The sequence below is a fragment of the Pseudomonas sp. TSO6 genome (assembly GCF_056098905.1).
On the sequence record NZ_JBLZWV010000069.1, the window covers coordinates 1 to 114,890 of the forward strand.

Here is a 114,890-nt window from a genome sequence, read left to right on the forward strand (position 1 = left end):
AACCGACCTGAATTTGATGTCGGCTGTGCTGGCCTCTTCGGGGGTAAACCCGCTCCCAAAGGTACCTCACATGTCTTGGGCAATGTGGGATCTCTGTGGGAGCGGGTTTACCCGCGAAGAGGCCGGGCCTGCAAACCTTACATCTGGGTAAACCTGCCCAGCCGCTGGCGCAGCATGCTGTTCTCGCTGCGCAACTGCTGCACTTCCTGCAACAGCTCCAGCGCCAGCGCCACCCCTTCCCACTCCAGTTCCAGCTCCTGGTGCAGCTTCGCCGCGCGCTTGGCCACCAACGGCGCCTGATCGTCGAACAACCAGTCCTCAGGCGTTCGCCCGGAGGGTTCGACAATGCCGTGTTCGACGATCTCGATCACGCAGTCCGCCGTGACATCGGCTTCCTGACACAAAGTACGCATGTCCAGTTGAACGATCAGGGTGCTGCTCATGATCACTTACTCCATTGTGTCCTCGGGTTGAACGCCGCTTTCTCGGAAAGCTTGGTCCACAGTTCGCGGGCAGCCTCGTCGGAGGTCGGCGGCATGACCACTTTCAGTTGCGCATAAAGGTTGCCGCGCTCACCGCTCTTGTTCGCCAGGCCCTTGCCCGGTACGCGCAGGCGCTGGCCGCTCTGGCTATCGGGACGGATGGTCAGGTTGATCTTGCCTTCCAGGGTCGGCACGGCCACCTTGGTGCCCAGGGCCGCCTCCCACGGTGCCAGCGGCACAGTGATGATCAGGTCATGGCCTTCGACATCGAACAGCGGGTGCGGTGCCATGCGAATGGTCAGGAACAGGTCACCATTGGCCCCGCCACCGCTGCCCGGCGCGCCTTGCCCCTTCAGGCGGATACGCTCGCCGTCGGTTACGCCGGCCGGAATCTTCACGTTCAGGGTCTTGGTGGTGAAGCCGGTGCGTTGGCCCAAGGCATTGGTTTGCGGCACCTGGAAGCTGATCTGCTTGGACTCCTTGCTCAGGGTCTCTTCAAGGAACACCGCCAGTTCAAGCTCCACATCCTGCCCTCGCCTGCCGGCACTGCGTTGCTGCTGCCGGGCGCCACCGAAGGGGTTGCCACCCCGCCCACCGAAGACCGAACTGAAGAAGTCGGAGAAGTCGCCGCCCTCGAAGCCGCCGCCACCGCCGCGGCTCTCCCAGCCCGGTGGTGCCTGGAACGGCCGGCCATGTTGGCCGCCGTACTTGCGAATTTCGTCGAACTCGGCACGTTTTTGCGCGTCGCCCAGCACTTCGTAGGCCTCGTTGGCCTCCTTGAACTTGTCCTCGGCGTCGCGCTCCTTGCTGACATCGGGGTGATACTTGCGCGCAAGCTTGCGGTACGCGGCCTTGATCGCCTTCTCGTCCGCCGTGGGCTCTACGCCGAGTATCTTGTAATAGTCTTTGAAGTCCATCTGTGGATCACCAATGTGAATGTGCGTGTTGCAACAGAAGATAGGGGTCAAGCATAGCCTTTCAAGACCGCCTTGGGTTTGCGCCATGGCAGACGACTGGTCTTGATTCTGTAGCCAAGTGGCATAAACTGCGCGGCCGTTTTCCTTCCGGAAGCTGATTTCCCATGTCTGACGTATCCCCGGCCCGCGCCTTGGGCATCGACTTTGGCACCTCCAACTCCACGGTCGGCTGGCACCGCCCTGGCGTGGAGTCGCTGATTGCCCTGGAAGACGGCAAGATCACCTTGCCCTCGGTGGTGTTCTTCAATATCGAAGAACGGCGCCCGGTGTATGGCCGCCTGGCACTGCATGAATACCTGGAAGGCTACGAAGGCCGCCTGATGCGCTCGCTGAAGAGCCTGCTGGGCTCCAAGCTGATCAAGCACGACACCAGCGTGCTGGGCAGCGCCCTGCCGTTCAAGGACCTGCTGGGCATGTTCATCGGCGAGCTGAAAAAGCGCGCCGAGGCTGCCGCTGGCCGTGAGTTCGACCAGGTGGTGCTGGGCCGGCCGGTGTTCTTCGTCGACGAAGACCCGGCTGCCGACCAGGAAGCCGAGGACACCCTGGCCGATGTGGCGCGCAAGATCGGCTTCAAGGATGTGTCGTTCCAGTACGAGCCGATTGCCGCGGCCTTCGACTACGAGTCTGGCATCAGCCGTGAAGAGCTGGTGCTGATCGTCGACATCGGCGGCGGTACCTCGGACTTTACCCTGATCCGCCTGTCGCCCGAGCGCCACCTGATCGCCGAACGCCAAAGCGACATTCTCGCCACCGGCGGGGTGCACATCGGCGGTACCGACTTCGACAAGCAGCTGAGCCTGCAGGGCGTGATGCCGCTGTTCGGCTATGGCAGCCGCATGAAAAGCGGCGCGCTGATGCCCACCAGCTACCACCTCAACCTGGCCACCTGGCACACCATCAACGCCCTGTACTCGCAGAAGTCGCAGTTGGCGCTGGGCAGCATGCGTTATGACATCGAGGACAGTTTTGGCATCGACCGCCTGTTCAAACTGATCGAGCAGCGCGCCGGGCACTGGCTGGCGATGGAAGTGGAAGCCAGCAAGATCGAGCTGACCGAGCAAGACAGCCGCCACATCGACCTGCGCCGTGTCGAGCCCGAACTGACTGCCCAACTGACCCGTGCGCTGTTCGAAGAGGCGATCGAAGGTTTGCTGGAGCGTGTGCGCGGCAGCGTGACCGAGCTGCTGGCCAAAGCTGGCGTGAGCGAAGGCCAGGTTGACACAGTGTTCTTCACGGGCGGTTCCAGCGGCATTCCGGCGCTGCGCAACAGTGTGTCGGCGATGTTGCCGAATGCGCGGCATGTGGAAGGCAACATCTTTGGCAGCATTGGTAGCGGGTTGGCCATCGAAGCCCGCAAGCGTTACGGCGCTGCCTGATTCATCTCTATGGCCTGGACTGGCCTCTTCGCGCTTCAGCTCACTCTTCAGGTAGGCATAGTAGATCGGCCCCGCCACCACGCCGGGCAGCCCGAATGCCGCCTCGAACACCAGCATCGCCAACAGCAGTTCCCATGCCTTGGCACTAATCTGCCCGCCAACAATCCGCGCGTTGAGGAAGTACTCGACCTTGTGGATGACGATCAGGTAGCCCAGTGCCGCCGCCGCCACCCAGATCGACAGCGACAAGCCGACGATGGTGATCAGGGTGTTGGACATCAGGTTGCCGATCACCGGCAGCAAGCCCAGCAGGAAGGTCAGCACGATCAGCGTCTTGGTCAGCGGCAGGTGCACGCCGAACAGCGGCATCACCACCGCCAGGAAGATGCCGGTAAAGGCCGTGTTGAGCAGCGAGATCTTGATCTGCGCGAACACGATGTTGCGAAACGCCTTCACCAGCAGGTTCAGCCGCTCGAACAGCGCTGCCGCCAGGGGCTTGCGCCGGGAAACATCGGGAATACGCTGCAAGGCGATGATCGCGCCGAGGATCATGCCGATCAGCAGCGTCACGAACATGTGCGCCATGCCCTTGCCCACCAGTTGCAAGTCGCTCAGGTGGCTCTTGATCCAGTCACCGATGGCCACCTTGAACTCAGCGGCACTGGCGGGCAGGTAGCCCTCGATGAAGGGCGGCAGCTGACCGCGGGCACGCTCGACCAGGGCCATGAACTTGTCCAGCGAGGCGCCCGGGTTTTCCGCCTCGTGCAACAAAAAGCTGAAGGCACCGGCAATCAACAGCGTCAAGGTAATGACCACCAGCGTACCGAGCAGCGCCACGGCCAGCCAGCGCGCGCGTTGGCCGGCCAGCAGCGGTTGCAGGCGCGGGGTCAGCATGTTGACCAGTTCGAACACCAGCAGGCCGGCCAGCAGGCTGGGCAACAACTTCAAGGGCAAAGCCAGCAGCAGGCCCGCCATGACGATGATCAGGCTGGCCAGAGTGATCTGACGGGGGGTAAAGGTCATACAGCCTCGACGGCAGACAGCGGGAATGCCCGCAGTCTGCCAGCCTTGGCGGCGCAGGCATAGGTCATTTCTTCTTCAGGCAGTCGCTCATGTACGCCTTGCGCTCGTCACCCTTCAGGGCTTTGGTGGTGGCGTCGGCGTTGCAGGTCTTCATCTTTTCTTGCTGGGTTTGTGGCACGTCCTTCTTCAGGCAAGTGCTCATGAACGCTTTGCGCTCATCGCCCTTGAGGGCTTTGGTAGTAGCGTCGGCATTGCAGGTTTTCATCTTTTCCTGCTGCGCCGTATTGGCCGCGAAGCCCTGGGCACTGAACAACACAGCCAACGCCAGCAATGGAATTTGCAGCACTTTCATGGAGTGGTCTCCTTGGCTCCGTGCCCGACGCACGGGGGTCGAGCTGAGTGTAGCCAAGAATTTCAGCGCCCCGCCCGTGCCTGCCGGCGGTACTGCTCGGGCGTGCACTGGGCCTGGCGCTGAAACATGGCGATGAACGCCGACGCGCTGCTGTAGCCAAGGTCGAAAGCAATGGCCTGAATCGGCAGGCCAGCCTCCAGCGCTTCGATGGCCCGCAGAAAACGCAGGCGCAGGCGCCATTCGCCAAAACTGATGCCCAGTTCGCGCAAGAACTGGCGGGCCAGGGTGCGTTCGCTGACATGCACACGGGCGGCCCAATCGGCCAGCGGGCGATTGTCACCGGGCTCGGCACCAAGGCCGTCGAGTACCTGGCGCAGGCCATCGCTGTGGGCAAACGGCAGGTAGCAGGCCTGGGTGGGCGCCAGCAGCAACTGGTCGAGCAGTACCTGCACCAGGCGCTGGTCGCGCTCGTCCTCGGCCACCTTCAGGTCACGCCGGGCGAAGTCGCCAAGGATGGCCTTGAGGATATCGCTGATCATCAGGCTGCACGGTTGCTGCGGCAGGGCTGTGCACAGGCTGCGGTCGAGATAGATGGAGCGGTAGACGATGGCCTGCGGGTTGTAACAGCCATGCGCGGTGTCGGGCGGTACCCAAACGGCGTATTGCGGCGGCGACAGGAAACGCTGGCCGGCCACATCCAGGTGCATCACGCCATGAGCCGAGTAGTTGAGCTGGCCCCAGGCGTGGCAGTGCAAGGCGCTGTGGGTGTCGGCAACGAACTCGTCGTGGCGGAAGTACACCGGGGCCGGCAGTTGGGTGAATTGGGGGATATCGAGGTATTTGCGCGGCATGCTGTCTGCTTTGCGGGGTGGGTTGTCTGGATAAGAGTATAGGCTTGTGGACAGACAGTTGATAATGACTGGCACCGGGGCCTGCAGTCACATCGAGCCCCTGTAGGAGCAGCCTTGTGCTGCGAAGAGGCCGGCACTGCCATGAAAGATCTTTCGCCTACACAGGCCCTTTCGCAGCGCAAGGCTGCTCCTACAGGGACCGCGCAAGCAGTACGACTCGCCCCAAAACCGCCATACCGAGTACCTGCTACATGAATTACCTGTTCCCCCTCACCGCCATCCTCATCTGGGCCGGCAACACCGTGGTCACCAAGATGTCCGCTGGCGCCATCCACCCTGCCGAAATCGGCTTCTACCGCTGGCTGCTGGCCGGCTTGCTGTTCACGCCGTTCCTGCTGCCCGCCGTGTGGCGCAACAGCGCAGCCATTCGCCCGCACCTGGGCAAAGTGTTCGTGCTGGGCGTGCTGGGCATGGCGATGTACCAGAGCCTGGCCTACTTCGCCGCGGGCATCACCAGCGCCACCAACATGGGCATCATCCTTTCGCTGATGCCGTTGATGTCGCTGGCGCTGTCCATCGCCTGGCTGGGCCAGCGCCTGAGCTACGGCGCCCTGCTGGGCGCGGTGGTGTCATTCTTCGGCGTGCTGGAAGTGGTCAGTGCCGGGCACCCCGCCAGCCTGCTGGAACAGGGCCTGAACAGCGGCGACCTGCTGATGCTGGTGGCCACCCTGGCCTACGCGCTTTACAGCTTCCTGCTGAAGAAATGGCAGTTGCGCCTGCCACCGCTGCAGTTGCTGTACTTGCAGGTGCTGGTGGCAATCGTGGTGCTGCTGCCGCTGTACCTGCTGTCGGAAAAGACGGGCCTGAACAGCCATAACATCGGCCTGGTGCTGTACGCCTGCGTGCTGGCCTCGATGATCGCGCCGCTGCTGTGGATGCAGGCCGTGCACCGCCTGGGCCCAAGCCGCACCACGCTGTTTTTCAACCTGCTGCCGCTGGTCACCGCGCTGATCGCCGCCGTGGTGCTGGACGAGCAACTGGCCAGTTACCACTTGGTCGGCGGCGTGCTGACCCTGGTCGGTGTGGTGCTGGCTGAGCGCTGGACCACGCCGATACGCCGCTAAAGCCCGGCTGCCTTGAGCCGGGCTGCATGCTCGGTGAACAGCCGCACCGGCTCGGCGCCCTTGCCCACGGCGCCGAGCGACTGGTTGACAATATCCAGGTGATCAAGTGGATAGTCATCGCCGATCACCTGCCCCAGGTGCGAACTGAAACGCCCGACCATGCCGTCGCACTGGCCCTTTTCCTTGACGAAGCTGCGCGCGAACAGGCGGCAGAAGCGGTTGCTGCCGTCAAAGCGGTTGCGTCCCTGGTCAGTCAACCCGGGCTGCAACGTGCCGGACCACGAGTAGTAGCGCACGCCATTGACCTCATAGGCCCCTTCCCCGCCCCAGGTGTTCGGCAGGCCCTGTGGATAAGCCTGGTTGAACAGCGTGACCCCGGCGCTGGTCAGTGCCTGGTGCGAGGCATGCACATCAACCGGCAGCGGGTCGCGGCGCCAACCGGTTTCCAGCCACACCAGCAACACGGCAAAGCCATGCAGCACGGCCTTCAGGATCCGCCCTTGGGGTGAATGGCCCGGTGCCGTGCGCTCAAGGTGGTCGGCCAGTTCCGAGCCGTGATTGGGGCCGGCCACCGAGGTGACCGAAGCCACCCGACCAGGCCGCTTGGCCGCTGCGTAACGGGCGCTCAGGGCACCCTGGCTGTGGCCGATGAGGTTGACCTTGTCGGCGCCGGTGCGCTGGCAGATGTCTTCGATGATCGCCAGCAACTGCTCGCCGCGCACCTCGCTGGAATGCAGCGGCGAAACCTGCACCGGGAACACCTGCGCCCCGCCCTTGCGCAGGGCCGGCACGATGCCGAACCAGTAGGGGTAGAGCACTACCCGGACAAACCCGAGCATGCCCGGCACCAGCACCAACGGGTATCGCGTGGCCAATTCCTGCTGCATTGCCCCAGCCCCTTTCCGTGGACGACCGGCCAACACTACAGCGCCAATCATGACCATCGCAATCGAACTCCCGGCGCGCGCTGTGGTTCCAAACCACACAGACCCTTTGCAAGGAGCGGGACCATGTACAAGCAGACCCTGGCAATCCTTCTGGCAAGCGCCACCCTGGCCGCCTGCGGCAGCCGCCCGGAAAACCCGGTGGACTACGTCACCTACCGCGACGAACCGCTGGTCAAGCAGGTGGAGCACGGCATGACCATGCAGAAGGTCATCGCCATCGGCGGCAGCCCGTCGAACGTGATCGACCTGCCGCACGGGGGTACCTGCAACGACTACATCCTCAACCGCGACGGCAAGCAACAGCCCTACTACGTGCGCTTCGATGCCACCGGCCACGTCGATGCCAAAGGGTTCAAGACCTGTAAACAACGCCAAGAGGACAGCGACGCCGTCCCCGGCGCGTGAGCCTGCGTCCCCACCCTGCCCCTGATATGCCTGGAGATAAACATGAGCAATGTTGAACTGACCGATGTGAAAACCCTGCGTGAACGTGCCCGCCAGCATGTGGAGCAAGGCGCGGTGACCGAGGGTTACCACGCCGACCGTCAGGAAATCCTGCGCCTGCTGAATGAATCGCTGGCCACCGAGCTGGTCTGCGTGCTGCGCTACAAGCGCCACTACTTCATGGCCAGTGGCATCAAGGCCAGCGTGGCTGCCGAGGAGTTTCTGGAGCATGCAAACCAGGAAGCTGAACATGCCGACAAGCTGGCCGAGCGCATCGTGCAGTTGGGCGGCGAGCCGGATTTCAATCCCGACAACCTGACCAAGAATTCCCATGCCCAGTATGTGGCGGGGAATTCGTTGAAAGAGATGGTGCTGGAAGATTTGGTGGCAGAGCGGATCGCCATTGATAGCTACCGCGAGATCATTCAGTACATCGGCGACAAGGACCCGACTACGCGGCGCATCTTTGAGGACATCCTGGCGCAGGAAGAAGAGCACGCGGACGACATGTCCGACCTGTTGCAAGGGCTGTAATCGCAAGGGGCTGCTTTGCAGCCCATTCGCGGCACAAGGCCGCTCCTACAGGGGTAAGCGATCCCTTGTAGGAGCGGCCTTGTGCCGCGAATGGGCCGCAACGCGGCCCCCTTCACTTCTTGCCTTTCACTTCAGCCGGCGCCTTGCCCGCCTTCATCTGCTGCAACAGCGGCGTGCACTGGTTGGGATCATCCCCGCTGCTGGGCGCAATCAGCGCCAACAACCCCGCGGCCGGCCCGGCCACCACCCCCAGCGTCACCATTCCCGCCCCGCGCAATGCCAGCGGCAACGCCTGCACGCCGGCATTGGGCTTGGCAAACGGCCCACGCACATACAGCGGCGAACGCAGCGAGAACAGACGCAGCCCTTTCGATTCCGGAGTGATCTTCAAGTCCAGCTGCTCGCTGGCGAAGTTGGCGGTGCCGTTGATGTAGATGATCGCGTTCTCAGTGTCGAAGATGAACAACCGCGTAGTCGCCAAGCCATCCTTGAGCCCGACATCGGCCGCTGCGCAATTGATCTTCACATCCTCATCACCAAACAGCTTGCCGACCACATAGTTGCCCACGTTCAAGCCGGCGATCTCCATCAGGCTGCGGCTGATCGCGCCATCGTTGATCAACATGCGCAGGTCGCCATTGGCCGTCCCCAGCAAGGCCGCAACCGAATTACCGCGGCCGCTGATGTCGGCATCGCCGTTCAGCTCGCCAAAGCTGGTCTGCATCGGCGCGAAAGTGGGGAACAGCTGCTTGAGCTTAAAGCCCCGGGCAGTCAGCTGGGCGCGGCCCTGCAAAGGCACGCTGCGACCGTCCAGGCGGATTTTGGAGGCCAGGTTGCCGCCGGCTACGCCAAACCGCAAGGGCTCCAGGCGCAAAAGCCCGTCTTCGAGCATCACATGGGCCGACAGGTCATTGAACGGCAACTGGGTGCTGTGCACGATGCGCTTGCCGGCAAAGGTGACGTCGGCGTCCATCGCGCGCCAGCGCTCTGTGCGGAATTCTTCAACCGGCAGCACCTTGCCCGTTGGCTGCTTGCTGGCACCACCACGGGCCTTCTGCTCGGCGTTGGAGTCGGCGCCGATAAGTGGCGCCAGGTCCTTGAACAGCAACTGGTTGGACACCAGGTTGCCAGACAGCTTGGGCCGTGGCTGGCTGGCGACAAAAGCCAGGTCACCGTGGATGTCGCTGTCACCGATCTTGCCGTTGAAGCCCTGGTAGTTGAACGTCGCGCCTTGCGGCGCATGCAGGTTGGCGCTGAGACGACCGTCGGTCGAGTAGGCCGGGGTGTCTGGCAGAGTTACCCCGGTCAATGGGTAAAGGTTGCCCAGGCTGGCACCGGACAGGCGCAGGCGCAGATCGAGCGCGCCGAGGTTGCGCGGGTCAGTCAGGGTGCCGGCGAGCACCACATGGGTGTCGGCGATGCGCACGTCGGCTTGCAGCGGGAACGGTTGGCTGGCGTCCTGCAGGGCCAGCAGGCCGCCGATCTTGCCGGTGCCGGACACCGGCTGGCCTTTGTAACGGCCTTGGGCCTTGAGCCCGAAGGCGTAGTCCTGTGCACCGCCGGCCTTCTCGGCGCTGGCCTTGCCGACAATGTCGCTGAACGGGATCGGCTTGCCCAGCGGGTCGATCTGCACCTTCATGCTGGTTTTCAGGGTCTGGTCGTCGAAGCTGACATTACCCTGGTCGAAACCGATCGCACCGATGTCCAGCTGCCAGTTGGACGGTTCTGCGTTTTCATCCTTGGGGCCGAAGTCGAACGTCCAGTTGGCACGGCCATCGGCCAGGCGAGTGAGGCTGGCAGTGGGTTTGGTCAGGTCGATGCGCGGGATGCTGATCTGCTGGAACAGCAGCGGCAACGGCGCCAAGCGGAACTCCACGCGCTCCAGGCCGACCATCTTCGGTTCCTTGAGCCACTCCGGGTTGCCCAGGGTCAGGTCCTCGGCAATGAAATGCGGCCATGGCACCCAGGCACGCCAGCCACCCTCTTCAGGCTCGGTGCGCCAGTGCACGGCCAGGTTGCCGTTGATTGCGAAGGGCCGGTGCAGGGCCTCGGAAACCTTTTCGTTGAGCAGGGGCTTTACGCGGTTCCAGTCGAAGGTAGCGATCACCACCACCAGAATCGCCAGCAGGGTTAACAGGGTGGCGAGGGCCCAGAGGAGGATTCTGGCGGGACGCGTCATTGCGTGATTCTCCTTGCGGCATGGCACAAAACGGGTGCAGCTATGGCAGTCAATATGTCGGACTGTGGAAAACCCGTGGGGTTTTATCGAGACCGCCATGATAGCGAAGTTTTCCTGGCGCTTTGCTCAGCAATACGTCGCGTCAGGCGCTGCCTGCTACCCGGCAACAGGGCCTTCACTTCATCCTCAGCCGACCTGTAAAGCGCTTTCCAGAGCGGTTGCCAACCTCTATCAATGCGGTCGATTGTTACCATTACCCGTATGAACTTCTCTCTGGCGTTACCGAGCGTAGCATTGGCTCCGTACCCACTTTCCAGCCCCCCGAGAGGAGCACCTAAATCATGAAACGCCACCTGCTGACCCTGACCCTGTCCATTCTGGCTGCCAACGCTTTCGCCCTGCCAGCCGACGAACAACACCTGACCGCCGAATCCCGCTCCAGCGCTGCCGAAATCGCCCAGCCGCTGAAAACCGTTGCCGAAGGGGGTTCTGACCGCCTGATCGAACGCAGTGGCCGTGTTGCCGAAGGTGGTTCTGATCGCCTGATCGAACGCAGTGGCCGGGTTGCCGAAGGTGGTTCTGATCGCCTGATCGAACGTAGTGGCCGCGTTGCCGAAGGTGGCTCGGATCGCCTGATCGAACGTAGTGGCCGCGTTGCCGAAGGTGGCTCGGATCGCCTGATCGAACGCAGTGGCCGCGTTGCTGAAGGTGGCTCGGATCGCCTGGTTGAACTCAGCCGAGTGAGCTGATCACCATGGCCGAAAAGAACAACCTGAGTCACAACGCGTGTTCCCCTCCAGGCCCGGTCCATTGACCGGGCTTTGTTTTTTTATCTAGAGTGCCCAGCCTTACCGTCACAGAAGCCCGCACCATGCTGCCGCGCGCCGAACAGAAACTACAGACCCGCCAGGCCCTGCTCGATGCCGCCTGCCTGCTGATGGAGAGTGGCCGTGGTTTCGGCAGTATCAGCCTGCGTGAAGTGGCGAAGACGGCCGGCATCGTGCCCACCGGCTTCTACCGGCATTTTCCCGACATGGACGCCCTGGGCCTGGCCCTGGTGGCCGAAATCGACACCACCTTCCGCCAGACCATCCGCCTGGTGCGCCAGAACGAATTCGAACTGGGCGGCATCACAGACGCTTCGGTGCGCATTTTCCTCGACGTGGTGGCTGCTCACCGCGCGCAGTTCCTGTTTCTGGCCCGCGAGCAATACGGTGGCTCACAGGCCGTGCGCCAGGCCATTGCCCGCCTGCGCCAGGACATCAGCGACGATCTGGCCACCGACCTGGCGCGCATGAAGCGCTGGCAGCACCTGGACAACGCCGCGCTGGCAGTGATGGCCGACCTGGTGGTGAAGACCGTGTTCGCGACCCTGCCCGAGCTTATCGACAGCCCCGATTCAAGTTATCCACAGGCACTGACGGCGCAGGAAAAGATCACCCAGCAATTGCGCTTCATCTTCGTCGGCGCGCGGCATTGGCAAGGGCTCGGCAACCCGGGCTGATGGGCCGGCACAGGCTACTGAAAACGCCAGTTCTGCTACCATGGCGCCCTGCCCGACAGCGACGAGCGCCGAAATGTCCGACCCCCGCCACACCCCGCCTGAACTGGCCCGCTTCAACCAGCACTTCGCCGAATGCATCGTGCCGTTGTGGCAAGGTCCGGGCTGGAATGCCGACCTGGCCCTGCCCTACGAGGCGCTGGACGCCAAGCACCAGCCGTTGCCGGCGCAGCGCTACCGGGCCATGGCCTGCGCACGCCAGCTGTACCTGTTCAGCAGCCGTATCGGGCAACCGGGCGCTGCCGAGCGCGCGGCGGCGTTGTTCCGCTCGCTGCAAAAGCACTTCCACGATGCCGAGCACGGTGGCTGGTTCTACAGCATCGATGCCCAAGGCAAGCCGCTGGACCGGCGCAAGGACCTGTACACCCACGCGTTCATCGTCTTTGCCTGCGCACACTACTGGGGCAAGGTGCGCGAAAGCCTGGTGGAATCCACACTGAACGCCGCGCTGGACATCATCGACCAGCAATTCGCCCGTGACGACGGCCTGTACGAGGCCAGCCTGGGCGAAGACTGGGCTGACCTGGGCAGCGGCCCGCTGCAGAACCCACAGATGCACTTGGCCGAGGCGTTCCTGCAGGTGCTGGCGGTGCGCGCTGATGAACATACCCAGCAGTCGCTGCTGCAGTTGTGTGAAGCGCTGCAGGCGCACTTCGTCGAACCGGCCCATGGCCTGATGCTGGAAAAGCCACGCGGGGCTGTGGATAACTGGTTCGAGCCGGGGCACCAGTTCGAGTGGTTCTACCTGCTGCACACCTCACCGCTGCTGCGTGACACGCCACTGCATGCGTCCATCGTCCGGGCTTTCGGCTTTGCCGAACAGTACGGGGTGAAAGAGGGAGCAGTACTGGCGATGCTGGATGTGGATGGGCGGGTGCTGGATGCCACGCAACGCATCTGGGCACAGGCGGAGTACCTGCGGGCGCTGGTATTACGCGCGGGGAGTGAGGCGAAGCTGGTTGACCAGCTGCAGGCGCTGCAAGCGCGGTTCTTGCGCGAAGCGGGCTGGTATGAGTGCCGGGATGGTGAGGGCAACGTCAGCCGGCATGATATGCCATCGACTACGCCCTACCATTTGGCGACTTGCCTGGAAGGGTTGCAGCGCCTGAACTGACGCTTTCGCAGCACAAGGCTGCTCCTACAGGGATAGCGGTGCGTGAAACCTGCGCAATGCCTGTAGGAGCAGCCTTGTGCTGCGAATGGGCCGCAAAGCGGCCCCGCTTTCCTGAATCAGCCCTTGACCGAACGGTCGATGGAGAACCCTGCCCAATCCTGGCTCACCGGCATCAGCTCCAGGCTGTTGATATTGATGTGCGCCGGCTGGTTGAGGATCCAGAAGATGGTCTCGGCAATGTCCTGCGGCTGGATCGGCTCGGCACCCGCGTAAGTGGCGTCATACTTGGCCTGGTCACCGCCGAAGCGCACCAGCGAGAACTCGCTCTCGCACAGGCCTGGCTCGATGTTGCTCACGCGCACGCCAGTGCCGCGCAGGTCGCAGCGCAGGCTCAACGAGAACTGGCCGACGAAGGCCTTGGTGCCGCCATACACGTTGCTGCCCGGGTACGGGTAGTTGCCCGCCACAGAACCTACGTTGAGGATCGACGCGCCGCGACCGTGGGCGATCAGGCGTGGCAGCAGCAGGCGGGTGGTGTACATCAGGCCCTTGATGTTGGTGTCGACCATGGTTTCCCAGTCGTCCAGGCTGCAGTTCTGCGCCGCATCCACACCCAGTGCCAGGCCGGCGTTGTTGACCAGGCCGCGAATCTTCTCGAACCCGGCCGGCAAGCTGGCGATGGCCTGCTCCATGGCCTTGCGGTCACGCACATCGATCACCAGGCCGTGTACTTCGGTCTTGGCCGACAGCTCGGCGCACAGGGCATCCAGGCGCTCCTTGCGGCGGCCAGTGAGCACCAGCTTCCAGCCAGCTTCGGCAAAGCGGCGGGCGGTGGCCTCGCCGAAACCGGAAGTGGCGCCAGTGATGAATACGGTGGACGTCATGCTCTGTTCCTCACGGTAGGTTGTCATCGGCAGCTTTGCAGCATGCCCGCGCGGCGCGCTGGCAGCAAGCCGTTCGGGGCGCTGGCAGCAAGCCGTTCGGGGCGCTGTACATTTTTTGTTCATATCCGGCAAACCCTTGCGGCAGAAGGCTCGGCGCCAGCTATGCGCATGTTATCCACAAGGCTTTCCCCACGGATTGGGGGCAACTCGTCCACAGTGCGGAACCCTTTCAGCGTTGTGTGGTCGGTGGATATCTTCTCGGTGAGGATGCAAAGCTTTCAAGCATGCTGCCTGCAGCAGTCTGTCCAAGGTTTTCCCACAGAGTTATCCACAGCTTTGGCGCTGATTTCGAGGTGCTTTCGGGTCTGTGAAAAAGCTTGAAAAGTCATCCACAGGAAGGATGTGATCAAAAAATGATCGCATCGCTGCAGGGCACGGTATCAGAGGGCTGGAGCGAGATGCCACCATGTTTTCCACAGGCGGTTCCACATTATCCGTGGACAAGATCAAGCCTGTGGAAACAAGGGCTTGCAAGGGAGTGTTGGCGTGTATCGAGAGCAAGGCGCGGCAAGTTGTCCACATGGGAAATGGGGCTGCTTTGCAGCCCATCGCCGGCAAGCCAGCTCCCACAAAGATTGCACAAGCCTTGAAGGCAGCGCAGTACCTGTGGGAGCTGGCTTGCCGGCGATGGGCCGCAAGGCGGCCCCGGATGTAACTCAGTGCCCGCCAAGATAGGCGTTGCGCACTTCCTCGTTGACCAGCAGCTCCTGCCCGGTCCCGGTCATGCGAATCTCCCCGTTGACCATCACATACGCCCGGTCGGACAGCTTCAGCGCATGGTTGGCGTTCTGCTCCACCAGAAAAATGGTCATCCCGGTCTTAGCCAGCTCACGCAGGGTCGCAAAGATCTGCTTCACCACGATCGGCGCCAGCCCCAGCGAGGGCTCGTCCAGCAACAGCAACTTCGGCCGGCTCATCAGCGCTCGGGCAATCGCCAGCATCTGCTGCTCACCCCCGGACATGGTCATGGCCCGCTGGTTACGCCGCTCCTTCAACCGTGGGAACAGCTCGTACATGCGCTGCATGTCTTCATCGGCATGCTTGTCGCCGATGGGGATGGTGCCCATCATCAGGTTTTCCTCGACGGACATGTCGGGGAACACCCGGCGCCCTTCCGGCGACTGGGCAATACCATTGGACGCAATGTAGTGCGACGACTTGCGGGTAATGTCGGTGCCGCGATAAACGATATGCCCGGACGCAGCGCGAGGCTGGCCGAAGATGGACATCAGCAGGGTCGACTTGCCAGCCCCGTTGGCACCGATCAGGCTGACCGTCTCGCCCTCGTTGATGTGCATCGAAACCTTTTTCAGCGCCTGGATCGGCCCGTAGAACACGTCCAGGTCCTTCAGTTCGAGAATGGGTGCACTCATACCAGTTCCTCTTCATCTGCACCCAGGTAGGCGGCGATCACCGTCGGGTTGTGGCGGATTTCCTGCGGCGCGCCTTCGGCAATCACGTTGCCGTGGTCCAGCACCACGATATGGTCGGAAATGCTCATGACCATGCCCATGTCGTGCTCGATCAGCACCACGGTGATGTCGTGCTCGTCACGCAGCACACGGATCATGCGGCTGAGGGCCTCGGTTTCCTGGGGGTTCAGGCCCGCCGCCGGTTCGTCCAGGCAGATGATCTTGGGCCGCGTGCACATGGCCCGGGCAATTTCCAGCCGGCGCTGCTGGCCGTACGACAGCTCGCCGGCCAGGCGGTTGGCGCAGTCGACCAGGTCGACCACTTCCAGCCAGTAGAATGCGTGGTCCAGCGCGTCGCTTTCGGCCTTGCGGTAGGCCTTGGTGTTGAGCACCCCGGCCAGCAGGTTGCGGTTGACCCACATGTGCTGGGCCACCAGCAGGTTTTCCACTACCGACATTTCCTTGAACAGGCGGATGTTCTGGAAGGTGCGCGCCAGGCCTGCGCGGTTGACCAGGTGTGTGCCGCCGAACATCTTGTAGTACAGGCGGTTGGCAAAGCGCGCCGGCGACACGAAGTCCGCCGCCTGGAAGCGCTCGCCAAGCAACTGGATGACGTTAGTGTGGGTGCCGCGCACGTTCAGCTCGATGCGCCCGCCACTGGCCTTGTAGAAACCCGTCAGGCAGTTGAACACCGTGGTCTTGCCAGCGCCGTTGGGGCCGATCAGGGCGAAGATCTGGTTGCGCCGGACCTTCAGGCTGACATCACTCAGCGCCTTGATGCCACCGAACTGCATCATCAGGTTGTCGACAGAGAGAATGATATCGTCGCTCATGGCGCCACTCCTTTACGCGGGGTCACACCGGTACGGCTGATGCGGATCAGCCCACGCGGTCGCCAGATCATCATCAGCACCATCAGCACGCCGAACAGCAGCACCCGGTATTCAGAGAAGCTGCGCAGCAGTTCGGGCGCCACGGTCAGCACGAACGCTGCAATCACCACGCCCACGGTCGAGCCCATGCCACCCAGCACGACAATGGCGAGGATCAGCGCCGACTCGAAGAAGGTGAACGACGACGGGTTGACGAAGCCCTGGTAGGTGGCAAAGAACACCCCGGCCAGGCCGGCAGTGGAGGCCCCCAGGGTAAACGCCGAAAGCTTGACCAGTACGTGGTTCAGGCCCATCGAGCGGCAGGCGATCTCGTCTTCACGCAGCGCTTCCCAGGCGCGGCCGACCGGCATGCGGGTGAGGCGGTGCTTGATGTAAAGCACAGCCAGCACCACCAGGAACAGCACCGCGTAGATGAACACGAACTTGAGGTTGGCGTTGTAATCGAAGCCGAAGAACTCGTGGATCGGTACCCCGCCATCCTTGGCCCGGCGGCCGAATTCCAGGCCGAAGAAGGTTGGCGAAGGGGCCGGCATGCCGTTGGGGCCACCGGTGAACGACAACCAGTTGTTCAGCACCAGGCGGATGATCTCGCCAAAGCCCAGGGTCACGATAGCCAGGTAGTCGCCGTGCATTCGTAGCACCGGGAAGCCCAGTATGCACCCCGCCAACGCGGCGGCGATGGCCGCCAGGGGCAGCACGCTCCAGAAACCCAGGCCGAGGTACTGGTAACCCAGTGCCAGGCCGTAGGCGCCAATGGCATAGAACGCCACGTAGCCCAGGTCGAGCAGGCCGGCCAGGCCGACCACGATGTTAAGGCCAAGCCCCAGCAACACGTAGATCAGGCCGAGGATGACCACGGTCAGCAGGTACTTGTTGGCGAAGATCGGGAAGACGATGGCAATCACCACCAGCGCCGGGATGATGTAGCGCAGCCGCGACTTGTAGTCCGGCGCGTTCACATGCACGCCAGAGCCACCGTTATCGAAGCCCTGGAGCATGCGCACGCCAGCGGCGGTCTGCAGGTAGAGGCTGAGCAGGAAGCGCCCCAGCATCACCCCGCCGACCAGCCAGGCTACGCGGCGCGGCTCGGCATTGAAGGTGTAGCCGTCGAGTACCACGCCGACGACCGGGCCAAACACAATGAGTGCCAGCAGGCCGGCGACGAGGGTCTCCAGCAGGCTGCGTTTAAGGTCGAAACCCTTGGTTTCGGAAGCAGAGGCAGTTTTGGCAACGGACATGTTCACACCTTAGCCACGAGCGGGCGACCCAGCAGGCCTTGTGGGCGGAAGATAAGGATCATCACCAGCAGCGAGAAGCTGAACACGTCCTTGTAGTCGGAGTTGATCAGGCCAGAGAACAGCGACTCGGAAATCCCCAGGATGATGCCGCCAAGCATGGCGCCAGGCAGCGAGCCGATGCCACCGAGCACTGCGGCGGTGAACGCCTTGATGCCGATGATGAAGCCGGCGTAGAAGTCGAAGGTGCCGTAGTTCATGGTGATCAGCACACCTGCCAGGGCGGCCATTACCGCACCGATGACAAAGACGTACGAAATCACCCGGTCGGTGTTGATGCCCAGGATCGAGGCCATCTTGCGGTCTTGCTGGGTGGCACGGCACATGCGGCCGAGCTTGGTGTACTTGATCACGTAGGTGAGCAGGCCCATGCCCACGAAGGCGGCGATCAGGATGAAGATCTTGGTGTAGGTCAGTTGCACGAAGCCGGTGCCGACTTCGACACGCAAGGCCCCTTCAAGCAGGGTGGGCACGCCTTGCTGGCGGGCGCCCTGGCTGATCTGTGCGTAGTTCTGCAGGATCAGCGAGATGCCGATGGCACTGATCAGCGGCGCCAGGCGGGTGGAGTTACGCAGGGGTTTGTAGGCGATGCGTTCGATGGTGAAACCATAGACGCCCGTGACGACGACGGTGAACAACAGCGTGCCCAACATCAGGAGCGGGAACGACTCGACGCCGAAATAGGCCAGCAATGCCAGGCTGATTGCCGCGAGGTACGCGGAAATCATATACACCTCGCCGTGCGCGAAGTTGATCATGCCGATAATGCCATAGACCATTGTGTAGCCGATGGCGATCAGGCCATAGACCGACCCGAGGGTCAGGCCGTTGACCAGTTGCTGCAGGAAAATACCATCCATAACGCAATCTCACTGATTGAGATTGCACGAGCGCCGACCACGGCAGGCCACGGATAAAGCGGCCCCCGCAGTGCAGAACCGTGCAGATCTCCGAATAAAGACAGGTACCGCAGGGGCTTGGGCCCGGGCATCAGCCCGGGCCGTGGGCCGTTATTATTTTTGTTTTTCCAGCTGGTGGTATTTACCGTCTTTGTCCCACTGGTAGACCACGTAGTCGGACACGGTCAGGTCACCCTTGCTGTCCCACTTCTTCTCGCCCATGACAGTCTTGACCGGGTTGGCCTTCAGCCATTTGGCCGCGTCTTCGCCCTTGTTCGACTTGGCGCCGTTGAAAGCAGCAGCCAGGGCCTCCAGCGAGGCGTAGGCGTACAGGGTGTAGCCTTCAGGTTCGGTACCGGCCTTGCGGAACTCTTCCACCACCGCCTTGCTGTCGGGCAGCAGGCGCGGGTCGGCGCCGAAGGTCATGTACACGCCATCGACGTACTGCGCGCCGCCAGCGGTAGACACCAGTTCGTCGGTGACGATGCCGTCATCGGACATGAACTTGACGTCCTTCAGGCCCTGCTCGCGCAGCTGGCGTACCAGCGGGCCGGCCTCTGGGTGCAGGCCGCCGAAGTAGACAACGTCGGCACCGGTCGAGCGGATCTTGGTAACCACGGCGCTGAAGTCTTTTTCGCCGCGGGTCAGGCCTTCGTACAGCACAGGCTTCACGCCGCGTTTTTCCAGCTGCGCCTTGGTCGCGTCGGCCAGGCCCTGGCCGTAGGTGTCCTTGTCGTGCAGCACCGCGACTTTCTTGCCCTTGAGCACGTCGACGATGTAGTCGCCAGCAACGATACCCTGCTGGTCGTCACGGCCGCACATGCGGAACATGGCGCCGAGGCCGCGCTCGGTCACCTGTGGGTTGGTCGAGCCCGGGGTAATGGCGATGATGCCCGCTTCGTCATACACCTCGGACGCCGGAATGGTGTTGGAAGAACAGAAGTGGCCCACGACGCCGATCACCTTGTCCTGGTCGGCCAGACGGTTGGCTACTGCCACGGCCTGCTTCGGTTCGCAGGCATCGTCGCCTTTGACCAGGACGATTTTCTCGCCGTTGACGCCACCGGCTGCGTTGATCTTGTCGGCCGCTGCCTGCGCACCTTTCATGTACTGCTCGCCAAACGCCGCGTTAGCCCCGGTCATCGGGCCCGCTACACCGATCTTGACGTCGGCCTGAACATACGAAGAAACACCCAGGGCCGTTGCGACGGCCAGTGCCAGGAAACCTTTCTTGTAAAACGTCTGCGACATGAGGTGGTGCTCCTAGAGTTTTTTTTGGTTGGCACTACAACTTCTCAACCCTGTGCTCAGAGCAAGGGCCGTGCCATAGGTTTTGTCTTCCGGGAAAACACACTGCGCAGGTGCACTGCAGGCGACCGACGGCCTTTTCTTTATTGAGCGTGCAACCGTCTGCCGCGCGGCAGGCGCCACCACACGTACAGACAAGGAGCAACCGCGATGTGCCATCATTGCAACCCTGGCAAGTGTTTACGTGCAACCGCCCTGTAACAGCGGACGTCACCGAAGTGCACACCGCTGGTGCGCGACTGCTACAGGCGGCACCGTTTGAAGGCTAGCCGGTGCACAGAAAAACACCTCTGTTTTGGCAGATACGCAGCCCTGTGGCAGCCCTGTGGGAGCGGGTTCACCCGCGAAGAGGCCAGCCCAGACACAACAAGGTGTAAAAGGCTGGCACAATGTCGGCCATTCGCCGCTTCCGGAGCCCCCTTGATGAGCGAAAGCGCATTCGCCGAGCGCATCGTGCACAACCTGCTCGACACCGACTTCTACAAACTCACGATGATGCAGGGCGTGCTGCACAACTACCCGGACGCCGACGTCGAATGGGAATTCCGCTGCCGTAACGGCGAGGACCTGCGCCCCTACCTGGGCGAGATCCGCCACCAGCTCGAACTGCTCAGCGACCTCACCCTGGATGATGGCCAGCTGGCCTTCCTGGAACGCATCAGCTTCCTCAAGCCCGACTTCCTGCGCTTTCTGCGCCTGTTCCGCTTCAACCTTCGCTACGTGCGTATCGGCATTGAAAACGACCAGCTGTTCCTGCGCCTGAAAGGCCCGTGGCTGCATGTGATCCTGTTCGAAGTGCCACTGCTGGCCATCATCAGCGAAGTGCGCAACCGCCATCTGCACCCGCACATGCGCCTGGCCGAGGCCCGCGACCAGCTGTACCGCAAGTTCGACTGGCTGCGCGCGCATGCCAGCGATGACGAACTGGCCAACCTGCAGGTAGCCGACTTCGGCACCCGCCGGCGCTTTTCCAGCCGTGTGCAGGAAGACGTGGTGCGGGTGCTGCGCGACGACTTCCCGGCCCGCTTCGTCGGCACCAGCAACGTCGACCTGGCATGGAAACTGGATATCAAGCCGCTGGGCACCATGGCCCATGAGTGGATCATGGCCCACCAGCAGCTCGGCCCACGGTTGATCGACAGCCAGATCGCCGCGCTGGACTGCTGGGTGCGCGAGTACCGCGGCCTGCTCGGCATCGCCCTGACCGACTGCATCACCATGGATGCCTTCCTCGGCGATTTCGACCTGTACTTCGCCAAGCTGTTCGACGGCCTGCGCCACGACTCGGGCGAGCCGGTGGCCTGGGCGGAGAAGGCCATTGCTCATTACCAGAAACTGGGTATCGACCCGATGACCAAGACCCTGGTGTTTTCCGACGGCCTCAACCTGACCCGCTCCCTGGAGATCTTCCGTGCCCTGCGCGGTCGCATCAACGTCAGCTTTGGCATCGGCACCAACCTGACCTGCGACATACCGGGTGTGGCCCCGATGAACATCGTGCTTAAAATGACCGACTGCAACGGCGCGCCGGTGGCCAAGATCTCGGACGAAGCCGCCAAGACCCAATGCCGTGACGAGAACTTCGTCGCCTACATGCGCCACGTATTCAAAGTCCCCAGCAAGGAGTAACCCATGCAAGCGGTTCAGCAAGAGATTGCCCAGGCGCTGAAGGTACAGCCGCCGTTCGCCGACGCTGCAGCGCTCGAGGCCGAAGTCGCCCGGCGCGTGGCGTTCATCAAGGATTGCCTGGCCAACGCCCGGCTCAAGACCCTGGTGCTGGGCATCAGCGGCGGTGTCGACTCGCTGACTGCCGCCTTGCTCGCCCAGCGCGCCGTGAATGAACTGCGCGCCGAAACCGGCGACAAGGCCTACACCTTCATTGCCGTACGCCTGCCCTACCAGGTGCAGCATGACGAGCATGACGCCCAGGCCTGCCTGGACGTGATCAAGGCCGATGAAGTGCACACCGTGGATATCGCCCCGGCGGTGCGGGCATTGGCCGCTGAAGTGGTGGAATTGAAGAACGGCTCGCCGACGTTGGTGGACTTTGTGGTGGGCAACGTCAAGGCACGTACCCGCATGGTCGCCCAGTACACAATCGCCGGCGCCCGCGCGGGCCTGGTGATCGGTACCGACCACGCGGCGGAGGCGGTGATGGGCTTCTTTACCAAGTTTGGTGATGGTGCCTGCGACCTGGCGCCGCTGAGCGGGCTGGTGAAGAACCAGGTACGGGCCATTGCGCGCAGCTTTGGCGCGCCGGAGTCACTGGTGGAGAAGGTACCGACTGCGGACCTTGAGGACCTGGAGCCGGGCAAGCCCGACGAAGCGTCGCATGGCGTGACCTACCAGCAGATCGACGCCTTCCTGCATGGGTTGCCGGTTGATCAGGCGGCGTTCGATATCATCGTTGCTACCTACCGCAAGACCCAGCACAAGCGCGAACTGCCGTTCGCCCCGTGATCAGGCTGTAGAAAGACCTGTGGGAGCGGGTTCACCCGCGAATACGTCAGTGGCCTCACCATCGCATTCGCGGGTAAACCCGCTCCCACAGGGTACGGCGTCAGCCTTTGATTACTTGACGACGACCTTGCCTTTCATCATCGAGATGTGGCCCGGGAAGGTGCAGAAGAAGCTGTAGTCACCACCGGCTTCCAGCTTGGAAGTGTCGAACTTCACTTCGGTTTCTTTTTCCGGTGCACCGATCATCGCAGTGTGGGCGATGATGTTGGCGTTATCTTCTTTCAGGTAGCCTTTTTCGATGCCCTGGGTCATTCCTTCAGTGGCAATGGCCTGCATGTCGGCAGTCTTGCTGATCACCAGGTTGTGGCCCATGACGTTCTTCGGCAGGCTGCCGGTGTGGGTCAGTTTGACGGTGAATTCCTTGCAGCTCTTGTCGACGGTGAATTCTTTGGTGGTGTAGGACATCTGGTCCGTCGATTCGACAGTCACCGAGCAGTCGGCTGCAAAGACAGAGGCGCTGGCGAGGGTCAGCAGGGATACCGCTACAGCTTTCGCAAACATCATGAATCTCCTTGGCAGGGTTTTATCAATTGCGAGACTGCCTGAAACCGTTCGGCCCCTTTCTGATATGAGTCAAGGGGGCGTCAAGAGGCCAGCCAGTAAAATTGTTCAATGGATTGTATACAACCAATCTAAGAGCACATCATGCCCTTTTAATAGACGATGGGACAACCTCTCATTTAGGAGCAATACCAAATGCCCATCTCTGCCTTCATCAACAGCCTGCTCGCCGCCTATGCCCACGGGGCCACGGGCGCCATCTGCGAATTCTCCCGCCCGGAATGAACACGGCCTTGGAAGCGACGGCCATGCGCCGTACCCTGTCCACCTGAGTGACAGGAGATGAGCAATGCCCGTACGTTCCGTTTGTGTGTTCTGCGGCGCCAGCATCGGCGCCAACCCTGCCTACCGTGAAGCCGCCATCGCGCTTGGCCAGGCCATTGCGCGCCGCGGCCTGACCCTGGTGTATGGCGGCGGCGCGGTCGGCCTGATGGGCACCGTTGCCGACGCGGCCATGGCGGCCGGTGGCGAAGTGATCGGGATCATTCCCGAAAGCCTGATGAACGCCGAAATCGGCCACAAGGGCCTCAGCCGCCTGGAAGTGGTCGACGGCATGCACGCACGCAAGGCGCGCATGGCCGAGCTGAGCGATGCCTTCATCGCCCTGCCGGGTGGGCTGGGTACGCTGGAAGAATTGTTCGAGGTATGGACCTGGGGGCAACTGGGCTATCACGCCAAGCCGTTGGGGCTGCTGGATGTGAACGGCTTCTATGCGAAGCTGGGCGGGTTCCTCGACCATATCGTCGAAGAAGGCTTTGTGCGGCCGCAACATCGGGCGATGTTGCTGCTGGGGCAGCAGCCTGACGCGCTGCTGGACGGGATGGACAGCTTTGTGGCGCCGGTGGTGCCGAAGTGGGTCGACAAGCAGCCTGACTAAACCCGATACAGGGGCTGCTTTGCAGCCCAATCGCCGGCAAGCCAGCTCCCACAGAGATTGCACAAAGCCCAAAGCTTGCGCCGTTCCTGTGGGAGCTGGCTTGCCGGCGATTGGGCCGCAAAGCGGCCCCCGAAATCAGCGCGGAATAACGGGCTGACGCGGCTTCTTGTTACCCTTGCCGCCCTTGGCTGCTTCCTTGCGTTCCTTGGCCGCCTGCTGGTTACGCGCAAACGCCTCGGCCTTGGCCTTCTCACGCTTGTCCCACGGCTTGCTGCCATCGCTGGCACGCGGTGGCAGGCCGGTGTGCTGGGTGAGGATCTTCTGCTCCTTGCCCACCTTGTGGCTGCCCGCAGGCGTCGAGTTCTTGCGGCGCGCGCTCTGGTACGTGTCGGATTGCGGCTGGTGCAGCGGGATCAGCTGGTGCTTGCCCGGCCCGATCAGGTCGGCGCGACCCATACGTTCCAGCGCTTCACGCAGCATCGGCCAGCCCTTCGGGTCGTGGTAGCGCAAGAACGCCTTGTGCAGGCGGCGTTGCTCGTCGCTCTTGACGATCTCCACCCCTTCACTCTTGTAGGTCACCTTGCGCAGCGGGTTCTTGCCCGAGTGGTACATGGCCGTGGCCGAGGCCATTGGCGACGGGTAGAACGCCTGCACCTGGTCGGCGCGGAAGCCGTTGCCCTTCAGCCACAGGGCCAGGTTCATCATGTCTTCGTCGGTGGTGCCCGGGTGCGCGGCGATGAAGTACGGGATCAGGTACTGCTCCTTGCCCGCCTCTTTCGAGTATTTCTCGAACATACGCTTGAAGCGGTCGTACGAGCCGATACCCGGCTTCATCATCTTGTCCAGCGGGCCACGCTCGGTGTGCTCCGGGGCAATCTTCAGGTAGCCGCCAACGTGGTGGGTAACCAGTTCCTTGACGTACTCCGGCGACTCCACGGCCAGGTCGTAGCGCAGGCCCGAGGCGATCAGGATCTTCTTCACACCTGGCAGGGCACGGGCCTTGCGGTACAGCTCGATCAGCGAGCTGTGGTCGGTGTTGAGGTTTTCGCAGATACCCGGGAACACGCACGACGGCTTGCGGCAGTGCTTCTCGATTTCATGGCTCTTGCAGGCGATGCGGTACATGTTGGCGGTCGGCCCGCCAAGGTCGGAGACCACGCCGGTGAAGCCCGGCACCTTGTCGCGCATCTCTTCGATCTCGTGCAGGATCGACTCGTGCGAGCGGTTCTGGATAATGCGGCCTTCGTGCTCGGTGATCGAGCAGAAGGTGCAGCCACCAAAGCAGCCACGCATGATGTTCACCGAGAAACGAATCATCTCGTAGGCCGGGATGCGCTCCTTGCCATAGGCCGGGTGCGGCACACGGGCGTAAGGCATGCCGAACACGTAGTCCATTTCTTCGGTGGTCATGGGGATGGGTGGCGGGTTGAACCACACATCCACTTCGCCGTGCTTCTGCACCAGGGCGCGGGCGTTACCCGGGTTGGTCTCCAGGTGCAGCACGCGGTTGGCATGGGCATAGAGCACCGGGTCGTTACGCACCTTTTCGAACGAAGGCAGGCGGATCACCGACTTTTCCCGGGTCACGGCCGGGCTGTCGAGAATCTGCACGACCTTGGCTTCGTTCGGGTCTTCCTGGTCGCCCTTGGCCTGCTCGATGGCGCAGGCCTGGGTGTCCTGGGTGTTCACGTACGGGTTGATGATCTTGTCGACGCGGCCCGGGCGGTCGATGCGGGTGGAGTCGATCTCGAACCAGCCCTGCGGGGTATCACGGCGCACGAACGCGGTGCCGCGGATGTCGGTGATGCTCTCGATCGTCTCGCCACTGGCCAGGCGCTGGGCCACCTCGACCACCGCACGCTCGGCGTTGCCGAACAGCAGGATGTCGGCGCTGGCGTCGATCAGGATCGAGTGACGCACCTTGTCCTGCCAGTAGTCGTAGTGGGCGATGCGGCGCAGCGAAGCCTCGATGCCGCCGAGTACGATCGGCACATGCTTGTAGGCTTCCTTGCAGCGCTGGCTGTACACCAGGCTGGCGCGGTCCGGACGGCTGCCGGCCAGGCCACCAGGGGTGTAGGCGTCGTCGGAACGGATCTTCTTGTCTGCGGTGTAGCGGTTGATCATCGAATCCATGTTGCCCGCGGCCACGCCGAAGAACAGGTTCGGCTCGCCAAGCTTCATGAAGTCGTCTTTCGACTGCCAGTTAGGCTGGGCAATGATGCCTACGCGAAAGCCCTGGGCTTCCAGCAGGCGGCCGATGATGGCCATGCCGAACGACGGATGGTCGACGTAGGCATCACCGGTCACGATGATGATGTCGCAGGAATCCCAGCCGAGCAGATCCATCTCCTGCCTGCTCATTGGCAGGAAAGGTGCTGGCCCGAAGCATTCGGCCCAGTACTTGGGATAGTCGTAGAGTGGTTTGGCTGCTTGCATGTCAGTGACCGGTTCTGGTGTGCAGGGAAATCGCGGGCGCGGAATATAGCACAAATTTTGACCAAATCCGACTGTCTTCGTGGGGATTGGTGGGTTGGGCGACGGTTGGGTGAAGGCTGCCAGGTGCCTGGCTTGGGGCTTGTGGTGGAGCCGCAAGGTGTCCGACACAGCAGTTTCTGCGCCTGTGAGATCGAGCGCCGCCCGCGCGGCGCATCGCGACGCAAGGCCGCTCCCACATCTGTTTCGGGCCAGTCCAGCCTGTGCCATTGGCGCGCGCCCCCTTGTTTGCTCTCTTCAATATCGAAGGTTGCGCCGCAGCTTCTCGGCAATCTCCAGCCATACCAACAGGGTGCGAGTGCGGAGGAGGCAGGAGTAACTGGCCCGAAACAAATGTGGGAGCGGCCTTGCGTCGCGATGCGCCGCGCGGGCGGCGCTCGATCTCACAGGCGCTGAAACTGTTGTGTCGAACACATGGCGGCCTTCATGCAACCTAAAGCCAACCCCTCACTGCTTCATGCCCAACTCCGCATCATCCATCAACGCCTTGGCCATCGCACTCAGGTAATGGGCCGCCCAGATCATCATCGGTTTTTCATCCATCAGCCCGGTGATGGTCAATTCGCGCACATAGCCCATCAACTCTGAAGACTGCTCGCGGGCATCTCTGCACGGGATACCGGGCTCGATGCGGAACAGTGGATGAGTGCCGTTCTCGCCCTGATAAAAAGTGGTCTTACCGACAGTGAATTGGGTGTCTTCTGTTGTCATTGTTCAATCCCCGGAAATTTCTCTAAAACCAGGGCCGGCCCTTTCGCGGGCACGCCCGCTCCCACAGGTACAGTGCAACCCGGAAAACAGTGGTTATCCGCTCCCACAGGATCACCACAGCTTTCAGGCTTGCACAGTACCTGTGGGAGCGGGTTCACCCGCGAAAGGGCCCGGCCAGGCGTAATATCAATCAAGCCCTACGTTGGGCATTCGGCCTGAGTAGAGCTGTGTTCAAGGAAAGGGGATCGAGGGGTGGATCGGGGATAATTTTCAGCATGCTATAGCTCTCTGTAGATTCACATAGAGCCGCACTCATGACTTGCAGTGTGATGGGTGGCGGCCACGTACGGGTCTGCAAGACCGGACAGAGAACGAAAACCGGCAGGTTCGAAAACCTCCCGCACGCAGCCACCATCAAGCGAGCCCAATGGCGTGCCATTGGCTTGCGGTGAACAACATTCGTTCCTGATCGGGCTTGCAGGCCCGGTCGCTGTTTTTGCAACGACAGGGCCAGACTAGGCCGCCCAGAAAACCACCGCAATGGTGTAAAGGCCGTAGGAAGCTAACCGCCCAGGAACGATGGCTAGGCTTTCTGATTGGCTCAGCATGGCCGGTACTGGCCGAAGCGGTGGTGCTGGTCACACTGTTCGCATACCTCGGGCTACTTCGGTATTAATCGGCCTCATCCCCTTGAGTTTGGCATATCTATGGGCCCCGCAGTGGGGGTTGGCTTCAGGGCTTGCGTACCCTGTTCATTGGCCTGGGCAGTGGTGGTTTGCTGTTGTGGGGCATCCATGATCAATCCCAGGCAACACCGCATCTGAGCCTGGGCGAGCTTGTTGCCCTCTTTACGCTGGTGAGTGGGTTGCTCGCAGGCGTTGCACAACTGGCGGAAGCTTGGCGGGTACTCGACCAGTTCCGGCTCGACAAACGCAAGCTCGAACACTGGCTCCAACTCCCTGTGTTCGGCCCGACAGAGTCCATGGAGGCAGAGCCCTTGGATGAACACGCAGGGCTTCGCATCACCCCCTGCCAACTCAGCGCTCGAAACGCGCTGCAACTGCTGATCGATGAGCCCTTGGTAATACGGGCAGGAGAACGAGTCGCGCTGGTTGGGCCCAGCGGGTCTGGTAAGTCGACACTTCTGCATGCGCTGGCAGGAACGGTATTCCAGTTGCGCAAGCACGTTCACTTGTATGGCAGAAGCCTGGCTGCGCTCGAGGGCTGTGAGCAGTTCAGCCGTTTACGACTCTGCCCTCAGGATGCGCATTTCATACCCGGCCCACTGCCCCGCGCAGTGCTGTTCGAACATGCTCATGATCGCGCTCAGATCGAACAATGGCTTGAACGACTGGGCTTGAGCAAAGACTGGTACGAACTTGATCTGGATGCACGCGCAGAATCCATTTCGGGTGGTGAGGCGCGCAGGCTGACGTTGCTGCGGGTACTTAATCAGCCTGGCGACTTCAATTTCTTTGACGAACCTACAAGCGGCCTGGACGCCGGATCGGCAGAGCAGACCCGGGATCTTCTGTTCGAAACATTCCAAGGGAAAGGGCTGATCTGCGTTACTCATGATCAGAACGCCCTGTCGCGATTTGATCGGGTAATCACGATGAGCGAAGGGCGGATTGTCAGTCAGTGCTAAAAGCCACGTCCCTTTAATCGGGGCCGCTTTGCGGCCCATCGCCGGCAAGCCGGGCTCCCACAGGTACGGTGCAAAGCTTAAGATTTACGCCGTACCTGTGGGAGCCCGGCTTGCCGACGATGGGCGGCGCAGCAGCCCCAAAAGCCTTGAACCAGTTACGACTTACCGGCGTTATTCGTCATCATCGAAGTTGTACATGCCCGGCGCAAGGTTCTCGAAGCGGGTGTACTTGCCGATGAATGCCAGGCGGACGAAGCCGATGGGGCCGTTACGCTGTTTGCCGATGATGATTTCGGCAATGCCCTTGTGCTCGGTCTCCGGGTGATACACCTCGTCACGGTAGACGAACATGATCACGTCGGCGTCCTGCTCGATTGCACCGGACTCACGCAAGTCGGAGTTGATCGGGCGCTTGTTTGGCCGCTGCTCAAGGGAGCGGTTCAGCTGTGACAATGCTACGACCGGGCAGTTGAACTCTTTGGCAAGGGCCTTGAGGGAGCGAGAAATCTCGGAAATTTCGTTGGTCCGATTATCACCACCGGAACCTGGAATCTGCATCAACTGCAGGTAGTCGACCATGATCAGGCCGATTTCGCCGTGCTCACGCGCCAGGCGGCGAGTGCGCGAACGCATTTCCGAAGGGCTGATGCCCGCTGTATCGTCGATGAACAGCTTGCGGTCGTTGAGCAGGTTGACTGCCGAGGTCAGGCGCGGCCAGTCGTCGTCGTCCAGCTGGCCAGAACGCACCTTGGTCTGGTCAATACGGCCCAAGGACGAGAGCATACGCATGATCAGCGATTCACCTGGCATCTCGAGGGAGAACACCAGCACAGCCTTGTCGCTGCGCAGCACGGCATTCTCGACCAGGTTCATGGCAAACGTGGTCTTACCCATCGAGGGTCGGCCGGCGACAATGATCAAGTCCGCCGCCTGCAGGCCGCTGGTCTTCTCGTCCAGGTCGGTGTAACCGGTGGAAACACCGGTAATTTCGCTGTCAGAGTTGAACAGCGTATCGATGCGATCGATGGCCTTGGTCAACAGCTCGTTGACGCCTACCGGGCCGCCGGTCTTTGGCCGCGCCTCGGCAATCTGGAAAATCTGCCGTTCGGCGTCGTCGAGAATTTCCTCGGCGTTGCGACCTTGGGGGTTAAAGGCGTTGTCGGCAATATCGGTGCTGATGCTGATCAGCTGGCGCAGCGTGGCGCGCTCGCGAATGATCGCGGCGTAGGCCTTGATGTTGGCCACCGATGGCGTGTTCTTGGCCAGCTCCGCCAAGTAAGCCAGGCCGCCGACCTGCGACGAAACGCCTTCCTTGTCCAACTGCTCGTGCAACGTGACCACGTCGAACGGGTGGTTAAGGTCCACCAGCTTATGGATGGCACGGTAGATCAGGCGATGGTCATGCCGGTAGAAATCGCCATCCGAAACCTGATCCAGCACCCGCTCCCAGGCGTTGTTGTCCAGCATCAGGCCACCGAGCACGGCCTGTTCGGCCTCGATGGAATGCGGCGGCACCTTCAGGGCGGCGGTTTGCAGGTCAAGCTGTTCGGAGGTTGTGATCTCGTTCATGGCCACGAAGAAATTCTGGAGGATGAAAAAGACAAAGGGCACGGCCTGTATAAAACAGGACCGTGCCCGATGTTAACCGCCTGACCCGCAAGGAGCCAGCCAGTTAGCGCAGCTTAGGCAGCTACGACAACCACGCGTACGGTGGCTTCAACGTCGCTGTGCAGGTGCACGGCTACGTCGTATTCGCCAACCTGACGGATGGTGCCGTTCGGCAGACGAACTTCAGCTTTGGCCACTTCAACGCCGGAGGCGGTCAGGGCGTCAGCGATGTCGTGGGTGCCGATCGAACCGAACAGCTTGCCTTCGTCGCCAGCGGTGGCAGTGATGGTCACTTCCAGCTCGGCCAGTTGGGCAGCGCGGCTTTCAGCCGACGATTTACGGTCAGCAGCTGCTTTTTCCAGCTCGGCGCGACGCTCTTCGAACGCAGCCAGGTTGGCGGCGTTGGCAACGGTGGCCTTGCCGAATGGCAGCAGGAAGTTACGGCCGTAACCAGCCTTAACTTTTACTTTGTCGCCCAGGTTGCCCAGGTTAGCGACTTTTTCCAGCAGGATCAGTTCCATTTGGTAAAACCTCTTAACTTTTAACCTTCACCGTTCGCGGAGTCATTCCCCTTGGGGGACTTGCGACCGCGAAAATCAATCAGGCTGTCGACAATGGCCAAAACCACCAGCAACGGATAAATCAGCTGCATGATCAGCGGTAGCGTCACGTACATGCCCACCAGCCAGAAACCGGCCAGTCGGCCCTGTGCCACCAGCCCATGCATCAAAGCGATGCCGGCCAGTACCAGTACCAGGCTCGAAGCCGATGCCAGGATGATGAACTGCGGTCCGATGAACGGAGCCACCACCATCACTGCCACCAAGACCGCCATGGTCTGTTTTGGCAACTTCAGGGCGCGAAACTCGCGACCGAAGCCTCCAGGGTTGTACAACGCTGCCTGCCAGTAGCGCGCCAGCACCAAGGCCAGCACACTGAACAATTGCACCGTCACTGCTGTGGAAGCGACCAGCACAGGGCGGATCAGCTCACCGGAGAGCACGGGTTGCCCCTCGATTTTCGGCATGGCTTCGGCAAACGCCTTGGCCAGCACATCGAAGGTTTGCGCCAGCGCCAGATCGAGCACGAGGCTGAAAGCCACGGCGAACACGGCACTGACCACCAACACCCGGCTCCAGGGATGCTCGGCTCGCAACAGGGCGGCCAGGCTCAGGGCTCCTGCAATCACCAGAAAGGTGATGGGATCGCCCATGACCCACACGGCCAACCCGGCCAGCAGGCCGCCGGCGATGACCGTTGTAGCATCCTTGAAACCACGCCGCAGCAGCACAAAGCTGCATGCAGCGGCACTCAACCAGAACAGCAGCGGCAGTACCGCGCTGATGACCACCACGAGGGTGGCCTGCACACGACCGCGCATGATGAAACTTGCTAACGCTCGCATGCTAATCCCTTACTGCTTGTCGACGACCCGGTCTCAGCGGCCGTGGCTGTCGGTGTAGGGCAGCAGGGCCAGGAAGCGGGCGCGCTTGATAGCGGTAGCCAGCTGACGCTGATAACGAGCTTTGGTACCGGTGATGCGGCTTGGAACGATCTTGCCGGTTTCGGATACGTAAGCTTTCAGGGTGTTGAGATCTTTGAAGTCGATCTCTTTCACGTCTTCAGCAGTGAAGCGGCAGAATTTACGACGACGGAAGAAACGTGCCATTTAATAGGCTCCTCTAAAGGTCCGTGGATTACTCGTCAGCGTTATCGCTGGAGTCGCTGTCATTGCTGTCGTCGCCTTCGGCGGAGTCAGCATGCTCAGGACGCTCACGACGCTCACGGCGCTCGCTGCGGTTTTCTTCAGCCTTCAGCATCTCGGACTGGCCGGTAACGGCTTCGTCGCGACGGATGACCAGGTTACGGATAACGGCATCGTTGTAGCGGAAGTTGTCTTCCAGCTCGGCCAGGGCCTTGCCGGTGCACTCAACGTTCAGCATCACGTAGTGAGCCTTGTGAACATTGTTGATTGCGTAGGCCAGTTGACGACGGCCCCAGTCTTCCAGGCGGTGGATTTTGCCACCGTCTTCTTCGATCAGCTTGGTGTAACGCTCAACCATGCCGCCGACTTGCTCGCTCTGGTCCGGGTGAACCAGGAAGATGATTTCGTAATGACGCATGAATGCTCCTTACGGGTTAGTAGTCTGCCAGCGTATCTGGTCAGACAAGGAGTGAATGACACTGTATGTCTTGCACGGAGGGGAGGCACATGAGCGCCTGCCAGCTCGGCAAGGGGCGCAATTGTAGAGAAGGCGTGGCGCACAAGCAAGGCAATTGGCGAATATTTGAACAGCCTGAAACATATTCGCAGGCTACCGGCCCTTTCGCGGGTAAACCCGCTCCCACAGGGACCCCACTGCTTGAAAGCCAGTGAAAAACCTGTGGGAGCGGGCGCGCCCGCGAATGGGCCGGAACAGGCTGAAGATCAGCGCTTGGCCTGACGCTGACGCACGGCTTCGAACAGGCAAACCCCGGTCGCCACCGAAACGTTCAGGCTGCTGACGCTACCGCCCATCGGCAACTTCACCAGGAAGTCGCAGTGCTCGCGGGTCAACCGGCGCATGCCTTTGCCTTCGGCGCCCATGATCATGACCAGAGGCCCGGTGAGGTCCTGTTGGTAAATCTCCTGCTCGGCCTCGCCGGCGGTACCTACCACCCACAAGCCACGCTGCTGCAGCTTCTCCAGCGTACGCGCCAGGTTGGTCACGGCTACCAGCGGAATCACCTCTGCCGCGCCGCACGCCACCTTGCGCACCACAGGCGTCAGGGTCGCCGACTTGTCCTTGGGCACCAGCACCGCCGTGGCACCGGCGGCATCGGCCGTGCGCAGGCATGCGCCGAGGTTGTGCGGGTCGGTAACACCGTCCAGCACCAGGATCAGCGGCGGCGTTTCGGTGCGCTCGAGCAACTCTTCGAGCATCAATTCGCCCCACACCTGGCTTGGGCTCACCTCGGCGACAACGCCCTGGTGCACACCTTCAACCCAGGCATCCATCTCACGGCGCTCGGCCTGGCCAACCTGCACGCGGTTTTCCGCAGCCAGCGCCAGCAGGGTCTGCAGGCGTGGCTCGCTGCGCCCTTCCGACAGCCAGATCTGCTTGACCCGCTTCGGATGGTGCTTCAGCAGCGCCTGCACGGCATGCACGCCGTAGATCTTTTCCAGCTGACTCATGACTTGCTCTTGCTCTTGCGTGGCGCACCGGACTTCGGCGGGCCTTTACGGTGCTTGGTCGGTTTGCCGGCGGCCTTGCCGCCTTTGTCCGACTTGCTGCTGGACGAGCTGCCGGTGCGGGCATCGCTCATCAGCGCCTTTTTCATTTCACGGCTCTTGCGCACTTCGGCGTTACGCTGCACGGCGTCTTTCGGGAAATACGCCTCGGAGGTTTCGCTCTTGCGGCTTCGCGGCTTCGGCGTGGCCCTGGCCTCGACCGGTACTGGCTCGGGCTTGTCGGCTTTGTCGGCAGCCGGCGCGGCGCCGCGCTGCTTGCGGCCGATCGGCGCAGCCAGCGTCTTGTCGGCCACTTCGAAGTCGATCTTGCGCTCGTCCAGGTCAACACGCATGACCTTGACTTCAATCGTGTCGCCCAGGCGGAAGCTGCGCCCGGTGCGCTCACCAGACAGGCGGTGGTGGACCGGGTCGAAGTGGTAGTAGTCGCCCGGCAGCGCACTGACGTGCACCAGGCCTTCCACATAGATATCGGTCAGCTCGACGAACAGGCCGAAGCCAGTCACCGCGGTGATCACGCCTGGGAAGGTTTCGCCCACGCGGTCCTTCATGTACTCGCACTTGAGCCAGTTGACCACGTCACGGGTGGCTTCATCAGCCCGGCGCTCGGTCATCGAGCACTGCTCGCCAAGCTGCTCGAGGGTGTTTTCGTCGTACGGGTAGATGCGCGCCTTGGGGATGCTCATGGCGCCGGCACGCTTGACGTGCGGGGTGTCGACCTTGGAACGGATGATGCTGCGGATGGCGCGGTGCACCAGCAGGTCCGGGTAACGGCGGATCGGCGAGGTGAAGTGGGTGTACGCCTCGTAATTCAAGCCGAAGTGGCCGTTGTTTTCGGTGCTGTACACCGCCTGGCTCAGCGAGCGCAGCATTACGGTCTGGATCAGGTGGAAATCCGGGCGCCCGGCGATGCTCGCCAGCAGGGCCTGGTAATCCTTCGGCGACGGGTCCTTGCCCTTGTGCAGGCTCAGCCCCAGCTCGCCGAGGAACGCACGCAGCTTTTCCAGGCGCTCCGGCGGCGGGCCGTCGTGCACCCGGTACAGTGCCGGCACGCCGTGCTTCTGAAGGAACTCGGCGGTGGCCACGTTGGCCGCCAGCATGCATTCCTCGATCAGCTTGTGGGCGTCGTTACGAACAGTTGGGCGAATTTCCGCGATCTTGCGCTGATCGCCGAAGATGATGCGGGTTTCCTGGGTCTCGAAATCGATGGCACCCCGGGCGTGACGGGCATCCAGCAGCACCTTGTACAGGTTGTACAGGTTCTTCAGGTCCGGCACGACTTCCTTGTACTCCTCGCGCAGCGCCTTGCCCTCACGGGTGCGGGCGTGCTCGAGCATGCTGCTGACCTTGTTGTAGGTCAGGCGGGCGTGGGAGTGGATGACGCCTTCGTAGAACTGGTAGTCGACCATCTGGCCGGCTTTGTTCATGGTCATTTCACAGACCATGGCCAAGCGGTCGACGTGCGGGTTCAGCGAGCACAGGCCGTTGGACAGCTCTTCGGGGAGCATCGGCACCACGCGCTCGGGGAAGTACACCGAGTTACCGCGTTGCTGGGCCTCGACGTCCAGGGCCGAGCCCAGGCGCACATAGCTGGACACGTCGGCGATGGCCACATACAGGCGCCAGCCACCGGAGAACAGACGCAGCTTGCCCAGCGGCTCGCAATAGACAGCGTCATCGAAGTCGCGGGCGTCTTCACCGTCGATGGTGACGAACGGCAAATGACGCAGGTCGACGCGCTTCTCTTTGTCCTTCTCTTCGACTTCGGAGCGGAACTTGCGCGCTTCCTTGACCACATCTTCGGGCCAGACGTGCGGGATGTCGTAGCTGCGCAGGGCAACGTCGATTTCCATGCCCGGCGCCATGTAGTTGCCGATGACCTCTACCACATCGCCTTGCGGCTGGAAGCGCGGGGTTGGCCAGTGGGTGATCTTGATTTCGACAAACTGGCCGATCTTTGCACCACCATTACGCCCGGCGGTCACCAGCACTTCCTGCTGGATTTTCGGGTTGTCCGGGGTTACGTAGCCAATGCCGCCTTCTTCGAAGTAGCGGCCGACCACGCTTTCGTGGGCACGGGAGATGACCTCGACGATCACGCCTTCACGGCGCCCACGGCGGTCGGTACCGGACACCCGCGCCAATGCACGGTCGCCATCGAAGGCCAGGCGCATCTGCGACGGGCTGAGGAACAGGTCATCGCTGCCATCATCGGGGATGAGGAAACCAAACCCATCGCGGTGGCCGGAGATACGGCCGCAGATCAGGTCGAGCTTGTCCACCGGGGCATAAGTGCCGCGCCGGGTATAGATAAGCTGGCCGTCGCGCTCCATGGCACGCAGACGGCGGCGCAGGGCTTCGATCTGGTCTTCTTCATACAGACCAAACTCTTTCGCCAGCTCCTCGCGCGCAGCGGGCTCGCCACGGTCAGCAAGGCGCTGCAGGATCAGCTCACGGCTGGGAATGGGGTTGTCGTATTTTTCCGCTTCGCGAGCGGCCTCGGGATCGAGGGATTGCCAATCGGCCATCAGAAGGGGTTCACCTTGGGGTATATAGATAGGAATTCTGGCATAGGCCTATTGAAACCGGAAATGTCTGCCTTGGACAGCCCCCACTGCTGTGCTTCCAGAGCAGTAATAGGCCTGTGGAATCAACAAGTTGAATTTTTTGAAATTTTTTTTGATTGGGGGGTTTACAGCCCTGGGGAGCGTCCGTATAGTGCGCACCACAACGACGGACAACCCCGACGTTGTAGTAGAGATGAACGGCGCTGTAAAGCATCTTGTTATCTCGAATGTGTGCCCAGGTGGCGGAATTGGTAGACGCGCTGGTTTCAGGTATCAGTGACCGCAAGGTCGTGGAAGTTCGAGTCTTCTCCTGGGCACCAAATATTTTCAAGTAATAGATGACCAAGGATCTGTTACTACTGTGTGAAAGCGAACAATAGTCGCCTTCATCAGATGATGCAAAGCTTTGCCCAGGTGGCGGAATTGGTAGACGCGCTGGTTTCAGGTATCAGTGACCGCAAGGTCGTGGAAGTTCGAGTCTTCTCCTGGGCACCATACAAAAACCCACTAGCTTGCTAGTGGGTTTTTTCTTGCCTGCGTTTTTTGCCCCCGCCCTTCCCGCGCGCTCCCAGTGCCTACACCATGGTCTGCCCATGAATTTCTCGTCATACGGCCACTTGAGAAACAATTTCGTTTACCATTGTTTCCAAATATGTAGCCGTAAGCGAGGAAGTACCCGCATGACGATCCGCCCGCAACCGCTGATGCGCACCTTGGCCGCCGCCGTGCTGAGCCTGGTCATCGGCGCTCCGGCCGCCATGGCAGACGCACCGGTCACCCTGACCATGTACAACGGTCAGCACAAGGAAATCGGCGAAGCCATCGCCAAGGCCTACGAGGCCAAGACCGGTATTCACATCGACATTCGCAAGGGCAGCAGCAACCAGCTGGCCAGCCAGATCATCGAAGAAGGCGACCGGTCGCCGGCCGACATCATCTACACCGAAGAGTCCCCGCCCCTGAACAACCTGGGCGAGCTGGGCCTGCTGGCGAAGATCGACGACGCCACCTCGAACATGGTGCCCAAGGAGTACGTTGGCGCCAACGGCACCTGGATGGGCATCACGGCCCGTACCCGCATCGTGGTGTACAACCCGAAAAAGGTCGACGAAAAAGACCTGCCAACCACGGTGATGGACTTCGCCAACCCTGAGTGGGAAGGCCGCGTGGGTTATGTACCCACCAGCGGTGCATTCCAGGAGCAGGCCGTGGCCATCCTGAAAATGCACGGCCGTGAAGCCACCGAAGAATGGCTGACCGGCCTGAAAGCCTTCGGCAAGACCTACACCAACAACATGGTCGCCCTCAAAGCCGTGGAAAAAGGCGAAGTGGCTGCGGTACTGGTGAACAACTACTACTGGTACGCGCTTGAACGCGAACGCGGCAAGCTGGACACCAAACTCTACTACCTGGCCGACGGCGATGCCGGCAACCTGGTCACCATCTCCGGCGCGGCCGTGGTCAAGGCCAGCAAGCACCCGAAAGAAGCCCAGGCCCTGCTCAACTGGATGGCCAGCGAAGAAGGCCAGCGCGTGATCACCCAGACCACCGCCGAGTACCCGCTGCACAAGGGCATGGTTTCTGACCGTGGCCTGAAGCCGTTCGATGAGCTGCGCCCGCCGAAGATCTCGCCGGCCGACCTGGGTAACGCCGAAGAAGCCATCGAGCTTGAACGCGAGGTCGGTCTGCTCTGATGACTGCCGCCCTGTCCGCACCGGCGCCGGTGCGCTTCGTACCGCGCCGCAAGCGCCCCTCCATCTGGGTGGTGCTGCCTGTGCTGTTCCTGGTGGCGATGAGCCTGCTGCCACTGGCCTATGTCGCCATCAAAGCCTGGGAAGCCGGCTGGCGCGAGGCCTTGCACCTGTTGTGGCGTCCCTTTGTCTGGGGGCTGATGCGCAACACCCTGTTGCTGATGGTCGGGGTGACGCTGACGTGCATGGTGGTGGGCCTGGCGCTGGCCTGGCTGCTGGAGCGCAGCAACCTGGCCGGCCGCCGGCTGTGGGGCGTGGTGCTATGCCTGCCGTTCGCAGTGCCGTCGTTCGTCAGCAGCTTCACCTGGGTATCGTTGAGTTCGGACTTCGAAGGCCTCGGCGGGGCGATCATGGTCATGGCCCTGTCCAAATACCCGTTGGTGTTCCTGCCCGTTGCCGCAACCCTGCGCAACCTCGACACCTCGCTGGAGGAGTCGGCGCGCACCCTGGGGTGCAGCCGCTGGGGCGTGTTCAGCAAGGTCACCCTGCCGCTGCTGTGGCCGTCGATGCTCGGCGGTGCACTGCTGATTGCCCTGCACATGCTGGTGGAGTTCGGCGCCTTGTCGATCCTCGGCCTGCAAACCTTCACCACCGCAATCTACCAACAGTTCGAACTGGAGTTCAGCAACGCCAACGCGGCCATGCTGTCTGCCGTGTTGCTGGCGATGTGCCTGGTGTTGCTGTGGCTGGAACTGCGCGTACGCGGCAAAGCCCGCCATGTGCGCATCGGCCAGGGCGTAGCGCGGCGTGCGCAACCGGTGCGGCTGCGTGGTTGGGCGGTGCTGGCACAGCTGTTTTGCGTGAGCCTGGCGGTGCTGGGCAGCGGTATTCCGCTGGCCATGCTCGGCTACTGGCTGAGCGTGGGGTCGTCGGCAGCGTTCCCGGTGGCGGCCATCTCCAAGGCACTGTTCACTTCGTTGTCGGTGTCGCTTGGCGGTGCTGGCTTCTGCGTGCTGCTGGCCCTGCCGATCAGCTTCCTGGTGGTGCGCTACAAGGGTCGCCTGGCGATCTGGGCCGAGCGCTTGCCTTACCTGCTGCACGCGCTGCCCGGCCTGGTCATTGCCTTGACCCTGGTGTTCTTCGCCTTGCACTACGTGCCGGCGCTGTACCAGACCACGGCATTGCTGCTGCTGGCCTATGCGCTGCTGTTTTTGCCACTGGCGCAGTCGCCGGTGCGCACCGCGCTGAACAAGGCCTCGCCAACGCTTGAGGAAGCTGCACGCACCCTGGGTGCGAGCAGCTTTACTGCGTTCTGCCGGGTGACCCTGCCGATCATCTTCCCGGCCATGGCGGCGGCTTTTGCGCTGGTGTTCCTGGATGCCATGAAGGAGCTGACTGCCACGCTACTGCTCAGCCCCACGGGCATGACCACACTGGCCACCGAGGTGTGGGCGCATACAGCCAACGTCGAGTTCGCGGCAGCGGCGCCTTATGCGGCACTGCTGATCGTAGTGTCGGGGTTGCCGGCGATGAGGCCATCAGATGTTACGCAGCATCCGGCGGACTATTGGCCCATGAGCCTTGCCGACGGGCAGCATGTAGAGGCGGCCGAAACGATTGAAGCACTGCACCGAGGTGGTCACATTCAAGCGTTGCCGGCCCTGCTTTGCTTCATCCAGATCCATGCTCACCATCACCGCCAGGTGCGTGTCACGCGAGGTCAGGACCAGTTGCTGGTCGCTGATTGCCTCGACGGTAAAGAAATCAAGCAACTCACCCACCGCCGGCACCCGCTCGGGGTTGCGCGATGAAAAACCGTGGATAGTGGCAACGTTGAACCGACGCGAGATGAAGTCGCGCAGGCGAAAGGCCACAGCCAGCCAGCCCGGAACCTCCGAGGTCATGGCGCAGTAGGCCTGTATGGCGGTCATTGGTGCGGTGACGCCAATGCCATCGCTATGAAGAAAATTCAGTTCGGCCGGAGCGGCGACCAGTTGGGCGGACATGAACAACTCCCTTTGCCATGTGTCGCCGCCATCATAGCAACACCTCTCGCTGTAGGAGCGGCCTTGCGTCGCGATGGGCTGCGCAGCAGCCCCGGCATTATCTGCATTAATGCCGATATCCTGGGGCTGCTGTGCAGCCCATCGCGACGCAAGGCCGCTCCTACAGGGACCGCGTCAGGCGCGGAATTGGCCAAGGCTTGCCCGTAGCTGCGCGGCCAGGTCATCCAGCACCTTGCTGCTGGCCGTGGTCTGCATCACCACTTCGGCCGAGCGCTCAGCCTGGGCATGGATAGTCTCCACCCGCCCCCGCACGGCCTGCGCCCCGCTCGCCTGCTGCTCAGCTGCGCGGGTGGCCAGGCCAATGGCCGCATGCACCTGCTCCACCGCCGCCTGCACCGACTGCTGCCGGCGCTCGTTATCACGCAGTACCAGCAGCCCTTCGCTGGCCTTGAGCCCGGCCTGGCTGATGGTCGCCACGGCTTCCTTGGCGCCCTTCTGCAGCGCCGCGATGTGCGACTGGATATCCCCCGTGGAGCTCTGCGTCTTGCTCGCCAGCGCTCGCACCTCATCGGCCACCACGGCAAACCCGCGCCCGGTCTCACCCGCCCGAGCGGCTTCGATGGCCGCGTTCAGCGCCAGCAGGTTGGTCTGCTCGGCAATGCCGTGGATCACCGTCAGCACCACTTCGATCTGCTCACTCTGCTTGGCCAGGCGCTCGATAACCTGGGAGCCCGTTTCGACCTGCCCGGCAAGGTTCTCGATCAGGCTCGCCAGTTGCGTCGAGGAACGGCTGTTTTCGTCGGTGGCCTGGCGGATATCCACCACCTGCTTCAAGGCCGCCTGCATCGCATGGCTTTCGGCCTGGGCTTCGTCTGCCATGCTCGAAAGGTCGCGCAGGCTGGCTGCCACTTCATCGCGTTGCAATGCGGCAGCAGCATCCGCGCCGGCGTTGCGCTGGGCCATCGCGCCAATCTCGACACCGGTACGCTGCGCCACCTCGCCCGCCTCACGCACGATCGGTTGCAGCTTGTCGACAAAGCGGTTCACCGCCGAAGCCATGTCGCCAATTTCGTCGCGGCTGTCGAGCGGCACGCGCTTGGTCAGGTCGCCTTCGCCCGCCGCCAGGTCGTCCAGGGCAGCAATCAGCAGGCGCAGCTTGCTCAGCACTCGGCGGCCAAGCACCACGGCCACCACCAGCAGCACACCCAGACCGACCAGCACCAGGCCCAGGCCAATGCGCCAGCGCAGTTCGGCAGCGGCCTCGCGCACAGTCTGTGCGGTATTGGCCTGCATCGCTGCAGCACTGCCTTGCGCCTTCTCCAGGCGCTGACGGAGGGTTTTGCCGCTGTCGGCTGCGGCACCCACCAGGCTGTCGCCAACCAGTTGCTCACCGCTGGCAATCAGCGCCGCGAAGCGCTGGTCCAGGGCCTTGAGCTCCTGGTCGATGCCCGCCGTGGAAACCCCCATCACCACCTTGCCGATTTCTGCGCCATTGGGATTGATCGAAGCTTCGACAAAGTACACCGCCGGGTCGTGTCGGGCTGCATTGATCACCTTGTCCAGCGCACGCTCGCCCTGGCCCTTGTCCATCAACGCCTGGTTGATCGGGTTTTGCCGGTTCAGGTAACGGGTCAGGTGCTGGCCCTGTGCATCGTCATAAACCACGAACAACACGTTGGGGTTGCGCTGGGCACGCCGGGCAAAGTCGGAGAGCACTGGCACATCGTTGTCCCAGATCGCCCGCGGGGCAACCGAAGCCAGCAGCTCGGCCATGTCGTTGGCGGAGTCCTTCAGGTTCTTTTCCAAGGTGCTGCGCAGTTGCTGCTGTTCGCTTTGCAGGCGCTCCGACAACCCGGCGCTCAGGCGCTGGCGGGTGCTGCTGGACAGGCCGTCGAGGCCCGAGCGCACATCTTGCCCGGCTTGCTCCAGGTCATTGGCCAGCTGGCGGCTGTCGTTACCCAGGCGTTCGCCAAGGTCGGCCTCCAGGGCGGTGACCGTGCTTCGGGTAAGCGCAACTGCAACCAGCACCTGCACCAAAAGAGCGATACCAAGGGCAACAAACACAGGCCGCAAAAGGCGGCTTCGTAACAGTGAGAGGATGGCAGACACGGTGTAACCCTCGTGTTTTCTGGCGCCACTATTTTGATGGCATCTTCAGAAACTTCTTACAGCAAGGGTTGTGCCGGAGGCAGCAGGGATATGCGCCAAGGTTCAGCAAGGGGGTTGCCTGCACCGGCCCTATCGCCGGCAAGCCAGCTCCCAAAGGAGCTTCACACATCTCGAGATCTATGAAGATGCTGTGGGAGCTGGCTTGCCGGCGATAGGGCCAATGCAGGCATACCCACAAATGAAAACGCCGCGGCCCTTTTCAGGGCCACGGCGTCAGATCAGCCTGGAGGGCGGATCAGGCGAACGGGTGACGCAGCACGATGGTCTCGTTGCGGTCCGGGCCGGTCGAAATGATGTCGATCGGCGCGCCGACCAGCTCTTCGATGCGCTTGATGTAGTCACGCGCAGCTTGCGGCAGCTCTTCCAGGGTTTTTGCACCCAGGGTCGACTCGCTCCAGCCTGGCATCTCTTCGTACACCGGCTCCAGGCCGATGTAGCTGTCGGCATCGGAAGGCGCGTCGATGACAGCACCGTTCTCGTTCTTGTAGCCAACGCAGATGTTGATGGTTTCCAGGCCGTCCAGCACGTCCAGCTTGGTCAGGCAGATGCCCGAGATGCTGTTGACGTCGATGGCGCGACGCAGGATGACGGCATCGAACCAGCCGCAACGACGGGCACGGCCAGTGGTGGAGCCGAACTCGTGGCCACGCTTGGCCAGGGTAGCGCCGGTCTCGTCGAACAGCTCGGTCGGGAACGGACCGGAACCCACGCGAGTGGTGTAGGCCTTGGTGATACCCAGGATGTAGTCCAGGTACATCGGGCCAACGCCGGAACCGGTGGAAATACCGCCAGCGGTGGTGTTGGAGCTGGTGACGTACGGGTAGGTACCGTGGTCGATGTCCAGCAGCGAGCCCTGGGCACCTTCGAACATGATGTCCTTGCCGGCGCGACGCAGGTTGTGCAGCTCGGCGGTGACGTCGAGCATCATCGGCTTGAGCTGTTCAGCGTAGGCCATGCACTCGTCCAGGGTTTGCTGGAAGTCGATGGCCGGCTCTTTGTAGTAGTTCACCAGCTGGAAGTTGTGGTAGTCCAGCAGCTCACCCAGCTTGGCAGCGAAACGCTCGCGGTGGAACAGGTCGCCCACGCGCAGGCCGCGGCGCGCGACCTTGTCTTCGTAAGCTGGGCCGATACCACGGCCGGTGGTGCCGATCTTGGCTTCGCCACGGGCTTTTTCGCGGGCCTGGTCCAGGGCCACGTGGTACGACAGGATCAGCGGCGCAGCCGGGGAGATGCGCAGGCGCTCGCGCACCGGTACGCCCTTCTCTTCCAGCTTGGTGATTTCGCGCATCAGGGCGTCCGGGGCAACGACCACGCCGTTGCCGATCAGGCACTGTACGCCTTCACGCAGGATGCCGGACGGAATCAGGTGCAGAACGGTCTTTTCACCGTTGATCACCAGGGTGTGACCCGCGTTGTGGCCCCCCTGGTAGCGCACTACGGCGGCAGCATGTTCGGTCAGCAGATCGACGATCTTGCCTTTGCCCTCATCACCCCACTGGGTGCCCAGGACGACGACATTCTTACCCATTACATTGGTCCTCATTCACGCAAACTTGGTTGCCGGCCTGTTGCCGACGCAGAAACTCACTGGGCCAGCGGCAGAACCTGCCAGCGCCCGTCTTGCTGAATCAATTGCCGATCACAATCCGCCTCGAGAGCAGCACTCAACGGCTGGCCAGGCAGGGCCTGGACCACACGCTGGCCCTCGTTGCGCAACTGGCAGACTTGCTGCCAGAGGGCCGCGTCGCCACTGTCCGGCATCCAGATGCCGCCCGTTGGCAATACGACCTCCGCTCGCCCCAGTGTGACCAGGGTCTTCAAATCCGTGGAGAAACCGGTGGCCGGGCGTGCCCGGCCAAAGTCGGCGCCGATGTCGTCGTAGCGCCCGCCCTGGGCGATCGATTGACCCTCACCCGGTACGAACACGGCGAACACCACGCCGGTGTGATAGTTGTAGCCGCGCAGCTCGCCGAGGTCGAAGTACAGTGGGAGGTCCGGGAAGCGCGACGCCAGGCGATCGGCGATCGACAGCAGGTCGTCCAGCGCCGCCAGCACGCCGGCCGGAGCACGGCCCAGGCGCACCCGGGCTTCGGCCAGCACTTCACGGCCACCGCACAGCTCGACCAGTGCGCGCAGCATGCTGCCCAGGTCCTTCGGCAGGTCGGCGGTCAGCGCCTGCACCTCATCGACGGCCTTGCGCTGCAGGGCGTCGAACAGCTGCTGCTCGACCGCACCGGACAGGCCGGCAGCACGGGCCAGGCCGCGGTAGATACCGACGTGGCCAAGGTCCATGTGTACGTCCGGCACATCGGCCAGTTGCAGCGTGGCCAGCATCAGACTGATGACTTCCACGTCGCTGGTCGGGCTGGCATCGCCATACAGCTCGGCACCCAGCTGGATCGGGCTGCGCGAGGTGGACAGCGCACGCGGCTGGGCGTGCAGCACGCTGCCGGCGTAGCACAGGCGGCTCGGGCCTTCACGGCGCAGGGTGTGGGCGTCGATACGCGCCACCTGCGGGGTGAAGTCGGCGCGGAAGCCCATCAGGCGGCCGGACTGCGGGTCCACTACCTTGAAGGTACGCTGATCCAGGTCCTGGCCGGCGCCGGTGAGCAGCGACTCCAGGTACTCGATATGCGGGGTGACGACCAGCTCGTAGCCCCAACTCTGGAACAGGTCCAACACCTGACGGCGCGCGATCTCGATGCGCGCAGCCTCAGGTGGCAGTACTTCCTCGATGCCATCTGGCAGCAGCCAGCGGTCTACCGTTGCCATTACGCCTTTTCCCCTCTGGTCCGGGCGGCTTGCCAGCAGGCGAGCCGTCAGTAAAGCCGGTATCGCGCACAGCAGCGGGCAGCACTGATCCCAGCGCAGCCACCGTACCCGATACCCTCGAATTGCCTTGCGAGCTGACCAAACCGTCAACTGGCGCTCTGCCAATCAACCTTTCAGACGCAAAAAAGCCGGGAAATTTCCCGGCTGCCTCATCATACACCCCTTTTCATTCAGGATGCACCCCGCCTGGTGTTTTAGCTGCCAGGCGGGGCGCCGCTGCATGAAAATCAGGGCCTGAGCATCACGGCTTGCTCTTGTCCAGGTAACGGAAGAACTCGTTCTTCGGGTCCAGGACCAGCACGTCGCTCTTGCTCGAGAAGCTCTCGCGGTATGCCTGCAGGCTACGGTGGAACGCATAGAAATCAGCGTCCTGGCTGTAGGCCTTGGCATAGATGGCAGCCGCCTGGGCGTCGCCGTCACCACGGGTTTCTTCTGCTTCGCGGTAGGCCTCGGCCAGCAGCACACGGCGCTGGCGGTCAGCATCGGCACGAATACCTTCAGCCAGCTCGTTACCCTTGGCACGGTGCTCGCGAGCTTCACGCTCACGCTCGGTGCTCATACGGTCGAACACACTGCGGTTGACTTCCTTCGGCAGGTCGATGGCCTTGACGCGCACGTCGACCACCTCGATGCCCAGCTCCTTGTTGGCCATGCGGTTCAGCGATGCAGTGATGTCAGCCATCAGTGCGTCACGTTCACCGGAAACCACCTCGTGCAGGGTACGTTTACCGAACTGGTCGCGCAGGCCGCTCTCCAGACGACGCGACAGACGCTCGTCGGCGATCTGCTTCATGCCGGACGTGGCGGTGTAGAAGCGCTCGGCATCCTTGACGCGCCACTTGGCGTAGGCGTCGACCATCACCGCTTTCTTCTCCAGGGTCAGGAACCGCTGGGTCGGGGCGTCGAGGGTCATGAGGCGGGCGTCGAACTTGCGCACCTGGTTCACGTACGGAATCTTCACGTGCAGGCCGGGCTGAACGTCCGCCTGGACCACCTTACCGAAGCGCAGCAGTACCGCACGCTCTGTCTGGGACACGATATAGAAGCTGTTCCAGGCCACGATGGCCAGAACGACGGCGGCGATCAGGGCGATCAGCGATCTATTGCTCATCAGCGGCTCTCCCTAGTACGCAGCGGCTGCTGTTGCTGTTGCAGGTCCTGCGCCGCACGGGCGGCCGCATCGTTGACCGATGGCGACACGCTGGTGGTTGGCGTGGACGGGTTGCGGCTGCCTTCGACCATCTTGTCCAGTGGCAGGTAGAGCAGGTTGTTCTGCCCATCCTTGGTCGCCACCATGACCTTGCTCGAATTGCTGTAGACCTCTTGCATGGTCTCCAGGTACAGACGCTGACGGGTCACGTCAGGTGCCTTGTGGTACTCGGTGACCAGCTTGGTAAAGCGGTCGGCCTCACCCTTGGCCCGGGCGATGACTTCGTCGCGGTAACCGTTGGCGTCCTCGATGATGCGCTGGGCCTGACCACGGGCTTCCGGCACCACGCCATTGGCGTAGGACTCGGCCTGGTTGCGGGCACGCTGCTCGTCTTCGCGGGCACGGATCACGTCGTCGAAGGCTTCCTGCACTTCACGCGGGGCTGCCGCGCTCTGTACGTTGACCTGGGTAACGGTGATACCGGTACGGTAGTTGTCGAGGAAGCGCTGCAGGCGTTCGCGGATATCCACGGCCATCTGCTCACGGCCTTCGGTCAGTACCTGGTCCATCGAGGTGGAACCCACCACGTGGCGCAGGGCACTGTCGGTCGCGTGCTGCAGGCTTACCTCAGGCTGGTCGACGTTAAGCACGAAGTCCTGCAGGTTGCTGATCTTGTACTGGACGGTCAGCGGCACCTCGACGATGTTCTCGTCTTCGGTCAGCATCTGGCCCTGTTTGGTATAGGCACGCTCACGCGTGACGTTTTCCATGTACTTGCGATCAATCGGCGGGAAGTAGATGTTCAGGCCGGGACCGACCGTCTCATGGTACTTGCCGAAGCGCAGCACCACAGCCTGCTCCTGCTCGTCGACCACGTACACGGCACTGTACAGCCAGATGGCAGCCAGCACCGCCAGGCCGATGCCCAGCAGGCCCAGGCCACCGCCCTTGCCGACATTGCGGTCACCGCCGCCACGTTTCTTGTTACCGCCGAACATGCCGTTCAGGCTGTCCTGCAGTTTGCGGAAGGCCTCGTCCAGATCCGGCGGACCTTTCTTGTCACCACCACCGCCACCGCCACCACGGCGGCCGCCCCAGGGATCCTGATTGTTCGAGTTGCCACCCGGCTCGTTCCAAGCCATAGCGCTCTCCATCTGATAAAGCAAAGACGCGCCCACGGCGCGCCGTCCAATGCTACAGAATGCCTGTCACTGCTGCCCGGCGACCTCGACGAGCATTTATTGCAAAGTGTGTTGCTCGACAAACACTTGCGGCTCCATGCCTTCGCGGCTGACCAGGCGATTCAATTCGACCATGGGCAGTCGCACGCTCAGCAGGCTGCGCCCTTCTTCATCATGCTCTTCACTCTGCACGGCCCCCAGAGCAAAGAATTGCGCGCGCAAGCGGGCAAAACGCTGCTCCAGACACAGGGTACCGACAAACAGATCATCCCCCAGCAACTCGGCAATCGCCTGGCCAACCAGCTCCAGACCACGCCCATCGCGTGCCGATACCCAGACCCGTTCCGGCTTGCCATCGGCATTGCGCTGGATCTGCGGCTCGACATCTTCGAGCAGGTCGAGTTTGTTATACACCTCGAGGATGGGCAAGCCTTCAGCGCCAATCTCGCCCAACACGGCCAGCACCTGCTCGATCTGTTCCATGCGCTCTGGCTCATGGGCGTCGATCACGTGCAGCAGCAGGTCGGAGTTGCTCGACTCTTCGAGCGTAGCCCGAAATGCCTCGACCAGCTTGTGCGGCAGGTGGCGAATGAAGCCCACGGTGTCGGCCAGCACGATCGGCCCCAGGTCGTTGAGCTCGAGCCGGCGCAGGGTCGGGTCGAGGGTGGCGAACAGTTGATCCGCGGCGTACACCTCGGATTCGGTCAGGGCGTTGAACAGCGTGGACTTGCCGGCGTTGGTGTAACCCACCAGCGACACTGAAGGGATATCCGCGCGCTTGCGCCCGCGACGCGCCTGCTCACGCTGGCTGCGTACCTTCTCCAGGCGTGACTTGATCTGGCGAATGCGCACCCGCAACAGGCGGCGGTCGGTTTCGAGCTGGGTTTCACCCGGGCCACGCAGGCCGATACCCCCTTTTTGTCGCTCAAGGTGGGTCCAGCCGCGCACCAGCCGCGTGCTCATGTGATCAAGCTGGGCCAGTTCGACCTGCAGCTTGCCTTCATGGGTACGCGCCCGTTGGGCGAAAATATCGAGGATCAGCCCGGTCCGATCGAGCACACGGCACTCGAACACACGTTCAAGGTTGCGCTCCTGACTGGGCGTGAGGGTGTGATTGAAAATCACAAGGTCTACCTGTTCGGCATGGACCAGGTCGTGCAATTCCTCGACCTTGCCGCTGCCAATCAGGTATTTGGCCGTTGGCTGATGCCGTGTCACGGTCACCAGCGAGACGATATCCGCCCCGGCCGACAGTGCCAGCTCCCGAAACTCCTGCGGATCTTCGCGCGCCTCAGGGTTCTGACCTTCCAAGTGAACGAGCAACGCCCGCTCACCACCACCGTGGCGCTCAAAGAACAATGCAGGCTCCTATCAGGCGTTGCCTGGCTCGCTGTCGCCGAGGTCGGAATCGGACGGGCTTGGCAGGCGAACCGGACGGGCAGGCACCACGGTCGAAATGGCGTGTTTGTAAACCATTTGGCTGACGGTGTTCTTCAGCAGTACCACGAACTGGTCGAACGATTCGATCGAGCCCTGCAGTTTGATGCCGTTGACCAGATAGATCGATACCGGAACCTTTTCTTTTCTCAAGGTGTTCAAGTAAGGGTCTTGTAGCGAATGCCCTTTTGACATATGCCGCACTCCTGTAAGGATAAATAATAGAAAATCAAGAAAATCGATAAATTAGGCCGCCCAGTCGCAAGAATAGACGGCAATCAGCAGGGACTCAGCTCAATATGGAGATGGCCCCAAGGTATTTCAAGGTGCGGGACAGATTGTCGCAGGCCATGCTGTCAAGCCAGTGCACATCAGGCCAGCCACGCAACCAGGTGAACTGCCGCTTGGCCAGCTGCCGGGTCGCAATGATACCGCGTTCTCGCATCTCATTCTCAGTCAGCGTGCCATCCAGGTAATCCCAGACCTGCCGATACCCCACAGCCCGTATAGACGGCAGCCCGGTGTGCAAGTCACTTCTGGCTCGCAGCGATCGGACCTCGTCAATGAAGCCCTGTTCCAGCATCTGCGAAAATCGTAACGCAATTCGCTGATGCAAAATGTGACGATCTGTAGGAGCAATCGCTAAACTCGCGACAGTATAGGGCAAATGTCCGCCAGCGCCTGCGTCTGCGCCGCGACTTTCCGCGAATTGACGCTGGCGATGAGCCGTCATGCTCTCGCCGCTCACGCGGTACACCTCCAGCGCGCGAATCAAGCGTTGCGGGTCGTTGGGGTGGATGCGCGCCGCCGATTCCGGGTCGATCTCGGCCAACTGGCGGTGCAGCTCGGCCAGCCCCAGCGCCTCGGCCTGGGCTTCAAGGTCGGCTCGCACCGCGGCGTCAGCTGCAGGCATGTCGGCCAGGCCATCGATCAACGCCTTGTAATAGAGCATGGTGCCGCCCACCAGCAGCGGGATCTTCCCGCGCGCGGTGATGTCGGCCATGGCTTCCAGGGCATCGGCGCGAAATTGCGCGGCCGAATAGGTCTCGGCCGGGTCACGGATGTCGATCAACCGGTGCGGGTGGGCGGCGAGAATTTCTTTCGACGGCTTGGCCGAACCAATATCCATGCCCCGATAGACCAGCGCCGAGTCAACGCTGATCAGCTCGCACGGCAGCACTTTGGTCAGTTCGATAGCCAGGTCGGTCTTGCCGGCCGCCGTCGGGCCCATCAGGAATATTGCAGGGGGCTTGCCGCTCATTTTATCGACCGCGCAGGAAAAGTTTGTCCAGATCGTCCAGGCCCATCTGGGTCCAGGTGGGACGGCCATGGTTGCACTGGCCACTGCGTTCGGTGTTTTCCATGTCGCGCAGCAGGGCATTCATTTCGGGGATTGCCAGGCGCCGGTTGGCACGCACGGCGCCGTGGCAGGCCATGGTGCCGAGCAGTTCGTTGAGGTGCGCCTGGATACGGTCGCTGGTGCCGTACTCCATCAGGTCGGCGAGCACATCCTGAACAAGGCGGTTGGCCTCGGCCTGCTTGAGCAAGGCCGGAATCTGGCGAATCGCCAAGGTCTCGGGGCCCAGGCGCTGCAGTTCGAAGCCCAGGCGCTGGAACCACTGCGCATGCTCTTCGGCGCAATCCGCTTCACGCTGGCTCAGGGCCAGGGTTTCGGGCACCAGCAGCGGCTGGCCGCTAAGGCCTTCACTGGCCATGGCCACCTTGAGGCGCTCGTACATGATGCGCTCATGGGCAGCGTGCATGTCCACCAGCACCAGGCCAACGGCGTTCTCGGCCAGGATGTAGATGCCCTTGAGCTGCGCCAGTGCGTAGCCCAGCGGGGGAATGTCACCCTGGCTTTCGGGCAGCGTGGTTACCGGTGCCGCTCCGTCTTCCAGCGGTTTGTAGAACTCGCGATACACCGCCTGCGCCTCGGCGGCCGGCACGGGCTGCGAGGGGCGCGGGGTGTATTGATACTGGTAACCGGCGCCACTGCCGCCATTGGAAATCGCGTGCTGCGGCGCCTGGGGCCGTTCAAGCACTGGCGAGGCCAGGCGCATTTCGCCCTGCGGGCCGAATTCACCAGCCTGCTGGCCAGTAGGGCGGACCATCTCAGGTACTGCGGCAGGCGCGGCCAAGTGGTCTTCCGGGCGCACATCAGCCAGCGCGCGGTGCAGCGTGCCATACAGGAAATCGTGCACCGAGCGCCCCTCGCGGAAGCGCACTTCGTGCTTGGTCGGGTGCACATTGACGTCAACGCCGTTGGGCTCCAGCTCCAGGAACAGCACGAATGTCGGGTGCCGGCCATTGAACAGCACGTCACGGTAGGCCTGGCGCACAGCGTGGGCGACCAGCTTGTCGCGCACCGCACGGCCATTGACGAAGAAGTACTGCAGGTCTGCCTGGCTGCGCGAGAAGGTCGGCAAGCCAACCCAGCCCCACAGGCGCAGGCCGTTGCGTTCGACGTCAATCGGCAGCGCCTGCTCCATGAAGCCCGGGCCGCAGATGGCGCCCACCCGCCGCGCCCGAGCGGTTTCATCATGGGCCTCGTGCAGGCTGAGGATGCTCTTGCCGTTATGACGCAGGTGAAAGCCGACATCGAAACGCGCCAGCGCCAGCCGGCGGATGACTTCCTGCAGGTGATCGAATTCGGTTTTCTCGGCCTTGAGGAACTTGCGCCGGGCCGGGGTATTGAAGAACAGGTCGCGCACTTCCACCGAGGTGCCCACCGGATGCGCCGCTGGCTGCACCCGCGGGGTCATGTCACGGCCTTCGGTTTCCACCTGCCAGGCTTCGCTGGCACTGGCAGTGCGTGACGTCATGGTCAAGCGCGCCACCGAGCTGATCGAAGCCAGCGCCTCGCCCCGGAAGCCCAGGCTCATCACGCCTTCAAGGTCTTCCAGCTCGCGGATCTTGCTGGTGGCGTGACGCGCCAGGGCCAAAGGCAGATCGTCAGCAGAAATACCACTGCCGTCGTCCCGCACTTTCAGCAGCTTGATGCCGCCCTGTTCCACTTCCACGTCAATGCGCCGGGCACCGGAGTCCAGACTGTTTTCCAGCAACTCCTTGGCCACGGAGGCCGGCCGCTCGACGACCTCGCCGGCGGCGATCTGGTTAGCCAATCGCGGGCTGAGCAGCTCAATGCGCGAACCCCCACTCATTATTGCGCGGCCAAGGTTGTAGCGGGTACATCAAGGCGCTGGCCGACCTTCAGCTCATCGGTCTTGAGGCTGTTGGTGCTGCGCAAGCTGGCCACGCTGACCTGGTAGCGCACGGCGAGCATCGCCAGGGTTTCGCCTGGGCGCACCGTGTGCTCACGTGGGCCGGCGGCAATCTTGCCGGTGTCGCGCAGCCAGGCAATGTAGGTACCCGGCGGCGGGTTCTGCTGGAAGTACTGGCGCACACCGGTATGGATCGAACGGGCCAAGGCCTGCTGATGGCTGGCGGTGGCCAGCTTGGCGGCTTCGTTGTTGTTCGAGATGAACCCGGTTTCAACGAGGATCGACGGGATGTCCGGCGACTTCAGCACCATGAAGCCGGCCTGTTCCACACGCTGTTTGTGCAGCGAAGTGACACGGCCCATGTTGCCCAGCACTTTCTGCCCCACGTTGAGGCTGGAGCTGAGCGTGGCGGTCATCGACAGGTCCAGCAGCACGCCGGCCAGCATACGGTCTTTGTCATCGAGGCTGACGTTACCGGCACCGCCGATCAGGTCAGAACGGTTTTCCGTGTCGGCCAGCCAGCGCGCGGTCTCGGAGGTGGCGCCGCGATCAGACAGTGCGAACACCGATGCGCCAAAGGCAGCCCGCGACGGTGCGGCGTCGGCGTGGATCGAGATGAACAGGTCAGCCCCCTTCTTGCGGGCGATTTCCGTGCGTTTGCGCAGTGGAATGAAGTAGTCGCCCGTACGTGTCAGCTCGGCACGGAAGCCCCTTTCGCTGTTGATCTGGCGCTGCAGCTCTTTGGCAATCTGCAGCACGATGTCCTTTTCATGCTGGCCGCGCGAACCGGAGGCACCCGGGTCTTCGCCACCGTGGCCGGCGTCGATGGCCACCACGATTTCACGCTTGCCGCTCGGTACCGGCGGCAACTTGATCGCCGGTTGCGCCGGGGACACCGGCACCGCTGGCGTGGTCGCCGGCGTCTGTACCGGCGCCGGGGCCGGCGGTGGCGCGCTGGCCGCAATGGCATCCGCTTCCTGGTCGTACAGGTCGACCACCAGGCGATTGCCGTATTGCGCATTCGGTGCCAGCGTGAAGCTTTTCGGGGTGACCGACTTTTTCAGGTCGACCACCACCCGCAGGTCGGTCGGGGTGCGCTGGGCCGAACGCACGCTGCTGATCGGCGTGTTGGAGGTGGCCACCTTCAATGGCGCGGCCAGGGTTGCGCCATTGATGTCGATAACCAGGCGATCAGGCGCGCTCAAGGTGAAGACGCTGTGCTGCACGGGGCCAGACAGGTCGAAGACCAGCCGCGTGTTGTCTGGCGCGCGCCACAGGCGCACGCTCTTGACTTGAGTGACGGCCAGAGCCTCAACGGTCACCGTTGTCAGCAGCAGCCCAACGATGGCGACCAGTGCGCGTATGCGCATACCTACCCCACTTACTGTTTATAGTGTTTGGCCAGTGCCATGCACCAAGCCTCGCCGCGAGCCCCCTGCGGCGAAAGGATCAGCGAGCGTCCGCCCGCTTGGGGGCTTATGGTAATGGTCAGGTCAGGCTTTGGCAAAACGCCCGCACCCTTTTGTGGCCACTCGAACAGGCACAGCGGGTCGCCCTCGAAATAGTCACGAATACCCATGAACTCCAACTCCTCCGGATCGACCAGGCGATACAGGTCGAAATGGAAGGCTCGCACCTCACCGATTTCGTAGGGTTCAACCACGGTGAAGGTCGGGCTTTTCACTGCACCTGTATGGCCCAGGCCACGGATCAGCCCTCGGGAAAGCGTAGTCTTGCCCGCACCCAGGTCGCCCTCGAGAAAGATCACGCCGCGACCGCCGGTCACCTCGGCCAGTGCTGCGCCAAACTTGACCGTGGCGTCTTCATCGGCCAGAAACAGGGTTATGCCAGACACGCAGAATGCTCCTCCAGTAACTCACGAATGACCGGCGCCAGATCACTGGCCGCCAGGCCTCTACCTTTTACACCCAGCCGCTCGCCTGCACAGGCATGCAACCACACCCCCAGGCCAGCGGCCTGCCAGGCATCCAGCCCTTGGGCCAACAACGCCGCCAGCACACCGGTCAGCACATCGCCAAACCCGGCGCCCGCCATGGCCGGGTGGCCTCGTTCGCACAGCATCAGTTGCCCGGCCGGGTCGGCCACCAGGGTGCCGGCGCCCTTGAGCACGCAAACGCTGTTGTAACGGCGCGCGAGCTTGCGCGCAGCGCCCTGGCGGTCGGCCTGTACCGCTTCGGTGGAAATACCCAGCAGCCGCGCCGCCTCCCCCGGATGCGGGGTGAGGATGCTGCCACTGGGCAGGGCCAGAGGGGTACGCGCCAGCAAATTCAGGGCATCGGCGTCCCACACCTGCGGCTGTTCGGCGTTGGCCACTGCCGACAGCAGGCTACGCCCCCACGCCGCCTGCCCCAACCCCGGGCCCACCACCAGCACCGAGGTGCGCTCCAGCACGCCCATCAACTGGTTGGCCGAGCTGACGCCCAGGCACATGGTTTCGGGCAGACGCGCCAGGCTCGCGCTCACATGCTCAGGGCGCGTCGCCACGCTGACCAGCCCGGCGCCGCAGCGCAGGGCGGCTTCAGCGCTCAACAGCACAGCGCCGCCTGTGCCCAGGTCGCCACCGACCACCAGCACATGGCCGAAGTCACCTTTATGGGCATGCACGGGCCGCGCCGGCAGGTGCGCGACGGTCATGCTGCTGAGCTGTTGCGGGGCATGGCTGGGGTGTTTGGTCTGCAGCATGGGGTCAAAGGCTCCAATGTCTGGCAGAATTATACGCACCTGAGCCCGTATTGCCTTGCCCATCCATGTCCAGCTGCACACCTGACCTCGCCCAACTGGCCCAATCGATCAAGATTTGGGGCCAGGAACTCGGTTTTGCCCATGTCGGCATCGCCGGGGTCGACCTTGGCGAACACGAACACCACCTGCAGCGCTGGCTCGATGCCGGCTACCAGGGCGAGATGGAGTACCTGGGTGCGCACGGCAGCAAGCGCGCGCACCCCGACCAACTCATTCCCGGCACGGTGCGTGTGGTGTCGCTGCGCATGGACTACCTGCCCGGCGACACACAGATGGCGCAGCGCCTGGCACAGCCGGAAAAGGCCTACATATCGCGCTATGCGCTGGGCCGGGACTACCACAAGCTGGTGCGCAAGCGCGTGCAGTTCCTGGCCGACCGCATCCAGGAAGCCATTGGCCCGTTCGGCTACCGCGCATTCGTCGACAGTGCCCCTGTGCTGGAGAAGGCCCTGGCCGAACAGGCCGGGCTGGGCTGGATCGGCAAGAACACCTTATTGCTCAACCGCAAGGCGGGCAGTTACTTCTTTCTTGCCGAGCTGTTTGTCGACCTGCCGTTGCCGGTGGACGACGCGACGACCAGCGAACATTGCGGGCGCTGCCAGGCCTGCCTGGACATCTGCCCGACCCAGGCGTTTGTCGGGCCCTATGTGCTGGATGCGCGGCGTTGCATCTCGTACCTGACCATCGAGCTGAAGGGCGCGATCCCTGTCGAGTTGCGCTCAATGATGGGTAACCGGGTGTTCGGTTGCGATGACTGCCAGATCGTCTGCCCATGGAACCGCTTTGCCAAGCACACCCAGGAACAGGACTTCCAGCCGCGGCATGGGCTGGAGAATGCCGAGTTGGCGCAGATGTTCCTGTGGGATGAGCGCACCTTCCTGCGCAAGACCGAGGGCGGGCCGTTGCGGCGGGCGGGGTATGAGCGGTTCTTGCGCAACCTGGCGGTGGGGTTGGGCAATGCGCCTTCCACCATTCCTGTGATCGAGGCGCTGAAGGCCCGGCGCGAGGATGAATCAGAACTGGTGCGCGAGCATGTGGAGTGGGCATTGGCCCGACACGGCATTCAATAACGGGGGCCGCTTTGCGGCCCATCGCCGGCAAGCCAGCTCCCACACCGACCGTATCGGCCTCAAGCCATGCGCAGTTCCTGTGGGAGCTGGCTTGCCGGCGATGGGCTCCCACCCACCTCGACCGTATCGGCCTCAAGCCATGTGCAGTTCCTGTGGGAGCTGGCTTGCCGGCGATGGGCTGCAAAGCAGCCCCATGTGTCACTGCTGGTCGTTGTAGTGGAACTTGGGCATTTCCCAGTGGAAGCGGATCGCCAGCAACCGCACCAGGAACCCGCCAAACAAGGTCAGCAGCATCGCCTGCTCTGCCGGCACCTTGAAATACACGCACCCCAGGTAGAACCATGCCGCCGCAAACGACACGCTGGCATACAGCTCACGGCGGAAAACCAGTGGAATATCGTTGCAGAAGATATCCCGCAAGATCCCGCCAAATACCCCAGTGATCACCCCACTGATCGACGCCACCAGCATGCCCTGCCCCATCTCCAGCGCGGTCATGCAGCCGATCAGGGTAAAGGCCACCAGCCCCAGGGCATCGAGCACCAGGAACAGCGAGCGCAGGCGGCGCATCATCGGCGCAATGAAAATGGTCAGCAACGCCGCAAAGCTGGTCAGCACCAGGTACTCCGGGTGCTTCACCCAGGTCAGCGGGTAATGCCCGAGCAGCACGTCGCGCACCGAGCCGCCACCCAGCGCGGTGACGCAGGCGATCAGCACCACGCCAAACCAGTCCATGCCGCGGCGCCCGGCAGACAACGCGCCGGTCATGGCTTCGGCGGTGATAGCGATGAGGTAGAGCATCAACAACATGGCGCGGGTCCGTGCGAGAAAGGCGCGCAGTCTAACCAGTTGCCCAGGGCACCAAAAGGGGGCGCAGATACAATATCTGCGCCTTTTCGGCTCACACCTTGATGAAATGCTCGCGGTAGTGGCGCAGTTCGGCGATCGATTCGCGGATATCGTCCAGCGCCAGGTGGGTGTTGCCCTTCTTGAAGCTGTCACGCACGTCTGGCGCCCAGCGCGCGGCCAGCTCTTTCAGGGTGGAGACATCCAGGTTGCGGTAGTGGAAGTAGTTTTCCAGATTGCGCATGTGGCGATAGAGGAAGCGGCGGTCCTGGCAGATGCTGTTGCCGCAGATTGGCGACTTGCCTTTCGGCACCCACTGCTCGAGGAAGGCGATGGTCTGCGCCTCGGCTTCAGCCATGCTGACCTTGCTCTCGCGCACGCGCTGGGTCAGGCCCGAAGCACCGTGGGTGCGGGTGTTCCATTCGTCCATGCGCGCCAGCACTTCGTCACTGTGGTGGATGGCAATCACCGGCCCTTCCGCCAGGGTGTTCAGCTCGCTGTCGGTAACGATGGTGGCCATCTCGATGATGACATCGCTGTCCGGATCCAGGCCGGTCATTTCCAGGTCGATCCAGATCAGGTTCTGTGGGTTTTGCATGCAGGGCTCCTCATATAGGCCGTCATATTAGCCTAGTGGCCAAAAGCACGCCCATTCACCACTTCGAAGGTAAGCGCAATGGTCCAGCGCCTGGCGTGCTAAACTGCCAGCCGTTTTCAATGCCCTGCCCGGGCCTTTCACACGGTAACTTCATGGCCAAACGCCAGCTCAATCGCCGCCAGAACTGGCGGATCGAAAAAATCCAGGGCGAGCGCGCCGCTCGCGCCGCCAAACGCGAGCAGCATGCGCTACAGGAACTGGAAGGCGGCGACCTGGGGCCAGAGCAACTGGGCCTGGTGATCGCGCACTTTGGCGTGCAGGTAGAAGTTGAAGCCCAGGATGGCGAAACCGCAGGCCAGGTGTTCCGCTGCCATTTGCGCGCCAACTTGCCGGCGCTGGTCACTGGCGACCGTGTCGTGTGGCGTGCGGGTAACCAGGGCATCGGCGTAATCGTGGCGCAGATGCCGCGCAGCACCGAGCTGTGCCGGCCGAACAACCACGGTCAACTCAAGCCGGTGGCCGCCAACGTCGACCTGATCGTGATTGTGTTCGCCCCTGCTCCCGAGCCGCACCCGAACCTGATCGACCGCTATCTGGTAGCTGCCGAGCACGCTGGCCTGCGCCCGCTGCTGCTGCTGAACAAGGCCGACCTGATCAACGACGAGAATGGCCCCGGCCTGCATGCGCTGCTGGAAGTCTACCGTGAACTGGGCTACCCGCTGCTGGAAGTATCGGCACACCAAGGTGACGGCATGCAGCGCCTGCAACAGCAACTCGACGGCCACATCAGTGTGTTCGTCGGCCAGTCGGGGGTGGGCAAGTCGTCGCTGGTCAACAGCCTGCTGCCAGATGCCGGCACCCGTGTCGGCGACCTGTCGGAATGGTCGGGCCAAGGTACTCACACCACCACCACGGCGCGGCTGTACCACTTCCCTAACGGCGGCGACCTGATCGACTCGCCGGGCATCCGCGAGTTCGGCCTCGGCCATGTCAGCCGCGACGACGTGGAAGATGGCTTCATCGAGTTCCGCGACCTGTTCGGCACCTGCCGCTTCCGCGACTGCAAGCATGACCGCGAACCGGGCTGCGCGCTACTCAAGGCACTGGACGAGGGGCGCATCAAGCCGCAACGCATGAACAGCTACCGCTCGATCATCGCCAGCCTGACCGAAGACAGCTACTGAAACGCTTGAAATGAAATTTGCCGCGATCCCCTGTGGGAGCGGCTTTAGCCGCGAACACCGGCAACGCCGGTGCCATCCACCGCGCTGGATGCTTCGCGGGTAAACCCGCTCCCACAGTGATCGCGCCAGCGTTCAGGTTTTGTGTAGAACAGTCGCCCGCACAAAAAAGCCGTTTACTGCTCCTTGGCCTCATCCATCTTCAGCGTGCCATCTTCAAAGATGTTCAGCTTCTGGCGCAGCTCACGCGGTTGCATCGGTGCTTGCTCCGTTACCCCTGGGGCTTCCGGTGCGGCAGCCCCCGGCACAGGGCCGCTAGCCGGCGGTGCAGCAGGCTCGGCGGCCGGCGCTTCCGGCGCCCCCTGCTCACCCTCGATATTGCGCTGGGCCTTCTTGGTCAGCACGATGATATCGATACGGCGGTTGACCGGGTTGAACGGGTCCTTGCGGTCGAACAGCGACGACGAGGCGTAACCCACCACCCGCGCCACCTGCCCGTCCGGGTAACCACCGGCCACCAACGCACGGCGCGCCGCGTTGGCACGGTTGGCCGACAGTTCCCAGTTGCCGAACCCACCACTGCCGGCATACGGCTTGGCGTCGGTGTGGCCGCTGATGCTGATCTTGTTCGGCACCGCCTTGATGGTGTCGGCCATGGCCAGCAGGATGTCTTCAAAGTAGGGCTGCAAGCGGGCACTGCCGATGTCGAACATCGGCCGGTTCTCGGCATCCATGATCTGGATGCGCAGCCCGTCCTGGGTAATTTCGAACAGGATCTGGTCCTTGAACTTCTGCAGCTGCGGGTTCTCTTCCACCTTGTTCTGCAGTTCCTGCAGCAGCAACTCCAGGCGCTCGCGCTCCACCTGCTCGGCCATGGTCTCGACCTGGTCCTTGCTCAGCTGGGTCGTGCTCTCGGGCATCGGCTCGGATTTCACTTCCGGGTTGATGGTTTTCTCCGGCGCCAGTTCAGGCGAGCCGCCCAGGTCGATGACATAAGGCGTGCCGCTTTCCGAGAAGCCGATCGGGTCCTTGAAGTAGCCAGCAATGGCAATCTTCTGCTCCGGCGTGGCCGTGGACATCAGCCACAGCACCAGGAAGAACGCCATCATTGCCGTAGCAAAGTCGGCAAACGCGATTTTCCAGGCGCCGCCGTGGTGGCCGCCGCCAAAGCGCTTGACGCGCTTTACGATGATGGGCTGATTGTTTTCCATGACTCAGCGACCGCGAACCGCTTGTTCCAGCTCGGCAAAACTTGGGCGATGCATGGGGTACAGCACCTTGCGCCCAAACTCCACGGCCAGCGAAGGTGGCATGCCCGAGGCCGAGGCGACCAGCGAAGCCTTGATCGATTCGTAGAGGTTCAGCTCCTCCTTGGCATCGTGCTCCAGGCACTTGGCCAACGGCCCGAAGAAGCCGTAGGCAGCCAGAATACCGAAGAAGGTACCGACCAGCGCCGCACCCACGTGCATGCCGATGGCCGCCTGGTCGCCCTCGCCCAGCGAGGCCATGGTCACCACGATACCCAGTACCGCCGCGACGATACCGAAACCAGGCATGCCGTCAGCGATGCCGGTCACCGCATGGGACGGGTGCTCCAGCTCTTCCTTCATGCTCAGCAGCTCCATGTCGAACAGGCCCTCGAGTTCGTGCGGGGCCATGTTGCCGGTGGACATGATGCGCAGGTAGTCGCAGACGAACGCGGTCATGCGCTCGTCGGCCAGTACCGTCGGGTACTTGGCGAAGATCGGGCTGGCGGCGGCGTCCTCGATGTCGGCCTCGATGGCCATCATGCCTTCGCGACGGCTCTTGTTGAGGATCTCGTAGACCAGGCCTAGTACCTCCAGGTAATAGGCATGGGTGAAGCGCGAGCCGAACATCTTCATCGACTTCTTGATGACGTGCATGGTCATGTGGCCAGGGTTGGCCTGCAGGAATGCACCAAAGGCTGCACCGCCGATGATCAGTACTTCGAACGGCTGGATCAGCGCTGCGATCTTGCCGTGGGAGAGCACGTAGCCGCCGAGCACGCTCGCGAATACGACGATGATGCCGATAATTTTAGCCATAGGTTCAAAGCACTTGCTGTCGTGGTCAGGGGAAGAGACGGGAGCTTTAAAACTCTTCTTCTACTTATCGGCAGAACTGCGCCAGACTATAGCCACTCAATGCGAAAAGCCAGTTCGGACTGATGTCAAAATGCCAATTGAAACCAAGGTGCCCGCTCAGGCTCCGCGTACGCTAGAAGCCTGGGTAAAGCTGCTAGAGAGTGTTCGCATCCCCGTGCCGAAGCACAGCTACGACCGGGTCATGGCTGCCATCCACGATAGCCGCCGCTCGCTGCGCGACATCGCCGAACTGATGCAGGATAGCCCGGCACTGGTACTATCGGTGATGCGCGAAGCCAATCACCCCACCAACGCCAGCCAGGCCGAGCCAGCCGAAAGCCTGGAGGTCGCCCTCAACCGCCTGGGCCTGGAGCGCAGTGAGCAACTGCTCAAGCGCCTGCCCTCGCTGCCGGTCGAAGAAATCCCGCCCGTGCTCAGCCAGTTCCAGCTGATCAGCCAGCACGCCTCGCAGCAGGCCAGCGGCCTGTTCGCCAGCCGCCTGGCACGGCTGTGGCAGGAAATTCACTGGGGCAGCCTGCTGTTCCTGTCACCACTTTGGCCGCTGGCACTGGCCTACCCCAAGCTGCTCGACACCTGGGAGCTGCGGGTTATCCACAAAGGCGAGGACGCCGCCCAGGTAGAGGAAGAGCTGTTTGGCGTGCGCATCATGGCGCTGTGCCAGACCATGGCGGAGTACTGGCGCCTGCCGCAGTGGGTAACCCAGGGTTACCGCCTGCTGCTGGAAGAACGCGAACAGCTGGCCCAGGTGCTGAGCATCGCCCGCGACGAAGACCTGCTCAGCCAGCAGCACCGCCTGGATGCCGAGCCCGGCCTGCGCCGCTGGTTCAACCAGCCGGCCAACACCGTGCTGCTGGCCAACAACCTTGCGCTGGCGGCGCAGGTGGGCTGGGACAACCCGCACCTGCTGCGCTGGCAACTGCTGACGGCGCTGTACCTGCAGACCTCGCTAGAAGACGTGCAGCAGCAAGTGCACCAACAAGCTGCCGCCAGTGCGCGCCGCCACGCCAGGCATGCCCTGTTCCACCCGGCTGAAGCACTGATCTGGCCCTGGTACCAGCGCCGCCCGCACCCGGACATGCTGGCCCCGCCACCGCCCAGCAGCGACGACCTGGCGCGTTGGCGCAAGCTGTGCCAGGACCTGCTGGCCCAGCCCAGCCCATTCACCAATACCGTGCACCTGGCCACCCAAGCCCGCGAAGCCCTGCTGGCCTGCGGCATGCAACGCCTTATGCTGCTGAGCCTGGACAAGGCCAGCGACCACCTGCGCGTGCAGCAGACCGCCGGCTTGCCCAAAGAGGCCGCGGCCCTGGCCCTGCAGGTGTCGCAAAACAAGCTGCTGCAGAAGCTGATGGCCCAGGCCGGGCAACTGCGCATTACCCCGGAAAACCACAGCCAGTTTTCGGCCCTGCTGCCGGCCCCGCTGCGTGCGCTGTTCCGCAGCGAGCACGTGCTGTTGCGCTCACTGGCGGTGAACGATCAGGTGCTGATGCTGATGGTGGCCGACCAGGGCTGCCGGCCTTTGGCCGATATCAGCGTGCAGGCCTTCGGTAAGACCGCGCAATGCACCGAGCGGGCACTGTCGGTGTTTGCCAACCGCAAGGGCTGAGCCTTGCGCTACAATCGCCCCTCTTTCCACACTGGAGACCGTGGATGACTGACTTTTCCGGCCTGCCCCTGGTGATCGAAGCCGCGGACCTGCTGCCACGCCTGGGTTCGCCACAGTTGATCCTGGTCGACCTGAGCAGTGCCAACCGCTATGTCAGCGGGCATATCCCCGGCGCACGCTTTGTCGAAGGCAAGCGTACCCAGCTTGGCCAGCCTCCAGCGCCCGGCCTGCTGCCGTCCTTGGGCGAGCTGGAAAAACTGTTCAGCGAACTTGGCCACCGCGACGACGCCGTCTATGTGGTGTATGACGATGAAGGCGGGGGCTGGGCCGGGCGCTTCATCTGGCTGCTCGACGTGATTGGTCACAAGGCCTATCACTACCTCAATGGCGGTATCCAGGCCTGGCCGGCTGACACGCTGTCCACCGACGTGCCCGTCAGCGTCAACAGCCCGGTGCACCTGCGTATCGACAACGCCCCCACCGCCACCCGCGAGTACCTGCAAAGCCGCCTGGGCGCCGATGACCTGGTCATCTGGGACGCCCGCGGCCCGCAGGAATTCAGCGGCGAGAAGGTATTGGCTGCCAAGGGCGGGCACATTCCCGGCGCGATCAACTTCGAGTGGACCGCCGGCATGGACCTCAACGACCACTTGCGCATTCGCCAAGACATCAAAAATGTCCTCGAGCAACTGGGCATCACCCCTGACAAGGAAGTGATCACCCACTGCCAGACCCACCGCCGCTCCGGCTTCACTTATCTGGTGGCCAAGGCCCTCGGCTACCCACGCGTCAAGGCCTACGCCGGCTCGTGGAGCGAATGGGGCAACCACCCGGACACGCCTGTAGAAGTTTAAGGAACCTGCATGAAATCCCGTTTGTTCATCATCAGCCAGTACCTGCTGCCGCACCACCTGCTGTCGCGGCTGGCCGGCTGCATCGCCGAGTGCCGCGTGCGCTGGTTCAAGAATGCCTTTACCGCCTGGTTCGCCAAGCGCTACCAGGTAAACATGTCTGAAGCGCTGGTCGAGGACTTGAGCGCTTACGAGCACTTCAATGCCTTCTTCACCCGCGCCCTGAAGCCCGGTGCACGCCCGCTGGACGAAACCCCGGGCGCCATCCTGTGCCCGGCCGACGGCGCCGTCAGCCAGCTCGGCCCGATCGAGCACGGCCGCATCTTCCAGGCCAAGGGCCACGGTTACAGCGCGCAAGAGCTGCTGGGCGGCGACCCGGCCCTGGCAGCGCCGTTCATGGGCGGCGAGTTTGCCACCATCTACCTGTCGCCCAAGGACTACCACCGCGTGCACATGCCGCTGGCCGGCACCCTGCGCGAAATGGTCTATGTGCCGGGGCGTCTGTTCTCGGTCAACCAGACCACCGCAGAGAACGTTCCCGAGCTGTTCGCCCGCAACGAGCGCGTGGTCTGCCTGTTCGACACCGAGCGCGGGCCGATGGCCGTGGTACTGGTGGGTGCGATGATCGTCGCCTCGATCGAAACCGTGTGGGCCGGGCTGGTGACGCCACCCAAGCGTGAGCTGAAGACCTTCCGTTACGACGAAGCCAGCCGCGCGCCGATCCACCTGGAGAAAGGTGCCGAGCTGGGCCGCTTCAAGCTGGGTTCGACCGCTATCGTGCTGTTCGGGCCGGAGCAGGTGAAGTGGGCTGAAAACCTGGGCGCGGGTTCTGCAGTGCGCATGGGGCAGCTGTTGGCGGCGCCTGCACAGGCTTGACCGTGTTTTTTGCTTCGAGGTGATCGGCGCGTGTTCTCCAGCGCCTGTGATATCGAGCGCCGCCCGCGCGGCGCTTCGCAGCACAAGGCTGCTCCTACATTTGTTTCGGGCCAATGATTTCTGAGGGGAAGGCGCGCGGTTCCTTGGCGTCCGCCTCGATGTCGCGTGGGACAAACAAGGCGGTCGCGTGCACTGGTACAGGCTTGACTGGCCAGAAACAGATGTAGGAGCAGCCTTGTGCTGCGAAGCGCCGCGCGGGCGGCGCTCGATCTCACAGGCGCTGGAGGTACAACGGCAAACTAGCCGCGGGCGTCGCGGTCGCGCAGGCCCAGCAGGTACAGCACGCCATCCAGCCCCAAGGTGGAAATCGCCTGCTTGGCCGACTGGCGCACCAGCGGCTTGGCGCGGAACGCTACGCCCAGGCCGGCCAGCGACAGCATCGGCAGGTCGTTGGCGCCATCACCTACGGCGATGGTCTGCTCCAGCTGCAAGCCTTCTTCACTGGCCAACTGTTGCAGCAGCTCGGCCTTGCGCTGGGCATCGACGATCGGCTCGACAGCCACACCGGTCACCTTGCCGTCGACCACTTCCAGCTCGTTGGCGAACACATAGTCGATACCCAGGCGCGCCTGCACCTGGCGGGCAAAGTAGGTAAAGCCACCGGACAGGATCGCGGTCTTGTAACCCAGGCGCTTGAGCTCGGCGAACAGGTTTTCGGCACCCTCGGTCAGGCGCAGCGAGGCACCGATTTCGTCCAGCACACCCACATCCAGGCCCTTGAGCAGCGCCATGCGCTCCTTGAAGCTGGCGCGGAAGTCCAGTTCACCGCGCATGGCGCGCTCGGTGATTGCCGCCACCTGCTCACCCACGCCGGCCGCTTTGGCCAGTTCGTCGATGACTTCGGCTTCGATCAGCGTCGAGTCCATGTCGAACACCGCCAGGCGGCGGTTGCGGCGGAACAGGTCGTCCTTCTGGAAGGCGATGTCGATGCTCAGCGCTTCGGCCAGGGCAAAGAAGTCGGCACGCAGGGCCTGGGCATCGCTCGGCGCGCCGCGCACGGAGATTTCGATGGCCGCTTTGCCCTTGTCGGTTTCGGCATCCAGCGCCACACGCGCCGACAAACGCTCGATACGCTCGATGGTCAGGCCGTACTGGCTTATCACCGCACTCACCCGCTGCAGTTGCTCGGGGGTGATCTTGCGGCTGAGCAGGGTGACGATGTGGCGCGCCTCGCCCTGGCCGTCAGCCCAGTGCTGGTAGTCCGCCTCGGAAATCGGCGTGTAGCGGGCCTGCAGGTTCAGTTCGTGGGCCTTGGCCTGCACGCTTTGCAGCAGGGCGGTAGCCACTTCGTTGTCCGGGATGTCGACCAGGATACCGAACGACAAAGTGCCGTGCATGACCGCCAGGCCGATGTCGAGGATGCTCACACCGCCCTGCAGCAGGACGCCGGTGATAGCCGCAGTGAGACCGGGACGGTCCTCACCGGTGATGTTGATCAGGACGATTTCGCGCACAACCTGGCTCCGACTTCGATGAAAAATGCGCATTCTACCGATTTTCCGTGACCATCGGGCGCCAACGATACTTTGCCGACAAAACCCGGGTCGCTATACTGCCCCACACTTTCTGCCATTAAGAGCCGAGCTCAGTGAACCGGCCCACGCCCGTCAAACCAGACAATTTCTTCCTGATGATCTATCGTGCCCTGAGTCAACGTCGCGTGCCGCTGGCATTGCGCATCGCTTGCACCAACATCTTCCTGGTCGCGCTGGCGCTGGTGATCTATGCCTGCGTGATGGGCCTGCAGTTCAAGCAGGCCATGCACGAGCAGGCTGATGCCCTTGGCCAGAGCCTGACCACCCAGACCGCCACCTCGGCGACCGAGCTGCTGGTGTCTAACGACATCCTCAGTCTCAACGTGCTGCTGGGCAACCTGGTGAAAAACCCGCTGGTGGCCCACGCGGCCATCTACAGCGTGGACAACCGCATCCTCGCCGAGGCCGGCCAGCGCCCGCGCAACAGCCTGCTGGGCGAGGCAGAGGGCCTGTACCAGACCAAGATCACCTTCCAGGACGTGACGGCCGGGCAACTGCGCATCAGCCTGGACATGAGCCAGTTCCAGCAGCCGATGCTGATCAGCCTGCAGAGCATGGGGATCATGGCAGCCATCCTGCTGGCCCTGGCCCTCAGCCTGAGCCTGCGACAGGGCCGCCACATCACACTGCCGCTGCTGCAATTGCGGGTGTGGCTGCGAGACCCGCAGCCCTATACCCCGGCCACCGACCGCCAGGATGAGATCGGCGACATCGCCCGCCAGTTGCATGCGCGCCTGGCCCCGCCGCCACCGCCGGAGCCAGAGCCAGAGCTGGAGGAAGAGGACGACGAGCATTTCGACGACTTCCACGACGCAGCGCCGGCCCCCAAGGCCGCACCGCGCCCCAAGATTGCCGCATTGGCCGAGGACGATGACGACGAAGCCTTCGCCGGCCTGATGGACGACGACAGTGCGCCCAAAGCCGCCCCGGTCGAGTCTGACGAGCCGCAGTACAGCGCCGTACTAGCCGTGCAACTGGGCTCGCAAGAGCAACTGCGCCGCCTGCCGCGCACCCGCCTGACCGAGCTGACCGAACGCTACCGCGATTGCCTGGAGCATGCTGCCTCGCTCTATGACGGTGAAACCCACACGCTCAACGACGGCAGCACCCTGGTACTGTTCCACAGCCGCGACTGTGGCGAGGACTACCTGACCAACGCCATCTGCTGCGGCGAGCTGCTACGCGCCCTGGGTCATGCCCTGCAGATCGAAGTGGCCGACAGCGGCATCACCCTTCAGCTGCAACTGGGCCTGGTTCTGGGCAACGACCTGCAAGGGCTGGAGCTGGTGGACCTGCTGATGGCCGAAAAGGTCCAGGATGCCCTGGCGCTGTCGCAGCACAGCCGCAACCTGTTGCTGGTGGAGCGGCAGATCAGCGATGACGCGCTGATTCGCCAGCGTGCCCGCATTCGCCCGATTGCCAGCCCTGAGGGTGCCTGCTGTGTGGAGCGTTTGATGGAGCCTTACCCGTCGATGCTGGAGCGCCAGCTGGCCCGCATGCACGAGCGCCGCGCCTGATAGTTTCCCCCTGGGGGAGCGGGCGCGCCCGAATCAGGCGCCGCGGTGCATGGCACCGGCTGCGCCGGTGTTCGCGGGCACGCCCGCTCCCACAAAGGCCGCATCTATCCTTTAGGTACAAAAAAGCCCGCAACAAATGCGGGCTTTTTTGTGGGTGGCAGTTCGATCAGAAACGATAAACTTCCATATCGGTGCGAATCGGCGAGGCCATCGGAATCTTGGATTTCTCCGGCCCCTTTTTGACCTGCACCGGTGCAGCGGGCTTTTTCGGTGCTTCTTCGGCAATCGCCGGCTGGTTGGCAAGCGGCTTGACCGCAGTGCTCAGCTGTTCGGCCAGCTTCTGAAGCAGTTGACCCTGGGCCTGAACCTGCGACGACTCGCTGCCCTCGTGCGGCTGCTCGAGGTGAACGATACGGTTGTCACGCACATGGCCACGGCGATCCAGCAGACGCCACTGGGCATCCAGGATGGCCGGCTGGTTTTTGCCTGAGTCCAGGCGAGTGATCGACAACAGCACCTGCACGTCCGGGCTGAAGCCAGCGGTCGCCGGCGCCAGCACCACGCGCTGGCTGTCCAGGCGCCAGGCAAGTTGACGCACCAGCAGCTGGTCGATATCCGACGAAAGGCTACCCGCCCAGCGGCCGTCAGTCGCCGCGCTCAGGCTGCCGTCGGCTTGACGCTGCAGGAACGTTTCACGCTGAAGGTAATCGGCTACCGATACCGGGCCGAGTACCACGGCCATGCCCGCACTCTGCGACGGCTGGCCAGGATCACCACTGTCGAGCTGATACAGGGCAACCGGCTGATGCATGGTGCACCCGCCAAGGCCCAGCAGGCCAGTCATCAACAGCGCAAATGGAAGGCGCAGAAATTTCATCATCCCATCCAGGCGGCCGCCATAAGGCACACCGCAGTGATACATGTAGATTCAAACGGGCACACGGCCACGCCGGCACCGCAAGGGCCATATCATCCGCGAAATAACCGTCCGACTCCAGCATTTCTGCCCGGAACGGCGCTGAAATTGCCGTTCCAGACATTTCTGCCCGTTATGCCGGCACTTCCACCTGCAACCCATCGACGCGCTGGAAGCCGCGTGGCAGCTTGCTGCCTCGCCGTCCGCGCTCGCCCTTGTAATGCTCAAGATCGTCCGCTTTCAGAGACAGGGTACGCTTGCCGGCTTGCAATACAAGGGTCGCGCCGTCAGGAATCACGGCCAGATCGGTGACAAATTCTTCACGGCTGGCTACCCGGTCGCCCGGCACGCCAATGATCTTGTTGCCCTTGCCCTTGCCCAGCTGCGGCAAATCGCTGACCTTGAACACCAGCAGGCGGCCTTCGGTGGTCACCGCTGCCAGCCAGTCCTGCTCGCGATTGGCCACCGGGCGTGGGGTCATGACCTTGGCACCGTTGGGCAGGCTGAGCAAACCCTTGCCGGCCTTGTTCTTGGCCTGCAAGTCTTCACCCTTGACCACGAAGCCGTAGCCCGCATCCGAGGCAACCACGTACAGCGCGTCGTCCTCCGGCAACAGCACACACTCGAAGGTGGCGCCTGGCGGTGGCGTCAGGCGGCCGGTCAGCGGCTCGCCCTGACCACGTGCCGAGGGCAAGCTGTGAGCCGCCACCGAATAGCTGCGCCCCGTAGAGTCGATGAGCACGGCAAACTGGTTGGAACGCCCGGCTGCGGCGGCCTTGAAGCCATCGCCGGCCTTGTACGACAAGCCGGTGGCGTCGATGTCGTGGCCTTTGGCGCAACGCACCCAGCCCTTCTCCGACAGCACCACGGTGACCGGCTCGGTCGGCATCAGCTCGTTTTCAGACAGGGCCTTGGCCTCGACGCGCTCGACGATTGGCGAACGGCGCGCGTCGCCGTAGGTTTCGGCATCCTTGATCAGTTCGCTGCGCACCAGCTTGCGCAGCTTGGCCTCGCTGCCCAGCAGCGCCTGCAGCTTGGCCTGTTCCTTGAGCAGTTCGTCCTGCTCGCCGCGGATCTTCATCTCTTCCAGGCGCGCCAGCTGACGCAGACGGGTCTCGAGGATGTACTCGGCCTGGATTTCGCTCAGCTCGAACCGGGCAATCAGGGCCTGCTTGGGGTGCTCCTCGGTACGGATGATGTGGATCACTTCATCCAGGTTGAGGAATGCGGTGAGCAAACCATCCAGCAGGTGCAGGCGCCGCTCCACCTTGTCCAGGCGATGCTGCAGCCGGCGGCGAACAGTGTTGGTGCGAAACTCCAGCCACTCCACCAATATCGCACGCAGGTTCTTCAACTGCGGGCGGCCGTCCAGGCCAATGATATTGACGTTGACCCGGTAGCTGCTCTCCAGGTCGGTGGTGGCGAACAGGTGCTGCATCAGTTCGTCGGCATCCACACGGTTGGAGCGCGGGATGATGACGATGCGGCACGGGTTCTCATGGTCGGATTCGTCACGCAGGTCGGCAACCATCGGCAGCTTCTTGGCCTGCATCTGTGCGGCGATCTGCTCCAGCACCTTGGCACCGGAGACCTGGTGCGGCAGCGCAGTCACTACGATGTCGCCATCCTCGACGCGGTAAACGGCACGCATGCGGATCGAACCGCGGCCGCTTTCGTACATCTTGAGGATTTCTGCCCGTGGCGTGATGATTTCCGCCTCGGTCGGGTAATCCGGCCCCTGGATGTGCTCGCACAATTGCTCGATGGTGGCCTTGGGCTCGTCGAGCAGGCGCACGCAGGCGCTGGCCACTTCACGCAGGTTGTGCGGCGGCACGTCGGTCGCCATGCCCACGGCGATACCGGTGGTCCCGTTGAGCAGGATGTTGGGCAGGCGCGCTGGCAGCACGGCCGGCTCCTGCAAGGTACCGTCAAAGTTCGGTACCCAGTCCACGGTGCCTTGGCCAACTTCGCTGAGCAGCACTTCGGCGTAGCGCGACAAACGCGCCTCGGTATAACGCATGGCGGCGAACGACTTCGGATCGTCCGGCGCACCCCAGTTACCCTGGCCGTCGACCAGGGTATAGCGGTAGCTGAACGGCTGCGCCATCAGCACCATGGCCTCGTAGCAGGCCGAGTCGCCATGGGGGTGGAACTTGCCGAGCACGTCACCGACGGTACGCGCCGACTTCTTGTGCTTGGCATCGGCATCGAGCCCCAACTCGCTCATGGCATAGACGATGCGTCGCTGCACCGGCTTCAGGCCGTCGCCGATGTGCGGCAAGGCGCGGTCCATGATCACGTACATGGAATAGTTGAGGTAGGCCTGTTCGGTGAAGTCAGCCAGCGAGCGGCGTTCGACGCCGTCCAGGCTGAGTTCCAGTGAGTCGCTCATGCGGGCCTCGTCATTTCAGGTTCTGGCGCAACAGCATGGTGCCGCCGCGCTGGGTAAATTCAAGTTGTTTCAGGGCACTCATGCCCAGCAGTACGATGGGCCCGTCCAGGCCCGGCACCACGGTGGCGCGTACGTCCTGCAGGCGGATATCGCCCAGCTGCAGGCTGGCCAGGCGTGTGCGGTAGCCTTCGGTGCGGCCATTGGCGGTACTGAGCAGCACCGGGCTGCCGCGCTCAAGGTTCAGGTCACGGGCCAACACCTCGGGGATCGCCACATCGGTGGCGCCGGTGTCGAGCATGAAATGCACCACCTGGCCATTGATGGCGCCATCCACCATGAAGTGGCCCTGGCCGTTGCCCAGCAGGCGCACTTCGACAAAGCCCTCGCCGTGTTCGGATTGCACCTGGGCATTGGGGTTGCGCTTGCTGTCTTCCCACTGGCCGAAAAAGCGCGTGGCAAGGAACATCGCGGCCGCCCACGCGAAGACCATCAGCACCCTGCCCGCCCGTTTGCCCGGCGCCTGGCTCATGACTTGGCGCTCCAGCCACCTTCCGGTGCATCAAAGCGCCAGACGATCGGGCGCGTTTCGCCATCGGCGCGGGCGCCGTTGTTGTTGTCCAGGCCGATCCAGGCGCCCTTGGCATCGATCACAAGGGCTTCGGCCAGGCCGAACGGTTGCGGGTAACGGCGGGCCTCGACCAAGGCGTCGGCAGCAAACGACCAGCAGCGTTCTACCTTGCCGCTGTCGGTATCACGCCGGCAGACCCGGTAGGCATTGCGTTCGAGTGTGAACAGCTTGCCCTCGAACCAGGCCAGGTCGGCAAAATCGCGCGACAGTGCCCGGGCATTGGGCATTTGCGCCGGCTGCATCTCCACCCCGGCCTCGCTCAGCAGCACACAGCTGCGCCCGCAAGTCCACACTGATTGCTGGCGCTCGACGGCCACCAGGCCACGGCGCTCGCGTTCTGCGGCCAGCCACAGGCGATCGCCCGCCGGGTTGATCGCCAAGCCCTCGAACAGCGCATTGAAGTTCAGCAGCATGCCGCTGGCACGGGCCTGGCGCACCATGGCCGGGTCGATCTTCAGCCAGTCCGGCTCGCCTTCCAGCGGTAACTGCAACACCGCAGCATGGGCTTCGCTGGCCAGGTACAGGTTACCCGCCTGGTCACAGGTGATGCCTTCGAAATCCAGCTCGCCCCCGCGAATGTACGACGCGGCCCAATTGCGCGACTTGAGGCCCCACGGCAGGCCGCTTTCCGGCGGCGGTGGCGGGGTAAAGGTCAGCGGTTGCGCGCGCCAGGTCGGTTTTTGCTGGTCGAAGCGGTAGATGCGGTCGTCGTCGCGGTCGGACACGCCCCACAGCCCGCCCCGGCATTCCACCAGGCCAGACAGGTTGCCACCACGCATGCCGTCGATCGGGTGCTCGGCACTGAGCTTCAGCTCCGGCCAGTTACCCGCCAGGGCAGGCAAGGTAACCAGCGCAAGGCAAACGGCAAGTACTTGCCGAATCAAACCATGACCTCGGCCAGGTTGCCTTTGGTCTCCAGCCAGCTCTTGCGGTCACCGGCGCGCTTCTTGGCCAGCAGCTTGTCCATCAGCTCGCAGGTGGCCTCAACGTCGTCCAGGGTCAGTTGCACCAGGCGCCGGGTGTTCGGATCCATGGTGGTTTCACGCAGCTGTGGCGGGTTCATCTCGCCCAAACCCTTGAAGCGGGTGACCTGTGGCTTGCCGCGCTTCTTCTCGGCCACCAGGCGGTCGAGGATACCGTCACGCTCGGCTTCGTCGAGGGCGTAGTAGATTTCCTTGCCCAGGTCGATGCGGTACAGCGGCGGCATGGCCACGTACACATGCCCGGCCTCGACCAGCGCCCGGAAGTGCTGGACGAACAGCGCGCACAGCAACGTGGCGATGTGCAGGCCGTCGGAGTCGGCGTCGGCGAGGATGCAGACTTTGCCGTAGCGCAGTTGCGCCAGGTCTGTGGCACCCGGGTCGACGCCGATGGCCACGGCGATGTTGTGCACTTCCTGGCTGGCCAGGACTTCGCCACCGTCCACTTCCCAGGTGTTGAGGATCTTGCCGCGCAGCGGCAGGATCGCCTGGTACTCCTTGTCCCGTGCCTGCTTGGCCGAGCCACCCGCCGAGTCACCCTCGACCAGGAACAGCTCGGCACGCATCGGGTCCTGGCCGGCGCAATCGGCCAGCTTGCCAGGCAGCGCCGGGCCTTGGGTAATGCGCTTGCGCTCGACCTTCTTGCTGGCCTTGAGGCGGCGCCCGGCGTTGCTGATAGCCAGCTCGGCCAGTTGCATGCCCAGCTCGGGGTGGGCGTTCAGCCACAGGCTGAAGGCGTCCTTGACCACGCCGGAAACAAAGGCAGCCGCCTCGCGCGAGGACAAGCGCTCTTTGGTCTGCCCGGAGAACTGCGGCTCCTGCATTTTCATCGAGAGCACGAAAGAGATGCGCTCCCAGATGTCCTCAGGCGCCAGCTTCACGCCGCGCGGCAGCAGATTGCGGAACTCGCAGAACTCGCGCATGGCATCCAGCAGGCCCTGACGCAGGCCATTGACATGGGTGCCGCCCTGCGCAGTGGGGATCAGGTTGACGTAGCTTTCCTGGACGCTGTCGCCGCCTTCTGGCAACCACAGCAACGCCCAGTCTGCGGCTTCCTTGTTGCCCGCCAGGCTGCCGCAGAACGGCTCGTCAGGCAGGCGCTGGAACTCGCTGACCGCATCGACCAGGTAGGAACGCAGGCCGTCTTCGTAGTGCCACTCGACCTTCTCGCCACTGGCCTTGTCCTCGAAGCTGACCAGCAGGCCCGGGCACAGCACGGCCTTGGCCTTGAGCACATGCTTGAGGCGGCTGATGGAGAACTTGGGCGAGTCGAAGTACTTGGGGTCGGGGCTGAAGTACACGCTGGTGCCGGTGTTGCGCTTGCCGACCGAGCCGACCACTTCCAGCTCGCTGGCCTTGAAGCCATCGGCGAAGGTCATCTGGTATTCGTTGCCGTCACGCTTGACGCGCACGCGCACCTGGGTCGACAGGGCGTTGACCACCGAGATACCCACACCGTGCAAACCACCGGAGAACTGGTAGTTCTTGTTGGAGAACTTGCCGCCGGCATGCAGCTTGGTGAGGATCAGCTCGACCCCGGACACGCCTTCTTCCGGGTGGATGTCCACTGGCATGCCACGGCCATCGTCGCTGACTTCCAGCGAGTGGTCAGCATGCAGGATGACCTGCACCGAACGGGCGTGGCCAGCCAGGGCTTCGTCGACACTGTTGTCGATGACTTCCTGGGCCAGGTGGTTGGGGCGGCTGGTATCGGTGTACATGCCCGGCCGCTTGCGGACCGGGTCAAGGCCCGAGAGGACTTCGATGGCGTCTGCGTTATAGGCGCTAGCGCTGGGATTGGCCATAGGGTCTCGTCGTCAGTCTGGTGAGTGCAAAAAAGTCAAAATACAGAAAAATCGAGCGCCGCATACTGCCCGCGAGCAATGCCGGCAAACGCCAGCAGAGCCGGCAGGCGCTCGGCGAAGCCCTGGAAGCTGTGATCGCCACCGGCCTGGATACGCAGGGCACATGCACGGTAATAGCGCTCGGCATGGCGATAGTCCAGGGTTTCATCGGCGGTTTGCAGCCACACTTGATAGCGGCTGGCATCTACCGGGGCCGGCACTTCCAGCTCGGCCAGGGCCTGTACGTGATCGTGGGTCAGTTCCCAGGTTTCACCGCTGTAATGATTGCGCTGAGTGCCCAGGTACCCGTCGAAATGCTTGTGCGGGGTTACCGCTGGGTTGACCAGCAGGGCCTTGAGGCCATGGCGCTCGGCCAGATGGGTGGCATAGTAGCCGCCGAGCGAACTGCCCACCAGCAGTGGCGCACCCAGTTCGGCGATGGCAGCTTCAAGCTGGACGATGGCCTGCCGCGGGTGGTGATGCAAGGCGGGCACACGTAGCTGAGCCGACAGGCCCAGTTGCTGCATCACGGCTTCGAGCTGGCGCGCCTTGGTCGAAAGCGGCGAGCTGTTGAAGCCATGGATATAGAGGATGGAACCCGACATGCTGCCCCCGGAATCTGTGGCTTCGCGCCTGATGATGCGGGCGCAGGGACGCGCAGTGTAGCGCGTTCGCCGGGTTTTGACGCAGTGTCACGGGTTTCGCAACAATTTCTTCAAGAAAGCCGGGGCCGCTGCGCAGCCCATCGCCGGCAAGCCAGCTCCCACAGGTACTGCACATGGCTTGAAACCGATGCTGTCTACACATGGCTTGAAGCCGATGCGGTCAGTGTGGGAGCTGGCTTGCCGGCGATGGGGCGCGCAGCGGCCCCAGATTCTTCAATAACCCGGGCTATCGAAGTCGAGTTTCACCTCAAAGTCCGTGGCCCGCTCCACCCCGGTTTCCAACCGCCCGTCGGCGTGCAGGCGCAACCAGCGGTACCCGGGCTGCTCCTCGCTCACCTTGAAGTCTTCGCTGCGTGCCGCGAACTGAATACAGGTCGAAGGCGTGGCCAGCAGGCGCCGGCCCTCGCGCAGCTCATCCCATTCCTGATGCACATGCCCCCACAGCAACGCCCGCACCTGCGGATAAGCCTCGACGATATCGAACAGGGCCAGAGCATTGCGCAAGCCGATCGGCGCGATCCAGGCGCAACCGATGTCCACCGGCTGATGGTGCAAGCACACCAGGCAATGTCGCCCGCCAGCCTCTTCCAAGGCTGTTTCCAGCAGGGCCAACTGATCATCTTCCAGAAACCCATGGGTGGCCCCTTGCACGGCGGTGTTGAGCATGACTACCCGCCATGCGCCAATATCCGTCACCGCCTGCACCAACTGCGGCGCCGCCTGTGCCATGACCCGGGCCTCGTCGTGGTTGCCCGGCAACCAGCGGGTGGGCACGGCAAACGGCGCAGTCAGATCCCGGAACGCTTCATAAGAAGCAACGCTGGCGTCCTGGGACAGATCACCCGTGCACAACAGCAAGTCGACAAGCGGTTGCTCGCGCCGCACCTGGGCCACTACATGGCGCAGGCTGTCACGGGTATTGAGGCCCAGCATGCTGCCGGCCGGGTCGGCGAAAAGATGTGCGTCGGTCAGTTGCACCACATGAACAGGGCGCGTGTTGTCTGGGTACATGTCAGCGAACGCTGGCCAATTCGTGGCCACAAGCCAGGCAATGGCTCAGCCATTCACCGAGGAACAGGTTGAGCTGGGCCTTTTCGTCCGGCTGGTGCATGGCCTCATTCGGATACGGGTAGATACTGCGCAGGCGGCGGGTGTGTTCGGCACTGACCACTTCGGCCATGCGTGCATCATGGTACACCTGCACTTCCAGGTGCGGCACCGGCAGCCACGGCAGGCTGTGCTCCTGGCGCACATGCAGGGTGGTGGTGTACGGGCAGGCCAGCACCACGTCCAGTACCAGCACGCCGAGCATCTGGTCGCCTTGGGTCATGCCGATGCGGCGCGAGCTCTGGGTGGTACGCATGTCGGGCAACAGGCGCATCAGCCGGGCGTAGTTGGCCTCGCAGGCAGCCTGCAGCCCGACCAGGTCGACTCGATAGCGCTCGCGCAGCAGGTTCACTTCCACATACCTCGTACTTCGTCACGGTTCAGCGCCAGCCATTGCAAGCCGATGATAGTCGCCGCGTTGCAGATGCGCCCGTCGCGCACCGCCTGCAAGGCATCCTCGAACGACCACACACGCACGCGGATGTCTTCGCCCTCTTCTTCCAGGCCATGCAGCCCGCCCGCGCCCTCGCTGCTGCAACGGCCAAGGAACAGGTGAACGTACTCGTCACTGCCGCCCGGCGACGGGAAGTAGCGGGTCATCGGCCACAAGGCGCTGAACGTCAGGCCGGCTTCTTCCTCGGCTTCGCGGTGGGCGACTTCCTCGGGTTGCTCATCCTTGTCGATCAGCCCGGCAACCATCTCGATCAGCCAGGGGTTGGCGACCTTGTCCAGTGCGCCGACGCGGAACTGCTCGATCAGCACCACTTCGTCGCGCAACGGGTCGTAAGGCAGCACACACACCGCATCATGGCGCACAAACAGTTCGCGGCTGATCTCGCGGCCCATACCCCCGGCAAACAGCTCGTGGCGCAGGTGCACCTTGTCGAGCTTGTAGAAGCCCTGGAAGCAGTTGGCCCGCTTGACGATCTCGACCGCCTTGGGCACCGAATTCAACGTGTCTGACATGGAAATCCTCGTTACCTCAATTACCGCATCGCGCCATCCTACTCTGCACGCTTTCGCGTTTCACCCCTTTCCGGCAACCGTTCGCACACTCGGGACAGCGCGTCTTCACTCTGTTAGCTTAGTGGCGAACTGAAGGCCGCGCAGACGGTCAAAGGCCGACTTTTCCCTGTTCTGCAAGGATCATCATGACACTTGTCAAACTGACTTCCGTGGCCGTGCTGGCACTCGCTCTGGGCGCCTGCCAGAGCCTGTTCACGCCCAACTACCGGGCCCCGCTCGAGGTCAAGCGCGACGCCTGGGAGCATGTCAAACCCGGCTGCAGCGAAAGCGACTGCCCGCTGGTGAACATCGACATGGTCCACTTCCCGGCCCTGCCCGCGCTCGACGGCATCGTCGAAAAACGCCTACTGCAACTGACCGAAGACAATCAGCATGGCACCGCGCCAAGCACCTTGCAGGCCTACGAACAGCAATACCTGGCCAGTGCCGACAAACGTAACAGCAGTTATCTGCAAGCCAAGGTACGCGAGCAGCATGACGGGCTGGTGATCATCGAGTTGTCCAGCTACCTGGACAGCGGTGGCGCCCACGGCATGCCTGGGCGCGGCTTCATCAACTATTCGCGCAAGCTGGACAAGGTGCTGACCCTGCAGGACATGCTGGTGCCAGGCCAGGAGGACACCTTCTGGAAAACCGTCGAGGAGTCGCACCGCGCCTGGCTGATGAGCGTGGGCATGGACAAGGACGCCGAGTTCGTCAAAACCTGGCCGTTCAAGAAGTCGCCGCACATCGCCCTGACGTACGGCGCAGTAGTGGTCAAGTACGAGGTCTATGCCATCGCGCCCTATTCCATGGGCCACGTGGAACTGAAGATCCCCTACCCACGCCTGAATGGCGTACTCAAGCCTGAACTGTTTCCCGGCCGCGGCTAAGGCTCAGTAACCCATGCAGCACACCTGCCAGCAGCAATGCTGGCAGGGTAGCACCCAGTTCCGGTGCCTGCGCGGCAATCAGGTGGTAGACCGCCACCCCCGCAAACCAGGCCACCAGCGCCTGCCAGTGCAAGCCGCCGACCTGTGCCGGCAAGCGGCGACGACGAACCACGTAGTGGTCCATCAACACCACGCCGAACAGCGGCGCGAACACCGAACCGATCAGCAGCAGGAAGTTCTCGTACTGGGCCAGTGGCGCCAGCAGGGCGATCAGGGTGCACAGCACGCCGATAGCCAGCGCCAGGTGCTCGACCTTCACAGGCACCAGCACACCGCTGGAAACCGCTGCCGAGTGGATGTCGGCGAAGGCCTTTTCCGACTCGTCCAGCAGAATGAGCAGCAACGGAATGCCCATGCCGGCGCCGGCCAGGGCCAGCAGCAGGGCATTGACCTCGCCACTGGCAGCGAAGGCCAGGGTGTAGGCCACGCCCAGGCTCATCAGCCAGGTGTTGCCGATGAAATAGCCAATGACCGTGCCGCCGAACACGTGCTTGCCGTTGCGGGCGAAGCGCGAGTAGTCGGCGATCAGCGGCAGCCAGGACAGCGGCATGGCGATGACGATGTCGAAGCCCACGGCCAGCGACATCGAACCGTCACCGGCGCGGCCCCACAGTTCAGCCAGGTCGGCCTTGGCGAACAGATTCCAGGTCAGCCACAGGCAAGCCCCCAGCAGCACCCAGATACCCCAGGCGCGCAGCACCTTGCGCACGAAGGCCAGCGGCCCGCTGACGGCCAGCAAGGTGGCCAGGGCTCCAAAACACAGGGTCCAGAGCATCGGGCTGTTCCAGGCACTGTCCTCGCCGAACGCCCGCGCGCCCAGCAGGCTGGCGGCGTCGCGCATGACAATGATCTCGAATGCGCCCCAACCTACCAGTTGCAGCAGGTTGAGCACAGCCGGCAAGCGCGCACCATGGCTGCCCAGGCTGAGCTTCAGGGTGCCCATGGCCGAAAGACCGGTGTCGCTGCCGATGACACCGGCCGCGCCCAGCAACAGCACACCCACGCCGGTGCCCAGGGCGATGGCCAGCACCGCGCCGGCAAGGCCAAGGCCTGGGGCGAGCATGGCGCCGACTTGCAGCACCATCAGGCCGATGCCAAGGGAGAACCACAACGAGAACAGGTCGCGGGCGCCGAAGATGCGCTGGTGGGTGGGGACCGGGTGGTCGGGGGAGAACTGGCTGGGTGATGTCATGGTTGGCGCTCGCCGGCAATGTTGTTGGTGTTCTTGGCGAGGACTTCGTCCTCGAATCGCGACGCAAGGCCGCTCCCACAAGGGCCGCGCAGGCCTTGAACCTTGTGCGGTCCCTGTGGGAGCGGCCTTGTGTCGCGAAGGGGCCGCACAGCGGCCCCAGCGTTCTTACACTTTCTGGTACAGCTGGCTGCCTTCCTGGCGGAAACGCTCGGCCTGCTCACGCATGCCTTGCTCGACCGTCACATCCACGGCCTCGATCTTGGCAGCGTACTCACGCACTTCCTGGGTGATTTTCATCGAGCAGAACTTCGGCCCGCACATCGAGCAGAAGTGCGCAACCTTGGCCGATTCCTTCGGCAGGGTCTCGTCGTGGAAGGCACGGGCGGTGTCCGGGTCCAGGCCGAGGTTGAACTGGTCTTCCCAGCGGAACTCGAAGCGTGCCTTGGACAGGGCGTTGTCGCGAATCTGCGCGCCCGGGTGGCCCTTGGCAAGGTCGGCGGCGTGGGCGGCGATCTTGTAGGTGATGATGCCGGTCTTGACGTCGTCCTTGTTCGGCAGGCCCAGGTGTTCCTTGGGCGTGACGTAGCAGAGCATGGCGCAACCGAACCAGCCGATCATCGCCGCACCAATGCCCGAGGTGATGTGGTCGTAGCCCGGTGCAATGTCGGTGGTCAGCGGGCCGAGGGTGTAGAACGGCGCCTCGTCGCAGCACTCCAGCTGCTTGTCCATGTTCTCCTTGATCAACTGCATCGGCACGTGGCCTGGGCCTTCGATCATGCACTGCACGTCGTGCTTCCAGGCAATCTTGGTCAGCTCGCCGAGGGTTTCCAGCTCACCGAACTGCGCAGCGTCGTTGGCGTCGGCGATCGAGCCGGGGCGCAGGCCGTCACCCAGCGAGAAGCTGACGTCGTAGGCCTTCATGATTTCGCAGATCTCGTCGAAGTGCGTGTACAGGAAGTTTTCCTTGTGGTGCGCCAGGCACCACTTGGCCATGATCGAGCCACCGCGGCTGACGATGCCGGTCACGCGCTTGGCGGTCAGCGGCACATAGCGCAGCAGCACACCGGCATGGATGGTGAAGTAGTCCACGCCCTGCTCGGCCTGCTCGATCAGGGTGTCGCGGAACAGCTCCCAGGTCAGGTCTTCGGCCACGCCGTTGACCTTTTCCAGGGCCTGGTAGATCGGCACGGTACCAATCGGCACCGGCGAGTTGCGGATGATCCACTCGCGGGTTTCGTGAATGTGCTTGCCGGTGGACAGGTCCATGACCGTGTCCGAGCCCCAGCGGATGCCCCAGGTCAGCTTGGCCACTTCTTCCTCGATCGAGGAACCCAGGGCGCTGTTGCCGATGTTGCCGTTGATCTTCACCAGGAAGTTGCGGCCGATGATCATCGGCTCGACTTCAGGGTGGTTGATGTTGGCCGGAATGATCGCGCGGCCACGGGCGATTTCCTGGCGGACGAATTCGGGGGTGATTTCTTTCGGGATGTTGGCACCGAAGCTGTGGCCGGCGTGCTGCTCATTCAGCAGGCCAGCGGCGCGGGCTTCTTGCAGCTTCATGTTTTCGCGGATGGCGACGTATTCCATCTCGGCGGTGATGATGCCCTGGCGGGCATAGTGCATCTGCGAGACGTTGGCGCCAGCCTTGGCACGGCGCGGGTTGCGCACGTGGGCGAAACGCAGCTTGGCCAGTTCGGCGTCGTTCAGGCGCTGCTGGCCGAAGTCGGAGCTGAGCCCGCCCAGGCGCTCGGTGTCACCGCGGGCGTCGATCCAGGCCGAGCGCACATCGGCCAGGCCCTTGCGCACGTCGATGATCACATTGGGGTCGGTGTATGGGCCGGACGTGTCGTAGACCAGTACCGGCGCGTTGGTTTCGCCGCCAAAATCGGTCGGGGTATCGTCCAGGCTGATTTCGCGCATGGGCACGCGGATGTCCGGGCGCGAGCCTTCGACATAGATCTTGCGCGAGCGCGGGAACGGTTGCACGGACTGCTGATCGACTTGTGCCGATTCGCTGAGGTTGATCGCTTTTTCTTGTTTGGTCATCACAGGCTCTCCAGACGGCTTCCTAGCAGTGGAATGTCGGGGAGAACCTGAAAAGCGCGGACGCACCCGTGGACGAGTGCAGTGCCGGATATGGGGGTGCCTGAAGCTGCATGCAGCTGCGACATTCCCGGACCTGGCACAAGAGGCTCCCCGGGAAGGCGAGCAATCTTGTTCCCTACGCAGGCGCTAACCTGATCAGGTTCAACGGGATCCGCACCTCTGCGATCTCAGCCTTTGCTTCAAGGCACCCCGACAAGAACATGCGCAGTCTAGACTGGAGTGGTCGGCAAAGCCAAGCGGGTAAATGCGCGGTTGATGAAAGGCATACCGGGCGATTGTTGCCAGGGGCGCATGGCACTACACTGGCCCGTCACTCGATACTCAACAGTTCAGTAATTAAATTTCGTACAAGGATTGCCTCTATGCTGCGCAAACTCTCACTGGCGATTGCCGTGTCTTGTGCGTCCAACGGAGTGGCCTGGGCAGTGGACGTGCCCTCGACAGTCAAAACCGACCTGGTCAGCGTTTATCAGGAAGCGGTAGACAACAACGCCGACCTGGCTGCGGCACGCGCCGATTATGGCGCGCGCCGCGAAGTGGTACCGCAGGCCCGCGCCGGGTTGCTGCCAAACCTCTCGGCCGATGCCGAGATGCTGAACACCCGCACCAAGCTGGACGAGCCTTCCATCACCTCCAACCGCAGCGGCAACTCATGGAGCGCGACCCTGGCCCAGCCAATCTTCCGCGCTGATCGCTGGTTCCAGTTGCAGGCCGCTGAAGCGGTAAACGAACAGGCGGCGCTGGAGCTGTCGGCCACTGAACAGAACCTGATCCTGCAAACCGCGCAAAACTACTTTGCCGTGCTGCGCGCGCAGGACAACCTGGCCGCCACCAAGGCCGAGGAAGCCGCATTCAAACGCCAGCTGGATCAGTCCAACGAACGCTTCGATGTGGGCCTGTCGGACAAGACCGACGTGCTGCAATCCCAGGCCAGCTATGACACGGCCCGAGCCAACCGGATCATCGCCGAGCGCCAGGTGCAGGATGCCTTTGAAGCGCTGGTCACCCTGACCAACCGTGAATACACCTCGATCCAAGGCGTGGTGCATACCCTGCCGGTGCAGGTACCCACGCCAAACGACGCCAAGGCCTGGGTCGAAACCGCCGGCCGCCAGAACCTCAACCTGCTGGCCACCAACTATGCGGTTTCCGCCGCCGAAGAGACCCTGCGCCAGCGCAAGGCCGGCCATGCGCCGACCCTGGATGCAGTGGCCAAGTACCAGAAGGGTGACAACGACAACCTGGGCTTTACCAACCCTTCGCAGCTGGGCGTGCGCTACAGCGGCGACGTGGAACAGACCAGCGTCGGCCTGCAGCTGAATATCCCGATCTACAGCGGCGGCCTGACCAGCTCGCAGGTACGCGAGGCCTACCAGCGCCTGAGCCAGAGCGAACAGCAGCGTGAAAGCCTGCGCCGCCAGGTGGTGGAAAACACCCGCAACCTGCACCGCGCGGTGAACACCGACGTGGAACAGGTGCAAGCACGCAAACAGTCGATCATCTCCAACCAGAGCGCGCTGGAAGCCACCGAAATCGGCTACCAGGTGGGTACCCGCAACATCGTCGACGTGCTCGATGCCCAGCGCCAGCTGTACACCTCGGTGCGCGACTACAACAACAGCCGCTATGACTACATCCTCGACAACCTGAGCCTGAAACAGGCGGCCGGCACCCTCAGCCCGCAAGACCTGCAGGACCTCAAGCGCTACCTGAAACCGGACTACAACCCGGACAAGGACTTCCTGCCGCCAGACTTGGCTGCAGCAGCGGCCAAGAACTTTGAGCGCCGCCCTTGAAATAGGGGTGTATTGCTCACAGACCGGGTTGCTTTTGATGGCCTCATCGCCGGCAAGCCAGCTCCCACAGGTTCCTCACTGGCCTCAAGCCTTGTGCAGCCCCTGTGGGAGCTGGCTTGCCGGCGATGAGGCCAGGAAAACCAAAGCAAAAGTCAGCGGATAAGCGCATCCAGGCCATCGAGCAAGCGCTGCAACGCGCCCTGATTGGCCTGCATCACCGCCCTGCCCGCCTCGCCCATGCGCTGCGCATCCTGCGGCAACTCGACCAGCCGCCGCACCGCCCCGGCCAGCCCGTCGGCATCGTCCACCTGCTGCAACGCCCCCGCTTCACGCAACATCGCGCTGATTTCAAGGAAGTTGAACACATGCGGCCCCATCAGCACCGGCAAGGCCAGCGCCGCCGGCTCCAGCGGGTTGTGCCCACCGGTCGGCACCAGGCTACCGCCGACAAAGGCAATATCAGCCAGCGCGTAGAGGAACAGCAACTCACCCATGGTGTCGCCCAGCAACACGCGGATTTGCGCATCGACCGGGGCTGCCGAAGAACGGCGCACGGTGGTGAATTGTTCGCTGCACAGCGCATGCACCGCATTGAAGCGCTCGGGATGGCGCGGCACCAGGATCAGCAAGGCATCGCCATGCACCTGCAACAACTGCCGATGCGCCTGCAAAATCAGCGCATCCTCACCGTCATGGGTACTGGCGGCAATCCACACCGGGCGCTGTTCGGCCCCCCACTGCTCACGCAATGCCCTGGCACGCGGTAGCAGTTGCTCATCGATCTTCAGGTCGAACTTGATCGAGCCAGTGACCTGCACGCACTCAGGGCGCGCCCCCAGGTCACGAAAGCGTTGCGCCTCGGTTCCGGTCTGCACGGCGATCAGGCTCATTTCCGCCAGCATCGGCCGAGTCAGTTTTGCAAAGCGCCCGTAGCCGCGTGCCGAGCGCTCGGACAATCGCGCGTTGGCCAGCGCCACCGGAATCCCGCGTTTGGCGCACTGGTGGATGTGGTTGGGCCACAGCTCGGTTTCCATGATGATGCCCAGCTTCGGCTGCACATGGTCGAGAAATCGCCCGGCCGCCCACGGCAGATCGTAGGGCAGGTAGCAATGCTGTACGCGTGGTTCGTCGGCGAACATGGCGCGAATACGCTCGGAACCGGTCGGTGTCATGCAGGTAAGCGTGATTGGCAATTCCGGGTAGGCCTTGAGCAAGGCACGCACCATGGGCGCTGCAGCAATGCTTTCGCCCACCGACACCGCGTGCACCCAGATGCCGCCCTGGCGCATTGCCGGCAGCTTGCAAGCAAAGCGCTCGCCGATGCGTTGCCCATAGGCAGGCGCCTTGCGTGCGCGCAGGTACAGGCGCAGCGCAACCAGCGGCAAGCCCAGGTGAAACAGCAAGGTATAGAGTGTTCTGTTCATGGCGCCGGAGTTTACCCGATCGCACGCAGGTGCACCGCAAAGCGCTCGGCCAGCCACTGCGCGGCCGGCCCCAGGGGCGCATCACGGCGCCAGGCCAGTTCCGCCACCAGCGCCGGCGGGCGCCACTCGCTATCGAGCTCGACCATGTGCGCCTGGTAGGTCGGGTACTGCACCACGTGCCGCGGCAACCAGGCCCAGCCCAGGCCGCGCATCAGCAGTTCGGCCATGGCGTAGAAGCTGTCGGCACGCCATACCTGCGGGCTGATCGCCTCGCCGCCTGGGTAACCGCTTTGTTGGGGCGTGATCAGCAACTGCCGGTGGCGCGCCAGTTGCTGGCGGGTGACTCGGCCTTCGCCCGCCAGCGGGTGGCCGACTGCGCAAACCGTGACCATCTCCACACTGCCCAGCGCCCGCCGCTCCAGCGATGCCGGGATGCTTTCGTGGTGGAAGAACAGGCCCAGATCGGCGCGCCGCTCCACCAGCTTGCGCGCCACATCGCCCTGGGCACCGCTGGCCAGTTGCACCTCCAGGAACGGGTAGCGGCTGGCCAGCTCGTCCAGGCTGTCGATCACCGGCTGGTAAGGCATGGCTTCGTCCTGGGCAACCCGCAGCAAGGCCTCCTGCCCGCGCATCAGGGCCAGGGCACGACCATCCAGGTGTTCGCATTGACGCAACAGTTCGCGGGCATCTTCCAACAACGCGCTGCCATTTTCGGTCAGCTTCGGTTGCCGGCCGCTGCTGCGCTCGAACAACGTGACGCCCAGGTCTGCTTCCAGCAGGGCGATGGCATTACTGATGGCCGATTGGGCCTTGCGTTGTTCGCGGGCAACGGCAGAAAAGGAGCGCAATTCGGCGACGCGCAGAAAAATTCGCAGCTGCTCCAGGTTCCATTGCTCAGCCATCAACCTATCCCCATATCTGATAGGTAATGACTTTACCGCATCTGGGCAAGGTCTAGAATGCCCGACCAGTTACCAGAGGACCCCGCCATGAATGCCTATACCTATCTCGCCATCGCCATCTGCGCCGAAGTCATCGCCACTGCCTCCATGAAAGCAGTGAAAGGCCTGAGCACGCCACTGCCCCTGCTGCTGATGGTGGTTGGCTACGGCATTGCGTTCTGGATGCTGACCCTGGTGGTGCGCAGCATTCCGGTGGGAATCGCCTACGCCATCTGGTCGGGGCTGGGGATTGTGCTGATCAGTGTGGCGGCGCTGGTGATTTACGGGCAGAAGCTGGATGTGCCGGCGATAGGGCCCTCACAGGTATAGCCTGTATACTTGCCAGCTGTCCCAGTCTTCGAGGTACCGCCATGCCATCTGCCATTTCCACTGACGTGCTGATCGTCGGCGCCGGGGTCGCAGGCCTCTGGCTCAATGCCCGCCTGCGCCGCCAGGGCTACTCGACAGTGCTGGTGGAACGCGCCAGCCTTGGCGGTGAGCAGACGATAAAGTCGCAGGGCATTATCCACGGCGGCACCAAGTACGCCCTGCACGGTGCCCTTACCGGCGCCTCGGAAGCCATCGCCGACATGCCGCGCCGCTGGCGTGAGGCCTTGGCTGGCGACGGCGAACTCGACCTCGGCCGTACCCGTCTGCTCTCCGATGCCCACTACCTGTGGTCCCCCGGCACCCTGGCCGGCAACCTCACCAGTTTCTTCGCCAGCAAGGCCGTACGCGGCCGGGTCGACCAGGTCAAGGGCGACCAGCTGCCGCCCGCGCTGCAGGACCGCGCCTTCAAGGGTAAGGTCTATCGCTTGGCAGAACTGGTGATCGATGTCCCGAGCCTGCTGGCCAACCTGGCCGAGCTGGCCGGCGACTCCTTGCTTGCAGGTGAGCGTATCGAACCATTGCGTGAAGGTGATGCCTTGGTCGGCCTGCGCGTGGATGACCGGGAAATCCGTGCCCAGCGCATCGTGTTGAGCGCCGGTGCCGGCACCGAAGGTTTGCTGCAGGCGCTGGGCCTGGACCAGCCCGCCATGCAAACACGCCCGCTGCACATGGTCATGGCCAAGGGCCCGAACCTCAAACCTTTGTACGCCCACTGCCTCGGTGGCGGGCCCAAGCCACGGGTGACGGTGACCACCCACCCGGCAGCCGATGGCCAGTGGGTGTGGTACCTCGGCGGCGACCTGGCGGAAGCCGATGGCGTAGCGCGCGAGCCTGCAGCGCAGATTGCTGCGGCACAGAAGGAAATCGCCAACCTGTTGCCATGGGTTGACCAGAGCCTGGTGCGCTGGGCCACCCTGCGCGTCGACCGCGCCGAACCTGCGCAATCCGGCCTGGTACGCCCGGACAACGCCTTCCTTGCCGACCAGCAGCGCCTGCTGGTGGGCTGGCCGACCAAGCTGGCACTGGCACCAGACTTCAGTGACCGGGTCATCGCCCATCTGGAGCGCGACGGCATCCGCCCGCAGGCACAAGCCGACCTGGCCGACCTGCCCCGCCCCCCCTTGGGCGTGCCGGCCTGGGAGCACTTGCTGCCATGAGCCTGCCCACCCTGCACGACTTCCACCGCCCGCTGGGCAGCACCGGTTTCCAGGTTTCGCCACTGGGCCTGGGCACGGTCAAGCTGGGCCGCGACCAAGGTGTGAAGTACCCCACCGGTTTCACCATCCCCGACGATGACGAAGCCCGCATGCTGCTGGCCCAGGCCCGCCAGCTAGGTATCAACCTGATCGACACCGCCCCCGCCTATGGCCGCAGTGAAGAGCGCCTGGGCCCGCTGCTGCGCGGCCAACGCGATGAGTGGGTGATCGTCAGCAAGGTTGGCGAAGAATTCGACAACGGCCAGTCGCACTTCGACTTCAGTGCCGCCCACACCCGTCTTTCGGTAGAGCGCAGCCTGCGCCGCCTGGAAACCGACCGCATCGAACTGGTGCTGGTGCATTCCGACGGCAACGACCTGGCGATCCTCGAACAGCAGGAGGTCTACCAGACCCTGGCGGAGCTCAAGCAAGAGGGCAAGATCCTCGGCTTCGGCCTGTCCGGCAAGACCGTGGCCGGTGGCCTGAAAGCACTGGAACAAGGTGACTGCGCCATGGTTACCTACAACCTCAACGAGCAGGCAGAACGCCCGGTGCTGGACTACGCTGCCGAACACGGCAAGGCCATCCTGGTAAAGAAGGCCCTGGCCAGCGGGCATGTCTGCCTGGCCCCGGGCGTTGACCCGGTGCAGGCGAGCTTCGAGCTGCTGTTCGCCCACCCGGGCGTCAGCAGTGCTATCGTCGGCACCATCAATCCGCTGCACCTGGCCCACAACGTGGCCACCGTCGCCCGCATCCTGGGCCAGCACTGAGTTGCCCCTGGCCCACCAAGGGCCAGGAGAATGACCCGACGCAAGGAGGAGCCTCGTGGCGCGAACGCTGATCCGCAAGAACCCGAGCAACTTCAAGACACTGCCACTGCATGTCGAAGCCACACCCGAAGGCCTGATCTACCAGAGCATCGGCATGCCGCTGAACTTTGCCCAGACCCAACAGCGGCGCAAGGCCATCCAGCTGCCCGACACGCAGCGCTTCGTGGTCGAACTGGCCAACCTGGGTGTGTCGGTGCGCCTTACCCTGCATTGGCAAAACCGAGATTACTGGGTGTTGGTGCGCCAGCGCCGGCAAGACCGTGGCGATGTGGTGCTGAAACTGATTTCTGGGTATGTACCGGCGCAGGAGCTGAACCTGCCGTTGCACACGGCTGTTCAGGAAGTGGCTGAAGAATGCCTGCTGGAAACCCCGGAAGGCTGGTTAGGCGGGCGCTTCAACGATACCTGGCTGCCCGTCCCATACGCCGCTGCCCTGCACTACCGTGAAACACCGCACTTCCTGCTGGCCCCCGAGTCCGGTGCCGCCCGGCCCGTGCACTGCGGCAACCTGATGCTGCTGGAGCGGCCAAGGGCCTATGTACACTTGCCCACCGCCTCGCTGCAGCTGATCTACGACATGCGCCTGCAGGTGCCTCGTGAAGCCAAGAAGCTCAGCCTGTTCCACGTCGATGAGCGGCTGGAGGGGGGCCAGCTGGTAGCGCGACTCAACCGCAAACGGCCAGACCTGTACCTGATGCCGTTGAAGGACGGCCACCCGCTGGCGGAGCTTTATACGCTGAAGAAGGATGAGCTGGTGCCGGCGAGCACACGCGGACTGTACCTGGCCGAGAGTTTTGCCCGGCAGGAAGGCTGGGTAGTGACGGACGAGCGGGTGCGCTGGAAGGACTGGGTGAAGCAGCAGGGGTTGGTGGAGAGCAAGCCGACGCGGGGATCGCATCTGCAGCGCTTTGGCGACAAGGCCCGGGCATTGCTGGAGCGGGCGCGTACCTCACTTCACAAGTGAATCCCTGGGGCTGCTTCGCAGCCAATCGCCGGCAAGCCAGCTCCCACAAGGCCTGTGCAATTCTCAAGGCTTGCGCTGTACCTGTGGGAGCTGGCTTGCCGGCGATTGGGCTGCAAAGCGGCCCCAGCGATATCAGTTCTTGCGAATCTTCTCGACAATCGCGGTGGTCGAGCTGTTCTCGACCAGGCCAAGCACCTTCACGGTGCCGCCATACGCCTTGACGATATCAGCGCCTACCACCTGGTCTATGCCATAGTCGCCACCCTTGACCAGCACATCCGGCTTCACCTGGCTCAGCAGGTTTTCCGGGGTGCCTTCCGGGAAGCTGATCACCCAGTCCACCGCGCCCAAACCGGCCAGTACGGCCATGCGCCGGTCGACGCTGTTGATCGGCCGGCCCGGCCCTTTCAAACGGCTGACCGAAGCGTCGTCGTTGACCGCAACGATCAGCCGATCGCCCTGGGCCCGCGCCTGTTCCAGGTAGGTGACGTGCCCGGCATGCAGGATGTCGAAGCAGCCATTGGTGAAGACGATCTTCTCTTTGTGCGCCCGCGCGTCATCGATGGCCAGCAGCAGTTGCTCAAGGCCCAGCACGCCACGTTCGGAACCTTCTTCACGCTGGATCGCCCGGCGCAGTTCCGGGGCACTGATCGCAGCCGTACCCAGCTTGCCGACCACGATGCCGGCCGCCAGGTTGGCCAGGGCCACCGCGTGGGGCAAGTCCTCGCCAGCCGCAATGGCCGCCGCAAGGGTGGAAATGACGGTATCACCGGCACCGGTCACATCGAACACTTCACGCGCACGCGCCGGCAGGTGCAGCGCCGGCTGGCCAACGCGCAGCAGGGTCATGCCGTGCTCGCCACGGGTTACCAGCACGGCGCCCAGGTCCAGGTCCTTCAGCAGCTGCAAGCCTTTGGCGACGAGTTCGGCCTCATCGGCGCAACGGCCAACGATGGTCTCGAACTCGCTGAGGTTCGGGGTGATCAGGCTGGCACCGCGGTAGATGGAGAAATCCTTGCCCTTGGGGTCGGCCAGCACCGGAATGCCCTTGGCCCGCGCTGCCTGGATCAGGCTTTGGTGATTCTTCAGTGCGCCCTTGCCGTAGTCCGACAAGACCAGCACCTTGACGCCTTCGAGCAGGCTGTCGACTTCGGCACCCAGCGACAGCGGGTCGGTGGCGAACGGCTCTTCGAAATCGATACGCAGCAGCTGCTGGTGACGGCTCATGACCCGCAGCTTGACGATGGTCGGCTGGTGCGCGATGCGCTGGAACACCGAGCGCACGCCCGCAGCCTGAAGGCTGTTGGCGAGGCTGTCGGCGGCCTCGTCCTGGCCGGTAACGCCGATCAGCGACGCCGGTGCGCCCAGGGCGGCGATGTTCAAGGCAACGTTGGCCGCGCCGCCGGGGCGATCCTCGATCTGATCGACCTTGACCACCGGCACTGGCGCTTCAGGCGAAATACGCGAAGTACCGCCATGCCAGTAGCGGTCGAGCATGACATCGCCGACCACCAGAACCGGGGCTTGATCGAAACGCGGCATGGACAACTTCATGGGCAACCCATATGGAAATAATGAACAGGGGCAGGATATTAGCACAGGGTAGACGACGGCTTTATGGCCAGATCGCCCCCAGAAAATTCCCGTGACAATCGGGGCCGTTACGGCCCCGATCAGGGAGGACTCAGGTGATATCGGCCTTGACCGGCTCATCCAGGCCCATGGCGTGCAGGCGGGCATAATGGCCATTGGCCGCGAGCAGTTCGGCGTGGGTGCCACGCTCCACCAGACGCCCCTGGTCCATGACCAGGATCTGGTCAGCCTTCTCGATGGTCGACAGGCGGTGGGCGATCACCAGCGTGGTGCGCCCTTGCATCACGTGGTCCAGGGCAGCCTGGATGTGCCGCTCGGATTCGGTATCCAGGGCCGAGGTGGCCTCGTCGAGAATCAGCAGTGGCGCGTTTTTCAGCAGTGCCCGGGCAATGGCCAGGCGCTGGCGCTGGCCGCCGGAGAGCAGCACGCCGTTCTCACCTACGTCGGTGTCGAAGCCCTTCGGCAAGCGGTCGACGAACTCCTTGGCATAGGCATCGGCCGCAGCGGCTTCGATGTCTGCGCGCGGGGCACCCGCCAGATCGCCATAGGCAATATTGTTGGCCACAGTGTCGTTGAACAGGGTGACGTGCTGGGTCACCTGCGAAACGTGGCGGCGCAGGTTGCGCAGGCGGTAATCCTCGATCTCCACGCCATCGAGCAGGATCTGCCCCTGGTCATGGTGATAGAAGCGCGGGATCAGCGACGCCAGAGTCGACTTGCCGCTGCCAGAGCGGCCGACCAGGGCGATCATCTGCCCAGGCTCGGCGACAAAGCTGATGTCGCTCAGCACTTCACGCTCGGTACCCGGGTAGGTGAAGCTCAGGTTGCGCACTTCCAGGCGCCCTTCCACGCGGTCTTTCTCGACAGTACCGGTGTCCAGTTCAGGCTCTTCGTCCAGTTGCTCGAAGATGCTTTCTGCACCCGCCAGGCCCTTCTGAATGGTCGAGCTGACTTCTGACAACTGGCGAATCGGCTTGGGCAGCAAGCCGGCAGCGGTAATGTAGGCCACCAGGTCACCGGCGGTAGACTCACCGCGCAGGAACAGCACCAGGAACATCAGTGCGGCCATGGCACTGTAGATCACCAGCTGCAGCATCGGCGTATACAGCGAGCCGGTCTTGGTCATGCGCAGCTGCTTGTCGGTGTTGCTCTGGCTGGCCTTGCTGAAACGCCGCTGTTCGTAGGCCTCGCCGCCGAAGCTGCGCACCACGCGGTAACCCTGGATGGTTTCCGACGCGACGTGGGTGACGTCGCCCATGGCCACCTGAATCTTCTTGCTCTGCTTGCGGAATTTTTTGCTGGCGATGCTGACCATAACCGCAATCACCGGCAGGATGGCGACCATGACCAAGGTCAGGTGCCAGTTCATCCACAGCAGGTAGGCAAACAGGAACACCACGGTCAGGCCTTCACGGATGACAACCTTGATTGCATCGGTGGCGGCACCTGTGACCATGGTCACGTTGAAGGTGATACGCGAAATGAGGTGCCCGGAGTTGTGGTTGTCGAAGTAGCGGTTGGGCAGTACCAGCAGCTTGTTGAACAACTCCACGCGCAGGTCGTGCACCAGGCACAGGGAAACCTTGGCCAGGAAATAGTTACCAAGGAACGACCCCAGGCCCTGCCACGCAGCGATCAGGATGATCAGCAACGGCACAGCCTGCAGCAATTGCAGGTCGCGCAGGTAGGGGACATTGGGGAACAACACCGCTTCAGGGTTGCTCAGCCCGTCAACAAAGTACTTCAGGATGCCGGCCAGCATCGGCTGGGTCGAGGCAAAGATCACGAAACCGACAATGCTCAGCAGGAAAATGCCGACATAGGGTTTCACATAGCCCAACAGCCGGAAGTAGATCTTCAGGCTGGAGGTGTGCTCCGCCGGTCGCGGGGTTTCGGCCATTATCGAGCTCGCTGTTCAGGTTGAACCGGAAATTTTACCACAGGCGTCATTTTCGGCACGCCCCCATGGCAGCATCATGGCAAGGCCGACAGGCAGCCAGCTGATAAACCATTCGGCACGCGGCGTACCGGTGAGGCTGGCGGCATCGAACTGCATCGCCAGGGTCGAGTACACCCAGAAGCTCAGCAGGATCTTGCCGAACAAGGTGCCGCGCACGCGAATGATTTCACCCAGCGTGAACAACCACACCAAGACCCAGAGCAGCATGCCAGGCAGGCCCATCTCCACGGCAACGTGGGTAAACATGTTGTGGGTGTGGTCGAAGTGCCTGCCCACCGCAGTGACGTCGTAGCCAGCACCCAGGCCCAGGCCGGTCCAGGGGTGCGCGGCAATCATGTCGACCACGGCATGGAAGATTTCCGGCCGGAAGGATGAGCCGCGCATGGCGATCAGGTCATACATCGCAGAAACAGCAAGGCCGGTTGCAATGACTGCCAGGATGGAAAACACCTGGCTGTGGCGGTCACGGAACCACAGCGGTGCCATGGTGACGGTGAGTACCAATGCCAGGAGCGCGCCACGGCTCTGGCTGAGCATGGCAAAAGCCCCCAGGCAAGCCAGTGCAACCAGCCACAGCAGCTGTAGGCCACGCCGCCGCGGTGGCTCATAAAGCAGGAAGAGAACGGCCGAGCCAATGACATAAGCACCCAGAATGGGATGTGATATCTCGCCAATGCCGGCCAGACGGGCCAGCAAAGACTTACCCTGCAAACCATAGAAGTTGACGATAGAGACCAGTGCCGCGATGGCCAGCAGGCCGCTACCAAGCAGCAACAGCTGGCGAACCTTCGCCAGGCCCAGCTGGGCCAGCAGCGGGAACGCCAGCAGGAACACCAGAATGTAGAGCAGGCGCTTGATCTCGCGCCCCGAGTCCTCTGCGGGCGACCAGGCCAGGCTCAGGCCACTCCAGGCCAACAGCAGCAGCACACTCATCCACAACGCCGGCTGACGCTTCCAGGCTTGCACCAGTACCGCGCGGGCCGACCATGCCAGCACCAACGTCGGCAGCCACAGGAACAACACCAGGCCTTGCTGATAAATCTTGTTGCTCGGCGCCAAGGCAATCGCCCCCAGGAACCAGACCAGGCCCAACCCCAACCAGGCCCGCGCCCAGTTTTTTTGATACAGCATCCATTTCCCCCGATGAATCAAAGGCACCTTCCATGGTGCTACAGCATTATTTTCGGCATTATTACCGGTCATTTTGCTCGCCAGACTACAAGGCTCTATTCATGCAATGCTCCCGGCTCACCCAGGTCGACTTCGATCAGCTGACACAAGGCGCACAGGTGCTTGAGGCAGACAGCCATGGCGCCAAAGTCTACCTGCTCGCGGATGGTAATTTCCTCAAGGTTTTTCGTAGGAAGCGGCTGATTTCATCTGCACTGCTGCGCCCCTACTCACAGCGCTTCGTCGATAACGCCGCGCGCCTGGCGCAACTGGGTATCCCCACCCTCGAGGTGATCAGCCAGCACAAGCTCGACCAGCCAGGCCGCACTGCTGTGCTGTATCGGCCGCTACCCGGGCGCACCTTGCTGCAAATGTCGCGCGATGAAGGCTTCAGCTGGGACACGTATCTGCCCCAACTGATCCAGCTGGTGCGCCAGCTGCACCACAGCGGCGTGTACTTCCGCTCGTTGCACCTGGGCAATGTTGTGGTTACCCCTGACCAGCACCTGGGCCTGATCGATGTGGCCGACATGCGCTTCCTGCGCCCGCCGTTGTCGGCCCGCATGATTCGTCGCAATGTGCAGCACATGGTGCGCTATATCGAGCGGGAGAACCTGAGCGACCGGTTCCCCCTGGCCGCCTTCGAGGCAGCCCTGCTGGCGCGCTGAGCGTCAGTTGCGCAACAGGCTCTGCGAGCCGGTGCAGAAGGCCTGCCAGGCTTGCTCCGGCGCCAGCGCCTGACGCTGCCGCGCAGCTACCGCCGGGGCGCTGAGGGCTGTGCAACGCTCGATCGCTTCAGCCCAGGCGCTCTCGTCGGCAACGGGCAGGTAGCCACCGGTGTCACGCAACTGCTCGCGAAACACAGGCAGGTCACTGCACACCACCGGTACATCGGCCATCACCGCCTCTTGCACTACCAGCCCCAGGCCCTCGGAACGCGAAGGCACCAACAGCCAGTCGAATGCCCGATAGAGCTGCTGCAGGTCCTCGCGGTGACCGCGCAGATGAACCCGCCCAGCCAGGCCCAGCGCATCGATACGCTCCTGCAGCACGGCATGCTGCGGCCCCTCACCAATGATCGCCAGCTGCAGGCCCGGTTGCCTTGCAATGGCCTTGGCGAATGCCTCTATCAGCATTTCGAAGCCTTTGCTCTCTACCAACCGCCCGACCGCGCCCAGCGTCACCCCTTCGGCCTGAGGCAGCTGCAGCGCCTGCCTGGCCTTGTCCCGGCTCAGCAACGGTTCGACGAACGCCAGCGGGTCGAGCGCCATGCGTAGGGTCTGCACCGGCCTGCCCAGGTCATGCTCCAGCGCCTCGGCAAGCGTACGCGACACTGCTGCGATGCTCAGACGCTCGGCCGGAAGCATACTCAACAGGCGAATATCGCTGCTGTTCAGGCGGGTCTTGCCATGGAACAGCACCTTGGCCCGCACCTGTGGAATGGTTTGCAGCAGCGGCAGCACCAGCCGCGCGACGCCAATACCGTCAAGCAATACGATTTCTGCCTTGGCCTCGGTCAGCGCCTTGCGCAAACGCATGCGCAACCACGGCCGCAGCAGGCGCCACAGATGCCGCCCTTTCAACGCCCGGGGTGGCATGTGCCATTCTCGTGTCGAACCGAGCCCACAGCACAGCCCGCTACCCAGCAGCAACCAGTTACTGATCCGGGCATCGGTACCGGCGTGCGAAAGCACTTGCCGATGCACCTTGTGGATGGACATGTACGGCGTTCCGCCCGCCCACATCATATTGACGATGTTCATGGGCCCTCTCCCGCTCATGTCAGGTGGGACAGCGACTTCATTGAACAAAAAGGGTGATACCCATGCCAATCAAGGCACCTGTCACCAGCGTCAATGCCAGTTTGATCCGATCACGTTGGCGACGCTTGGCCTTGCGCTCCACTTCAACGGGCAAGATCACGTGATTGCCGAATCCAGTGTGCAACACCGCATCTCCCTCCAAGGTGACCGCTGTCAGATTCAACTCAGCGTAGCGTCGGGAAAGCGCCTTCTCTCCAGCATAGGCGGCAAATGGCGCACAGCGCTGGTAATCACTCAACCGACGCAGGCCAGGATTGAGCGAAAACGCCTGCCATTCAGCCTTGTCGGATAACAGCGGATAGCACGGGACGCCGGCGATGATCTGGCGATCACCCAGGTGGATGTACGGGCTATGAATAGCCAGGTCGTGGGCATGGCTGCGCAGCCACACCTGCAACACGTCCGGGCTGGTATCCAGAATGGCCCGTGAATCTTCGACAAAGGCCTGCCGGTAGAAATGCCAGTCGTCTTCGCAGTGGAAGATATACGGCGTTTTTACGTGGCTGTAGGCCAGGTCGATAGACGGCAACTGGCCGAGCTTGGGCCGGTTGACGAACACCTTGCAGTGCGGTTTCCAGTGCTCTGGCACAGCGCCATGCACGGCATCGTCACCGGAATCTTCGGTGATGAACACTTCGCGAATGGGCGCGGTGTTGTAGCGTTCGAAACTCTCAAGGGTGTCTTTGAGCAGATCGAACCGCCCACAACTGGTCACGACAAGCGTGACATCACTTTCTTCTGAAAAGCGCACCGGACTCCCTCCGCATTGCGACTATCGGCTTTCAACACCCGCTCCTGGGCGCGAAAGCTCTTGTTTAGATGCCCAGCTTCAGGCGCAGCCGCTGCCACGCAGACAACGGCGGATGGGGCCTGAGCGCGGGGCGCATATGGTCGACGATGCTACGTCCAACTGCGGCGAAACTGAAACGGGAAACCGCCAGATGGCGGCCATTTTCTGCAATCTGCCGGGCCAGCTCAGGGTCTGCACGCAAACGGCGGAGCTTTGCCTGAAGGGTCGGGATGTTGTCATAGAACACCACGTTGTGCATGTCCTGCAGGCCCAATGCGCGGTTTTCTTCCTCGCCCTGGTCGTACGCCAGCAACACGCAACCACAGGCCATGGCTTCGAAGTTCTTGATCATGTATTCGCCCATGCCAACGTCGGCACTGACGAAGAAACGAATTCGGTTCAGCGTGTTGCAATAGTCTTCACCCGACTTGGTACGGGTTACCAGCAGGTTCTCGACCTGCCCCAGCTCGTCCAGCAGCGCCTTGCGCCCGCTGTAGGCCACGCTGTTGACACTGCCGACGAAGGCCAGTTCGATGTCGCGCTCACGCCCCTGGTCGGTCAGCAATTGCTCGTCGTAGCCCTTAGGCACGAACACCGCATCGAAACCTTCCTGGCGCAAGCGCTCGCTGACCATGTAGCCAGAGCTGATCACCCGTGCCCATGGCAATTGGCGGTAATGAGCGCTGAATTTGCCGGTGTACTTGCACGGAATGTAGTTCTGGTAGGCGTCGTGCTCGAGGATCACCAGGTTCGGTACGGTGCGGATGAAGGCCACTTGGCGGATTTCCTGCTTGAAGCGCAGGAAGAACACGATGCGGTCATAGCGCTCGACCTGCACTTCGCGCTTGAAATAGCGACGCAGGTTGCGCTGGTCTTCGCTGGTCAGCCAACGCAGGTCGCACTCGCAGTTGGCCGCGACGCCATCGTACAGGCGGTCTAGAATCGCCCGCTGTTCCTTCTGCACCAGAAATAGGACTTTCATTGCTTTCCTTGGGCGCTCTGCGCCATCGCGGTCAACCATGGGGCGTGCTTACAGCTCGCGCCGCCAGAACAGCTCGTGTCGGCGCACGGCCTTGCGGAAGAACTCGTTCTCCCCGTAAGGCGAGGGCCGCCGCCCAGCCAGCCAGCGTTGCAGCAAGCGGCGCAGGCGGCGCTTGAACGGCGCGGGCGGCTGCAGGTCGTGCATCATGCCCAGGGCCATGGCCTTGTCATGCTGGGTAGCCAGGTCCAGCACCAGGCTGCAAGGTGCCCAGGCCTGCGCAGCACTCAACTGCGGAGGCAAGGCCACGCCATCGCCGCTGTCGCCCATGGGCCAGCGGTCGTTATCATGCAGGTGGTTGGCGTAGCACAGCAGGTTTTTTGGCTGCCAGGCCAGGCCTTGCAAGGCTTCAAGCACTGCTGCTTGTGCACAGATGTGATCAGGGTGCGGGTCGAGCTGCGGGTGCGGCATCACCAGTACTTCTGGCTTGGCCCTTTCCAACAGGGCACGCAGGTCGGCCAGCAGGTTGTGCCAGGTTGGCGCGCCATCGCGATCGGCCGGCAGCGGGAACGGGTTGAACTGGCGGAACACGCGGATATCGGCGAGGTCGGCCTCACGGGAGGCTGCCGGCTGGTCGGGCGCTGCCTGCATGGCAGGCAGTTGCAGGCAGAAGTAACCCAGTTGCACGCAACGCGACTCCGGCACACCGGCCCAGCGCGGCACCGCGATGCTGTCCCAGGCGCGCAGGCGACCCTTCAGGCGCGCTGCCTCGGCCTTGGCCAGGCCCATCTGCTGGTAGTGCTCGGCCTCGATTTCACCGGCGGTCAGCGTCACTACCCAGGCTTCATCCGCCTGGCTGTAAAGGCCATAGGCAGCCAGCTCGGCGTCGTCGGCATGCGGCGCAATCACCATCACCCGGCGCCGTTGCAGGTCGACCGCCGAGGTTATCCACAGACGCGGCTCGCCCAGCAGCCGGCAATGGCGACCACGCAAGCGCAACATGCCGGCTTGCAGCGGCGCAGCCAGGCCGGTCAGGTTGAGAAATCGCACGCCATCGACGCCACGCTCGAAGGTTTGCCGGTCGGTCTGGTCAGCCGCCACCAGCACAACCTGCGGGTCGAAGAACCGCCCGAGCCAGCTGCCTTTTACCCGCAGCTCCAGCACAAGGGTTTCATCGCCCTGCAATGCGCAGTCAGCCTTGAGCAGCCCATCGTGCAGGCTGGCAGGAACTTCCCGCGCCTGTTCACCGAAATCGTAGGCGTAGTCCTCGCCTGGCGCATAGAACAGGTGGTCGGCAAACCAGGCCTCGTGGGCGGCCCAGAGCAGCGGTAACAGCAACAGCGGCAGCCACCACCAGGCCAACACGCCGAGGGCGATCAGCGCGACCAGGCCGGTCAGCAAGCCCAGGCGCTTGTTGCGCCGATGGCGCTTGAGCAACTGCTGCTTGCGGCTCACGCCTGATACACCGGCACAGGGTTGCACCAACGGTCTTTGTATTCGCGGTCGGCACGGCCAAACGAGAAGCGCAATGGCTTGTTGCGCGCCCGGGCATCTTCCCAGGCGGCCTGGGTATTGAGGAAGCTCAATACGCTGCCGGGGCTGAAGGCCTTGGTTTCCGGGTCTACACCGCCATTGATGTACTCGACACTGACCCATCCCGGCGCTTCGACGCGATACACCAGCTGAATGGCAATCGGCTTGCCCTCCAGCATCAGCACCGAGCCGATCAGCAGCTCGCGCAGGCGCTCCAGCACCTCGGCCATGCGCTCGGCACCGGTGGCCGGGAAGCCCCAGCGGCGCTGGAACAGGTCGCAGTACATCCTGGCGATTTCCTGAGCACTGAAGTCGCTGATCGGGCGTACCATGCCACCCGCCTCTTCCAGCAGGCGCAACTCGCGGCGCTGGTTGTAGCGGAATTTTTTCGACAGGTCTTCGTGCGCCCGCGCCATCGCCAGCTGTTCCTTCTGCGCCTTGAGGCCGCTGAAACGGCCCTGGCACAGTTCGGACAGGTAGCGTGCGGTATGGCGCAACGGTGCAGCGGCATCGGCCGCCGCCGGCAGGATGATTTCGGCATTGCCCAGGTCGAACAGGGCTTTTTTGCCGGCACGTTTGAGCACGTCCTTGGCCAGCGCAAGGTGGCGCCCCCAGGTCGGGATGGCGGCTTTCAGTTCGCCGGCCTGGTACCAGCCCAGGTAACGCACCGGGATCTGCGCCAGGTCAGCCAGTTGCTCGACCACCAGCGGATGGGTGGCAACACTGCCACCAAAACGCGCCCACGCCTCGGCATAGGCCTTGGCGTCGATGGTTTGCCAACCGCGCTCGCGGAAGGCCTGGATACGATTGAGCATCAGGCCTGCCCCACCAGCGCACGTACTTGCGGCAGCTGCCAGAAGGCCTCGCGTACCGCTTGATCGGAGAAGCGTTCATGCAGGCGCTGCAGCATGTGCCCGGCACAGGCCTGACGCTGTTCAGCGTCCAGCGTGGCCATATGCTTCAGCCCGTGGGCCAACTGTGCGGCATCGCCTAGCGGGAACAGCACACCCACACCCTCGACCACTTCGCGGGCCCCGCCACAGGCCGTGGCCAGCACCGGCACGCCGGCAACCATGGCTTCGAGCAGGACCATGCCGAACGGCTCATGGTCGGAGCTCAGGGCGAACACGTCGAAGGCCTGGAAATAGCGGCGTGCATCCGGCACCTGGCCCAGGAAATCCACCTGCCCGGCAATGCCCAGCTCGGCGGCCAGGGCTTTGAGTTCGGCTTCCAGCCGGCCCTTGCCGAGGATCGCCAGACGCGCACCGGCCGGCAGCGCGGGCAGCGCCTGGGCAAAACCACGCAGCAGCGTGGCCTGGTCCTTATCCGGGTGCAGGCGCCCGACGTTGCCGACGACCCACGCCTGGGCATCCAGGCCCAGGGCCTGGCGTGCCTCGACGCGCGACACCAGGGCTGTTTGCAGGGCGTCGATGTCGATGCGGTTGTACAGGGTCTGGATGCGCTCGGCCGGCCACTGTGGCAGGCAGCGGCGCATGTCGTCACGCACCGCGTCCGACACGCCCAGCAGGCTCAGGCGCTTGCTGAACAGGTTGGCGAACAGCCGACGGCCTTTGCGCTCATAGTCGCCAAAGGCATGGTGCACGCCAATGACCGGCAGGCCGGTACCCAGCAAGGCCACGTAGATGGGCTTGAAGCGGTGGGCAATGCAGAAGGCGAAGTTGCGCTCGGCCGCGATGCGCCGCAAGGCACGGATTGCACCGAGCTTCAGGCCACGCACAGCCTTGGAGCTGAACTCCAGAAACAGCACCTCGTCCGATGCGCAGCCGGCCGCTACCTGCGGGTCGGCTGCACCGGTGAGGAACACTGTGGTGACCTGGTAGCCACGCCCCTGGAACAGGCTGGCGTACTGACGGGCACAGTCGAGGAACGGCCCGTCATAGCCATGGCAGAACTGCAGGATGCGCGGTTCAGAGCGGCTGGTCATACGCGGCCGCGCCGTCCTTCACAACCAGGATGTCTTCCATGATCAGGTACTGCAGGTCCGAGCCGAAGAACATGTTCAGGGCGTCGGTCGGCGAGCAGATCATCGGTTCACCGCGGCGGTTCAGCGAGGTGTTCAGCGACACGCCATTGCCGGTCAGGTCTTCCAGCGCCTTCATCATGTCGTAGTAGCGCGGGTTGTACTCGCGCTTGAGTACCTGGGCACGCGAAGTACCGTCCTCGTGCACCACTTCCGGTACGCGGGTCTTCCACTCTTCAGCCACTTCGAAGGTGAAGGTCATGAACGGTGCCGGGTGGTCGACCTTGATCATCTGCGGGGCAACGGTGTCGAGCATCGACGGGCAGAAAGGTCTCCAGCGCTCGCGGAACTTGATCTGGTGGTTGATGCGGTCAGCCACGCCTTCGACGCTTGGGCAGCCAATGATCGAGCGGCCACCCAGGGCACGCGGGCCAAACTCCATGCGGCCCTGGAACCAGGCCACCGGGTTGCCATCGACCATGATCTGGGCGATCTGCTGCGGCATGTTGTCGAGCTTGCGCCACTTCGGCTGGTCCGGGTGACGGGCGCAGGCGGCGATGACGTCTTCGTTGGAGTACGACGGGCCGAGGTAGACGTGTTCCATCTTCTCGACCGGTACGCCACGGGCGTGGGAAACATAGGCGGCCGCGCCGACAGCAGTACCGGCGTCGCCAGAGGCCGGCTGCACAAACAGTTCTTTCACGTCCGGGCGGGCGATGATCTTCTGGTTGAGCTTGACGTTCAGCGCACAGCCGCCGGCGAAGGCCAGCTTGCCGGTTTCACGCAGGGTGTCGCCCAGGTAGTGGTCGATCATCTGCAGCGCCAGCTTCTCGAACAGCGCCTGCATGCTGGCCGCGTAGTGAATGTAAGGCTCGTCTGCGATATCGCCTTCGCGCTTGGGGCCCAGCCATTCGATCAGCTTTGGCGAGAAGTAGAACCCCTTGCCCTTCTCTTTATAGCGGCGCAGGCCGATGACGTTGGCGTACTCGGTGTTGATCACCAGCTCGCCGTTTTCGAAGCTGGCAAGGCGCGAGAAGTCGTACTTGCTGGCGTCGCCATACGGCGCCATGCCCATGACTTTGAACTCGCCGTCAAGCATCTCGAAGCCGAGGAACTCGGTGATTGCGCCATACAAGCCGCCCAGGGAGTCCGGGTCAAAGAATTCCTTGATCTTGTGGATCTTGCCGTTTTCGCCGTAGCCAAAGAAGGTGGTGGCGTATTCGCCTTTACCGTCAATGCCGAGGATCGCGGTTTTTTCCTTGAAGCCCGAGCAGTGGTAGGCACTGGAGGCGTGGGCCAAGTGGTGCTCGACTGGCTCGATCTTGACCTTTTTCGGGTCGAAGCCCAGCTGCTCCAGGCACCAGACGATCTTCTTGCGGTAGCGCTTGTAGCGACGGTTGCCCATCAGGATGGCGTCGAGGGCGCGATCCGGGGCGTACCAGTAACGCTTGGCATAGTGCCAGCGCGCCTTGCCGAACAGGCTGATCGGGGCGAACGGGATGGCTACCACGTCGACGTCGGAAGGCTTGATGCCCGCCTGCTCCAGGCAGAACTTCGCCGACTCGTAGGGCATGCGGTTCTTCGCATGCTTGTCACGCACGAACCGCTCTTCTTCGGCGGCGGCAATCAGCTTGCCGTCAATGTACAGGGCCGCGGAAGGGTCATGGCTAAGGGCGCCGGACAGGCCAAGAATCGTCAATGCCAAGGGATTAGCCTCTTCATTCGGTAAAAATGCGCCAGCGGCCTCTTGGGCGGGTGGCGGCTAAAGGGCGGGATTATAACGCAAACATGCGCGCAACGCGGCAACCTGTACTGGCCTCATCGCCGGCAAGCCAGCTCCCACAAGTACTGCATCTCCCTTGAGGGCAGTGGTGTTCCTGTGGGAGCTGGCTTGCCGGCGATGAGGCCAGTACAGGCAAGCAATACTATTCGGCGATGAGCCAGTCCATGCGGTAGCTACCGTCCGTCTGGGCCAGCTCTTTGGCGAGCCACGGCAGCAGCTCCTTGAGCTCTTCTTCCAGGCCCCACGGCGGGTTGGCGATGGCCAGGCCCGAACCATTGAGGCCCTGCGGGCTATCCTGATGGTGCACATACAGCTCGACCCGCAGCAGCTTCGGCGCGCCGGTGCTGGTCAGGTCCTGGTAGTAACGCGTCAGCGAGCGCTGGTCCTTGATCGGGTACCAGATGGCCGCGACAGTCTGGCGCATGCGGCTGATCGCCTCTTTCATGGAATTGGTGCAGCGCTTGAGCTCATCGGCCTGCTCGAACGGCGGGTCGATCAGCATGATCGCGCGCTTTTCCTGCACCGGCAGCAGGGCCCTGGGCACATGCCAGCCTTCGCCCAGGTGCACGACCACACGCGGGTCTTTTTTCATGTTCTCTTTGAGCAGCGGCCCGTCTTCAGGGTGCTTTTCGTTGAGCAGCGCGCGATCTTGCTGACGCATCAGGCGGCGCGCCAGCTCGGGCGAACCCGGGTAGTAACGCAGCTCACCGTCGGCGTTCAGGCGCTTGATGACACGCAGGTAATCGGTAGCCATGGCCGGCACATCATCGCGGCCCCACAGGCGGGCGACGCCTTCCAGGTACTCGCCGGTGCGGGTTGCCTGGTCGCCTTGCAGGTCGTACAGACCGAGCCCTGCGTGGGTATCGATGTAGGCGAACGGCTGCTCCTTGCGCGACATCAAGGCGATGAGGCGGGTCAGCACGATGTGTTTGAGGACGTCGGCGTGGTTGCCGGCGTGGAAGGCGTGACGATAGTTCATGGCAACTCCTGCGGGGGTGGCAAGTTTACCTTGCCTTGCAGGCGGAGTCAGGCCTGGCTGCTGATCGGCGGCGCCTGCTTGGCGGGTAAACCCGCCCCCACAGGGCCTGCACAGTTCTCAGACCCTGCGCAGTACCTTTGGGAGCGGGCAAGCCCGCGAAGAAGGCAACGCCGATTCAACGGGTATTACTTGTCAGCGTGATACGCCGCGTCTGCTGTCTCGAAGCGCTGCACCATCGCTTTCGACGGGCTGCCCAGCTTGCTAACCAGAACAATGGCGATGCTCGCCAGCAGGAAGCCCGGGATGATTTCGTACAGGCCCCAGGTATCGATCTGCTTCCACAGGATCACGGTCAGTGCACCAACCACGATACCGGCCAGCGCGCCGTTACGGGTCATGCCTTTCCACAGCACCGAAATCAGCACCACCGGGCCGAAGGCCGCACCGAAGCCAGCCCAGGCATAAGCCACCAGGCCTAGCACGCGGTTTTCCGGGTTGGCAGCCATGGCGATGGCAATCAGTGCCACGGCCAGTACCATCAGCCGACCGACCCACACCAGCTCGACCTGCGAAGCGTTCTTGCGCAGGAAGGCCTTGTAGAAGTCTTCGGTCAGGGCGCTTGAGCACACCAGCAGCTGACAGCTCAGGGTGCTCATCACCGCCGCCAGAATAGCCGACAGCAGCACGCCGGCGATCCATGGGTTGAACAGGATCTTGGCCAGCTCGATGAAGACACGCTCATGGTTCTCGGTGACCGGGCCTGCCAGGTCAGGGTTGGCCGAGAAGTAGGCGATGCCGAAGAAGCCCACGGCGCAGGTACCAGCCAGGCACAGGATCATCCAGGTCATGGAGATGCGGCGAGCCTTGGCGATGGATTTCACCGAATCGGCGGCCATGAAGCGCGCCAGGATGTGCGGCTGGCCGAAGTAGCCCAGGCCCCAACCCATCAGCGAGATGATGCCGATGAAGGTGGCACCCTTGAACATGTCGAAGTTGGCCGGGTTCACCGCCTCGATGGCAGCAAAGGTGGTGTCGAAGCCGCCAGTGGAAATCAGCACGATCACCGGGGTCAGGATCAGTGCGAAGATCATCAGCGAAGCCTGCACCGTATCGGTCCAGCTCACCGCCAGGAAGCCACCCACGAAGGTGTAGGCGATGGTAGCTGCGGCGCCAGCCCACAGGGCAGTCTCGTACGGCATGCCAAAGGTGCTCTCGAACAGACGGGCACCGGCAACGATGCCAGAGGCGCAGTAAATGGTGAAGAACACCAGGATGACGATCGCCGAAATGATACGCAGCAGGCCGCTATTGTCTTCGAAACGGCTGGCGAAGTAGTCCGGCAGGGTCAGCGCATCACCGTTGTGCTCGGTCTGCACGCGCAGCCGGCCGGCCACGAACAGCCAGTTGAGGTAAGCACCAACGGTCAGGCCGATGGCGATCCAGGCCTCGGACAGGCCCGAGAAGTAGATGGCGCCCGGTAGGCCCATCAGCAGCCAGCCGCTCATGTCGGATGCGCCGGCAGACAGCGCGGTGACCACGCTACCCAGGCTGCGACCGCCCAGAATGTAATCGGAAAGGTTGTTGGTGGCGCGATAGGCGGCGAAGCCGATCAGCACCATTGCCGCGATGTAGACCACGAAAGTGATCGTTAGTGGATTGCCCATGCGTGTGCCCTGGCGTTTGTTTTTATCTCATGCACAACCGCAGCCATGGCGGTTGCACCCAGGCGGCGAATCCTATGCAACAACGCAAAGCAGGTGCAACCATTTTTCTTTTACAAGTTGCACCCGCTTGAGCATTTTTTGTAAAAGCCACTTTTTTGCTCCTTTTTGGCGCATCAAGCCGATTTTTCAGATCAAAACGAACCGGAAACGCCCCTTTTCAGGGTGTGGAAATGTCTGTCAGACGAGTTGCACCTTTTACACAAAAAATTCGGGTTGCACCTGGTTGCACCCGAATTGTCCTACAGCTACTCTTGGCGCCAGCTTAGGCCACAGCCGTGGCAATAACGAGGATAAGAAATGGCGACGACCACCCTTGGGGTCAAACTCGATGACCCGACCCGTGAGCGACTCAAGGCAGCTGCGCAGTCGATTGACCGCACGCCGCACTGGTTGATCAAGCAAGCGATCTTCAATTACCTGGAGAAGCTCGAGGGTGGTGCCACCCTGACCGAACTCAACGGCCACGCCACCAGCCTGGCTGATGATGCCGGTGATGTTCAGGCCGACCACAGCCACCAGTGCTTCCTCGAATTTGCCGAAAGCATCCTGCCACAGTCGGTACTACGTTCGGCGATCACCGCCGCCTACCGCCGCCCCGAGCAGGAAGTGGTACCAATGCTGTTGGAGCAGGCGCGCCTGAGCGCACCGCTGGCCGAGGCCACCAACAAGCTGGCCGCTGGCATCGCCGAAAAACTGCGCAACCAGAAGAGCGCTGGCGGCCGTGCCGGCATCGTCCAGGGCCTGCTGCAGGAGTTCTCACTGTCGTCCCAGGAAGGCGTGGCGCTGATGTGCCTGGCCGAAGCCCTGCTGCGCATCCCCGACAAGGGCACTCGCGATGCGCTGATCCGCGACAAGATCAGCACCGGCAACTGGCAGCCGCACCTGGGCAACAGCCCGTCGCTGTTCGTCAACGCCGCCACCTGGGGCCTGCTGCTGACCGGCAAGCTGGTCAGCACCCACAACGAATCCGGCCTTACCTCCTCACTCACGCGCATCATCGGCAAGAGCGGCGAGCCGATGATCCGCAAGGGCGTCGACATGGCCATGCGCCTGATGGGCGAGCAGTTCGTCACTGGCGAGACCATCGCCGAAGCACTGGCCAATGCCAGCCGCTTTGAGGCCAAGGGTTTCCGCTATTCCTACGACATGCTCGGCGAAGCTGCGCTTACCGAGCACGATGCGCAGAAGTACCTGGCGTCCTACGAGCAGGCCATCCACTCGATTGGCAAGGCCTCCCATGGCCGCGGCATCTATGAAGGCCCGGGCATCTCGATCAAGCTGTCGGCACTGCACCCGCGCTACAGCCGCGCCCAGTACGAGCGCGTGATGGAAGAGCTGTACCCGCGCCTGCTGTCGCTGACCCTGCTGGCCAAGCAGTACGACATCGGCCTGAACATCGACGCCGAAGAAGCCGACCGCCTTGAGCTGTCGCTCGATTTGCTCGAGCGCCTGTGCTTCGAGCCGTCGCTGGCAGGCTGGAACGGGATCGGCTTTGTCATCCAGGCCTACCAGAAGCGCTGCCCGTACGTGATCGACTACGTCATCGACCTGGCCAAGCGCAGCCGCCACCGCCTGATGATCCGCCTGGTGAAAGGCGCCTACTGGGACAGCGAGATCAAGCGCGCCCAGGTCGAGGGCCTGGAAGGCTACCCGGTCTACACCCGCAAGGTGTACACCGACGTGTCCTACGTGGCCTGCGCCCGCAAGCTGCTGGCCGTGCCAGAAGCCATCTACCCGCAGTTCGCCACCCACAACGCCCACACTCTCTCGGCCATCTACCACATTGCCGGGCAGAACTACTACCCGGGCCAGTACGAGTTCCAGTGCCTGCACGGCATGGGCGAGCCGCTGTACGAGCAAGTGGTCGGCAAGATTGCCGATGGCAAGCTGAACCGTCCGTGCCGCGTCTATGCACCGGTCGGCACCCACGAAACGCTGCTGGCCTACCTGGTGCGTCGCCTGCTGGAAAACGGCGCCAACACCTCGTTCGTCAACCGCATCGCCGACCACTCGATTTCCATCCAGGAACTGGTCGCCGACCCGGTCGCCAGCATCGAGCGCATGGGCACCCAGGAAGGCAACATCGGCCTGCCACACCCGCGCATTCCGCTGCCGCGTGACCTGTATGGCACCGAACGGGCCAACTCGGCCGGCATCGACATGGCCAACGAACACCGCCTGGCGTCGCTGTCCTGCGCCATGCTGGCCACCGCTCACAACGACTGGAAGGCCGCCCCGCTGCTGGCCTGCGCCGCCAGCGAAAGCGCTGCCGCGCCGGTACTGAACCCGGCGGATCATCGCGACGTGGTTGGCCATGTGCAGGAAGCCACCGTTGCCGACGTCGACAACGCCATCCAGTGCGCACTGAACGCCGCGCCGATCTGGCAGGCCACCCCACCCGCCGAGCGTGCTGCCATTCTGGAACGCACTGCCGACCTGATGGAGGCCGAAATCCAGCCGTTGATGGGCCTGCTCATCCGCGAGGCCGGCAAGACCTTCGCCAACGCCATCGCCGAAGTGCGTGAAGCCGTGGACTTCCTGCGCTACTACGCCGTGCAGGCACGCAACGATTTCAGCAACGACGCCCACCGCCCGCTGGGCCCGGTGGTGTGCATCAGCCCGTGGAACTTCCCGCTGGCGATCTTCACCGGCCAGGTAGCTGCGGCCCTGGCTGCCGGCAACCCGGTGCTGGCCAAGCCAGCCGAGCAAACCCCGCTGATCGCTGCCCAGGCCGTGCGCCTGCTGCTGGAAGCCGGCATCCCAGAGGGCGTGCTGCAACTGCTGCCAGGCCGCGGCGAAACCGTCGGTGCCGGACTGGTCGGTGACGAGCGCGTCAAAGGCGTGATGTTCACCGGCTCCACCGAGGTTGCCCGCCTGCTGCAGCGCAACGTCGCCGGTCGCCTGGACAACCAGGGCCGTCCGATCCCGCTGATTGCCGAAACCGGCGGCCAGAACGCGATGATCGTCGACTCCTCGGCACTGACCGAGCAGGTGGTGATCGACGTGGTGTCCTCGGCCTTCGACAGTGCCGGCCAGCGTTGCTCCGCCCTGCGCGTGCTGTGCCTGCAGGAAGACTCCGCCGACCGCGTGATCGAAATGCTCAAGGGCGCCATGGCCGAAAGCCGCCTGGGCTGCCCGGACCGCCTGGCCGTGGACATTGGCCCGGTGATCGACGCCGAAGCCAAGGCCGGTATCGAGAAGCACATCCAGGGCATGCGTGAGAAAGGCCGTTCGGTCTATCAGGTCGCCATTGCCGATGCTGCCGAGGTCAAGCGCGGCACCTTCGTGATGCCGACCCTGATCGAGCTGGACAGCTTCGACGAACTGAAGCGTGAAATCTTCGGGCCGGTGCTGCACGTGGTGCGTTACAACCGCCGCAACCTGGACCAGCTGATCGAGCAGATCAACGCCTCCGGTTACGGCCTGACCCTGGGCGTGCACACCCGCATCGACGAGACCATCGCCAAGGTGGTGGAAAACGCCAACGCCGGCAACATGTACGTCAACCGCAACATCGTTGGTGCAGTGGTGGGCGTGCAGCCATTCGGTGGTGAAGGCTTGTCTGGCACCGGCCCGAAAGCCGGCGGCCCGCTGTACCTGTACCGCCTGCTGTCGACCCGCCCCGCCGACGCGATTGGCCGCCACTTCCAGCATCAGGATGGCGAAGGCAAGCCGGACCGTACCCTGCACGAACAGCTGGTCAAGCCGCTGCACGGCCTGAAGGCCTGGGCCCAGAGCAACCAGCTGGCCGACCTGGCTGCGCTGTGCGACCAGTTCGCCAGCCAGTCGCAGAGCGGCATCGCCCGCCTGCTGCCAGGCCCGACCGGCGAGCGCAACAGCTACACCATCCTGCCGCGCGAGCACGTGCTGTGCTTGGCGGACAACGAGGCTGACCTGCTGGCGCAACTGGCTGCAGTACTGGCCGTTGGTAGCTCGGCGGTGTGGGCAGACGGCGAACCGGGCAAGGCCCTGCGTGCCCGCCTGCCGCGTGAGCTGCAGGCCAAGGTCAAGCTGGTGGCGGACTGGAACAAGGATGACGTGGCGTTCGACGCCGTGATTCACCATGGCGACTCGGACCAGCTGCGCGGCGTGTGCCAGCAGGTGGCCAAGCGTGCTGGTGCGATCGTCGGTGTGCACGGGCTGTCCAGCGGGGATCACCAGATTGCGCTGGAGCGGTTGGTGATTGAGCGGGCGGTGAGTGTGAACACTGCGGCTGCGGGTGGTAATGCCAGCTTGATGACCATTGGCTGATTGCTGTTGATAAAAAAGGGGAGCTTCGGCTCTCCTTTTTTATGGGCGCATATCTTGAGATGTTTGGCGCCTGTGAGATCGAGCGCCGCGCGGGCGGCGCTCGGTCTCACTGGCGCAAAAATTGTCGTGGCGAACACCTGTCAGCCTCCATGCGATCCGAAGACACCTTGGTAGAAAGTTGTCTTGCCGACGGTGAACTGGGTGTCTTCGGTCGTCATTATTGTATCCCCTGAAAATTCTCGACTGCCTGGACCGGCCCTTTCGCGGGTGAACCCGCTCCCACAAGTACTGTGCAGTTTTGAAGCCTGTGGTGATCCTGTGGGAGCGGGTTTACCCGCGAAGAGGCCCGTCCAAGCGACGCATCACACAAGCCTCAATGCCAAGGCCTAGGCTCTACGGGCATCTGCACCTGAACCAATGCCGCCTCAAGCAAAGTCCGCAGCGCCTCAAGCTCGTGCATGGGGGTCATCATCAGGATCGAAGCCGGTGATTTAGGCTGAAGCAGCAACGCCTGATGCACCACGGTGGCTGCGCATAACGCGTAGTCCGTAGACTGGCTAAGGATGCCTTCGAGGGATGGGGTGTTAGAGGGTGGATCAGGGACTATCTTCAGCATTGGGTTTTTTCTCGGTAAGGACCACCGCCATCTGCTGTCAAACAAGAGGGTGGCAGCTGTGCATGGGTTGACAGACCGGCAGAAGGCTGGAAGGTGTTCGCCTCACCCTTTGCAGCGCCTGTGAAATCGAGCGCCGCCCGCGCGGCGCATCGCGACGCAAGGCCGCTCCCACATCTGTTTCGGGCCAGTCTCTCCTGTGCCTATGGCGCGCGCACCCTGGGTGCATGGCTGGAGAGCGATAAAGAGCGACTGCACCCCCTTCAATACCGCATGGAACAAACAAGGCGGACAGCGGTGGCCTCACAGGATGGACTGGCCCGAAATAAATGTGGGAGCGGCCTTGCGTCGCGATGCGCCGCGCGGGCGGCGCTCGGTCTCACAGGCGCAGAAAACATCAAGGCAAGCACCTGTATGCCCCACCCGTTCTAAACCCATATCACCCAAACCTATTAACCTCCCCCCACCCCACCCGATTCCCTACACTCGCAGCATCCCGCCCCAGGATCGCCACCATGCCCGAGACCCTGCTCAGCCCCCGCAACCTGGCCTTCGAACTCTACGAAGTGCTCGACGCCCAAGCCCTCACCCAGCGCCCGCGCTTTGCCGAGCACAGCCGCGAAACCTTCGACGCGGCGCTGACCACCGCGCGCACCATCGCCGAGAAGTTCTTCGCCCCGCATAACCGCAAGGCCGACGAAAACGAGCCGCGCTACGTGGACGGCCGCGCTGAACTGATCCCCGAGGTCAAGCCTGCCGTCGACGCCTTCCTCGAAGCCGGCTTCCTCAACGCCAACCGGGACTTCGAGGTCGGCGGCATGCAGCTGCCCAGCCTGGTTTCGCAGGCCTGCTTCGCTCACTTCCAGGCTGCCAACGCCGGCACCACGGCCTACCCGTTCCTGACCATGGGCGCAGCCAACCTGATCGAAAGTTTCGGCACAGAGGAACAGAAGCGTCTGTTCCTGCAGCCAATGATCGAGGGCCGCTACTTCGGCACCATGGCCCTGACCGAACCCCACGCAGGCTCGTCGCTGGCCGACATCCGCACCCGCGCCGAACCTGCGGGCGACGGCAGCTACCGGCTCAAGGGCAACAAGATCTTCATCTCCGGTGGCGACCACGAACTGTCGGAAAACATCGTGCACATGGTGCTGGCCAAGCTGCCGGACGCGCCGCCCGGGGTGAAAGGCATCTCGCTGTTCATCGTGCCCAAGTACCACGTCAACCCCGACGGCAGACGTGGCCCGCGCAACGACGTGCTGCTGGCCGGGCTTTTCCACAAGATGGGCTGGCGCGGCACCACCTCCACCGCGCTGAACTTCGGCGACAACGGCCAGTGCGTCGGCTACCTGGTGGGCCAGCCGCACCAGGGCCTGGCCTGCATGTTCCAGATGATGAACGAGGCGCGCATCGGCGTTGGCATGGGCGCGGTGATGCTCGGATACGCCGGCTACCTGTATTCGCTGGAATATGCCCGCCAACGGCCGCAAGGCCGGCTGCCGGACAACAAAGACCCGCTCAGCCCGGCGGTGCCGATCATCGGGCACACCGATGTGAAACGTATGCTGCTGGCACAGAAGGCGTACGTGGAAGGCGCCTTCGACCTGGGCCTTTACGCCGCGCGCCTGTTCGACGATACCCACACCGCCGATGATGAAACGTCGCGCACAGAAGCGCAGGCGCTGCTCGACCTGCTGACCCCGATCGTCAAGTCGTGGCCCTCGACGTTCTGCCTCAAGGCCAACGAACTGGCGATCCAGATTCTCGGTGGCCACGGCTATACCCGCGAATACCCGGTGGAACAGTACTACCGCGACAATCGCCTGAACCCGATCCACGAGGGCACCGAAGGCATCCAGTCACTCGATTTGCTCGGCCGCAAGCTGGCACAGAACCATGGTGCCGGGCTCAAGCAACTGATCCGCCTGATCGCCACCACCGGCGAACGTGCAAGCCACCACCCCAAACTCCACCCACTGCGCCAGCCACTGGAGCAACTGGTCAACCGCCTGCAGGCCGTGACACTGGCCCTGCTCGGCGACATGGCGCATGGCGAAGTCGCTGGTGCCCTGGCCAACTCGGCCTTGTACCTCAAGGCCTTCGGCCACTGCGTGATCGGCTGGCGCTGGCTGGAACAGGCCATTCACGCCGAGCTTGGCCTGCAGAAAGGTCACCCTGCCGATCACGACTTCTATCAGGGCAAGCTGCAGGCCGCGCGTTATTTCCTGACCTGGGAAGTACCGGGCTGCCATCACGAACTGGCTCTGCTCGAGGCTCGCGACAACGCCTGCCTGAGCATGCAAGAAGAGTGGTTCTAAGGGGTGCCTCCATGTTCGACGCTCGCTGCCCGCCCCGACCTGCGTGGGTTACGAGTAATAGCGAGGCCTGTCGCGACCACTGCGATGCCCACATAGGTCGTCCAGTTGATTGCGTCGCCGAACATCAGAGCAGCCCACAGCAGCGTGACCGGAGGCTCCAGATAAACCAGCGCCGACACGCGGGTCGCCGACAGCTTTGTCAGCAATATCCAAAGGCTCAAGTAGGCGATGAAAGTCGAGAACAGCGTCAGCCAGGCAACTGCCGCCCACACCTGCGTACTGGCAGGCACTTCGATCAAGCCCAGCGGCAAGCCTGTGGCAGTAAGCAATACCAGCGTCGCAGTGGACTGCAGAAACAGTGGCATCAGCAAGCCATCCTTGCTGTGGTCTGTTGCCATGACCGATTGCCGCCGCTGATAGAGAGTGGCGATGGACAGCGTGATAGCGGCGATCAGCGGCAGCGCGTAAAGCCAGAGGTCCAGCCGGGTGGTGGAGAGGTTGTACTCACCGAAAATGACCACGCTCACGCCAGCAAAGCCAACTCCTAGCCCCACCCACTCCTGGCGGCCGCTGCGCTCATGCTGGTCCCTGTTGCTCATGGATGCCGTGATCAATGGCTGGAGCGCGCAGATGATGGCGGCTATTCCTGCCGGCAGCCCGCCCCGGATGGCGATATATACACTGACCAGATATGCGAACTGGGCTAAAAAACCTATCACCGTGTTGTAGCGCACCTGCGCCCACGACAGCGTACGCAAGCGATGAACCACGAAAGGCAGGAGGCAGATGCTGACCAACAGAAACCGCCAGAACAGCAGGTTTATTGCGCCAGCTTCCTCCGTGCCCAGGCGGGCACCAATGAAGCCTGAACTCCACGAAAGAACAAAGATTATTTGCAGCAGAATCAGGTATGGCGCACTGCTTGGCATGATCACGCCCCTGTGTTGTGCAGTTCCTCGAACGTGATCGGCTCGATACCGATACGTGCATATTGCCGGGCGGCCGGCCGCTGCAAGGCCCAGTGCAACCCCAGGCTGCGGGCATTCCCCAGCTGATCGAGTGTTCTGGTGCCGCTGACGTTGCAACCTTGGCATAGCAGTTCGTCGCGCCAGGCTGGCTGCTCGCCCAACCAGGCCGGTGAAGACCTTGGTGCGCGTTTCAGCGTCGACTTGAGTGCCAGCTTCACGCGGCCAAAGCCGCGTTCGAACAGGGGTAAGCTGTCTGAGTTCATGATCTGTGTGTCCCCGTGAGTTGCTACTGGAGGTACTTCGCGATCTGGTAGCGCACCGAGCCATCGCCACTGGCGAACTCGTCCACCACACGGCAGTTGCAGTGCCGGGCGCCTCTGAAAAGATGGAGGTGTAATCCCCTGCCAGTTACCGATCAGCCTGTTCGTACTCACTGGCAGCTCATTGCACGTCTCGAAACCGAACAAAGTGATGAGGCTCAGCTCCTGATGGTGAAGCAAAGTCTCTTGGGCCACTGTGAGGTCGATGTGATAGGCGCTGAAATTTTTGCGGCGAACACATGGCGGCCCTGATGCACCTTGAACATAGGCCTCACTGCTTCATCCCCAACTCAGCATCGTCCATCAGCGCCTTGGCCATCGCGCTCAGATAGTGGGCAGCCCAGATCATCATCGGCTTTTCATCCATCAACCCAGTGATCGTCAGTTCGCGCACATAGCCCATCAATTCAGAAGACTGCTCGCGGGCGTCCCTACACGGGATGCCGGGCTCGATGCGGAACAGTGGGTGGGCGCCGTTTTCGCCTTGGTAGAAGGTAGTCTTGCCGACGGTCAACTGCGTGTCTTCTGTTGTCATTGCTCAAATCCCCTGGAATTTATCGACTGCCTGTGCGGCCCTTTCGCCGGTAAACCCGCTCCAAAGTCCACCGCAAGCCATGGCATGGGATGAGCGTTGTAGAAGCGGGTTTACCCGCGAAAAGGCCCGTTCAGACAACACATCACTCAAACCTCAATGAAAAGTCCAAAACTCAGCAGACATCTGTAGCCGAATCGATGCCGACTCCAGCGTGGCCTGTTACTCATCCGTATCATTCCATTGCATTTTTGAGGGGCAACCATGCTGTAGCCACACAGTAGGAGGGGGTATAAAGCCTGTACAGTTGATTAAATCGAAGTGCTGGTTCGATCCGACCAAATCAGGTGGTTACATGGGTAAAGCCCTCGACATAGACGTATTGAGAACCTTCCAGGCAGTCGCCCGGCTTGGTCGCTTCAAGGATGCAGCCGACTACGTACACCGCAGCCCATCGGCAGTGACCACGCAGATCCAGAAGCTGGAGGAGAAGGTCGGCCAACAATTGTTTGCCCGCAGCAACCAGTCGGTGGAGCTGACCTCGGCAGGCCGGCACTTGCTGGGTGAGGCAACCCGCTTCTTGATGGCCCATGACCGGCTGCTGGCTACGCTGTCGTCGCAGCAGATCACGGGCAAGGTTCGCCTGGGTGTACCGGACGGCTATGCCGCCAACCTCATGAGCGATTTTTTACCGGTGTTCGTCGCCAGCAACCCGAAACTGGAACTGGAAGCGGTGGCATGCTCCAGCGCAGAACTCATCGACCTGTTTGCGCGACAACGACTGGACCTGGCAGTGGCGGTCAGCAGTGAACACTGGCAGCAAGGTGAATGGCTTCGCACCACCCAGCCGCGCTGGGCCGCTGCGCCTGGGTTCGAGTACGATGCCAGTCGCCCCTTGCCACTGGCACTGCAGCTGAAGGGCTGCCCCTACCGAGAAGCGGCCCTGCAGGCGTTGAAGGCTCACGGCATTGCCTACCGTATCCTGCTTGAAAGCGCCAACTGGCATGCGGTGCTGGCATGCATGCGCAGTGGCCTGGCCGTCGGCATCGTCGAAGGGCTGGACAGCGGCGATACATCGCTCGCGTTCATGGAAGGGAAGGGCCTGCCCGCGCTCCCGGAACATCACCTTTACCTGCTGACGGATACCTCCCACCATGTCGCGTTGCAACTGAACGAAATGTTGAAAGCTGCCATTCAGAAAGATGGGCTGTCAGCAACCGGTGTTATTTCCTGACCTGGGAAGTACCGGGCTGCCATAATGAGCTGGCATTGCTAGAGGCGCGCGACGACACTTGCCTCACCATGCAGGACGAGTGGTTCTAAGGGGGAGCCACCGTGTACACGGAGGCTTTTGCATGTTCGATTCCAGCGCCCTGCTGCGCCAGCGCTTTGCCGCGCTGCGCAGTACGGCCGAGTTGTTTTCCCTGCGCCATGTGAAACAGTCGCACCAGGCGCTGTCGGTTCGCCGCAATGTCGCCGAGCCACCCTTCTTCAGCCAGGACGAAGGCGCCATGCTCACCGTGCGGGTCAACGGCGTGGAGGCCTATGCGGCCACCGCCGACCTCTCCGAGGCTGGCCTGCAACGCGCATTGGAACAAG

Annotated in this window: 97 protein-coding genes, 2 tRNA genes, 5 pseudogenes and 1 riboswitch (1 of these 105 running past the window's edge); of the genes and pseudogenes, 33 read left to right on the plus strand and 71 right to left on the minus strand. The window is 62.9% G+C overall.

The features are described from left to right. Positions 1-137 precede the first annotated feature (137 nt). On the minus strand, positions 138-443 hold the full coding sequence (locus ACN6NG_RS26900; RefSeq protein ID WP_019473593.1) for a chaperone modulator CbpM: 306 nt from the start codon (positions 441-443) through the stop codon (positions 138-140). 2 nt (positions 444-445) lie between these two features. Then, positions 446-1,399, minus strand: a complete 954-nt coding sequence (gene cbpA / locus ACN6NG_RS26905) for a curved DNA-binding protein (RefSeq protein ID WP_016501847.1) — start codon at positions 1,397-1,399, stop codon at positions 446-448. Between the two features lie 164 nt (positions 1,400-1,563). Between cbpA and ACN6NG_RS26910 the strand changes: the two genes are divergently transcribed. Further along, positions 1,564-2,835: an Hsp70 family protein gene (locus tag ACN6NG_RS26910; protein ID WP_243055578.1), complete on the plus strand. Its 1,272-nt coding sequence runs from the start codon at positions 1,564-1,566 to the stop codon at positions 2,833-2,835. Between the two features lie 30 nt (positions 2,836-2,865). Here ACN6NG_RS26910 and ACN6NG_RS26915 read toward each other — a convergent pair. The 3 genes and pseudogenes from ACN6NG_RS26915 to ACN6NG_RS26925 all read right to left on the minus strand — a co-directional run. After that, positions 2,866-3,858, minus strand: a pseudogene (locus tag ACN6NG_RS26915) (AI-2E family transporter); the annotation flags it as partial. 64 nt (positions 3,859-3,922) lie between these two features. Further along, positions 3,923-4,210: a PsiF family protein gene (locus ACN6NG_RS26920; RefSeq protein WP_016501850.1), complete on the minus strand. Its 288-nt coding sequence runs from the start codon at positions 4,208-4,210 to the stop codon at positions 3,923-3,925. Between the two features lie 62 nt (positions 4,211-4,272). Beyond that, on the minus strand, positions 4,273-5,061 hold the full coding sequence (locus ACN6NG_RS26925; protein WP_063423434.1) for an AraC family transcriptional regulator: 789 nt from the start codon (positions 5,059-5,061) through the stop codon (positions 4,273-4,275). Between the two features lie 251 nt (positions 5,062-5,312). Between ACN6NG_RS26925 and ACN6NG_RS26930 the strand changes: the two genes are divergently transcribed. Continuing rightward, positions 5,313-6,185 carry a DMT family transporter gene (locus ACN6NG_RS26930; protein ID WP_474317083.1) on the plus strand — a complete coding sequence of 291 codons (873 nt, stop codon included), beginning with the start codon at positions 5,313-5,315 and terminating at the stop codon, positions 6,183-6,185. Here ACN6NG_RS26930 and ACN6NG_RS26935 read toward each other — a convergent pair. Next, on the minus strand, positions 6,182-7,072 hold the full coding sequence (locus ACN6NG_RS26935) for an alpha/beta fold hydrolase (protein ID WP_474317086.1): 891 nt from the start codon (positions 7,070-7,072) through the stop codon (positions 6,182-6,184). The two genes, ACN6NG_RS26930 and ACN6NG_RS26935, sit on opposite strands and share 4 nt — an antisense overlap. Before the next feature lie 123 nt (positions 7,073-7,195). Here ACN6NG_RS26935 and osmE point away from each other — a divergent pair, with 123 nt between their 5' ends. After that, positions 7,196-7,537, plus strand: a complete 342-nt coding sequence (gene osmE / locus ACN6NG_RS26940) for an osmotically-inducible lipoprotein OsmE (RefSeq protein WP_016501854.1) — start codon at positions 7,196-7,198, stop codon at positions 7,535-7,537. A gap of 42 nt (positions 7,538-7,579) precedes the next feature. Beyond that, positions 7,580-8,110 carry a ferritin-like domain-containing protein gene (locus ACN6NG_RS26945; RefSeq protein ID WP_049274600.1) on the plus strand — a complete coding sequence of 177 codons (531 nt, stop codon included), beginning with the start codon at positions 7,580-7,582 and terminating at the stop codon, positions 8,108-8,110. Positions 8,111-8,222: 112 nt separating this feature from the next. Here ACN6NG_RS26945 and ACN6NG_RS26950 read toward each other — a convergent pair whose 3' ends face one another. Continuing rightward, positions 8,223-10,289, minus strand: coding sequence for an AsmA family protein (locus ACN6NG_RS26950; RefSeq protein ID WP_474317090.1), 2,067 nt, complete (start codon positions 10,287-10,289; stop codon positions 8,223-8,225). A gap of 341 nt (positions 10,290-10,630) precedes the next feature. On the opposite strand from ACN6NG_RS26950, the gene ACN6NG_RS26955 reads away from it, so the two are divergent. From ACN6NG_RS26955 to ACN6NG_RS26965, 3 genes are all read left to right on the plus strand, one after another. Beyond that, positions 10,631-11,038 (plus strand): hypothetical protein, encoded by a 408-nt coding sequence (locus ACN6NG_RS26955; RefSeq protein WP_063423431.1) that lies wholly within the window; start codon positions 10,631-10,633, stop codon positions 11,036-11,038. Positions 11,039-11,160: 122 nt separating this feature from the next. Next, positions 11,161-11,793: a TetR family transcriptional regulator gene (locus ACN6NG_RS26960; protein ID WP_258654158.1), complete on the plus strand. Its 633-nt coding sequence runs from the start codon at positions 11,161-11,163 to the stop codon at positions 11,791-11,793. Positions 11,794-11,866: 73 nt separating this feature from the next. After that, positions 11,867-12,964 carry an AGE family epimerase/isomerase gene (locus ACN6NG_RS26965; protein ID WP_474317093.1) on the plus strand — a complete coding sequence of 366 codons (1,098 nt, stop codon included), beginning with the start codon at positions 11,867-11,869 and terminating at the stop codon, positions 12,962-12,964. Positions 12,965-13,080: 116 nt separating this feature from the next. On the opposite strand, the gene ACN6NG_RS26970 is transcribed toward ACN6NG_RS26965, so the two are convergent. The 6 genes from ACN6NG_RS26970 to ACN6NG_RS26995 form a co-directional block, all read right to left on the minus strand. Continuing rightward, complete coding sequence (locus tag ACN6NG_RS26970; RefSeq protein ID WP_063423429.1) at positions 13,081-13,848, minus strand: SDR family oxidoreductase; 768 nt, start codon at positions 13,846-13,848, stop codon at positions 13,081-13,083. Between the two features lie 716 nt (positions 13,849-14,564). Beyond that, complete coding sequence (locus ACN6NG_RS26975; RefSeq protein ID WP_353456804.1) at positions 14,565-15,281, minus strand: ABC transporter ATP-binding protein; 717 nt, start codon at positions 15,279-15,281, stop codon at positions 14,565-14,567. Continuing rightward, positions 15,278-16,153 (minus strand): ATP-binding cassette domain-containing protein, encoded by an 876-nt coding sequence (locus ACN6NG_RS26980; RefSeq protein WP_063423426.1) that lies wholly within the window; start codon positions 16,151-16,153, stop codon positions 15,278-15,280. The genes ACN6NG_RS26975 and ACN6NG_RS26980 overlap by 4 nt, the downstream gene beginning before the upstream one ends. Beyond that, entirely contained in the window at positions 16,150-17,451 is a 1,302-nt protein-coding gene (gene livM, locus ACN6NG_RS26985; RefSeq protein WP_063423425.1) for a high-affinity branched-chain amino acid ABC transporter permease LivM, read from the minus strand. Before livM ends, ACN6NG_RS26980 begins: the two co-directional genes overlap by 4 nt. Before the next feature lie 2 nt (positions 17,452-17,453). Then, positions 17,454-18,368 (minus strand): ABC transporter permease subunit, encoded by a 915-nt coding sequence (locus tag ACN6NG_RS26990; RefSeq protein WP_016489422.1) that lies wholly within the window; start codon positions 18,366-18,368, stop codon positions 17,454-17,456. A 153-nt stretch (positions 18,369-18,521) separates the two neighbouring features. Further along, a complete protein-coding gene (locus ACN6NG_RS26995) occupies positions 18,522-19,658 on the minus strand; it encodes a branched-chain amino acid ABC transporter substrate-binding protein (protein ID WP_197899572.1) in 1,137 nt (378 codons plus the stop codon). Between the two features lie 480 nt (positions 19,659-20,138). Between ACN6NG_RS26995 and pncB the strand changes: the two genes are divergently transcribed. Together pncB and nadE are read left to right on the plus strand one after the other, a co-directional pair. Next, positions 20,139-21,344 (plus strand): nicotinate phosphoribosyltransferase, encoded by a 1,206-nt coding sequence (gene pncB, locus ACN6NG_RS27000; protein WP_016501865.1) that lies wholly within the window; start codon positions 20,139-20,141, stop codon positions 21,342-21,344. Between the two features lie 3 nt (positions 21,345-21,347). Further along, positions 21,348-22,175, plus strand: a complete 828-nt coding sequence (nadE, locus tag ACN6NG_RS27005) for an ammonia-dependent NAD(+) synthetase (RefSeq protein ID WP_016501866.1) — start codon at positions 21,348-21,350, stop codon at positions 22,173-22,175. A gap of 111 nt (positions 22,176-22,286) precedes the next feature. Here the strand turns inward: nadE and azu are convergent, their stop codons facing one another. Further along, complete coding sequence (gene azu, locus ACN6NG_RS27010) at positions 22,287-22,736, minus strand: azurin (protein WP_063423422.1); 450 nt, start codon at positions 22,734-22,736, stop codon at positions 22,287-22,289. Positions 22,737-23,085: 349 nt separating this feature from the next. On the opposite strand from azu, the gene ACN6NG_RS27015 reads away from it, so the two are divergent. After that, a complete protein-coding gene (locus tag ACN6NG_RS27015) occupies positions 23,086-23,673 on the plus strand; it encodes an LOG family protein (protein WP_258654163.1) in 588 nt (195 codons plus the stop codon). Positions 23,674-23,808: 135 nt separating this feature from the next. Here the strand turns inward: ACN6NG_RS27015 and ACN6NG_RS27020 are convergent, their stop codons facing one another. Both ACN6NG_RS27020 and ACN6NG_RS27025 read right to left on the minus strand, forming a co-directional pair. Beyond that, positions 23,809-26,109 (minus strand): YgiQ family radical SAM protein, encoded by a 2,301-nt coding sequence (locus ACN6NG_RS27020; RefSeq protein ID WP_063423420.1) that lies wholly within the window; start codon positions 26,107-26,109, stop codon positions 23,809-23,811. A gap of 504 nt (positions 26,110-26,613) precedes the next feature. Beyond that, positions 26,614-26,877: a DUF3077 domain-containing protein gene (locus tag ACN6NG_RS27025; protein WP_019473937.1), complete on the minus strand. Its 264-nt coding sequence runs from the start codon at positions 26,875-26,877 to the stop codon at positions 26,614-26,616. 739 nt (positions 26,878-27,616) lie between these two features. On the opposite strand from ACN6NG_RS27025, the gene ACN6NG_RS27030 reads away from it, so the two are divergent. Next, positions 27,617-28,525, plus strand: a complete 909-nt coding sequence (locus ACN6NG_RS27030; RefSeq protein ID WP_474317099.1) for an ATP-binding cassette domain-containing protein — start codon at positions 27,617-27,619, stop codon at positions 28,523-28,525. 171 nt (positions 28,526-28,696) lie between these two features. On the opposite strand, the gene dnaB is transcribed toward ACN6NG_RS27030, so the two are convergent. From dnaB to rnr, 7 genes are all read right to left on the minus strand, one after another. After that, positions 28,697-30,094 carry a replicative DNA helicase gene (gene dnaB / locus ACN6NG_RS27035; protein WP_063423447.1) on the minus strand — a complete coding sequence of 466 codons (1,398 nt, stop codon included), beginning with the start codon at positions 30,092-30,094 and terminating at the stop codon, positions 28,697-28,699. A gap of 113 nt (positions 30,095-30,207) precedes the next feature. Further along, positions 30,208-30,654, minus strand: a complete 447-nt coding sequence (rplI, locus tag ACN6NG_RS27040) for a 50S ribosomal protein L9 (protein WP_012316464.1) — start codon at positions 30,652-30,654, stop codon at positions 30,208-30,210. Between the two features lie 20 nt (positions 30,655-30,674). Next, on the minus strand, positions 30,675-31,538 hold the full coding sequence (locus ACN6NG_RS27045; RefSeq protein WP_043198105.1) for a hypothetical protein: 864 nt from the start codon (positions 31,536-31,538) through the stop codon (positions 30,675-30,677). A gap of 33 nt (positions 31,539-31,571) precedes the next feature. Further along, entirely contained in the window at positions 31,572-31,802 is a 231-nt protein-coding gene (gene rpsR / locus ACN6NG_RS27050) for a 30S ribosomal protein S18 (RefSeq protein ID WP_003249563.1), read from the minus strand. A 28-nt stretch (positions 31,803-31,830) separates the two neighbouring features. Continuing rightward, entirely contained in the window at positions 31,831-32,256 is a 426-nt protein-coding gene (gene rpsF / locus ACN6NG_RS27055) for a 30S ribosomal protein S6 (RefSeq protein WP_003249557.1), read from the minus strand. A gap of 305 nt (positions 32,257-32,561) precedes the next feature. Further along, the gene (gene rlmB / locus ACN6NG_RS27060; RefSeq protein WP_016501874.1) at positions 32,562-33,308 is read right to left on the minus strand and encodes a 23S rRNA (guanosine(2251)-2'-O)-methyltransferase RlmB; all 747 of its coding nucleotides are present in this window, start codon (positions 33,306-33,308) and stop codon (positions 32,562-32,564) included. Next, positions 33,305-35,890, minus strand: coding sequence for a ribonuclease R (gene rnr / locus ACN6NG_RS27065; RefSeq protein ID WP_063423417.1), 2,586 nt, complete (start codon positions 35,888-35,890; stop codon positions 33,305-33,307). Before rnr ends, rlmB begins: the two co-directional genes overlap by 4 nt. 272 nt (positions 35,891-36,162) lie before the next feature. Between rnr and ACN6NG_RS27070 the strand changes: the two genes are divergently transcribed. The 4 genes and pseudogenes from ACN6NG_RS27070 to ACN6NG_RS27085 all read left to right on the plus strand — a co-directional run. Then, positions 36,163-36,249 (plus strand) — tRNA-Leu (locus tag ACN6NG_RS27070). 88 nt (positions 36,250-36,337) lie between these two features. Further along, a tRNA-Leu gene (locus ACN6NG_RS27075) sits at positions 36,338-36,424 on the plus strand. A gap of 185 nt (positions 36,425-36,609) precedes the next feature. After that, positions 36,610-37,623, plus strand: a complete 1,014-nt coding sequence (locus ACN6NG_RS27080) for an extracellular solute-binding protein (protein WP_016501876.1) — start codon at positions 36,610-36,612, stop codon at positions 37,621-37,623. Further along, positions 37,623-39,146, plus strand: a pseudogene (locus tag ACN6NG_RS27085) (ABC transporter permease); the annotation flags it as partial. The gene ACN6NG_RS27080 and the pseudogene ACN6NG_RS27085, both read left to right, overlap by 1 nt. Positions 39,147-39,158: 12 nt before the next feature. Here the strand turns inward: ACN6NG_RS27085 and ACN6NG_RS27090 are convergent. The 14 genes and pseudogenes from ACN6NG_RS27090 to ACN6NG_RS27155 form a co-directional block, all read right to left on the minus strand. Continuing rightward, positions 39,159-39,626, minus strand: a complete 468-nt coding sequence (locus tag ACN6NG_RS27090; protein WP_353457414.1) for a DUF2867 domain-containing protein — start codon at positions 39,624-39,626, stop codon at positions 39,159-39,161. 174 nt (positions 39,627-39,800) lie between these two features. Then, positions 39,801-40,685 carry a methyl-accepting chemotaxis protein gene (locus tag ACN6NG_RS27095; protein ID WP_370529844.1) on the minus strand — a complete coding sequence of 295 codons (885 nt, stop codon included), beginning with the start codon at positions 40,683-40,685 and terminating at the stop codon, positions 39,801-39,803. Positions 40,686-40,706: 21 nt separating this feature from the next. Next, positions 40,707-41,399 (minus strand): annotated as a pseudogene (locus ACN6NG_RS27100) (methyl-accepting chemotaxis protein); the annotation flags it as partial. A gap of 631 nt (positions 41,400-42,030) precedes the next feature. Continuing rightward, entirely contained in the window at positions 42,031-43,323 is a 1,293-nt protein-coding gene (locus tag ACN6NG_RS27105; protein ID WP_016489441.1) for an adenylosuccinate synthase, read from the minus strand. A 56-nt stretch (positions 43,324-43,379) separates the two neighbouring features. After that, complete coding sequence (locus ACN6NG_RS27110; protein WP_063423413.1) at positions 43,380-44,567, minus strand: ATP phosphoribosyltransferase regulatory subunit; 1,188 nt, start codon at positions 44,565-44,567, stop codon at positions 43,380-43,382. A gap of 301 nt (positions 44,568-44,868) precedes the next feature. Then, entirely contained in the window at positions 44,869-45,738 is an 870-nt protein-coding gene (gene hflC, locus ACN6NG_RS27115; RefSeq protein ID WP_012274454.1) for a protease modulator HflC, read from the minus strand. Then, positions 45,738-46,919: an FtsH protease activity modulator HflK gene (gene hflK / locus ACN6NG_RS27120; protein WP_016501881.1), complete on the minus strand. Its 1,182-nt coding sequence runs from the start codon at positions 46,917-46,919 to the stop codon at positions 45,738-45,740. The genes hflC and hflK overlap by 1 nt, the downstream gene beginning before the upstream one ends. 96 nt (positions 46,920-47,015) lie before the next feature. After that, positions 47,016-48,317, minus strand: a complete 1,302-nt coding sequence (hflX, locus tag ACN6NG_RS27125; protein WP_016501882.1) for a ribosome rescue GTPase HflX — start codon at positions 48,315-48,317, stop codon at positions 47,016-47,018. Between the two features lie 12 nt (positions 48,318-48,329). After that, positions 48,330-48,590, minus strand: a complete 261-nt coding sequence (gene hfq, locus ACN6NG_RS27130) for an RNA chaperone Hfq (protein WP_016489445.1) — start codon at positions 48,588-48,590, stop codon at positions 48,330-48,332. 94 nt (positions 48,591-48,684) lie between these two features. Next, complete coding sequence (miaA, locus tag ACN6NG_RS27135) at positions 48,685-49,656, minus strand: tRNA (adenosine(37)-N6)-dimethylallyltransferase MiaA (protein ID WP_063423412.1); 972 nt, start codon at positions 49,654-49,656, stop codon at positions 48,685-48,687. A gap of 1 nt (position 49,657) precedes the next feature. Further along, positions 49,658-51,556, minus strand: coding sequence for a DNA mismatch repair endonuclease MutL (gene mutL, locus ACN6NG_RS27140; protein WP_063423411.1), 1,899 nt, complete (start codon positions 51,554-51,556; stop codon positions 49,658-49,660). Next, positions 51,556-52,986 (minus strand): N-acetylmuramoyl-L-alanine amidase, encoded by a 1,431-nt coding sequence (locus ACN6NG_RS27145; RefSeq protein WP_016501885.1) that lies wholly within the window; start codon positions 52,984-52,986, stop codon positions 51,556-51,558. Before ACN6NG_RS27145 ends, mutL begins: the two co-directional genes overlap by 1 nt. Before the next feature lie 11 nt (positions 52,987-52,997). Further along, complete coding sequence (gene tsaE / locus ACN6NG_RS27150) at positions 52,998-53,471, minus strand: tRNA (adenosine(37)-N6)-threonylcarbamoyltransferase complex ATPase subunit type 1 TsaE (RefSeq protein ID WP_016501886.1); 474 nt, start codon at positions 53,469-53,471, stop codon at positions 52,998-53,000. Further along, a complete protein-coding gene (locus ACN6NG_RS27155; protein ID WP_474317110.1) occupies positions 53,459-54,319 on the minus strand; it encodes an NAD(P)H-hydrate dehydratase in 861 nt (286 codons plus the stop codon). The genes tsaE and ACN6NG_RS27155 overlap by 13 nt, the downstream gene beginning before the upstream one ends. Before the next feature lie 65 nt (positions 54,320-54,384). On the opposite strand from ACN6NG_RS27155, the gene queG reads away from it, so the two are divergent. Further along, positions 54,385-55,449 carry a tRNA epoxyqueuosine(34) reductase QueG gene (gene queG, locus ACN6NG_RS27160; RefSeq protein WP_063423409.1) on the plus strand — a complete coding sequence of 355 codons (1,065 nt, stop codon included), beginning with the start codon at positions 54,385-54,387 and terminating at the stop codon, positions 55,447-55,449. Between the two features lie 198 nt (positions 55,450-55,647). Here queG and ACN6NG_RS27165 read toward each other — a convergent pair whose 3' ends face one another. Continuing rightward, the gene (locus ACN6NG_RS27165; RefSeq protein ID WP_003249516.1) at positions 55,648-56,259 is read right to left on the minus strand and encodes a trimeric intracellular cation channel family protein; all 612 of its coding nucleotides are present in this window, start codon (positions 56,257-56,259) and stop codon (positions 55,648-55,650) included. Positions 56,260-56,350: 91 nt separating this feature from the next. After that, on the minus strand, positions 56,351-56,893 hold the full coding sequence (gene orn / locus ACN6NG_RS27170; protein WP_043198134.1) for an oligoribonuclease: 543 nt from the start codon (positions 56,891-56,893) through the stop codon (positions 56,351-56,353). Positions 56,894-57,045: 152 nt separating this feature from the next. Between orn and rsgA the strand changes: the two genes are divergently transcribed. Further along, positions 57,046-58,077, plus strand: coding sequence for a small ribosomal subunit biogenesis GTPase RsgA (gene rsgA, locus ACN6NG_RS27175; RefSeq protein WP_016501891.1), 1,032 nt, complete (start codon positions 57,046-57,048; stop codon positions 58,075-58,077). A gap of 173 nt (positions 58,078-58,250) precedes the next feature. Here the strand turns inward: rsgA and motB are convergent, their stop codons facing one another. Further along, positions 58,251-59,285 carry a flagellar motor protein MotB gene (gene motB, locus ACN6NG_RS27180; RefSeq protein ID WP_474317115.1) on the minus strand — a complete coding sequence of 345 codons (1,035 nt, stop codon included), beginning with the start codon at positions 59,283-59,285 and terminating at the stop codon, positions 58,251-58,253. Between the two features lie 3 nt (positions 59,286-59,288). Beyond that, a complete protein-coding gene (gene motA / locus ACN6NG_RS27185) occupies positions 59,289-60,140 on the minus strand; it encodes a flagellar motor stator protein MotA (RefSeq protein ID WP_016489455.1) in 852 nt (283 codons plus the stop codon). Positions 60,141-60,270: 130 nt separating this feature from the next. Here motA and ACN6NG_RS27190 point away from each other — a divergent pair, with 130 nt between their 5' ends. Genes ACN6NG_RS27190 through asd form a run of 3 tightly spaced genes read left to right on the plus strand, consistent with a single transcriptional unit; the run spans position 60,271 to position 63,533 of the window. After that, the gene (locus ACN6NG_RS27190; RefSeq protein ID WP_063423407.1) at positions 60,271-61,806 is read left to right on the plus strand and encodes an HDOD domain-containing protein; all 1,536 of its coding nucleotides are present in this window, start codon (positions 60,271-60,273) and stop codon (positions 61,804-61,806) included. Positions 61,807-61,850: 44 nt separating this feature from the next. Continuing rightward, positions 61,851-62,660, plus strand: a complete 810-nt coding sequence (locus ACN6NG_RS27195) for a rhodanese-like domain-containing protein (RefSeq protein WP_474317118.1) — start codon at positions 61,851-61,853, stop codon at positions 62,658-62,660. A gap of 9 nt (positions 62,661-62,669) precedes the next feature. Beyond that, positions 62,670-63,533 carry an archaetidylserine decarboxylase gene (gene asd, locus ACN6NG_RS27200; protein WP_353456399.1) on the plus strand — a complete coding sequence of 288 codons (864 nt, stop codon included), beginning with the start codon at positions 62,670-62,672 and terminating at the stop codon, positions 63,531-63,533. Between the two features lie 299 nt (positions 63,534-63,832). Here asd and serB read toward each other — a convergent pair whose 3' ends face one another. Further along, positions 63,833-65,047 carry a phosphoserine phosphatase SerB gene (gene serB / locus ACN6NG_RS27205; RefSeq protein WP_016501896.1) on the minus strand — a complete coding sequence of 405 codons (1,215 nt, stop codon included), beginning with the start codon at positions 65,045-65,047 and terminating at the stop codon, positions 63,833-63,835. 134 nt (positions 65,048-65,181) lie between these two features. Here serB and ACN6NG_RS27210 point away from each other — a divergent pair, with 134 nt between their 5' ends. Then, positions 65,182-66,645, plus strand: a complete 1,464-nt coding sequence (locus ACN6NG_RS27210; protein ID WP_474317122.1) for a histidine kinase — start codon at positions 65,182-65,184, stop codon at positions 66,643-66,645. Between the two features lie 166 nt (positions 66,646-66,811). Here the strand turns inward: ACN6NG_RS27210 and ACN6NG_RS27215 are convergent, their stop codons facing one another. The 9 genes from ACN6NG_RS27215 to ACN6NG_RS27255 all read right to left on the minus strand — a co-directional run bounded on the left by ACN6NG_RS27215 (position 66,812) and on the right by ACN6NG_RS27255 (position 76,143). Next, complete coding sequence (locus tag ACN6NG_RS27215; RefSeq protein ID WP_063423446.1) at positions 66,812-67,522, minus strand: PqiC family protein; 711 nt, start codon at positions 67,520-67,522, stop codon at positions 66,812-66,814. 172 nt (positions 67,523-67,694) lie between these two features. Further along, positions 67,695-69,953: a DNA topoisomerase IV subunit A gene (gene parC / locus ACN6NG_RS27220; RefSeq protein WP_049277988.1), complete on the minus strand. Its 2,259-nt coding sequence runs from the start codon at positions 69,951-69,953 to the stop codon at positions 67,695-67,697. 10 nt (positions 69,954-69,963) lie between these two features. Continuing rightward, positions 69,964-70,482 carry a retropepsin-like aspartic protease family protein gene (locus tag ACN6NG_RS27225; protein ID WP_063423403.1) on the minus strand — a complete coding sequence of 173 codons (519 nt, stop codon included), beginning with the start codon at positions 70,480-70,482 and terminating at the stop codon, positions 69,964-69,966. After that, complete coding sequence (locus tag ACN6NG_RS27230; RefSeq protein WP_353456401.1) at positions 70,479-71,465, minus strand: esterase-like activity of phytase family protein; 987 nt, start codon at positions 71,463-71,465, stop codon at positions 70,479-70,481. The genes ACN6NG_RS27225 and ACN6NG_RS27230 overlap by 4 nt, the downstream gene beginning before the upstream one ends. After that, a complete protein-coding gene (gene parE, locus ACN6NG_RS27235) occupies positions 71,462-73,366 on the minus strand; it encodes a DNA topoisomerase IV subunit B (protein WP_016501902.1) in 1,905 nt (634 codons plus the stop codon). The genes ACN6NG_RS27230 and parE overlap by 4 nt, the downstream gene beginning before the upstream one ends. A 35-nt stretch (positions 73,367-73,401) precedes the next feature. After that, positions 73,402-74,010, minus strand: coding sequence for a YqiA/YcfP family alpha/beta fold hydrolase (locus ACN6NG_RS27240; protein WP_353456402.1), 609 nt, complete (start codon positions 74,008-74,010; stop codon positions 73,402-73,404). Positions 74,011-74,283: 273 nt separating this feature from the next. After that, the gene (gene cpdA, locus ACN6NG_RS27245; RefSeq protein WP_063423400.1) at positions 74,284-75,081 is read right to left on the minus strand and encodes a 3',5'-cyclic-AMP phosphodiesterase; all 798 of its coding nucleotides are present in this window, start codon (positions 75,079-75,081) and stop codon (positions 74,284-74,286) included. Between the two features lies 1 nt (position 75,082). Beyond that, a complete protein-coding gene (locus ACN6NG_RS27250) occupies positions 75,083-75,535 on the minus strand; it encodes a DUF1249 domain-containing protein (protein WP_016501905.1) in 453 nt (150 codons plus the stop codon). Next, positions 75,526-76,143 (minus strand): NUDIX domain-containing protein, encoded by a 618-nt coding sequence (locus tag ACN6NG_RS27255; protein ID WP_016501906.1) that lies wholly within the window; start codon positions 76,141-76,143, stop codon positions 75,526-75,528. Before ACN6NG_RS27255 ends, ACN6NG_RS27250 begins: the two co-directional genes overlap by 10 nt. A 185-nt stretch (positions 76,144-76,328) precedes the next feature. Between ACN6NG_RS27255 and ACN6NG_RS27260 the strand changes: the two genes are divergently transcribed. Beyond that, positions 76,329-77,075: an RsiV family protein gene (locus tag ACN6NG_RS27260; RefSeq protein WP_043198160.1), complete on the plus strand. Its 747-nt coding sequence runs from the start codon at positions 76,329-76,331 to the stop codon at positions 77,073-77,075. Here the strand turns inward: ACN6NG_RS27260 and cytX are convergent. Together cytX and thiC are read right to left on the minus strand one after the other, a co-directional pair. Further along, the gene (gene cytX / locus ACN6NG_RS27265; RefSeq protein ID WP_063423399.1) at positions 77,044-78,327 is read right to left on the minus strand and encodes a putative hydroxymethylpyrimidine transporter CytX; all 1,284 of its coding nucleotides are present in this window, start codon (positions 78,325-78,327) and stop codon (positions 77,044-77,046) included. The genes ACN6NG_RS27260 and cytX overlap by 32 nt on opposite strands. Positions 78,328-78,492: 165 nt before the next feature. Then, on the minus strand, positions 78,493-80,373 hold the full coding sequence (gene thiC / locus ACN6NG_RS27270; protein ID WP_063423398.1) for a phosphomethylpyrimidine synthase ThiC: 1,881 nt from the start codon (positions 80,371-80,373) through the stop codon (positions 78,493-78,495). Between the two features lie 155 nt (positions 80,374-80,528). Beyond that, positions 80,529-80,635, minus strand: a riboswitch (TPP riboswitch). 160 nt (positions 80,636-80,795) lie between these two features. On the opposite strand from thiC, the gene ACN6NG_RS27275 reads away from it, so the two are divergent. Beyond that, complete coding sequence (locus ACN6NG_RS27275) at positions 80,796-82,229, plus strand: TolC family outer membrane protein (protein WP_132845073.1); 1,434 nt, start codon at positions 80,796-80,798, stop codon at positions 82,227-82,229. A 152-nt stretch (positions 82,230-82,381) separates the two neighbouring features. Here ACN6NG_RS27275 and waaA read toward each other — a convergent pair whose 3' ends face one another. Next, positions 82,382-83,653, minus strand: a complete 1,272-nt coding sequence (gene waaA, locus ACN6NG_RS27280) for a lipid IV(A) 3-deoxy-D-manno-octulosonic acid transferase (protein WP_474317134.1) — start codon at positions 83,651-83,653, stop codon at positions 82,382-82,384. Between the two features lie 11 nt (positions 83,654-83,664). Further along, on the minus strand, positions 83,665-84,555 hold the full coding sequence (locus ACN6NG_RS27285; protein WP_043198168.1) for a LysR family transcriptional regulator: 891 nt from the start codon (positions 84,553-84,555) through the stop codon (positions 83,665-83,667). An 87-nt stretch (positions 84,556-84,642) separates the two neighbouring features. Between ACN6NG_RS27285 and ACN6NG_RS27290 the strand changes: the two are divergent. The 4 genes and pseudogenes from ACN6NG_RS27290 to ACN6NG_RS27305 form a co-directional block, all read left to right on the plus strand. Continuing rightward, positions 84,643-84,906: pseudogene (locus ACN6NG_RS27290) on the plus strand (QacE family quaternary ammonium compound efflux SMR transporter); the annotation flags it as partial. Positions 84,907-84,965: 59 nt separating this feature from the next. Next, entirely contained in the window at positions 84,966-86,141 is a 1,176-nt protein-coding gene (locus ACN6NG_RS27295) for an NAD(P)/FAD-dependent oxidoreductase (RefSeq protein ID WP_016501915.1), read from the plus strand. Then, positions 86,138-86,950, plus strand: a complete 813-nt coding sequence (locus tag ACN6NG_RS27300) for an aldo/keto reductase (protein WP_174370324.1) — start codon at positions 86,138-86,140, stop codon at positions 86,948-86,950. Before ACN6NG_RS27295 ends, ACN6NG_RS27300 begins: the two co-directional genes overlap by 4 nt. Positions 86,951-87,005: 55 nt before the next feature. After that, positions 87,006-87,974: a metal ABC transporter ATPase gene (locus ACN6NG_RS27305; protein ID WP_474317138.1), complete on the plus strand. Its 969-nt coding sequence runs from the start codon at positions 87,006-87,008 to the stop codon at positions 87,972-87,974. Positions 87,975-88,106: 132 nt separating this feature from the next. On the opposite strand, the gene hldE is transcribed toward ACN6NG_RS27305, so the two are convergent. From hldE to ACN6NG_RS27320, 3 genes are all read right to left on the minus strand, one after another. Then, positions 88,107-89,528 carry a bifunctional D-glycero-beta-D-manno-heptose-7-phosphate kinase/D-glycero-beta-D-manno-heptose 1-phosphate adenylyltransferase HldE gene (gene hldE / locus ACN6NG_RS27310; RefSeq protein WP_063423391.1) on the minus strand — a complete coding sequence of 474 codons (1,422 nt, stop codon included), beginning with the start codon at positions 89,526-89,528 and terminating at the stop codon, positions 88,107-88,109. 130 nt (positions 89,529-89,658) lie between these two features. Next, positions 89,659-91,467 (minus strand): lipid A export permease/ATP-binding protein MsbA, encoded by a 1,809-nt coding sequence (gene msbA, locus ACN6NG_RS27315; protein WP_049277155.1) that lies wholly within the window; start codon positions 91,465-91,467, stop codon positions 89,659-89,661. 15 nt (positions 91,468-91,482) lie between these two features. Next, the gene (locus ACN6NG_RS27320; protein WP_474317141.1) at positions 91,483-92,658 is read right to left on the minus strand and encodes an O-antigen ligase family protein; all 1,176 of its coding nucleotides are present in this window, start codon (positions 92,656-92,658) and stop codon (positions 91,483-91,485) included. A 101-nt stretch (positions 92,659-92,759) separates the two neighbouring features. Here ACN6NG_RS27320 and ACN6NG_RS27325 point away from each other — a divergent pair, with 101 nt between their 5' ends. Further along, on the plus strand, positions 92,760-93,365 hold the full coding sequence (locus ACN6NG_RS27325) for a protein kinase family protein (RefSeq protein WP_063423389.1): 606 nt from the start codon (positions 92,760-92,762) through the stop codon (positions 93,363-93,365). Between the two features lie 3 nt (positions 93,366-93,368). Here the strand turns inward: ACN6NG_RS27325 and ACN6NG_RS27330 are convergent, their stop codons facing one another. The 9 genes from ACN6NG_RS27330 to putP all read right to left on the minus strand — a co-directional run bounded on the left by ACN6NG_RS27330 (position 93,369) and on the right by putP (position 104,229). Beyond that, the gene (locus ACN6NG_RS27330; RefSeq protein WP_049277149.1) at positions 93,369-94,460 is read right to left on the minus strand and encodes a glycosyltransferase; all 1,092 of its coding nucleotides are present in this window, start codon (positions 94,458-94,460) and stop codon (positions 93,369-93,371) included. 37 nt (positions 94,461-94,497) lie between these two features. Then, on the minus strand, positions 94,498-95,271 hold the full coding sequence (locus ACN6NG_RS27335; RefSeq protein WP_063423388.1) for a glycosyltransferase family 2 protein: 774 nt from the start codon (positions 95,269-95,271) through the stop codon (positions 94,498-94,500). A 64-nt stretch (positions 95,272-95,335) separates the two neighbouring features. After that, positions 95,336-96,292, minus strand: a complete 957-nt coding sequence (locus ACN6NG_RS27340; RefSeq protein WP_016501924.1) for a glycosyltransferase family protein — start codon at positions 96,290-96,292, stop codon at positions 95,336-95,338. A 48-nt stretch (positions 96,293-96,340) separates the two neighbouring features. Then, on the minus strand, positions 96,341-97,744 hold the full coding sequence (locus ACN6NG_RS27345) for a PIG-L deacetylase family protein (protein WP_474317145.1): 1,404 nt from the start codon (positions 97,742-97,744) through the stop codon (positions 96,341-96,343). Then, complete coding sequence (locus ACN6NG_RS27350; RefSeq protein WP_063423386.1) at positions 97,741-98,637, minus strand: antimicrobial resistance protein Mig-14; 897 nt, start codon at positions 98,635-98,637, stop codon at positions 97,741-97,743. Before ACN6NG_RS27350 ends, ACN6NG_RS27345 begins: the two co-directional genes overlap by 4 nt. Continuing rightward, positions 98,637-99,767, minus strand: coding sequence for a glycosyltransferase (locus ACN6NG_RS27355; protein WP_063423385.1), 1,131 nt, complete (start codon positions 99,765-99,767; stop codon positions 98,637-98,639). The genes ACN6NG_RS27350 and ACN6NG_RS27355 overlap by 1 nt, the downstream gene beginning before the upstream one ends. Continuing rightward, positions 99,751-101,508: a carbamoyltransferase family protein gene (locus ACN6NG_RS27360; RefSeq protein WP_016501928.1), complete on the minus strand. Its 1,758-nt coding sequence runs from the start codon at positions 101,506-101,508 to the stop codon at positions 99,751-99,753. Before ACN6NG_RS27360 ends, ACN6NG_RS27355 begins: the two co-directional genes overlap by 17 nt. A gap of 220 nt (positions 101,509-101,728) precedes the next feature. After that, on the minus strand, positions 101,729-102,565 hold the full coding sequence (locus tag ACN6NG_RS27365) for a 23S rRNA (adenine(2030)-N(6))-methyltransferase RlmJ (RefSeq protein WP_063423384.1): 837 nt from the start codon (positions 102,563-102,565) through the stop codon (positions 101,729-101,731). A gap of 185 nt (positions 102,566-102,750) precedes the next feature. Next, positions 102,751-104,229 carry a sodium/proline symporter PutP gene (gene putP / locus ACN6NG_RS27370; protein WP_338745437.1) on the minus strand — a complete coding sequence of 493 codons (1,479 nt, stop codon included), beginning with the start codon at positions 104,227-104,229 and terminating at the stop codon, positions 102,751-102,753. Between the two features lie 357 nt (positions 104,230-104,586). Between putP and putA the strand changes: the two genes are divergently transcribed. After that, on the plus strand, positions 104,587-108,540 hold the full coding sequence (gene putA, locus ACN6NG_RS27375; RefSeq protein ID WP_063423382.1) for a trifunctional transcriptional regulator/proline dehydrogenase/L-glutamate gamma-semialdehyde dehydrogenase: 3,954 nt from the start codon (positions 104,587-104,589) through the stop codon (positions 108,538-108,540). Positions 108,541-108,913: 373 nt separating this feature from the next. On the opposite strand, the gene ACN6NG_RS27380 is transcribed toward putA, so the two are convergent. Then, a complete protein-coding gene (locus tag ACN6NG_RS27380) occupies positions 108,914-109,156 on the minus strand; it encodes a hypothetical protein (protein WP_474317152.1) in 243 nt (80 codons plus the stop codon). A 512-nt stretch (positions 109,157-109,668) separates the two neighbouring features. On the opposite strand from ACN6NG_RS27380, the gene ACN6NG_RS27385 reads away from it, so the two are divergent. Next, complete coding sequence (locus ACN6NG_RS27385) at positions 109,669-111,471, plus strand: acyl-CoA dehydrogenase (protein ID WP_474317154.1); 1,803 nt, start codon at positions 109,669-109,671, stop codon at positions 111,469-111,471. Here the strand turns inward: ACN6NG_RS27385 and ACN6NG_RS27390 are convergent. The 3 genes from ACN6NG_RS27390 to ACN6NG_RS27400 all read right to left on the minus strand — a co-directional run bounded on the left by ACN6NG_RS27390 (position 111,468) and on the right by ACN6NG_RS27400 (position 113,294). Beyond that, entirely contained in the window at positions 111,468-112,400 is a 933-nt protein-coding gene (locus ACN6NG_RS27390; protein ID WP_474317157.1) for a DMT family transporter, read from the minus strand. The genes ACN6NG_RS27385 and ACN6NG_RS27390 overlap by 4 nt on opposite strands. Positions 112,401-112,402: 2 nt before the next feature. Continuing rightward, positions 112,403-112,702 carry a hypothetical protein gene (locus tag ACN6NG_RS27395; protein WP_063423378.1) on the minus strand — a complete coding sequence of 100 codons (300 nt, stop codon included), beginning with the start codon at positions 112,700-112,702 and terminating at the stop codon, positions 112,403-112,405. A 328-nt stretch (positions 112,703-113,030) separates the two neighbouring features. Next, positions 113,031-113,294, minus strand: coding sequence for a DUF3077 domain-containing protein (locus ACN6NG_RS27400; RefSeq protein ID WP_063423377.1), 264 nt, complete (start codon positions 113,292-113,294; stop codon positions 113,031-113,033). 352 nt (positions 113,295-113,646) lie between these two features. On the opposite strand from ACN6NG_RS27400, the gene ACN6NG_RS27405 reads away from it, so the two are divergent. From ACN6NG_RS27405 to ACN6NG_RS27415, 3 genes and pseudogenes are all read left to right on the plus strand, one after another. Continuing rightward, positions 113,647-114,525: a LysR substrate-binding domain-containing protein gene (locus ACN6NG_RS27405; RefSeq protein WP_474317160.1), complete on the plus strand. Its 879-nt coding sequence runs from the start codon at positions 113,647-113,649 to the stop codon at positions 114,523-114,525. Next, positions 114,516-114,614 (plus strand): annotated as a pseudogene (locus tag ACN6NG_RS27410) (hypothetical protein); the annotation flags it as partial. The gene ACN6NG_RS27405 and the pseudogene ACN6NG_RS27410, both read left to right, overlap by 10 nt. Positions 114,615-114,646: 32 nt before the next feature. Further along, on the plus strand, positions 114,647-114,890 hold the beginning of the coding sequence (locus ACN6NG_RS27415; RefSeq protein WP_474317163.1) for a TldD/PmbA family protein. Its footprint extends 1,199 nt past the window's final position; 244 of the gene's 1,443 nt are visible here — the first part of the coding sequence; its start codon is at positions 114,647-114,649; its stop codon lies off the right edge, out of view.

Bases quoted from the DNA above. Each gene is read 5' to 3' on its own strand.
- ACN6NG_RS26900 (WP_019473593.1), bottom strand. From the start codon at position 443: ATGAGCAGCACCCTGATCGTTCAACTGGACATGCGTACTTTGTGTCAG.
- cbpA (WP_016501847.1), bottom strand. From the start codon at position 1,399: ATGGACTTCAAAGACTATTACAAGATACTCGGCGTAGAGCCCACGGCG.
- ACN6NG_RS26910 (WP_243055578.1), top strand. From the start codon at position 1,564: ATGTCTGACGTATCCCCGGCCCGCGCCTTGGGCATCGACTTTGGCACC.
- ACN6NG_RS26920 (WP_016501850.1), bottom strand. From the start codon at position 4,210: ATGAAAGTGCTGCAAATTCCATTGCTGGCGTTGGCTGTGTTGTTCAGT.
- ACN6NG_RS26925 (WP_063423434.1), bottom strand. From the start codon at position 5,061: ATGCCGCGCAAATACCTCGATATCCCCCAATTCACCCAACTGCCGGCC.
- ACN6NG_RS26930 (WP_474317083.1), top strand. From the start codon at position 5,313: ATGAATTACCTGTTCCCCCTCACCGCCATCCTCATCTGGGCCGGCAAC.
- ACN6NG_RS26935 (WP_474317086.1), bottom strand. From the start codon at position 7,072: ATGCAGCAGGAATTGGCCACGCGATACCCGTTGGTGCTGGTGCCGGGC.
- osmE (WP_016501854.1), top strand. From the start codon at position 7,196: ATGTACAAGCAGACCCTGGCAATCCTTCTGGCAAGCGCCACCCTGGCC.
- ACN6NG_RS26945 (WP_049274600.1), top strand. From the start codon at position 7,580: ATGAGCAATGTTGAACTGACCGATGTGAAAACCCTGCGTGAACGTGCC.
- ACN6NG_RS26950 (WP_474317090.1), bottom strand. From the start codon at position 10,289: ATGACGCGTCCCGCCAGAATCCTCCTCTGGGCCCTCGCCACCCTGTTA.
- ACN6NG_RS26955 (WP_063423431.1), top strand. From the start codon at position 10,631: ATGAAACGCCACCTGCTGACCCTGACCCTGTCCATTCTGGCTGCCAAC.
- ACN6NG_RS26960 (WP_258654158.1), top strand. From the start codon at position 11,161: ATGCTGCCGCGCGCCGAACAGAAACTACAGACCCGCCAGGCCCTGCTC.
- ACN6NG_RS26965 (WP_474317093.1), top strand. From the start codon at position 11,867: ATGTCCGACCCCCGCCACACCCCGCCTGAACTGGCCCGCTTCAACCAG.
- ACN6NG_RS26970 (WP_063423429.1), bottom strand. From the start codon at position 13,848: ATGACGTCCACCGTATTCATCACTGGCGCCACTTCCGGTTTCGGCGAG.
- ACN6NG_RS26975 (WP_353456804.1), bottom strand. From the start codon at position 15,281: ATGAGTGCACCCATTCTCGAACTGAAGGACCTGGACGTGTTCTACGGG.
- ACN6NG_RS26980 (WP_063423426.1), bottom strand. From the start codon at position 16,153: ATGAGCGACGATATCATTCTCTCTGTCGACAACCTGATGATGCAGTTC.
- livM (WP_063423425.1), bottom strand. From the start codon at position 17,451: ATGTCCGTTGCCAAAACTGCCTCTGCTTCCGAAACCAAGGGTTTCGAC.
- ACN6NG_RS26990 (WP_016489422.1), bottom strand. From the start codon at position 18,368: ATGGATGGTATTTTCCTGCAGCAACTGGTCAACGGCCTGACCCTCGGG.
- ACN6NG_RS26995 (WP_197899572.1), bottom strand. From the start codon at position 19,658: ATGTCGCAGACGTTTTACAAGAAAGGTTTCCTGGCACTGGCCGTCGCA.
- pncB (WP_016501865.1), top strand. From the start codon at position 20,139: ATGAGCGAAAGCGCATTCGCCGAGCGCATCGTGCACAACCTGCTCGAC.
- nadE (WP_016501866.1), top strand. From the start codon at position 21,348: ATGCAAGCGGTTCAGCAAGAGATTGCCCAGGCGCTGAAGGTACAGCCG.
- azu (WP_063423422.1), bottom strand. From the start codon at position 22,736: ATGTTTGCGAAAGCTGTAGCGGTATCCCTGCTGACCCTCGCCAGCGCC.
- ACN6NG_RS27015 (WP_258654163.1), top strand. From the start codon at position 23,086: ATGCCCGTACGTTCCGTTTGTGTGTTCTGCGGCGCCAGCATCGGCGCC.
- ACN6NG_RS27020 (WP_063423420.1), bottom strand. From the start codon at position 26,109: ATGCAAGCAGCCAAACCACTCTACGACTATCCCAAGTACTGGGCCGAA.
- ACN6NG_RS27025 (WP_019473937.1), bottom strand. From the start codon at position 26,877: ATGACAACAGAAGACACCCAATTCACTGTCGGTAAGACCACTTTTTAT.
- dnaB (WP_063423447.1), bottom strand. From the start codon at position 30,094: ATGAACGAGATCACAACCTCCGAACAGCTTGACCTGCAAACCGCCGCC.
- rplI (WP_012316464.1), bottom strand. From the start codon at position 30,654: ATGGAACTGATCCTGCTGGAAAAAGTCGCTAACCTGGGCAACCTGGGC.
- ACN6NG_RS27045 (WP_043198105.1), bottom strand. From the start codon at position 31,538: ATGCGAGCGTTAGCAAGTTTCATCATGCGCGGTCGTGTGCAGGCCACC.
- rpsR (WP_003249563.1), bottom strand. From the start codon at position 31,802: ATGGCACGTTTCTTCCGTCGTCGTAAATTCTGCCGCTTCACTGCTGAA.
- rpsF (WP_003249557.1), bottom strand. From the start codon at position 32,256: ATGCGTCATTACGAAATCATCTTCCTGGTTCACCCGGACCAGAGCGAG.
- rlmB (WP_016501874.1), bottom strand. From the start codon at position 33,308: ATGAGTCAGCTGGAAAAGATCTACGGCGTGCATGCCGTGCAGGCGCTG.
- rnr (WP_063423417.1), bottom strand. From the start codon at position 35,890: ATGGCCGATTGGCAATCCCTCGATCCCGAGGCCGCTCGCGAAGCGGAA.
- ACN6NG_RS27080 (WP_016501876.1), top strand. From the start codon at position 36,610: ATGACGATCCGCCCGCAACCGCTGATGCGCACCTTGGCCGCCGCCGTG.
- ACN6NG_RS27090 (WP_353457414.1), bottom strand. From the start codon at position 39,626: ATGTCCGCCCAACTGGTCGCCGCTCCGGCCGAACTGAATTTTCTTCAT.
- ACN6NG_RS27095 (WP_370529844.1), bottom strand. From the start codon at position 40,685: ATGGCTTCGGCGGTGAACCGCTTTGTCGACAAGCTGCAACCGATCGTG.
- ACN6NG_RS27105 (WP_016489441.1), bottom strand. From the start codon at position 43,323: ATGGGTAAGAATGTCGTCGTCCTGGGCACCCAGTGGGGTGATGAGGGC.
- ACN6NG_RS27110 (WP_063423413.1), bottom strand. From the start codon at position 44,567: ATGGCAACGGTAGACCGCTGGCTGCTGCCAGATGGCATCGAGGAAGTA.
- hflC (WP_012274454.1), bottom strand. From the start codon at position 45,738: ATGAGCAATAGATCGCTGATCGCCCTGATCGCCGCCGTCGTTCTGGCC.
- hflK (WP_016501881.1), bottom strand. From the start codon at position 46,919: ATGGCTTGGAACGAGCCGGGTGGCAACTCGAACAATCAGGATCCCTGG.
- hfq (WP_016489445.1), bottom strand. From the start codon at position 48,590: ATGTCAAAAGGGCATTCGCTACAAGACCCTTACTTGAACACCTTGAGA.
- miaA (WP_063423412.1), bottom strand. From the start codon at position 49,656: ATGAGCGGCAAGCCCCCTGCAATATTCCTGATGGGCCCGACGGCGGCC.
- mutL (WP_063423411.1), bottom strand. From the start codon at position 51,556: ATGAGTGGGGGTTCGCGCATTGAGCTGCTCAGCCCGCGATTGGCTAAC.
- ACN6NG_RS27145 (WP_016501885.1), bottom strand. From the start codon at position 52,986: ATGCGCATACGCGCACTGGTCGCCATCGTTGGGCTGCTGCTGACAACG.
- ACN6NG_RS27155 (WP_474317110.1), bottom strand. From the start codon at position 54,319: ATGCTGCAGACCAAACACCCCAGCCATGCCCCGCAACAGCTCAGCAGC.
- queG (WP_063423409.1), top strand. From the start codon at position 54,385: ATGTCCAGCTGCACACCTGACCTCGCCCAACTGGCCCAATCGATCAAG.
- ACN6NG_RS27165 (WP_003249516.1), bottom strand. From the start codon at position 56,259: ATGTTGTTGATGCTCTACCTCATCGCTATCACCGCCGAAGCCATGACC.
- orn (WP_043198134.1), bottom strand. From the start codon at position 56,893: ATGCAAAACCCACAGAACCTGATCTGGATCGACCTGGAAATGACCGGC.
- rsgA (WP_016501891.1), top strand. From the start codon at position 57,046: ATGGCCAAACGCCAGCTCAATCGCCGCCAGAACTGGCGGATCGAAAAA.
- motB (WP_474317115.1), bottom strand. From the start codon at position 59,285: ATGGAAAACAATCAGCCCATCATCGTAAAGCGCGTCAAGCGCTTTGGC.
- motA (WP_016489455.1), bottom strand. From the start codon at position 60,140: ATGGCTAAAATTATCGGCATCATCGTCGTATTCGCGAGCGTGCTCGGC.
- ACN6NG_RS27190 (WP_063423407.1), top strand. From the start codon at position 60,271: ATGCCAATTGAAACCAAGGTGCCCGCTCAGGCTCCGCGTACGCTAGAA.
- ACN6NG_RS27195 (WP_474317118.1), top strand. From the start codon at position 61,851: ATGACTGACTTTTCCGGCCTGCCCCTGGTGATCGAAGCCGCGGACCTG.
- asd (WP_353456399.1), top strand. From the start codon at position 62,670: ATGAAATCCCGTTTGTTCATCATCAGCCAGTACCTGCTGCCGCACCAC.
- ACN6NG_RS27215 (WP_063423446.1), bottom strand. From the start codon at position 67,522: ATGAAATTTCTGCGCCTTCCATTTGCGCTGTTGATGACTGGCCTGCTG.
- parC (WP_049277988.1), bottom strand. From the start codon at position 69,953: ATGAGCGACTCACTGGAACTCAGCCTGGACGGCGTCGAACGCCGCTCG.
- ACN6NG_RS27225 (WP_063423403.1), bottom strand. From the start codon at position 70,482: ATGAGCCAGGCGCCGGGCAAACGGGCGGGCAGGGTGCTGATGGTCTTC.
- parE (WP_016501902.1), bottom strand. From the start codon at position 73,366: ATGGCCAATCCCAGCGCTAGCGCCTATAACGCAGACGCCATCGAAGTC.
- ACN6NG_RS27240 (WP_353456402.1), bottom strand. From the start codon at position 74,010: ATGTCGGGTTCCATCCTCTATATCCATGGCTTCAACAGCTCGCCGCTT.
- cpdA (WP_063423400.1), bottom strand. From the start codon at position 75,081: ATGTACCCAGACAACACGCGCCCTGTTCATGTGGTGCAACTGACCGAC.
- ACN6NG_RS27255 (WP_016501906.1), bottom strand. From the start codon at position 76,143: ATGTCAGACACGTTGAATTCGGTGCCCAAGGCGGTCGAGATCGTCAAG.
- ACN6NG_RS27260 (WP_043198160.1), top strand. From the start codon at position 76,329: ATGACACTTGTCAAACTGACTTCCGTGGCCGTGCTGGCACTCGCTCTG.
- cytX (WP_063423399.1), bottom strand. From the start codon at position 78,327: ATGACATCACCCAGCCAGTTCTCCCCCGACCACCCGGTCCCCACCCAC.
- thiC (WP_063423398.1), bottom strand. From the start codon at position 80,373: ATGACCAAACAAGAAAAAGCGATCAACCTCAGCGAATCGGCACAAGTC.
- ACN6NG_RS27275 (WP_132845073.1), top strand. From the start codon at position 80,796: ATGCTGCGCAAACTCTCACTGGCGATTGCCGTGTCTTGTGCGTCCAAC.
- waaA (WP_474317134.1), bottom strand. From the start codon at position 83,653: ATGAACAGAACACTCTATACCTTGCTGTTTCACCTGGGCTTGCCGCTG.
- ACN6NG_RS27285 (WP_043198168.1), bottom strand. From the start codon at position 84,555: ATGGCTGAGCAATGGAACCTGGAGCAGCTGCGAATTTTTCTGCGCGTC.
- ACN6NG_RS27295 (WP_016501915.1), top strand. From the start codon at position 84,966: ATGCCATCTGCCATTTCCACTGACGTGCTGATCGTCGGCGCCGGGGTC.
- ACN6NG_RS27300 (WP_174370324.1), top strand. From the start codon at position 86,138: ATGAGCCTGCCCACCCTGCACGACTTCCACCGCCCGCTGGGCAGCACC.
- hldE (WP_063423391.1), bottom strand. From the start codon at position 89,528: ATGAAGTTGTCCATGCCGCGTTTCGATCAAGCCCCGGTTCTGGTGGTC.
- msbA (WP_049277155.1), bottom strand. From the start codon at position 91,467: ATGGCCGAAACCCCGCGACCGGCGGAGCACACCTCCAGCCTGAAGATC.
- ACN6NG_RS27320 (WP_474317141.1), bottom strand. From the start codon at position 92,658: ATGCTGTATCAAAAAAACTGGGCGCGGGCCTGGTTGGGGTTGGGCCTG.
- ACN6NG_RS27325 (WP_063423389.1), top strand. From the start codon at position 92,760: ATGCAATGCTCCCGGCTCACCCAGGTCGACTTCGATCAGCTGACACAA.
- ACN6NG_RS27330 (WP_049277149.1), bottom strand. From the start codon at position 94,460: ATGAACATCGTCAATATGATGTGGGCGGGCGGAACGCCGTACATGTCC.
- ACN6NG_RS27340 (WP_016501924.1), bottom strand. From the start codon at position 96,292: ATGAAAGTCCTATTTCTGGTGCAGAAGGAACAGCGGGCGATTCTAGAC.
- ACN6NG_RS27350 (WP_063423386.1), bottom strand. From the start codon at position 98,637: ATGCTCAATCGTATCCAGGCCTTCCGCGAGCGCGGTTGGCAAACCATC.
- ACN6NG_RS27355 (WP_063423385.1), bottom strand. From the start codon at position 99,767: ATGACCAGCCGCTCTGAACCGCGCATCCTGCAGTTCTGCCATGGCTAT.
- ACN6NG_RS27365 (WP_063423384.1), bottom strand. From the start codon at position 102,565: ATGAACTATCGTCACGCCTTCCACGCCGGCAACCACGCCGACGTCCTC.
- putP (WP_338745437.1), bottom strand. From the start codon at position 104,229: ATGGGCAATCCACTAACGATCACTTTCGTGGTCTACATCGCGGCAATG.
- putA (WP_063423382.1), top strand. From the start codon at position 104,587: ATGGCGACGACCACCCTTGGGGTCAAACTCGATGACCCGACCCGTGAG.
- ACN6NG_RS27380 (WP_474317152.1), bottom strand. From the start codon at position 109,156: ATGCTGAAGATAGTCCCTGATCCACCCTCTAACACCCCATCCCTCGAA.
- ACN6NG_RS27385 (WP_474317154.1), top strand. From the start codon at position 109,669: ATGCCCGAGACCCTGCTCAGCCCCCGCAACCTGGCCTTCGAACTCTAC.
- ACN6NG_RS27390 (WP_474317157.1), bottom strand. From the start codon at position 112,400: ATGCCAAGCAGTGCGCCATACCTGATTCTGCTGCAAATAATCTTTGTT.
- ACN6NG_RS27395 (WP_063423378.1), bottom strand. From the start codon at position 112,702: ATGAACTCAGACAGCTTACCCCTGTTCGAACGCGGCTTTGGCCGCGTG.
- ACN6NG_RS27400 (WP_063423377.1), bottom strand. From the start codon at position 113,294: ATGACAACAGAAGACACGCAGTTGACCGTCGGCAAGACTACCTTCTAC.
- ACN6NG_RS27405 (WP_474317160.1), top strand. From the start codon at position 113,647: ATGGGTAAAGCCCTCGACATAGACGTATTGAGAACCTTCCAGGCAGTC.